Source organism: Glutamicibacter sp. AOP12-B1-11, from assembly GCF_052379245.1.
Taxonomy (GTDB): Bacteria; Actinomycetota; Actinomycetes; order Actinomycetales; family Micrococcaceae; genus Glutamicibacter.
The window spans coordinates 1-107616 of the sequence record NZ_JBQSYL010000015.1 but is presented as its reverse complement, the minus strand read 5'-3'; the positions used below and the strand labels follow the sequence as shown (position 1 = coordinate 107616).

The 107616-nt window shown below is 58.1% G+C and carries 96 protein-coding genes, 3 tRNA genes, 1 rRNA gene, 1 pseudogene and 3 riboswitches; of the genes and pseudogenes, 60 read left to right on the top strand and 41 right to left on the bottom strand.

Annotation, left to right across the window (positions count from 1 at the left end):
• Window positions 1-571: 571 nt before the first annotated feature.
• Window positions 572-688 (top strand): 5S ribosomal RNA (gene rrf, locus ACT3UQ_RS10875).
• Between the two features lie 138 nt (window positions 689-826).
• On the opposite strand, the gene ACT3UQ_RS10870 is transcribed toward rrf, so the two are convergent.
• The 3 genes from ACT3UQ_RS10870 to ACT3UQ_RS10860 form a co-directional block, all read right to left on the bottom strand.
• Window positions 827-1891: an ABC transporter ATP-binding protein gene (locus tag ACT3UQ_RS10870; protein WP_096289235.1), complete on the bottom strand. Its 1065-nt coding sequence runs from the start codon at window positions 1889-1891 to the stop codon at window positions 827-829.
• 65 nt (window positions 1892-1956) lie between these two features.
• Window positions 1957-2739 (bottom strand): trehalose-phosphatase, encoded by a 783-nt coding sequence (gene otsB, locus ACT3UQ_RS10865; protein WP_176484316.1) that lies wholly within the window; start codon window positions 2737-2739, stop codon window positions 1957-1959.
• Window positions 2740-2768: 29 nt separating this feature from the next.
• A complete protein-coding gene (locus tag ACT3UQ_RS10860) occupies window positions 2769-4238 on the bottom strand; it encodes an alpha,alpha-trehalose-phosphate synthase (UDP-forming) (RefSeq protein WP_444637097.1) in 1470 nt (489 codons plus the stop codon).
• Between the two features lie 399 nt (window positions 4239-4637).
• Here ACT3UQ_RS10860 and ACT3UQ_RS10855 point away from each other — a divergent pair, with 399 nt between their 5' ends.
• From ACT3UQ_RS10855 to ACT3UQ_RS10835, 5 genes are all read left to right on the top strand, one after another.
• Entirely contained in the window at window positions 4638-5504 is an 867-nt protein-coding gene (locus ACT3UQ_RS10855) for a DsbA family protein (protein ID WP_096289229.1), read from the top strand.
• Between the two features lie 161 nt (window positions 5505-5665).
• Window positions 5666-5739: transfer RNA gene (locus tag ACT3UQ_RS10850), tRNA-Thr, on the top strand.
• Between the two features lie 226 nt (window positions 5740-5965).
• The gene (locus ACT3UQ_RS10845) at window positions 5966-6898 is read left to right on the top strand and encodes a DUF808 domain-containing protein (RefSeq protein ID WP_444637096.1); all 933 of its coding nucleotides are present in this window, start codon (window positions 5966-5968) and stop codon (window positions 6896-6898) included.
• A gap of 153 nt (window positions 6899-7051) precedes the next feature.
• Window positions 7052-8704, top strand: coding sequence for an HsdM family class I SAM-dependent methyltransferase (locus tag ACT3UQ_RS10840; RefSeq protein WP_105554223.1), 1653 nt, complete (start codon window positions 7052-7054; stop codon window positions 8702-8704).
• A 2-nt stretch (window positions 8705-8706) separates the two neighbouring features.
• Window positions 8707-9633, top strand: coding sequence for a hypothetical protein (locus tag ACT3UQ_RS10835; RefSeq protein ID WP_096289223.1), 927 nt, complete (start codon window positions 8707-8709; stop codon window positions 9631-9633).
• Between the two features lies 1 nt (window position 9634).
• Here ACT3UQ_RS10835 and ACT3UQ_RS10830 read toward each other — a convergent pair whose 3' ends face one another.
• Window positions 9635-10201, bottom strand: coding sequence for a GNAT family N-acetyltransferase (locus ACT3UQ_RS10830; RefSeq protein ID WP_444637095.1), 567 nt, complete (start codon window positions 10199-10201; stop codon window positions 9635-9637).
• 403 nt (window positions 10202-10604) lie between these two features.
• Here ACT3UQ_RS10830 and ACT3UQ_RS10825 point away from each other — a divergent pair.
• Window positions 10605-10681: transfer RNA gene (locus ACT3UQ_RS10825), tRNA-Val, on the top strand.
• A 76-nt stretch (window positions 10682-10757) separates the two neighbouring features.
• Here ACT3UQ_RS10825 and ACT3UQ_RS10820 read toward each other — a convergent pair.
• Window positions 10758-11813 (bottom strand): Atu2307/SP_0267 family LLM class monooxygenase, encoded by a 1056-nt coding sequence (locus ACT3UQ_RS10820; protein ID WP_258133679.1) that lies wholly within the window; start codon window positions 11811-11813, stop codon window positions 10758-10760.
• A 198-nt stretch (window positions 11814-12011) separates the two neighbouring features.
• Here ACT3UQ_RS10820 and ACT3UQ_RS10815 point away from each other — a divergent pair, with 198 nt between their 5' ends.
• On the top strand, window positions 12012-13682 hold the full coding sequence (locus ACT3UQ_RS10815; protein ID WP_258133678.1) for a threonine/serine exporter family protein: 1671 nt from the start codon (window positions 12012-12014) through the stop codon (window positions 13680-13682).
• On the opposite strand, the gene ACT3UQ_RS10810 is transcribed toward ACT3UQ_RS10815, so the two are convergent.
• The gene (locus ACT3UQ_RS10810; RefSeq protein ID WP_444637094.1) at window positions 13679-14452 is read right to left on the bottom strand and encodes a uracil-DNA glycosylase; all 774 of its coding nucleotides are present in this window, start codon (window positions 14450-14452) and stop codon (window positions 13679-13681) included. The genes ACT3UQ_RS10815 and ACT3UQ_RS10810 overlap by 4 nt on opposite strands.
• Window positions 14453-14606: 154 nt before the next feature.
• Between ACT3UQ_RS10810 and ACT3UQ_RS10805 the strand changes: the two genes are divergently transcribed.
• The 3 genes from ACT3UQ_RS10805 to groL all read left to right on the top strand — a co-directional run bounded on the left by ACT3UQ_RS10805 (window position 14607) and on the right by groL (window position 17472).
• Complete coding sequence (locus tag ACT3UQ_RS10805; RefSeq protein WP_096256066.1) at window positions 14607-14897, top strand: DUF3263 domain-containing protein; 291 nt, start codon at window positions 14607-14609, stop codon at window positions 14895-14897.
• A gap of 45 nt (window positions 14898-14942) precedes the next feature.
• The gene (locus ACT3UQ_RS10800) at window positions 14943-15545 is read left to right on the top strand and encodes a LytR C-terminal domain-containing protein (RefSeq protein WP_105554219.1); all 603 of its coding nucleotides are present in this window, start codon (window positions 14943-14945) and stop codon (window positions 15543-15545) included.
• A 289-nt stretch (window positions 15546-15834) separates the two neighbouring features.
• The gene (gene groL, locus ACT3UQ_RS10795) at window positions 15835-17472 is read left to right on the top strand and encodes a chaperonin GroEL (protein ID WP_096289217.1); all 1638 of its coding nucleotides are present in this window, start codon (window positions 15835-15837) and stop codon (window positions 17470-17472) included.
• A gap of 115 nt (window positions 17473-17587) precedes the next feature.
• Here groL and ACT3UQ_RS10790 read toward each other — a convergent pair whose 3' ends face one another.
• The 5 genes from ACT3UQ_RS10790 to ACT3UQ_RS10770 all read right to left on the bottom strand — a co-directional run bounded on the left by ACT3UQ_RS10790 (window position 17588) and on the right by ACT3UQ_RS10770 (window position 21472).
• Window positions 17588-18478, bottom strand: a complete 891-nt coding sequence (locus ACT3UQ_RS10790; RefSeq protein ID WP_096289215.1) for a DUF4031 domain-containing protein — start codon at window positions 18476-18478, stop codon at window positions 17588-17590.
• 34 nt (window positions 18479-18512) lie between these two features.
• Window positions 18513-18803: a WXG100 family type VII secretion target gene (locus ACT3UQ_RS10785; protein ID WP_096289213.1), complete on the bottom strand. Its 291-nt coding sequence runs from the start codon at window positions 18801-18803 to the stop codon at window positions 18513-18515.
• 109 nt (window positions 18804-18912) lie between these two features.
• On the bottom strand, window positions 18913-20445 hold the full coding sequence (locus tag ACT3UQ_RS10780) for a sensor histidine kinase (RefSeq protein ID WP_096289211.1): 1533 nt from the start codon (window positions 20443-20445) through the stop codon (window positions 18913-18915).
• Window positions 20446-20488: 43 nt separating this feature from the next.
• Window positions 20489-21196 (bottom strand): response regulator transcription factor, encoded by a 708-nt coding sequence (locus tag ACT3UQ_RS10775; protein ID WP_096289209.1) that lies wholly within the window; start codon window positions 21194-21196, stop codon window positions 20489-20491.
• Window positions 21197-21253: 57 nt separating this feature from the next.
• Window positions 21254-21472 carry a hypothetical protein gene (locus tag ACT3UQ_RS10770; RefSeq protein ID WP_141393626.1) on the bottom strand — a complete coding sequence of 73 codons (219 nt, stop codon included), beginning with the start codon at window positions 21470-21472 and terminating at the stop codon, window positions 21254-21256.
• Between the two features lie 244 nt (window positions 21473-21716).
• Here ACT3UQ_RS10770 and ACT3UQ_RS10765 point away from each other — a divergent pair, with 244 nt between their 5' ends.
• Window positions 21717-22100: a cold-shock protein gene (locus tag ACT3UQ_RS10765; protein WP_096289207.1), complete on the top strand. Its 384-nt coding sequence runs from the start codon at window positions 21717-21719 to the stop codon at window positions 22098-22100.
• Window positions 22101-22103: 3 nt separating this feature from the next.
• A complete protein-coding gene (locus ACT3UQ_RS10760; protein ID WP_096289205.1) occupies window positions 22104-22724 on the top strand; it encodes a DUF3027 domain-containing protein in 621 nt (206 codons plus the stop codon).
• 86 nt (window positions 22725-22810) lie between these two features.
• On the opposite strand, the gene serC is transcribed toward ACT3UQ_RS10760, so the two are convergent.
• Window positions 22811-23932, bottom strand: a complete 1122-nt coding sequence (gene serC, locus ACT3UQ_RS10755; RefSeq protein WP_444615637.1) for a phosphoserine transaminase — start codon at window positions 23930-23932, stop codon at window positions 22811-22813.
• Between the two features lie 261 nt (window positions 23933-24193).
• On the opposite strand from serC, the gene ACT3UQ_RS10750 reads away from it, so the two are divergent.
• From ACT3UQ_RS10750 to ACT3UQ_RS10730, 5 genes are all read left to right on the top strand, one after another.
• Window positions 24194-24886, top strand: coding sequence for a metal-dependent transcriptional regulator (locus ACT3UQ_RS10750; protein ID WP_096289201.1), 693 nt, complete (start codon window positions 24194-24196; stop codon window positions 24884-24886).
• 104 nt (window positions 24887-24990) lie between these two features.
• Window positions 24991-25150, top strand: a riboswitch (cyclic di-AMP (ydaO/yuaA leader).
• A 2-nt stretch (window positions 25151-25152) separates the two neighbouring features.
• Window positions 25153-26184 carry a M23 family metallopeptidase gene (locus tag ACT3UQ_RS10745; RefSeq protein ID WP_444615638.1) on the top strand — a complete coding sequence of 344 codons (1032 nt, stop codon included), beginning with the start codon at window positions 25153-25155 and terminating at the stop codon, window positions 26182-26184.
• Between the two features lie 124 nt (window positions 26185-26308).
• A riboswitch (cyclic di-AMP (ydaO/yuaA leader) is annotated at window positions 26309-26478 on the top strand.
• A 3-nt stretch (window positions 26479-26481) separates the two neighbouring features.
• Window positions 26482-27333: a C40 family peptidase gene (locus ACT3UQ_RS10740; RefSeq protein ID WP_444615639.1), complete on the top strand. Its 852-nt coding sequence runs from the start codon at window positions 26482-26484 to the stop codon at window positions 27331-27333.
• Window positions 27334-27558: 225 nt separating this feature from the next.
• On the top strand, window positions 27559-28053 hold the full coding sequence (locus ACT3UQ_RS10735) for an HNH endonuclease (RefSeq protein WP_105554213.1): 495 nt from the start codon (window positions 27559-27561) through the stop codon (window positions 28051-28053).
• 67 nt (window positions 28054-28120) lie between these two features.
• Window positions 28121-29998, top strand: a complete 1878-nt coding sequence (locus ACT3UQ_RS10730) for an ABC transporter ATP-binding protein (protein WP_444637093.1) — start codon at window positions 28121-28123, stop codon at window positions 29996-29998.
• A 134-nt stretch (window positions 29999-30132) separates the two neighbouring features.
• Here ACT3UQ_RS10730 and ACT3UQ_RS10725 read toward each other — a convergent pair whose 3' ends face one another.
• On the bottom strand, window positions 30133-30546 hold the full coding sequence (locus ACT3UQ_RS10725) for an NUDIX hydrolase (protein ID WP_176484314.1): 414 nt from the start codon (window positions 30544-30546) through the stop codon (window positions 30133-30135).
• A gap of 188 nt (window positions 30547-30734) precedes the next feature.
• On the opposite strand from ACT3UQ_RS10725, the pseudogene ACT3UQ_RS10720 reads away from it, so the two are divergent.
• Together ACT3UQ_RS10720 and ACT3UQ_RS10715 are read left to right on the top strand one after the other, a co-directional pair.
• A pseudogene (locus ACT3UQ_RS10720) lies at window positions 30735-30899 on the top strand (winged helix-turn-helix transcriptional regulator); the annotation flags it as partial.
• 81 nt (window positions 30900-30980) lie between these two features.
• Window positions 30981-31964 (top strand): ROK family protein, encoded by a 984-nt coding sequence (locus ACT3UQ_RS10715; RefSeq protein ID WP_444615651.1) that lies wholly within the window; start codon window positions 30981-30983, stop codon window positions 31962-31964.
• 67 nt (window positions 31965-32031) lie between these two features.
• On the opposite strand, the gene ACT3UQ_RS10710 is transcribed toward ACT3UQ_RS10715, so the two are convergent.
• Together ACT3UQ_RS10710 and ACT3UQ_RS10705 are read right to left on the bottom strand one after the other, a co-directional pair.
• A tRNA-Arg gene (locus ACT3UQ_RS10710) sits at window positions 32032-32108 on the bottom strand.
• Between the two features lie 56 nt (window positions 32109-32164).
• Complete coding sequence (locus ACT3UQ_RS10705) at window positions 32165-32818, bottom strand: hypothetical protein (RefSeq protein WP_096289189.1); 654 nt, start codon at window positions 32816-32818, stop codon at window positions 32165-32167.
• A gap of 63 nt (window positions 32819-32881) precedes the next feature.
• Between ACT3UQ_RS10705 and pcrA the strand changes: the two genes are divergently transcribed.
• From pcrA to sucD, 3 genes are all read left to right on the top strand, one after another.
• Entirely contained in the window at window positions 32882-35257 is a 2376-nt protein-coding gene (gene pcrA, locus ACT3UQ_RS10700) for a DNA helicase PcrA (protein WP_444637092.1), read from the top strand.
• 240 nt (window positions 35258-35497) lie between these two features.
• Window positions 35498-36670 (top strand): ADP-forming succinate--CoA ligase subunit beta, encoded by a 1173-nt coding sequence (gene sucC / locus ACT3UQ_RS10695; RefSeq protein ID WP_444619484.1) that lies wholly within the window; start codon window positions 35498-35500, stop codon window positions 36668-36670.
• A gap of 16 nt (window positions 36671-36686) precedes the next feature.
• A complete protein-coding gene (gene sucD / locus ACT3UQ_RS10690; RefSeq protein ID WP_096289183.1) occupies window positions 36687-37589 on the top strand; it encodes a succinate--CoA ligase subunit alpha in 903 nt (300 codons plus the stop codon).
• Window positions 37590-37673: 84 nt separating this feature from the next.
• Here sucD and ACT3UQ_RS10685 read toward each other — a convergent pair whose 3' ends face one another.
• Complete coding sequence (locus tag ACT3UQ_RS10685) at window positions 37674-37898, bottom strand: hypothetical protein (protein WP_141393625.1); 225 nt, start codon at window positions 37896-37898, stop codon at window positions 37674-37676.
• 222 nt (window positions 37899-38120) lie between these two features.
• Window positions 38121-41459 (bottom strand): DEAD/DEAH box helicase, encoded by a 3339-nt coding sequence (locus tag ACT3UQ_RS10680; protein WP_444619486.1) that lies wholly within the window; start codon window positions 41457-41459, stop codon window positions 38121-38123.
• Window positions 41460-41609: 150 nt separating this feature from the next.
• On the opposite strand from ACT3UQ_RS10680, the gene ACT3UQ_RS10675 reads away from it, so the two are divergent.
• Window positions 41610-42737 carry an LOG family protein gene (locus ACT3UQ_RS10675; RefSeq protein ID WP_444637091.1) on the top strand — a complete coding sequence of 376 codons (1128 nt, stop codon included), beginning with the start codon at window positions 41610-41612 and terminating at the stop codon, window positions 42735-42737.
• 67 nt (window positions 42738-42804) lie between these two features.
• Here the strand turns inward: ACT3UQ_RS10675 and ACT3UQ_RS10670 are convergent, their stop codons facing one another.
• From ACT3UQ_RS10670 to ACT3UQ_RS10660, 3 genes are all read right to left on the bottom strand, one after another.
• Complete coding sequence (locus tag ACT3UQ_RS10670; protein WP_096289175.1) at window positions 42805-43908, bottom strand: VIT1/CCC1 transporter family protein; 1104 nt, start codon at window positions 43906-43908, stop codon at window positions 42805-42807.
• 62 nt (window positions 43909-43970) lie between these two features.
• Entirely contained in the window at window positions 43971-44237 is a 267-nt protein-coding gene (locus ACT3UQ_RS10665) for a hypothetical protein (protein WP_096289173.1), read from the bottom strand.
• An 18-nt stretch (window positions 44238-44255) separates the two neighbouring features.
• A riboswitch (SAM riboswitch) is annotated at window positions 44256-44368 on the bottom strand.
• 472 nt (window positions 44369-44840) lie between these two features.
• A complete protein-coding gene (locus tag ACT3UQ_RS10660; protein ID WP_096289171.1) occupies window positions 44841-45428 on the bottom strand; it encodes a DinB family protein in 588 nt (195 codons plus the stop codon).
• A gap of 215 nt (window positions 45429-45643) precedes the next feature.
• On the opposite strand from ACT3UQ_RS10660, the gene ACT3UQ_RS10655 reads away from it, so the two are divergent.
• The 5 genes from ACT3UQ_RS10655 to ACT3UQ_RS10635 all read left to right on the top strand — a co-directional run bounded on the left by ACT3UQ_RS10655 (window position 45644) and on the right by ACT3UQ_RS10635 (window position 50647).
• Complete coding sequence (locus tag ACT3UQ_RS10655) at window positions 45644-46207, top strand: helix-turn-helix domain-containing protein (protein WP_096289169.1); 564 nt, start codon at window positions 45644-45646, stop codon at window positions 46205-46207.
• Window positions 46208-46345: 138 nt separating this feature from the next.
• A complete protein-coding gene (locus ACT3UQ_RS10650) occupies window positions 46346-46759 on the top strand; it encodes a hypothetical protein (protein ID WP_096289167.1) in 414 nt (137 codons plus the stop codon).
• A 34-nt stretch (window positions 46760-46793) separates the two neighbouring features.
• Window positions 46794-47816, top strand: coding sequence for an ROK family protein (locus ACT3UQ_RS10645; protein WP_444637090.1), 1023 nt, complete (start codon window positions 46794-46796; stop codon window positions 47814-47816).
• A 171-nt stretch (window positions 47817-47987) separates the two neighbouring features.
• The gene (gene speB / locus ACT3UQ_RS10640) at window positions 47988-48974 is read left to right on the top strand and encodes an agmatinase (protein ID WP_096289163.1); all 987 of its coding nucleotides are present in this window, start codon (window positions 47988-47990) and stop codon (window positions 48972-48974) included.
• Window positions 48974-50647 carry a thiamine pyrophosphate-binding protein gene (locus ACT3UQ_RS10635; protein ID WP_096289161.1) on the top strand — a complete coding sequence of 558 codons (1674 nt, stop codon included), beginning with the start codon at window positions 48974-48976 and terminating at the stop codon, window positions 50645-50647. The genes speB and ACT3UQ_RS10635 overlap by 1 nt, the downstream gene beginning before the upstream one ends.
• 46 nt (window positions 50648-50693) lie before the next feature.
• Here the strand turns inward: ACT3UQ_RS10635 and ACT3UQ_RS10630 are convergent, their stop codons facing one another.
• Together ACT3UQ_RS10630 and ACT3UQ_RS10625 are read right to left on the bottom strand one after the other, a co-directional pair.
• Window positions 50694-50906 carry a hypothetical protein gene (locus ACT3UQ_RS10630; protein ID WP_141393624.1) on the bottom strand — a complete coding sequence of 71 codons (213 nt, stop codon included), beginning with the start codon at window positions 50904-50906 and terminating at the stop codon, window positions 50694-50696.
• A gap of 62 nt (window positions 50907-50968) precedes the next feature.
• Entirely contained in the window at window positions 50969-51844 is an 876-nt protein-coding gene (locus ACT3UQ_RS10625; RefSeq protein ID WP_255248542.1) for an inositol monophosphatase family protein, read from the bottom strand.
• A gap of 275 nt (window positions 51845-52119) precedes the next feature.
• On the opposite strand from ACT3UQ_RS10625, the gene ACT3UQ_RS10620 reads away from it, so the two are divergent.
• The 5 genes from ACT3UQ_RS10620 to ACT3UQ_RS10600 all read left to right on the top strand — a co-directional run bounded on the left by ACT3UQ_RS10620 (window position 52120) and on the right by ACT3UQ_RS10600 (window position 57647).
• Window positions 52120-52839 carry a GntR family transcriptional regulator gene (locus ACT3UQ_RS10620; RefSeq protein ID WP_096289157.1) on the top strand — a complete coding sequence of 240 codons (720 nt, stop codon included), beginning with the start codon at window positions 52120-52122 and terminating at the stop codon, window positions 52837-52839.
• 105 nt (window positions 52840-52944) lie between these two features.
• A complete protein-coding gene (locus tag ACT3UQ_RS10615; RefSeq protein WP_096289155.1) occupies window positions 52945-54090 on the top strand; it encodes a CaiB/BaiF CoA transferase family protein in 1146 nt (381 codons plus the stop codon).
• A gap of 14 nt (window positions 54091-54104) precedes the next feature.
• Window positions 54105-55289, top strand: a complete 1185-nt coding sequence (locus tag ACT3UQ_RS10610; RefSeq protein ID WP_096289153.1) for an acyl-CoA dehydrogenase family protein — start codon at window positions 54105-54107, stop codon at window positions 55287-55289.
• A gap of 27 nt (window positions 55290-55316) precedes the next feature.
• Window positions 55317-56774, top strand: coding sequence for an aldehyde dehydrogenase family protein (locus ACT3UQ_RS10605; protein ID WP_096289151.1), 1458 nt, complete (start codon window positions 55317-55319; stop codon window positions 56772-56774).
• 12 nt (window positions 56775-56786) lie between these two features.
• Window positions 56787-57647, top strand: a complete 861-nt coding sequence (locus ACT3UQ_RS10600) for a 3-hydroxyacyl-CoA dehydrogenase family protein (RefSeq protein ID WP_096289149.1) — start codon at window positions 56787-56789, stop codon at window positions 57645-57647.
• Window positions 57648-57735: 88 nt separating this feature from the next.
• Here ACT3UQ_RS10600 and ACT3UQ_RS10595 read toward each other — a convergent pair whose 3' ends face one another.
• The gene (locus ACT3UQ_RS10595; RefSeq protein WP_096289147.1) at window positions 57736-58167 is read right to left on the bottom strand and encodes a pyridoxamine 5'-phosphate oxidase family protein; all 432 of its coding nucleotides are present in this window, start codon (window positions 58165-58167) and stop codon (window positions 57736-57738) included.
• Window positions 58168-58263: 96 nt separating this feature from the next.
• On the opposite strand from ACT3UQ_RS10595, the gene ACT3UQ_RS10590 reads away from it, so the two are divergent.
• The 3 genes from ACT3UQ_RS10590 (at window position 58264) to ACT3UQ_RS10580 (ending at window position 60713) form a co-directional block, all read left to right on the top strand.
• Complete coding sequence (locus ACT3UQ_RS10590; protein ID WP_444637089.1) at window positions 58264-59346, top strand: App1 family protein; 1083 nt, start codon at window positions 58264-58266, stop codon at window positions 59344-59346.
• Window positions 59346-59813: an acyl-CoA thioesterase gene (locus tag ACT3UQ_RS10585; RefSeq protein ID WP_444635550.1), complete on the top strand. Its 468-nt coding sequence runs from the start codon at window positions 59346-59348 to the stop codon at window positions 59811-59813. Before ACT3UQ_RS10590 ends, ACT3UQ_RS10585 begins: the two co-directional genes overlap by 1 nt.
• Window positions 59814-59876: 63 nt before the next feature.
• The gene (locus ACT3UQ_RS10580; protein ID WP_444635551.1) at window positions 59877-60713 is read left to right on the top strand and encodes a siderophore-interacting protein; all 837 of its coding nucleotides are present in this window, start codon (window positions 59877-59879) and stop codon (window positions 60711-60713) included.
• Between the two features lie 352 nt (window positions 60714-61065).
• Here ACT3UQ_RS10580 and ACT3UQ_RS10575 read toward each other — a convergent pair whose 3' ends face one another.
• The gene (locus ACT3UQ_RS10575; RefSeq protein ID WP_444635552.1) at window positions 61066-61911 is read right to left on the bottom strand and encodes a DNA-3-methyladenine glycosylase family protein; all 846 of its coding nucleotides are present in this window, start codon (window positions 61909-61911) and stop codon (window positions 61066-61068) included.
• Window positions 61912-62508 carry a DNA-3-methyladenine glycosylase I gene (locus ACT3UQ_RS10570; protein WP_444637088.1) on the bottom strand — a complete coding sequence of 199 codons (597 nt, stop codon included), beginning with the start codon at window positions 62506-62508 and terminating at the stop codon, window positions 61912-61914.
• Between the two features lie 130 nt (window positions 62509-62638).
• Between ACT3UQ_RS10570 and ACT3UQ_RS10565 the strand changes: the two genes are divergently transcribed.
• The 4 genes from ACT3UQ_RS10565 (at window position 62639) to ACT3UQ_RS10550 (ending at window position 67263) form a co-directional block, all read left to right on the top strand.
• Window positions 62639-62959, top strand: a complete 321-nt coding sequence (locus tag ACT3UQ_RS10565) for an ArsR/SmtB family transcription factor (RefSeq protein ID WP_308727320.1) — start codon at window positions 62639-62641, stop codon at window positions 62957-62959.
• A gap of 3 nt (window positions 62960-62962) precedes the next feature.
• The gene (locus ACT3UQ_RS10560; RefSeq protein ID WP_096289135.1) at window positions 62963-63895 is read left to right on the top strand and encodes a cation diffusion facilitator family transporter; all 933 of its coding nucleotides are present in this window, start codon (window positions 62963-62965) and stop codon (window positions 63893-63895) included.
• A 127-nt stretch (window positions 63896-64022) separates the two neighbouring features.
• Entirely contained in the window at window positions 64023-64772 is a 750-nt protein-coding gene (locus ACT3UQ_RS10555; protein ID WP_096289133.1) for an ABC transporter ATP-binding protein, read from the top strand.
• 4 nt (window positions 64773-64776) lie between these two features.
• On the top strand, window positions 64777-67263 hold the full coding sequence (locus tag ACT3UQ_RS10550) for an ABC transporter permease (protein WP_096289131.1): 2487 nt from the start codon (window positions 64777-64779) through the stop codon (window positions 67261-67263).
• Between the two features lie 116 nt (window positions 67264-67379).
• Here ACT3UQ_RS10550 and ACT3UQ_RS10545 read toward each other — a convergent pair whose 3' ends face one another.
• Genes ACT3UQ_RS10545 through ACT3UQ_RS10535 form a run of 3 tightly spaced genes read right to left on the bottom strand, consistent with a single transcriptional unit; the run spans window position 67380 to window position 72859 of the window.
• On the bottom strand, window positions 67380-70712 hold the full coding sequence (locus ACT3UQ_RS10545; protein ID WP_444637087.1) for an ATP-binding protein: 3333 nt from the start codon (window positions 70710-70712) through the stop codon (window positions 67380-67382).
• Window positions 70713-70715: 3 nt separating this feature from the next.
• Window positions 70716-71402 (bottom strand): DUF4194 domain-containing protein, encoded by a 687-nt coding sequence (locus ACT3UQ_RS10540; protein WP_096289126.1) that lies wholly within the window; start codon window positions 71400-71402, stop codon window positions 70716-70718.
• Window positions 71399-72859, bottom strand: coding sequence for a DUF3375 domain-containing protein (locus ACT3UQ_RS10535; RefSeq protein ID WP_096289273.1), 1461 nt, complete (start codon window positions 72857-72859; stop codon window positions 71399-71401). Before ACT3UQ_RS10535 ends, ACT3UQ_RS10540 begins: the two co-directional genes overlap by 4 nt.
• Window positions 72860-73084: 225 nt before the next feature.
• On the opposite strand from ACT3UQ_RS10535, the gene ACT3UQ_RS10530 reads away from it, so the two are divergent.
• Window positions 73085-74350, top strand: coding sequence for a polysaccharide deacetylase (locus ACT3UQ_RS10530; RefSeq protein ID WP_096289124.1), 1266 nt, complete (start codon window positions 73085-73087; stop codon window positions 74348-74350).
• A gap of 31 nt (window positions 74351-74381) precedes the next feature.
• On the opposite strand, the gene ACT3UQ_RS10525 is transcribed toward ACT3UQ_RS10530, so the two are convergent.
• Both ACT3UQ_RS10525 and ACT3UQ_RS10520 read right to left on the bottom strand, forming a co-directional pair.
• Window positions 74382-77705 carry a TM0106 family RecB-like putative nuclease gene (locus tag ACT3UQ_RS10525; protein WP_444637086.1) on the bottom strand — a complete coding sequence of 1108 codons (3324 nt, stop codon included), beginning with the start codon at window positions 77703-77705 and terminating at the stop codon, window positions 74382-74384.
• 212 nt (window positions 77706-77917) lie between these two features.
• Window positions 77918-78232 carry a hypothetical protein gene (locus ACT3UQ_RS10520; RefSeq protein ID WP_096289120.1) on the bottom strand — a complete coding sequence of 105 codons (315 nt, stop codon included), beginning with the start codon at window positions 78230-78232 and terminating at the stop codon, window positions 77918-77920.
• 124 nt (window positions 78233-78356) lie between these two features.
• On the opposite strand from ACT3UQ_RS10520, the gene ACT3UQ_RS10515 reads away from it, so the two are divergent.
• Window positions 78357-79115 carry a M50 family metallopeptidase gene (locus ACT3UQ_RS10515; protein ID WP_176484312.1) on the top strand — a complete coding sequence of 253 codons (759 nt, stop codon included), beginning with the start codon at window positions 78357-78359 and terminating at the stop codon, window positions 79113-79115.
• Here the strand turns inward: ACT3UQ_RS10515 and ACT3UQ_RS10510 are convergent.
• On the bottom strand, window positions 79083-80195 hold the full coding sequence (locus tag ACT3UQ_RS10510) for a YihY/virulence factor BrkB family protein (RefSeq protein ID WP_258133681.1): 1113 nt from the start codon (window positions 80193-80195) through the stop codon (window positions 79083-79085). The two genes, ACT3UQ_RS10515 and ACT3UQ_RS10510, sit on opposite strands and share 33 nt — an antisense overlap.
• Window positions 80196-80405: 210 nt before the next feature.
• Between ACT3UQ_RS10510 and ACT3UQ_RS10505 the strand changes: the two genes are divergently transcribed.
• The 3 genes from ACT3UQ_RS10505 to ACT3UQ_RS10495 all read left to right on the top strand — a co-directional run bounded on the left by ACT3UQ_RS10505 (window position 80406) and on the right by ACT3UQ_RS10495 (window position 83108).
• Complete coding sequence (locus tag ACT3UQ_RS10505; protein WP_141393623.1) at window positions 80406-80621, top strand: hypothetical protein; 216 nt, start codon at window positions 80406-80408, stop codon at window positions 80619-80621.
• Between the two features lie 210 nt (window positions 80622-80831).
• Window positions 80832-81578 carry a transglycosylase family protein gene (locus ACT3UQ_RS10500; protein WP_444637085.1) on the top strand — a complete coding sequence of 249 codons (747 nt, stop codon included), beginning with the start codon at window positions 80832-80834 and terminating at the stop codon, window positions 81576-81578.
• A gap of 288 nt (window positions 81579-81866) precedes the next feature.
• Window positions 81867-83108, top strand: coding sequence for a CoA transferase (locus ACT3UQ_RS10495; RefSeq protein ID WP_444637084.1), 1242 nt, complete (start codon window positions 81867-81869; stop codon window positions 83106-83108).
• Between the two features lie 10 nt (window positions 83109-83118).
• Here ACT3UQ_RS10495 and ACT3UQ_RS10490 read toward each other — a convergent pair whose 3' ends face one another.
• Window positions 83119-83820: a PaaX family transcriptional regulator gene (locus tag ACT3UQ_RS10490; RefSeq protein WP_176484311.1), complete on the bottom strand. Its 702-nt coding sequence runs from the start codon at window positions 83818-83820 to the stop codon at window positions 83119-83121.
• Between the two features lie 130 nt (window positions 83821-83950).
• Window positions 83951-84820, bottom strand: a complete 870-nt coding sequence (kynA, locus tag ACT3UQ_RS10485) for a tryptophan 2,3-dioxygenase (protein ID WP_096289271.1) — start codon at window positions 84818-84820, stop codon at window positions 83951-83953.
• A gap of 158 nt (window positions 84821-84978) precedes the next feature.
• Here kynA and ACT3UQ_RS10480 point away from each other — a divergent pair, with 158 nt between their 5' ends.
• The 4 genes from ACT3UQ_RS10480 (at window position 84979) to ACT3UQ_RS10465 (ending at window position 88791) form a co-directional block, all read left to right on the top strand.
• The gene (locus ACT3UQ_RS10480; protein WP_444637083.1) at window positions 84979-85665 is read left to right on the top strand and encodes a CE1759 family FMN reductase; all 687 of its coding nucleotides are present in this window, start codon (window positions 84979-84981) and stop codon (window positions 85663-85665) included.
• 154 nt (window positions 85666-85819) lie between these two features.
• On the top strand, window positions 85820-86605 hold the full coding sequence (hpaH, locus tag ACT3UQ_RS10475; protein ID WP_096289106.1) for a 2-oxo-hept-4-ene-1,7-dioate hydratase: 786 nt from the start codon (window positions 85820-85822) through the stop codon (window positions 86603-86605).
• Window positions 86590-87399 (top strand): aldolase/citrate lyase family protein, encoded by an 810-nt coding sequence (locus tag ACT3UQ_RS10470; protein WP_096289104.1) that lies wholly within the window; start codon window positions 86590-86592, stop codon window positions 87397-87399. The genes hpaH and ACT3UQ_RS10470 overlap by 16 nt, the downstream gene beginning before the upstream one ends.
• Before the next feature lie 102 nt (window positions 87400-87501).
• Complete coding sequence (locus ACT3UQ_RS10465; protein WP_105554233.1) at window positions 87502-88791, top strand: cell division protein PerM; 1290 nt, start codon at window positions 87502-87504, stop codon at window positions 88789-88791.
• A gap of 227 nt (window positions 88792-89018) precedes the next feature.
• On the opposite strand, the gene ACT3UQ_RS10460 is transcribed toward ACT3UQ_RS10465, so the two are convergent.
• Together ACT3UQ_RS10460 and ACT3UQ_RS10455 are read right to left on the bottom strand one after the other, a co-directional pair.
• Window positions 89019-89654, bottom strand: coding sequence for a hypothetical protein (locus tag ACT3UQ_RS10460; RefSeq protein ID WP_096289100.1), 636 nt, complete (start codon window positions 89652-89654; stop codon window positions 89019-89021).
• 108 nt (window positions 89655-89762) lie between these two features.
• Window positions 89763-90284 (bottom strand): DinB family protein, encoded by a 522-nt coding sequence (locus ACT3UQ_RS10455; protein WP_096289098.1) that lies wholly within the window; start codon window positions 90282-90284, stop codon window positions 89763-89765.
• Window positions 90285-90412: 128 nt separating this feature from the next.
• Here ACT3UQ_RS10455 and purN point away from each other — a divergent pair, with 128 nt between their 5' ends.
• Window positions 90413-90982, top strand: coding sequence for a phosphoribosylglycinamide formyltransferase (gene purN, locus ACT3UQ_RS10450; protein ID WP_096289096.1), 570 nt, complete (start codon window positions 90413-90415; stop codon window positions 90980-90982).
• A gap of 33 nt (window positions 90983-91015) precedes the next feature.
• Entirely contained in the window at window positions 91016-92530 is a 1515-nt protein-coding gene (locus ACT3UQ_RS10445; protein ID WP_176484310.1) for an SDR family NAD(P)-dependent oxidoreductase, read from the top strand.
• Between the two features lie 125 nt (window positions 92531-92655).
• On the opposite strand, the gene ACT3UQ_RS10440 is transcribed toward ACT3UQ_RS10445, so the two are convergent.
• Both ACT3UQ_RS10440 and ACT3UQ_RS10435 read right to left on the bottom strand, forming a co-directional pair.
• Window positions 92656-93324: a zf-HC2 domain-containing protein gene (locus ACT3UQ_RS10440; protein ID WP_444637082.1), complete on the bottom strand. Its 669-nt coding sequence runs from the start codon at window positions 93322-93324 to the stop codon at window positions 92656-92658.
• Window positions 93321-93824: a sigma-70 family RNA polymerase sigma factor gene (locus tag ACT3UQ_RS10435; RefSeq protein WP_096289094.1), complete on the bottom strand. Its 504-nt coding sequence runs from the start codon at window positions 93822-93824 to the stop codon at window positions 93321-93323. The genes ACT3UQ_RS10440 and ACT3UQ_RS10435 overlap by 4 nt, the downstream gene beginning before the upstream one ends.
• Window positions 93825-94066: 242 nt before the next feature.
• Between ACT3UQ_RS10435 and ACT3UQ_RS10430 the strand changes: the two genes are divergently transcribed.
• Window positions 94067-94585, top strand: a complete 519-nt coding sequence (locus ACT3UQ_RS10430) for a COG4315 family predicted lipoprotein (protein WP_105570044.1) — start codon at window positions 94067-94069, stop codon at window positions 94583-94585.
• 95 nt (window positions 94586-94680) lie between these two features.
• Here ACT3UQ_RS10430 and ACT3UQ_RS10425 read toward each other — a convergent pair whose 3' ends face one another.
• Window positions 94681-97701 (bottom strand): alpha-mannosidase, encoded by a 3021-nt coding sequence (locus ACT3UQ_RS10425; RefSeq protein WP_444637081.1) that lies wholly within the window; start codon window positions 97699-97701, stop codon window positions 94681-94683.
• A gap of 220 nt (window positions 97702-97921) precedes the next feature.
• On the opposite strand from ACT3UQ_RS10425, the gene ACT3UQ_RS10420 reads away from it, so the two are divergent.
• Window positions 97922-98836: an N-acetylglucosamine kinase gene (locus ACT3UQ_RS10420; RefSeq protein WP_444637080.1), complete on the top strand. Its 915-nt coding sequence runs from the start codon at window positions 97922-97924 to the stop codon at window positions 98834-98836.
• On the opposite strand, the gene ACT3UQ_RS10415 is transcribed toward ACT3UQ_RS10420, so the two are convergent.
• Window positions 98819-99310, bottom strand: a complete 492-nt coding sequence (locus tag ACT3UQ_RS10415; RefSeq protein ID WP_258133664.1) for a hypothetical protein — start codon at window positions 99308-99310, stop codon at window positions 98819-98821. The genes ACT3UQ_RS10420 and ACT3UQ_RS10415 overlap by 18 nt on opposite strands.
• 83 nt (window positions 99311-99393) lie before the next feature.
• On the bottom strand, window positions 99394-100731 hold the full coding sequence (locus ACT3UQ_RS10410; RefSeq protein ID WP_105554175.1) for an MFS transporter: 1338 nt from the start codon (window positions 100729-100731) through the stop codon (window positions 99394-99396).
• A gap of 154 nt (window positions 100732-100885) precedes the next feature.
• Here ACT3UQ_RS10410 and ACT3UQ_RS10405 point away from each other — a divergent pair, with 154 nt between their 5' ends.
• The 6 genes from ACT3UQ_RS10405 (at window position 100886) to ACT3UQ_RS10380 (ending at window position 107054) form a co-directional block, all read left to right on the top strand.
• The gene (locus ACT3UQ_RS10405; protein WP_176484308.1) at window positions 100886-101635 is read left to right on the top strand and encodes a DUF4303 domain-containing protein; all 750 of its coding nucleotides are present in this window, start codon (window positions 100886-100888) and stop codon (window positions 101633-101635) included.
• A gap of 102 nt (window positions 101636-101737) precedes the next feature.
• Window positions 101738-103408, top strand: a complete 1671-nt coding sequence (purH, locus tag ACT3UQ_RS10400) for a bifunctional phosphoribosylaminoimidazolecarboxamide formyltransferase/IMP cyclohydrolase (protein WP_444637079.1) — start codon at window positions 101738-101740, stop codon at window positions 103406-103408.
• Between the two features lie 122 nt (window positions 103409-103530).
• A complete protein-coding gene (locus ACT3UQ_RS10395) occupies window positions 103531-104634 on the top strand; it encodes a GTP-binding protein (protein WP_444637078.1) in 1104 nt (367 codons plus the stop codon).
• A complete protein-coding gene (gene ykgO, locus ACT3UQ_RS10390) occupies window positions 104631-104753 on the top strand; it encodes a type B 50S ribosomal protein L36 (RefSeq protein ID WP_096289084.1) in 123 nt (40 codons plus the stop codon). The genes ACT3UQ_RS10395 and ykgO overlap by 4 nt, the downstream gene beginning before the upstream one ends.
• Before the next feature lie 248 nt (window positions 104754-105001).
• Window positions 105002-106219, top strand: coding sequence for an NRAMP family divalent metal transporter (locus ACT3UQ_RS10385; protein WP_105554171.1), 1218 nt, complete (start codon window positions 105002-105004; stop codon window positions 106217-106219).
• 28 nt (window positions 106220-106247) lie between these two features.
• Window positions 106248-107054: a putative hydro-lyase gene (locus ACT3UQ_RS10380; RefSeq protein ID WP_217990442.1), complete on the top strand. Its 807-nt coding sequence runs from the start codon at window positions 106248-106250 to the stop codon at window positions 107052-107054.
• A 70-nt stretch (window positions 107055-107124) separates the two neighbouring features.
• Here ACT3UQ_RS10380 and ACT3UQ_RS10375 read toward each other — a convergent pair.
• Window positions 107125-107616 (bottom strand): adenosine deaminase family protein (locus ACT3UQ_RS10375; protein ID WP_444637077.1); only part of this gene is annotated, 492 nt, incomplete at its 5' end.

The following is a 107616-nucleotide window of genomic DNA, read 5'->3' as shown; positions in this document are numbered from 1 at the left end:
CCCTCAGATGTTGCTCGACTGGTATTGGGAGCAGAATTCTTTGGCTCTCGCGGCCTGAGTTTAATAAGAAAAAATCAAAGTTCGTGTCTCAGAAACTTGACCAGCTCACGGAAACGTCCGCATACGGCGAATGGCGGGTTGAGCGCCCTGAAACTCGACCAGCTCAATGATATTGAACTCATTGGCCAGAATTTAACTTCAATCAACGTACATACAGCTCCGACAGACAGCTGCTCACGCCGGCCCTGAGCAATAAACTTTGCAATATAAGCCGTTCTGCCGCGGCGAATCCGAATCAATAAACTCGGCGTTGACGCAGCGCATATGGCAGCAATCGATACGCGCTCGGCGGTCTGCACGCATGTCCTGTACCGGCTCAGGAGTCGGAGGGCGGGCAGTGTCTATCAGCTGCACAGGCTGCAACCGAATTGTATTTAGTGTGGCGAAGGGCACCGTCGGATAGGAGCCTATCGATTGGCCCTTAGAAGCCTGGCCCTGTTATAGTTATTGAGTTATCGCAACTGCGAATGACACTGTAATTTTCCCACGGTTTGACCGTGAGGGTTAGAGTTACGGCGATCATAGCGTGGGGGAAACGCCCGGTCCCATACCGAACCCGGAAGCTAAGACCCACTGCGCCGATGGTACTGCACTCGGGAGGGTGTGGGAGAGTAGGTCATCGCCGGGCATATTTTGCCGAAGGTCCCGAGAAATATCTCGGGACCTTCGATGTTTAACCACCGTTCCACGTCCTCCCGTACGGACCGCAAAAGACCGGTTGTGAAACTCTAACGAGTCCTACAACCGGTCTTATTGCTTTCGGAGACTAATCAGCTAGACGCAGGCCCGAGGCGGTGTCGAAGAGGTGCACGTGCTGCCCTAGCGGCAGGATATGCAGTTTCTGGCCGCGGGCAGGCGGGGTGCGGCCGTTGACTCGGACCACGATGGTTTGGCTCTTGCCGCCTAGCTGGGCCGTGCCATAGACATAAGCATCTGCACCCAACTCCTCGACCACATCCACCATCAGCTCTGCACCCTCGCCTGGGGTGGCGAGAGTCAGATCCTCCGGTCGGATGCCCATGGTGGTTGCACCCTGCGCGCCAGGAGCGGGCAAGGAAGTGTTGCCAAAGGCGACCTGACCGTTAGAGGCCTCCAATTCAATGAGATTCATTGCCGGAGATCCGATGAATCCGGCCACGAAAACATTGCGTGGGCGGTCGTAGAGGTCACGGGGAGTGCCAACCTGTTGGATTTCGCCGTCCTTGAGCACCGCCACGCGGTCACCCATGGTCAACGCTTCCACCTGGTCGTGGGTGACATACACGGTGGTGACACCGAGTCGGCGGGTCAGCGATGCGATCTGTGTGCGGGTCTGCACGCGAAGTTTGGCGTCCAAGTTCGACAGCGGCTCGTCCATCAGGAAGACCTGAGGCGAGCGAACGATTGCTCGTCCCATGGCGACGCGCTGGCGCTGGCCGCCGGAGAGCGCCTTCGGCTTGCGGCTTAGATAATTTTCTAGATCCAGCAGCTTTGCAGCTTCGAGGACGCGCTTATTGCGTTCTTCCTTATCGACGCCGGCGATCTTCAGGGCGAAGCCCATGTTTTCAGCGACCGTCATGTGCGGGTAAAGAGCATAGTTCTGGAAGACCATGGCGATATCGCGGTCTTTTGGCGGAACGTTAGTCACGTCCTTATCGCCAATGAGAATTCGCCCGGAGTCGACTTCCTCGAGACCAGCTAGCATGCGCAAGGTAGTCGATTTGCCGCAGCCCGATGGGCCAACTAGAACAAGGAATTCCCCGTCTTCAATCTGCAAATCAATTGCGTCGACTGAAGGCACAAGTGCGCCCGGGTAAATTCGGGTGGCCTTTTCAAAGGTCACAGTTGCCATGATGACAATCCTTTCACGGGCAGGTACGTGCCCGACGATCCGTAGTGAAAGTGATATGGGACACCTTAGTCTCGCATAGAAAGCAGCAATTCCAAAAGTTCGGACAGTATCTCCGGCCCAGAAATGCGGTGCGCGGCCAGTGTAGGGCCTGGGCCTACCTTGATTCCGAGGTCCTCACGGGTGAGGATCCGGAAGCCATCCTCGTCGGTGACGTCATCTCCGACGAAGAGCAGCGCATCAACATCGAGAACCTGGCGCAACCATTGCAAAGCCTGTCCCTTGTCGCCTGCATGGACCGAGGCCTCTAGCACCGCCTTTCCTGCCATGAGGCGCACTTCCGGCAAGTGCGCGAGGGCGTGGTTCCCCTCGGCCAAGGCGGCCTCGGCAATGCCAGGACTTTGGGCTTGGCGTACGTGCAGGACGGTAGCCGAGGGTTTGTGCTCCAGATTGACTCCCTCATGCCGCTGCGCGACTTCGCTCAACCGGGCGGTGATTTCCGTGAGGTTCTCCCGCTGGGCATCGGTGAGTTCCCGTTGTTCTGGCGCATCCGGGGTTACGGACGGAACGCGCCGTTCGGCTCCGTGGGAACCGATCAAGTTATCCGGTCTGGGGGCCGGATACACCGCCGTGAGCGATTCAAGGTTCCGGCCGGAGACCACCGCCGTGTGCACGCCGGATTGTCGCGCAAGTTCGTCAAAGGCTTGTGCGGCCCGCGTGGAAGGCCTGGCGTCTTGGGGGCGGTCCACGAGCGGCGAGAGCGTACCGTCGAAGTCCAAAGCAACCAGGATTCGCCGGTGCCCGGCGAAGGTGGAGAGATCGGCGCGTAATTCGGGCGCGAGATTCGGCACTGTCGTTCCGTTCAGACTAGGCGATGTTATTAACGGCTGGCTACGGCGTTGATTTGGTTCGCTCGCGAATTGATTTCGGCGAGTTCTTCCAAGAAGCGAGCGGACCAACGGGTCACGTCATGTTCCAGCAGATGGCGATTCATTCGACGCATGCGTCGTGCCTGTTCGGATTGGTCCATATTGACCGCCTCGACGATCCTTGCCTTCATGCCATCGATGTCATGAGGGTTGACCAGCACCGCCTGGGTCAACTGATCGGCCGCACCGGTATATTCGGAAAGCACAAGGACTCCACGACCATCCTGATGGGATGCCACGAACTCCTTGGCCACTAGGTTCATCCCATCGCGCAGGGCTGTCACCAGTAGCACATCGGCGGCTAGGTATAGGGCGATCATCTCGCGCAGCGGATAGGAGTGGTGTAAGTAGCGAAGCGTGGTGTGGCTCAGCGTGTCGTGTTGGCCGGTGATCTGGCCGACCATCAGTTCTACCTGATCGCGCAGCTCCATATAGGAATCTACGTTTTCACGGCTTGGGCTGGCTACCTGGATCAGACAGACATCTCCGGCGCGAAGTGCCTGATCGTTGAGCAGCTCGCCATAGGCTTTCAGCCGGTGCCTGATGCCCTTTGTGTAGTCCAGCCGGTCCACGCCAAGCATGATTGTCTTCGGATTGCCCAATTCCAAACGAATCTGTGCGGCGCGGGCAATGATCTGCGGATCACGCGACAGCTTGGCGATTTCTTCGGTATCGATTGAGATCGGATTGGCCACAGCGCGGCACAGATTCTGAATCTTATGCGTCGACGACGGGGTAGCTTCGTGCCCCTTGGTCGAATAGTCGGTGAACCGTCGCAGGCAGCGTAGAAAATTGGACGCATCGGTCTCGCGCTGGAAGCCGACTAGATCGGCTCCGGCCAGACCTTCCAGGATTTGGGTGCGCCAAGGCAGCTGAGAAAACAGGCTGGCGGCGGGGAAAGGGATGTGCAGGAAGAAGCCGATCTTCAGATCGGGGCGTGCCATCCGCAGCATCTGTGGAACCAGCTGCAGCTGGTAGTCGTGGACCCACACGGTGGCATTGTGCGCGGCGGTTCGCACCACCGCGTCAGCGAAACGTTGGTTGACCTTCTTGTAACGGTCCCACCAGGTGCGGTGGTACTCCGGAGGTATGATCACGTCGTGATAGAGCGGCCAGAGGGTGGAATTCGAAAATCCGCCGTAGTAGAGGCTTAGGTCCTGTTCACTGAGCGGGACCGGAACGAGGTGGATGCTGTCCTTGTCGAACTCTTCGAGCTCTTCGTCGATTCCGCCATGCCAGCCGACCCATGCGCCATCCGCGGCAGCCATGATCGGTTCGAGCGCGGTGACCAGACCGCCGGGAGAACGCTGGAACCCTTGGGTGCCATCCGGAAGCGTGATCCGATCCACCGGCAACCGGTTAGCCACCACTACAAAGTCATGGGAATTGCCTTCCGCTACGCCTGCTAGTTCATTACCCACCGTAAACCTCCTGGCCACGTACTTACTGCGAGAAGAAAACCTCGCAGCTTTGTCGGTTGTAAGTGAATGACCTCTTTGTCAGCTCAACTTCACTGTCATCCCGGATTCCGGATGCTAGCCGGAAGCGGGAGGAAACTGTGTTCCATCACTCAATGTACGTGAGAAGCGGCGCGGATGGGCTTTTAACGCCGAATGAGGCCCAAAGATGAACTTATCCGGCATGACTTGGTTGAAGTCTCAAATAACCCCAAAATGGGGCTTTGCATCATGTTGGCGAATGTTATGCGCAACCTGTGAAGGTTGGGGAATCTGGCAATTACGGGGGAGGGCGGCCATTCCATTGGCTAAGCTTGGAAGCAGATTACAGTATTTCCGTTGAGCCAAGGAACATTCGAACTTATGTCTACAAACAACTCGCGTCCGTCCAAAGCGGAGCGCAACGCTAGCGCCCGTGAAAAGGCCGCGCAGCTGCAGGCTGCTCAGGCCTCGGCCCAGAAACGCAAGTCGCTCTTCGTCAAGCTTGGCGTGCTGGCTGCTGTCGTTTTGGTCGTGGTCCTGGTGGTTGTGCTCATCGTGCAGAATAACAACGCCAAGGTTCCGGACGCCGGAGCCGCGCCTCAGGGCGGCAACGCCGCTGGCGGTATTCTGTTGACGTCGCCGACCACCGTTGCAAATACCTCGGGTGTGAAGATCGACAACACCAAACTTGTCGCTCCCGATTCGAAGCCGGCGACTCCCGAACCACGCGATCTGACCGTGGGCGCCAAGGGCGAGCCGATCAACGTGACCTTGTTTGTTGATGCGAACTGCGTCCACTGTGCTGAATTTGAAAGCAAGTATGGGCCGCAGATGAAGCAGTGGTTGGCGGACGGCAAGATCTCCTTGGAATACCGCAACGTCGGCTTCCTCGATGGAAACTCGCCAACGAACTTCTCTTCGCGTGGGGCCAACGCGCTGGCCTGTGTAGCTGACCAGAGCCCAGCAGCCTACTTGGACTTTGCCAGCGCTCTGTGGGGGCACTACGATCAGGGCGAAATGAAGAATGCTGAGATCTCCGAAATGGCGATTGCCGCCGGCGCTTCAGACTCGGTGAAGTCCTGCATCGACAAGGGAACCTACCGTCCGTTCGTGGAAACTGCAACACTAGCTGCCGGCTACGACGGTGTCTTGGGCACTCCGAGCATCTTCATCCAGGGCGAGGTTATGGACCTTGCCAATCAGGACTTTGTCGAAGCAGTTGAGGCGGCCATCAAGGCCAACGCCTAGACTGCCTAAAGCTGCGTGAACTGCGGTCGATAATTTTCTGCCGCTCTGACACGATTCCCGTGGGGAGTGCATCGCTAGCGGTGCGCTCCCCACGGGTGGTTAACGCCGCCAAAGTCTCGATTCGCAGTCGGGCGCAGTCTTCGGATATTCTTATGCAGTACGCCTCCTTAGCTCAGCTGGCCAGAGCAACGCTCTTGTAAAGCGTAGGTCATCGGTTCGAATCCGATAGGGGGCTCGGATGACCCTCGCCGATGTTCAAGCTTGAACCTCGGCGAGGGTCTTTTATTTCCCAACCGCATCTGCGGATCGACCGTGGCTTGCCCCGAAAAATCCGCATTCTTTTGGTGTCTCACAGTTTCTGGGCAACTCAGGGCGCTAAACTTCAGGTGTATTTCCTTGTCGATTCTGGCGCCTGTACGGTGGCACCAAAACGACCGAACAATATCTCAAGGAGTTTTGGCATGGCCGGTGGACTCGTGGCTCTTCTGGATGACGTCGCAGCCCTCGTAAAGGTCACGGCGGCGTCACTCGACGACATCGCTATGGGAGCTGCGAAGGCAAGCACCAAGTCGCTTGGAGTCGTCATCGACGATGCGGCTGTCACCCCGCAATACGTGGCCGGGCTATCGCCCAAGCGGGAGCTTCCGATCATTTGGAAGATCGCCGTTGGGTCAATCCGGAACAAGATGCTGTTCATCCTTCCGGTGGCTCTGATCCTTTCGCAGTTCGCTCCGTGGGCGCTCACCCCGATCCTGATGCTCGGAGGTGCCTATCTTGTTTTTGAAGGGGCCGAAAAGCTGCTTGAAGCGATGGGCGTGGTCAAGCACCACACACCGGGCGGCAAGGAGGGAGTGCGCAACGAAAAAGCGATCATCGGCGCGGCGGTGCGGACAGACCTCGTGCTCTCAGCGGAGATCATGGTCATCTCGCTGAACGAAGTGTCCCACGAACCATTCTTGAATCGCGCGCTAATCCTGATTGTGATCGCTATCCTGATGACCGTGGTGGTCTATGGTGCGGTGGGGCTGATCGTGAAGATGGATGACATTGGACTGCACATGGCGCAGAAGGCATCCAAGCTGTCGCAGAAGGTTGGCCGTGGCCTGGTCAAGGCCATGCCGATCGTGATGTCGATCCTCGGCAAGGTAGGTGTGGTGGCGATGCTCTGGGTCGGTGGCCACCTAATTCTGGTCGGGATGGACGAGCTGGGCTGGCACGCCCCCTACGGTTTTGTGCATCATATGGAACTGCTGGTGCACGAGGCTACCGGTTCGGCCGGGGCGATCTTGGGCTGGGTGACGAATACCGCCTTTTCTTGCATCGCCGGATTCTTGATTGGTTGCGTGGTTGCCGCCGCTGTCGTGGGCATCAACAAGCTGCGTGCCAAGCACTAACGAGCTTTGCAGGCCGGCCACGTAGAATAGGCAGATAAGAAACTTGCCCCGCCGTAAAACCTGCCAGTCGCGAAGTCTGCCGGTGTTTCGCACGGTGTGCGGCGATCGTCTTGGCCCTGCCAAAACGTCTGGTGGCCATGGAAAGATCGATGTGTGTTGAAGAGCAAGATAAATATTGTAGGGAGCGCCGCTCGGCATGAGCGGGGCGCCTACTTCACCCCCGAGCCGGTAGCCCGGTTCATGACCGAGTGGGCGCTAGGCGAGCAGGGTCGTCGTGTGCTTGAACCCTCATGTGGCGAAGCCCAATTCTTGGCGACCGCTGCCCAAGTCACCAACGATGGGCGCGGCGCCAGCGAATTATTCGGGGTGGAGCTTCACGAGCCTTCGGTGCTGGCGGCACGCGCAATCCTCGCGGAACAAGGCGCACAGGCTAGGATCCAGCACGCAAATTTCTTTGATATCCCAGGCACCGCGGATATGGATGCGGTGATTGGCAACCCCCCGTACGTGCGTTATCAGCTGCACCGCGGAGCCCAGCGCAAGATCTCGCGCGAAGCCGCACGGCGCTCCGGAGTCGAGCTGAACGAGCTTGCCTCCGTGTGGGCGGCCTTCGTCGTGCACGCCACCAGCTTCCTGAAGGTCGGCGGTCGTCTGGCCCTAGTGCTCCCGGCAGAGCTGATGTTCGTGAACTATGCGGGGCCCGTGCGTGCAATGCTGCTTGAACGTTTCGCCAAGGTGCATCTCGCGGTCTTCGAACAGCGGCTATTCGTCGACGCGCAGGAAGAAGTGGTGCTGTTGCTTGCGGAGGGTTATCAGACCGGTTCCAGCGACTCCTTCAGCCTGCACCAATTTCGTAATGCCAAGGATCTGATTGGACTCGGCGAGGGAGCAATCCACACTCCGAAGCGTCCAAGTGACCGTTGGACCGGGTCCTTGGTGACTTTTGAAGCTCAGGGGATACTCAACCAGGCGCATGCTACCGGCGGGTTTATTGATCTGCAGGGCTGGGGAGAGACCTCGCTGGGCGCGGTGACCGGCAACAATAAATGGTTTACGCTCAGCCCGGCGCGGGCCGAGGAATTAGGTTTGGACGCGAGCGACCTGGTGGAAATATCGCCTCCCGGTTCTAGGCATCTTCGCGGCTTGGAACTAGACGCTAAGCAATGGCAGCGACTCGGGGAGCACGGCTTGGCGACCTTGATGTTCCGGCCCCAGGGTGGCGCCTCCACCGCGGGAGAGCGCTTAATTGGCCGCGGCGAGCTGGAGTCGGTGGACCAAGCCTATAAGTGCCGGATGCGTACTCCCTGGTGGCGGGTCCCGTTGTTGTCGGTGCCTGATCTGTTCATGACCTATATGAATGCTGACACTCCCCGGCTGACGACTAACCATGCAGGTGTGCATCACATCAATTCAATCCATGGGGTATACCTCGGGGCCGATGTGCGTGAGCTGGGACGTGAGCTGCTGCCTCTGGCTTCGCTTAATACCTTGACTATGCTGGGTGCCGAAATGGTGGGACGCTCCTACGGGGGAGGCATCTTGAAGCTGGAACCCGGCGAGGCGGATAAGCTTCCAGTGCCCTCAACCCAGTTGGTCGCCGAGCATGCAATACCGCTGCGATCCATCAAAAACGAGGTCCGCGAACATCTGCTGCATGGCCGTAAGCAAGAAGCTACGGAGCTGGTAGACGAAATAGTGTTGGGAATGATGCTGGAGCTAGACGCTGCCGCGATCGGTGCGCTACGCGGCGCACGCCAAGACATGCTGGAACGACGCAAGTCCCGAGCTAAGGCAGTGGAGAACTAATCGTGGGATCAGGCACAGTCGAGAAATCCCTGGCCTTCGCCGAATACGACGCGACGTTGATATCTGCGCTCAAAGATTCGCCGTGGATCCTTAACGGCGCCGTCACCGAGGAGTTCAACCCTTCTTTCGACGTTCTCGAGCGGTTGCTAAGCATTCCGGTGCGTTCTAAGGCCGCGACCCGTTCCGGTCGTTTTGCCCAGGGCGTCGACGCTTGGCTAGCCCATGAACTCCGCCGGGCGGGGTTCGACGCAGACCTCGTCTGGCCGCGCGCGGAAGCGCCACGGGTGTTGTCTTCGGACATCCTCGAATTGCTGCGCAAGCTCCCCGAACGGCTCTCCGACGAGCTGCATGAAGCAATCCTGGCCGGCAAGGCCGGAAGCACCGACGCCAGGATTCTGGGCCGCGCCTACATGAAGCAGACCGACGTGGTGATGACCCACTGGTCCACGGGACCGGAGTTGCTATTAAGCACCAAGGCAATGACTTCTTCCTTCGGCAAGAACCTGTCCAATCGGTACGAAGAAGCCTACGGGGACGCGGCCAACCTGCGTGCCCGCTACCCGCTGGCAGCCGTCGGCTTCTACTTCGTGCAACGCGCCACCATTTTAGAAACCGAACCGGCAGCTTTCCGACGTACCGTGGACATGATCCGCAAGCTGCGCGATTTCGGCGATGGCTTTGGCTATACAGCGACCGGACTTTTGCTTGTGGACTGGGATGACAGTGCCGAGCAGCCAGAGGTCAAGGCGGTGCACCACCCGGTGCCCGAAGATGTCGGCACCGCTCAGTTCCTAAATGCCATGGTTGACTCGGTGTTGAAAGTTACTCCGATCGACTTGCATGAGTCGGCGCGCGCTCGCCGAGCCGGTGAGGTCGTGCCAGTGCCAGGGCATGAGCTCGTCGATGAGCTACAAGAAGCGCTCTTTTAGCTCATCTGGTTGTGTGAACTTGTGGCGAATGCCAAGAGCTCGGCAAAGGTCGAACCGAGTGGCCAGCCAGTGTGCTGGAGGCGATGTCACGCTGCGGTGGGGGAGACAACCAATCCGATGCGAGAGCAGTGGCGCGATAAATGTACTTGGTCCGCCCGTCGGATTCGAAAGTTCGTTCGCGTTCCCATCGCTCGGAGCGTTCGTAGGCTGCCCAGGAGCTGGGATTTGCCGAATCGATGACGGTGATGGGTATGCAGCCTGCCTGCAGCACATACTCCAGGCGTAGGTCTGTCACTTGCTGGCGTATGCCTTGGCACCGATATTCCGGGCGGACCGCCATGCAACCTAATTCAAGCGCGCCCATGGCGCTAGTTGGAGCCAGCACCGCGTCGTGCACGACTCCGGCTGCGACCAGAACACCTGAGTCACGGACGCTGACCACACAACGTGCGCGGTCAATTTTTTGATTCCATCGATCATCAATTTCCGGATACAAAGTCGCCATCTCGGTGCGTGCGGCACCAGCAGGAGCTGTTGATGACAGGGCATAGCGAAGGGTAGGGCGCACTGGGAACCGTCCTAAATGCTAAGACGAACGAACTATCTGGCTATTGCTGTTGTGTGGGACGCAGAGCAATGGGTTTCGTTGGCCTTCAGGGGGCCGCAGCCGGTGGCTTACGGCAACGTCCTTGCAGGGCCCAGTATGAGCTCGAGGAACTAAAAAAATTATGCATTCAATCTCTGCTCGTTAGCAAGAGAAAATAGGGGCAATAAAGTGAAATCTAGATAAACGAAAGGCACTATTATTTTAGGTCTGCCGTAGTCGGCTTTTCTCTTGAGCTCCTGCCCTAGGACGGTGGCGTGATGGGCGACGTAGCCGCTAGCTGTGGGGCAGCTGGCGCCGATTTTGCGGCCAAGGCAAAGACCGCTAAGATCGTTTAGGTGCTTGACCGGGAGGTTGACGCAAAGATGGATCTTTAGCTCAGTTGGTTAGAGCGTTCGCCTCACACGCGAAAGGTCGCTGGTTCGAGTCCAGTAAGATCCACCAAATAAAGAGAAAACCACCGCCGGCGGTGGTTTTCTCTTTATTTAACTGCTTTTAGTGGATCGCGCGTTGCCGGTGGTTATTTGGCGAGTAACTCGTGAACCAGCGGTTTGACTTCGTTGCCAAGCAGCTCGATGCTCTCGAGCATGGTCTCGTGTGGCAAAGAGCCTGCCGAATATTTGATGTCTACTCGACCTAGTCCGAGGCTTCTGGTGACCTTCGCCATCTTGGTGGCGACGGTCTGCGGACTACCGGCCATCATGGAACCTTCAGGCCCCATAGCGGCCTCCAAGCGCATTTTGCTAACCGGCGGCCAACCGCGTTCGGCGCCCAAGCGATTCATGGTGCGCTGATAGTGCGGCCACAACAGTTCGAGAGCTTCCGCATCGGTCGGTGCAACCAATCCGTGGAAGTGCGCACCCACCTTTTGAGGTTGCTTGCCCAGCTCTTTCAACGCGCGGTGGTAAAGCTGAACTAGCTGCTCGAAGGCTGATGGCTGGCCGCCAATGATTGCGAGAAAGAGTGGAAGGCCGTGGCGAGCGGCGCGAAGTACCGACTGCGGGCTGCCGCCGACGCCCACCCAAGTGGTGAGCGCATCGTTTTCCAATAGCGGGTACAGCTGTTGGCTGTTCAAAGCGCCGCGGTGTTCTCCAGACCAGGTCACGGGCTCTCCGGATCGGACCTTAGCCAGGAGATCGAGTTTTTCTTCGAAGAGAGACTCATAGTCCTCGAGGTTGAGCCCAAACAACGGGAAGGACTCGATGAAGGATCCGCGTCCGGCGATAATTTCGGCACGTCCCTGCGCGATGGCATCGAGCGTTGCGAAGCGCTCGTACACCCGAACCGGGTCATCGCTGGAGAGCACCGTTACCGCGGTACCGAGGCGGATCTTGTCGGTGACTTGCGCCAGCGCCGCGAGAATTATTTCCGGCGACGATACAGCATAATCGTCTCGGTGATGTTCACCAACGCCGAAGAAATCAAGGCCAACTTCTTCGGCCTTCTGCCCTTCGACGATGACGTTGCGAATAACCTGAGCGTGCGATAACTGCTTGCCCTGCTGGTCTTCGGAGAGATCCCCGAAAGTTTCAACACCAATTTCAGGCCGGAGGCTTGTTTGACCGATGGAACTCACAATGATCCTCTTCTCTTAGATTTCCATGCAATTGCATCTAAGTGGGTAACCAGTCCACCGATAAATTTATTTCCGACAGCAAAAATGCCAGATGTGTTCAGGGATACTCGGCCTATTTTGATTCCATTCTCCCGCTTTACTTGCCGTGGTTGTATCGTGAGGATGACGAATAGAACAAGAGCCTAGGGGGAGTGATTCGTGGCGCAGCAAGACCATGGTGAGAAGCACGCGGATTCGAAAAATCCAGGAGAAGATCCTTCGCCATTGGCCGGGTCGCTACCTCGTATTTCGACGAGTGAAATCAACATGGGGCACCTTCCCGAGACGGCGTCTTTTGAGACGACCATGGCCTCCGAGCTACCGCTAAATACCGCGGTAAGTGCGAGCGTTGCGTCAGCGGACGTGGCGGATATCGAGTCGCGTACCGGCCAGGTCTACACCTCTGATGACGGCATTACACTGATGCCTACACGGGCCAACCCGGTGGCTCGCCGTTTGCTGGCAAAAATGTGGATCTCGGATACGCCGCCGACTGAGGCGCTGAAGGTCGTTGACCGATTGCGCGGCACCCCCTACGCGAACCCTAGGGTCAACGTCGATCAAGATGCTTCGGCGCGGCGAACCATGGAGTTTGCGCTGGACCTTGGCGAAACGCTGATTCGCTATGGGGCTGGTGCTTTGGAAGTGGAAACCAGCATCATCGCGGTGACCGCAGCCCTAGGGCTTAGCCACCTAGACGTGGATATCACCAATCAATCGTTGCACCTGAACTACAGCCCGCCAGAAGCTGAGAGCTACTCTATCCTGCGCGTGGTGCGTTCGTACACTACGAACTACGCGGGCATGGTGATGGTGCACGAGCTGGTTTCGGACATCATCGCTGGCGGTGTTTCGCGGACCGAATCTGCCAAGCGGCTTAAAAGGATCACACGGAAGCCGAAGCCTTTCCCGCGTTGGTTCGTTGCGGTTGGCCAATCGGTTTTCGCCGCCGCCTTCGTCCTGTTCATCGGCGGTTCATGGCTCGGTGCACTCGTCGCGATGGCTTCGTCCTGGCTGATCTCGCAGATAGGCCGGTATGGATCCCGATGGCGGGTCCCAGAGTTCTTCACCGTGGCGACCTCGACTTTTACCGTCACCGGAATAGCCTTGCTTAGCCATCAGGTCCACGCACCATTGGATCCGGCGTTGGTAGTCTCTGGTGGCATCTTGCTTCTGCTGCCTTCTGGCAGATTTGTTTCGGCGCTGCAAGACGCAATCAATGGCTTCCCGGTCACCGCGGTCGGACGTCTATTTTCCGCTGGGTTGACCTATACGGCAATACTTTCCGGGATCTCCGCGGCGTTGGTGGTTTCATCCGTATTGGGCGGGGACAAGGTGGATGTCCATAAAATCGTCGCCACCGATTATCCGACATGGATGCTGATCGCCTTGGTAGCAGTCGCCATTCTGGCCGGTTCGGTCACCGAGCAGACCGCACAGCGCTTGTTGCTGCCTACCGCGTTGATCGCGGTCGGCGGCTATCTGGTGCTGCTCTTGGCGGAGCAGGTCGGGCTTGGCGCTCGGGCAACGCCAGCGGTGGTGTCCACGGCCATTGGCTTCGCTGCGCGCTTCCTGGCGGACAAGCTGAATTCACCTCAGCTGGTGATCGCAGCCCCCGCGGTCATGTTCATGCTGCCTGGCCTGATGATCTTCCGGGCCATGTACGGCATCGTTTTCGAGGTGGATGAAATGTTCGCCGGCCTGGTGGAAATGTTCAACGCGTTTGCAATCATGCTGTCCATCGCCGGTGGTGTGGTCTTCGGCGACACACTGTGCCGTCCGCTGGCCTCCAACGCACGGCGCGAACGCCGACGCATCCGCCGCCGCTAGCCGGCCGGCAGTTTCCATTCAATAGGCGCCTGGCCGATTTCGGCCAGGCGCCTATTGATTTGCGAAAAATGCTTTGACCCAAAGAATCCACGTGAAGCGGACAACGGGGAAGGATGAGCGCTGCGAAGCTGGGGCATATTGTTCATCAGGGTACCAAGCTTCTGTGCGTGGGCACCCCACAGAACAGCCACCACCGGCACCTTGCGGGCATTGAGCGTAGCGATAATCGCTTCAATTACCGGTGCCCAGCCAAGCTTCTGGTGACTGCCGGCGTTAGACGCAGTCACAGAGAGAACCTGATTGAGCAGCATGACCCCTTGCTCATGCCAGGCGCCGAGGTCTGGATGCCCAGCTTCGGGCACGCCAAGATCTACGAACAGCTCCTTGTAAATGTTGCGCAAGCTACGCGGCAGGGGGCGCACGTTCTTCGCTGCGGCGAAGGCCAAGCCATTCGCCTGTCCGGGCGTCGGATAGGGGTCTTGACCCATGATCAGGACTTTGATCTCGGCTACGGGTAGCGATAGTGCGCGCAACATCACCTCTGGAGCCGGGAGTATCTGCTCGCCAGCCTGTGAGCGTGCCGCCAACTTACGTGCGATTTCCTGCAACACGCCATCGAGCGGTTCCAAAGTGGAAACCCAATCCGCGGCGATAAACCCGCGACTTGCCAGCGATTTTGCACCAAAGAAGAAGGGGAAGTCTTCGGTGGAATATGCCGGCGGCGCGGTAGGCTCGGGAGCGTCGAAAAGGGCGGGCTGCTCGTTGTTCATGGCAATCATTCTGCCGGTTTTCCGGCGCGGTTGTGCCGCGTTACACGGCACGGCGTTGGTTGATTGGTTAGAATATCGGTGGTGTGTCCACCACGCGTGGATAAATATGCATGAATAAACCCGACTTTTCGAAGTTCTAGGATGAGGTGAACGTATGGCTGGCAATGAGGTTTTAGTGGATTTCGTGATGAACCCCGATTCCGAGCTGGATGAGCGTTCGCAACAGATCTTGAACATGGAGAAGCTGTGGTGGAAGTATGCCGGAGCCAAGGAACAAGCTATTACCAAGCAGTTCTCTATCTCGCCGACAAACTACTATCAGCTACTCAACCAGCTGATCGACACGGATGCGGCGATGGCCTATGACCCAATGCTGGTAAAGCGGTTGCGTAGACTTCGATCTACTAAGCGTCGTGTGAGCGGTACCGTCGGCGGGGAACGCTAAGTTCATAGCCGGCCTCGGCCAGCCAGACCTCGAGCAAGGACAAGAATGACCAACTACCCACGTGACGAATTCGATCGCGTTCCGGAGTTTAGTACCCGCGTTGGGTCGCATCATGCCCACGGCTGGGCGCAGTCTGCCGCCACCAAGGGCAAGGACAGCAAGCTTCGTTGGGTAGTTCTGTCCGCGATTGCGGTGTTGTTGATTGGTGGTGCCGGATTCTTCTTTGGTCCAGGCGTTGCCGATCGTCTAGCAGGGTCCGAACCGAGGCAAACCTCGGCACCGGCGGAGAGCGAAGGCTCTTCTGACCAAAGCGAAGCCGCATCCGAAAGCGCAACTCCGTCTAGCACCATCGATGACGCTGACGTGTTGTACGGACAACTCATCGGCGTGTACAACGGCGCAAGTATTGCAGGAGCTGCAGGGGCAGGCGAAGAATTGCTTGCCGAGGCTGATTTCACGAATATCGTGACGGATAATTGGACCCGAGACGCCGAGACCTCGACGGTGTATTACATGTCCGAGGCCTACCGGACCACCGCGGAAAAAGCCGCCGAAGTCTTGAACATCGATGAGGTTCTGCAGACCCGGAACATCCCCAACCGAGTTTCGGTCGTCCTTGGCGCTGACGATACGTTGAACTCGAAGTAATAATTAGCTTCGCTCACAGCCGATCAGCTTGCACTCGCCATGCGAGAGTGCCAATATTTGTATTAGCACTCATGCGTTACGACTGCTAATGCCGATCGGTTGTTCGTTTTAGAATCGAACCCTTTCGTCTCGGCGGTTGCTCAACGCACGGAGCGTGAAGAATACCTCAGATAGCGAGAGCTAATCCGAATTGTCGGCCCGATGCCGGCAACGGTGTGCTCGTCCGTCGCGGGCGCTGTCTGTCGGTTGCATTTTCGCAAAATCGTCCCCGAAAGGACCGAAAGCCACTATGGCCAAGATGATTGCATTTGACGAGGAAGCACGCCGCGGACTTGAGCGCGGCCTGAACATTCTGGCGGACGCCGTTAAGGTGACCTTGGGCCCACGCGGCCGCAACGTTGTTTTGGAGAAGAAGTGGGGCGCACCCACTATCACCAACGACGGTGTGTCCATCGCCAAGGAAATCGAGCTCGAGGATCCATACGAGAAGATCGGTGCCGAGCTCGTCAAGGAAGTTGCCAAGAAGACTGACGACGTCGCCGGTGACGGTACCACCACCGCTACCGTGCTCGCTCAGGCTCTGGTCAAGGAAGGCCTGCGCAACGTTGCTGCCGGCGCCGACCCAATCGCGCTACGCCGCGGCATCGACAAGGCTGTAGAAGCCGTCACCGCCGAGCTGTTCACCGCTGCTAAGAAGATCGAATCCAAGGAGCAGATCGCTGCTACCGCTTCGATCTCCGCTGGCGATCCAGAAATCGGCGCACTGATCGCCGAAGCACTGGACAAGGTTGGCGAGCAGGGCGTTATCACCGTAGAAGAGTCCAACACCTTCGGCCTTGAGCTGGAGCTGGCCGAGGGCATGCGCTTCGACAAGGGCTACATTTCCGCATATTTCGTCACCGACGCTGAGCGTCAGGAGACCGTGCTGGAAGACCCTTACATCCTGATCGTCAACTCGAAGATCTCCTCGGTCAAGGATATGGTTTCCTTGCTGGAGAAGGTCATGCAGTCGAACAAGTCGCTGCTGATCATCGCCGAAGACGTAGAGGGCGAAGCACTGGCCACCCTGATCCTGAACAAGATCCGTGGCCTGTTCAAGTCTGTAGCCGTCAAGGCTCCAGGCTTCGGCGATCGTCGCAAGGCAATGCTGACCGACATCGCACTGCTGACCGGTGGCCAGGTTGTTTCCGAGGAAATCGGCCTGTCGTTGGACACCGTTGGCCTCGAAGTTCTGGGTACCGCCCGCAAGGTCGTTATCACCAAGGACGAGACCACCATCGTTGAAGGCGGCGGCGACGCCGACGCTATCGAGGGCCGCAAGGCGCAGATCGCAGCCGAAATCAAGAACACCGATTCGGACTACGACCGCGAGAAGCTGCAGGAGCGCCACGCAAAGCTTTCCGGTGGTGTCGCTGTGCTGAAGGCCGGCGCCGCAACCGAGGTGGAGCTCAAGGAGCGCAAGCACCGCATCGAAGATGCTGTGCGTAACGCTAAGGCAGCTGTTGAAGAGGGCATCGTCGCCGGTGGTGGCGTGGCTCTGATTCAGGCAGGCGCCGCAGCATTCGCCAAGCTTGAGTTGGAAGGCGACGAAGCCACCGGCGCGAACATTGTTCGTGTTGGCATCGAAGCACCACTGAAGCAGATCGCACTGAACGCCGGCATGGAGCCAGGCGTAGTCGCCGACAAGGTCAAGGGCCTGCCAGCTGGCCACGGCCTGAACGCTGCCACCGGTCAGTACGTTGACCTGCTGGAAGCCGGCGTCAATGACCCAGTGAAGGTGACTCGTTCGGCCCTGCAGAACGCTGCATCTATCGCAGGTCTGTTCCTCACCACCGAGGCAGTCGTTGCAGATAAGCCAGCTCCTGCTGGCGCTGCCATGCCAGGTGGCGACGACATGGGTGGCATGGGCGGAATGGGCGGCTTCTAAGCTTCCGTACTTCCCAGGCACCTGTCTCGCAGGACAACCTGAACCCGAGGGCTTGCTTCACCACGAAGCAGGCCCTCGGGTCGTTAACCGGCAAGCAGAGTGCGTTTGAGCGTTCTCAGGCTTGCACGTGGAGTCGGTCAAGCTCGGCCTCAAGGTTCGCCCGTGCTTGTTTTTCCCAGCGTTCCTGAGCAGACGCGGTGCAATACAGCCGGTCTTTTCGCAGGAGCTCACGAAGAATGCTTGCTCGGCCTCGGGCAAAGTCTGCTGCCGGCACATGATCGTATTCGTCCCGGATAGCTTGGGCATAGCGTTGATAGGCCTTGGCTGGTCGTGCCAAAACCTCTAGGTCTGCGTCGCTGAGCAACGCTCCGAGCAGATCGCCTTCGGCAGGTCGATGCTCGATGGTCAGCAGAATCAATTGTTGAACCTTGGCAAGAGCCCTATCGGTAATCAGCCCATGCAAGCTGCGCGCTGCTAAGTTTGCAGAATCTTTTTCGTCCTCGGCGGTGCCATCGTAGACGGCATCATGAAACCAAGCAGCCAACTCCAATATTTGCCGATCCTGCGCCTCAACCTGTGTGCCGCAGAGCCAGTCCAATGACTCAAGGACCGCGAGCAGGTGTACTCGATCGTGATAGCGGCGGTGCTTCTGGCTCCAGCGAAGCAATAAATCCTCAGCCATGGCCCGTTGCCCGGGCAAGGTCCGCTCCCACCGTTTCAGCAATGCGGGATTGAGCCGTTCGGGGCGGAACCGGGCAGGGATCCGAAGTCCGGAATGGACTAAGGCGCGGACCAAGTCGCTACCAGAGACTTCCTGGGCTCCGGCCGCCACGAACTCTTCGTAGCGTTCCTGCGGCACATCATAGTGGTCCCTGTCGAAGGCTCTCTGCCGGATGCCCATGCGGCTGGCGAACTGGTGCAGCTCCAGCAGCGAGGTGTCGGAGACTAAATGGGAAAAGAGTGTCCCGTGAGCGGGCCAGCGTGGCGGGTCGATCAGTATGCTCATGATCTAAGCGTACCGAGGGACCCGCTCCAACGGCTCAGTAGCGGAACAGCGAGGTGTTGACCTGTTCGACTTCTTCATACTGCATGGACGCATGGTTTAGCGCCGTTGCGATGCTGCTCAAGGCCTCTTCGATGCGTACGTGAGTGCTGCGCCATTCGGCCACAATCGACTGGAAGGAAGCGGCGGCCGAACCCTGCCAGGTGCTTTGAAGCTGATCCAGATTCATCTGCATCGTGGAAACTTCGGAGCGCAACCTGTCGATGGTGTTCATGACCGCCTGCGACTTGACCTGCATTTCGCCGGTGTTGGTTGAAAAGGTACTCATGGGGTGATCCTGCCTTACGGGGAGATCCGATAGATGAGATCACCATAGGGCGGGCAGCACAAGCGCAGCGCGAAGCTCCCACATACTGTGGACAACATAAACGCGGGTTCTAGTCCTCGTCCTGCTGCTCGTGGTCACGCGGCTCCTGCATCGGCACATAGGGCAGGCAGATGGCCATGGTTGCGCCCCCGCCAGGAGTTTCGCTCAGCGCAACCGAACCGCCGTGCTGCTGGACGATCGCGGCGACGATCGCCAGCCCCAGGCCCGAGCCGCCGGTTTCGCGTTGACGCGAGCTATCGGTGCGGTAGAAGCGCTCGAAGATACGGTTTGCGTCATCCTCTGGAATGCCCGGTCCGTGATCTCGAATCTCGAGCACCGCATCCATGGCACCTGCCACGAGAGAACGAACTCCCACGGCGATCTCGATAGCTGAGTCTTCGGGGGTGTAGCGCAGTGCGTTGGTGATCAAATTGGCAATGACCTGGCGGATGCGCGCGTCATCGCCGACCGTGCTGGCTGGAGAAGGATACTTGGTGTCCAATCCGACCAAGGTAACTTTGCGTAGTGGCGCTCGGACCTTGGTGTCCTCGGCGGCGTCCTGTCCGAGTACCAGCAGGTCGACCGATTGCTTTTCGAGGGGGCGCTGCTCATCGAGCCGGGCCAGCATAAGCAGGTCTTCGACCAGGTGAGCCATGCGTTTGGATTCGGCTTCGATACGTCCCATAGCTGAATCCAGAGCTTCGGAGTCGGCAAGTCCCCCATGACGGTAGAACTCCGAATAGCCTTGGATGGTCACCAGGGGGGTGCGCAGCTCATGAGAGGCGTCTTGGATAAAGCGACGCATTTTGTTTTCCGAGGCCTCACGGTCGCGGAAGGCCCGCTCGATCTGTGCAAGCATTGCGTTCAAGGAGCGGGAGAGTCTGCCGACTTCGGTCTCCGGCGGATAATTGCGTACACGCTGGGACAGATCTCCCTCGGCAATCATGGCTGCGGTGCGTTCAACGCGGATCAGCGGAAGCAATGACCGGGAGGTTAATCCGTAGGCGATCATTGACATGAGCAAGGTCGCCAACAGGCCGGTAGATAAGACGAGGATAGCGGTCTTTTGAACCGTGTCATTAACGTTTTCCAACGGAAGCGCAATGAAAACATTCATCTCGCTGGTAGGCAGCGGAACGATCATGGCACGCCAGCCGGCCGAGCCGGAGTGGATGCCCGGAATGGTTACCGGTGCCCATGGTGTCTTAGCCAGCTCCGCCATTTGCGTTGGGGCGAGTAGAGGAGTGTCACTGGTGTTACCGGGGGTAACCCGGCTTCGAGGCATGATGTAGACGATCTTGCCGTTTATATCTCGAATGTCCGCATAGGAGCGGTTCAACCCCAGCAACGTTGAATCGATGCCAGCGTTTCTGCCAGATTGATCATTGTCCAAGGAATACTGGTAGGCCTTGTTCAGGCCAAAGCCCATGGTGGGGCCAGCAACGTTGAGCTGATCATCGATCTGGTTGGTCATCGAGATGCGAAGTGTGTGTGCGGAGCCGAACGCTGTGGCGCCGACGCCGCAGATCATCAGCGCGCACATCAGCATCACCAATTTGGTGCGCAACGAAGTGCGACGCCACAGCGTTCTAAATGCCTGCATGTAATGACTTTACAATCCCTTGGGCCGCCAAGCGGCATCGGCCCTAGCGGCGGTCCGGGGTGCGCATCAGGTAACCGACGCCGCGCTTGGTCTGAATCAGGGCAGGCCACTCGGGGCGGTCAACCTTGCGACGCAGATAGGAAATGTATGATTCAACGATCGAAGCGTCGCCGTTGAAGTCGTACTCCCAGACATGGTCCAGGATTTGCGACTTGGACAGTACGCGGTTCGGATTCATCATCAGGTAGCGCAGCAGCTTGAATTCGGTAGGAGATAGATCAATGACCTCGCCTGCTCGCCGCACCTCATGTGCGTCGTCATCAAGTTCTAGGTCGGCGACCACGATGGTGGCGTTCTCTTCTTCGCCCGTCGCGGTGCGGCGTAGCACCGCACGAATGCGGGCGACAACTTCATCGAGGCTAAAGGGCTTGGTCACGTAATCATCGCCGCCGACAGTCAATCCAGTGACCTTGTCGCTGGTGTCATCGCGAGCAGTCAGGAACAGCACGGGGAAGTGCCGACCGGCAGCGCGTAGCTTGCGGGTGATGGTGAAGCCGTCCATGTCTGGAAGCATGACGTCCAAAACCGCGAGATCTGGTTCTTCTGCTTCGACGGCTGCGAGAGCCTCGCGGCCGTTGGCTGCGGCGACCACTTGGAAACCGGCGAATCGCAGGGAAGTTGATAGAAGTTCGCGGATATTTGGTTCGTCATCCACGACAAGGAGTTTGGCCTCTGGGGTTTTTGCACTCATAAACCCAGTGTGCACGCGAAGACTGGGAGTCGACTGAGAGCCGTCTGGGAGAGAGGGCTAGCCGTTGCGGCGTTTTCGGATGTTACCGATGATGACCACGCCGGCCAGGATGAAGGCGAGAGGCAAGCCGAAAACGCCGAATGCCATGATGATCGGCGGGATTGAAATTTCCTTGAAATACAACACGAGGACCGCCGCGAGGGACAATGCCGAGAGGACCGCGAGTGTAATTGCGGTGCGGGAAATGACGGTCAAGGTAATCGATGAAGCGCTCACGGCTATTAACGATACAGCGCTTCTAATGCAGCCGCCGTGACTCAAGGTGAAGTTGCGGGCCTCAAGGTGTCATAATCTAAGGTATTCGACTTAATTCGAATCCGTACGTTGAGCACCCGGTAGAAGTAAATGCACGACCCGGATGAATGCTCCATGGATCCGGAGATATGAAAAGGCGTAGCGTGAAGTAAATTAGTTGCACTGATATGCGCTGCAGCACGAGAAACGAACGAGGTAAGGGATCATGCCTAGCGGCAAGGTTAAGTGGTACGAAAAGGCCAAGGGCTTCGGATTCATTACCACCGAAGATGGTAAAGAGATTTACGTGAACGCCGCGGCGCTGCCGGAAGGCGTTCATGATCTACGCCCGGGCACACGCCTGGAGTTTGGCGTGGCCGAAGGCCGCCGGGGTCCTCAGGCACTGAGCCTGCGCATCTTAGAGGAAGCTCCGTCGGTGGCTCGCGCCAAACGGAAGAACCCCGAACAGCAAGCTGCAATGATCGAAGACCTGATCAAGGTTCTTGATCAGGTATCCAACACCTTGCGCAAGGGGCGATATCCTGAACAAGCACACGGCAAAAAGGTTGCTACCGTGCTACGCGCGGTAGCCGATGATCTGGACGTTTAAATAATGGCCCGTAAACCCAAGTTAGACACCACCCTCGCGGAAGCGGTTGATGTTGCGCGCAACGCACTCATCGAGATCGCGGCAGAAACGGAGATCGGTGAGTATCTCGGAGCCACGCCCGAAGGTGAACGATTAGTCACCCATCGATTTGTCTCCCAGAAAAGGGGCTATCGGGGCTGGACTTGGTTCGCGACAATCGCACGGGTGCCACGAGCAAAAGCTAAAGATCTAACCGTTTGCGAAGCTGGCATAGTTGCCGGTGAAGACGCACTCCTTGCACCGGCGTGGGTCCCGTGGGCTGAGCGCTTAGTCAAAGAAGAAATCGAGGCGGCGGAAGCCGAGGCCAATGAGCCCAAGGATGAACCCGGCCCTAGTGCGACCGCAACTGAGAACTCCGGCGCAGAGAACACCGCTGCCGAACCTGCTGGGAACGAAACCCAGGAGGACTTGACGGAGTCGACCACTGCCACAGACGAACACGAAGCAACCGGCGAACCGGAGGCGACGTCCGAACAGGGAATCAAAACCCCTGCACGCCGTCAGGTGCGTCGCCGACGCACCGCGCAACGCACGGCGGCTCGTCGCCGCGCAGCCCAGCGTAACCGGTCACGCAAGGAAAGCTAGCGAAACAAGGCTTAAGAAAAGAAAAAGCGATCCGCGGTTTCGCCCCAATGGGGTGAAGCCGCGGATCGCTTTTGCTCGATCAGAATTTAGAGCTGCTCGATGACATAATCAATGCTCTTCAACAGCGCCGCGACATCACTCGGATCGATAGCCACGAAGGTCGCGATACGCAGCTGGTTTCGGCCGAGCTTGCGGTATGGCTCAACATCCACCACGCCGTTGGCGCGCAGCGCCTTGGAGATTTCCGTGGCGTCCACCGAATCGTCGAAGTCGATCGTGGCGATAACGTTTGAGCGGTGATCCGGGTTGGCTACATATGCCGTGGCAACCTTTGAGGCCTCGGCCCACGCGTAAATCTGGCCAGCTGACTCGGCGGTGCGAGCCGCTGCCCACTTCAGGCCGCCATTGGAGTTGATCCACTTGATCTGCGCATCGAGGGTCACCAAGGTGGTCAATGACGGTGTGTTGTAGGTCTGGTTCTTCAGCGAGTTATCCAGCGCAGTCTTCAGATTCAAGAAGTCTGGGATCCAGCGATCGGTCGCTGCGATCTCCTCGATGCGCGCAATTGCTGCGGGGGAGGCGAACGCAACCCAGAGGCCACCGTCGGAAGCAAAGTTCTTCTGCGGGGCAAAGTAGTACACGTCGGTCTGCGACAAATCTACATCCAAGCCGCCGGCGGCGCTCGTTGCATCAACGACGATCAGTGAATCTTCGTTGGCACCCGGAACGCGCTTGACCGGGGCAGCGGAGCCGGTGGAGGTTTCATTGTGCGGCCAGGCATAGAGATCCACGTCAGCTTCGGCAACCGGGCTCGGAACCGAACCAGGCTCGGAGGTGATAATCGAGGAGGCCGCAAGGAAGGGGGCCTTGTCGGTAGCGTTGGCAAACTTCGAGCCGAATTCACCAAAGGACAAGTGCTGAGCTTTATTGCGTACTAGGGAGAATGCTGCGGCGTCCCAGAAAGCGGTGGCGCCGCCAACTCCCAGAAGCACCTCGTAACCCTCAGGTGCGCTAAACATTTCCTTCAAGCCATCCTGCACGGAGGCAACCAGGTTCTTGACCGGCGCCTGACGGTGGGAGGTGCCTAATAGGTCGGCACCTGCGTCGGCGATTGCCTGAATTTGCTCGGGGCGAATCTTGGATGGTCCTGCGCCGAATCTTCCGTCGGCGGGCAGAAGGTTCCTTGGAATGTTGATGCCGGTGCTCATCTCGCTCCTCTAATAGCGTTTTGATTGAAGGTGCTGACTTCCCGACTGATCGCGAGCGCGAAGGAATAGTTCAGGATAGTTAAGACGTTTCAGTTAACATCTTCGCAAACTGCGGGAGATGAGAGAAAAACGAGACCGTCGGTTACGACATGCAAACTACGAGGCCGTCGCTGGGATTGTGGCTATACCAAGTAGAGTTGCATACTGACGTTCCGATTTCTTATGCGAACCTAACTGTTGTGACTTCCAGGAGTGGCTAACGTGTCTGACCTAATTGATACAACCGAGATGTACCTGCGTACCATTCTTGAGCTTCAAGAAGAGGAGATCGTGGCTTTGCGCGCGCGAATCGCAGAACGTCTGGGGCATTCTGGCCCCACAGTGTCGCAGACAGTCGCTCGAATGGAACGCGATGGTCTGGTTGTGGTTTCTACCGACCGTCACCTTGCCTTAACCGAGAAGGGTCACGAACTAGCAACAGGCGTGATGCGCAAGCACCGACTGGCCGAACGCTTGCTATCGGACATGATCGGTCTTGAATGGGAATATGTCCATGACGAGGCGTGCCGCTGGGAACACGTGATGAGCGAGCGTGTAGAGCGACGTTTATACGACCTGCTGGGCAAGCCCACGGTCTCTCCGTACGGCAACCCAATTCCTGGGCTTGAAGTCCTTGGGGGGCCCAAAGTAACCGAAATCTCACATGAGGTCGAGAATCTAGATAACGCGTTGCTCTCCGGAAACATTGGCCCGGTGGCCATTGAGCGTCTCGCAGAGCCGATCCAGACCGACCCAATCCTGCTCGGACAACTGAATGAAGGCGGAATTCGGCCCGGTGCGATCGTTAGCTTAGAGCGCGCAGATGACTACGTCGTGGTTCGCGTGCAAGGTGTCGAAGGTGCGCTAGAACTGCCAGTCGAAGTCAGTGCGCACGTTTTCGTACGCACTAAATAAGGTAACGAAATTGTAACTTTTCCGATCGAACGGTAGGGTTATCAAAGGGCGCCAGTGGTTTAACTGGTGCCGATTCCAAGAGTGCAAACGCCGAGTATTGTCCTGCCTCTTGGATGCGAAATGATTTTTAAGGGCAATAGCGGGGAACCCACTCATTCGACGAATACTTCGTCTTGGGGTGAAGTCATGCCAACAGGCAGGACCGGACCAATCTCAGGGCCGAACCCGACAGCTAACTTCGCAGGTGTAGATATGAGAGGAATGTTTTGGCAGAAACCAGGACGACGGGTCGACGCCGTGCCGCAGACGTCGAGATCGATGCGATCACTGAGATCGCAGCGGCCGCCACAGAACGATCCGTTGGCCGCCGCGCATCACGCGCAGCCGCTGTCGAAGCAGTAGCAGTTCCAGAGCCGCTTTGCGCCGATTATGTCGGGCGCCGCTTTGAGTCTGGTCAGCGTTACGGCATTGCGCCAACGCAGAAAACTCTTGCTACCCAGGATGTTGACGGAAACGTCATTGCCCTACCTACAGCAAAGCCCGTTGTTGCACCTGAAGGCGTAGTAGCAAGTAATGAAGAGCTCGTTCAGAGCCTTCGTGCTTCACCAAAAAAGACTTCACGACTTGGGTTTACCCACAAGATCGCTGCCGTTGCGGCGGTATCGGGTTTGGCACTAGCTGCGGTTTCTCCGCAGCTCAGTAGCGCCGTGCCTGAAGAGGGTCCGGTGGTAGCGGGTGCGCAGCGCACCGCAACTTCCGCAGTGGTCGATGTTAAGGCTCCAAGCGATGCTGGCTTAGATGTGCAGCGTGCGGCTTTGAAGTCCGACATCAACCCCAAGGTGGCCAACGAAGAGAAGCTCTCTGAAATCCTCACCGCTTCCGGTGGGGACATTCAGAAGGTCGGTTCGACCGGTGGATTGCTCGAGCGTCCGGTGGACAGTAACCGCATCACCTCAAGTTTCGGGCACCGCAAGAACCCAACCGGCGCCGGCTTCATGATTCACAGTGGCACAGATTACGGTGTGCCGAGCGGCACAAAAGTTTACGCCGCAGCATCGGGCAAGGTCACAGTCTCCGGATGGGCAGGTCATTCCGGTCAGCGGGTCACCTTGGCCCATGGAAACGGCCTGGAAACCGGGTACAGCCACAACTCGCAACTACTAGTCAACGTGGGCGACACCGTCAAGCGCGGCGATGTCATCGCTTTGGCCGGTAGCACCGGTAATTCCACCGGGCCGCATGTGCATTTCGAAGTAATTGTCGACGGCCAATTCAAAGACCCTGCCGGCTGGTTATAACGACGTTCGTCACCTTACCGTGATCAAAACGTGACATTTGAAAGATAGTCCTATAGGCTAAACAGCGTGCCAAGGGGAATCCTTGAGCAACATTGCGTGCGAACCGAGCACTGCCAACGCGCAATGAGCAGTTATACACAACTCGTACGGCAGTGACGGGGGAACCAACATCGGGTCGTTAGTTTTGGCTAACAACCCTAGGGGTTAAGTGGAAGAGAAGGAAACTTCAACTCCACCGAGGTAACTCCACTTCGAACCCGACAGCTTACCTCGTAGGTATCAAGGAGAGGCTTTATTGTGACCAAGCGTCAAGCGCCGGGACGCCACCGCGCCCCAGCAGCACGTACCAACCCACTTGCTAGCATTTCGCAGGCAGTGTCCTCGAATGCAGGCTCGGTCGGACGTCAGGCAGCCGTTGTTGCTGCTGCGTCCGGTCTGATCGTCACCCTGGGCGTACCAGGTCAGGCAACCGCCCCACGTGACGTATCAGCTTCCCCGGTTGACACGATCAACCCGGAACGCGTTGCTGTCAAGGCAGTCAAGGTATCCACCAAGAAGGCGGATAACGTCGAGATCGAGCGCGCCAGCTTCACTGCTGAGCCAAAGCCCGAGCCGGTCGTTATCGCTGTCGCTGATGATATCGAGCCAACCACTCGCGAAAACTCGGGCAACTCCGATTCTTCGGGCAGCTCGGACTCCATGGCACCAATGACCCGCCAGAACCGCGGCGGCAATGGCCAGCAGAGCGCGCCAACTGAGACCAAGAAGGAATCCACCAAGCAGGAATCCTCGGTCCCGAGCAAGAACCTCACCGGTATCGCAGCTACGGCTTCGAAGTACTCGGGTGTTCCATACGTCTGGGGCGGAAATACTCCCAGCGGCTGGGACTGCTCTGGCTTCGTGAAGTACGTCTACGCGCAGCACGGCATCAACATTGCTCGTGGCACCTCCGCGATCCTCGGATCCGGCCAGTTCAAGCGCACCAGCAGCCCGAAGCCGGGCGACTTGGTGTTCCAGAACGGTGGCGGCCACGTAGGCATCTACCTAGGTGGGGGCCAGATGATCGGCGCGCAGAACCCAACCGTGGATACCATGATCCACTCGGTGAGCCGCAACCCGATGTACGGTTACTACACTCTAGCTGGCTAAGCAGCCTGCTCCCATTGGCCATCGAACGTAATGTTCGGTGGCCAATGGTCGTTTAACCGGGTGAACTACGGGCTACTTCGCGATGAAAATCAGCGAATATCTTCCTAATCTTGAAGCCAAATCGGCAATATATCGCATAGGCTAACGGCAAGAGAACTAACTGCGACGAGCTCGTCGTCATCAACTTCTAGTGATGCACACAAGCTCATTAAAGGAAGTATGCGAATGAGAACGTTGGTTTTGAACGCAGGTTATGAGCCATTAGCGGTGGTGACTTTCCGTCGCGCCTTGCTCCTTGTGCTTGCCGAAAAAGCAACAATCATTTTGCAAGATCATGAGTCACCCGTGCGCAGCTCGCACGGAGACTTACCGCGCCCCACCGTGATCGTGTTAAAACGATATGTGCGACGCCCCTACAGGAACATGAACCATGTGACCCGTAGGGGCGTTCTTCGTAGAGACCACTTCCGCTGCGCCTACTGCGGAAAGACCGCCAACACCATCGACCACGTAATCCCGCGCAGCAGAGGCGGGCAGAACACCTGGGAGAACCTCGTGGCGGCCTGCTTGTCGTGCAACAGCCGTAAGGCCGACAAAATGCTCTCGCAATTGGGATGGCAATTGTTGCTCACGCCGCATCAGCCACGGGTGGGAGGGCACCTGGTTTCCGGACTTGACCATATTGATTCTTCATGGGCTCAATACCTTCATGCCAGCTAGGAAATAATCGGTCTCCGTGAGATGTTGAGACGTTAGTACTAATCTGAACAAATCACGGAGGTAACTCGTGAGTATGGAAGGCGCGGCGTGGAGTACGCTGTGGCAGCTCTCAAAGAGCGAACAGCGACGTGCATATCGTCCAAAGACCCCGCGGCGGGTTTTTGACTTCGCACTCAGCTATAAAGCACGTCTGATAGTCTTCGTGATTTTCTCTGTATTGTCAGCGGCAATCGCTGTCATCACTCCGGTGCTTGCCGGACGAGTCGTTGACGCAATCGTGGCGCAAGGCAGCTGGGAGACCGTGCGGAACTTGGCGATCGTTATGGTGATAGTCGCCGTTTTCGATTCAATATTCGCGATGCTCGTACGCTGGCAGTCCTCTAACCTCGGTGAGCAAATCATCTTTGATCTTCGCACCAAGGTATTTGACCATGTGCAGAAGATGCCCATCGCGTTTTTCGCACGAACCCGCACCGGAGCACTGACCTCCCGGCTCAATTCAGATGTTATCGGCGCTCAAGCGGCTTTCGCAGGAACCTTGTCCGGAATCGTTTCAAATGCCGTTGCACTGATCCTGACCGCTATCGTCATGCTCACTACCTCCTGGCAGGTCACGATCCTGGCGCTGGTCCTTTTCCCGCTGTTCCTGCTGCCGGCAAGACGCTTCGGAAAGTCTCTTGCTGGGCTGCGCAAGGAGTCGGCAGACCTGAACGCTTCAATGAGCACCCAGATGACCGAACGATTCTCGGCACCAGGCGCTACGCTGATCAAACTCTACGGGCGTCCCAATGAAGAATCCGAGCAATTCGGTTTGCGGGCTGCGCGAGTACGCGACATCGGCATCAAGATGACCATGCGGCAATTCGCATTTGTGACGGTGCTGGGGCTGGTCGCGGCGCTGTCGTTGGCCCTTGTGTACGGACTGGGCGGATTCTATGCCTTGCGTGGCGAGATGGCGGCAGGTGACGTGGTAGTACTCGGGATGCTCATTATCCGCCTGTATACGCCGCTTACGGGACTTGCTAACGCCCGCGTGGAGATCACCAGTGCGCTAGTTAGCTTCGACAGGGTGTTTGAGGTGCTAGACCTTGAACCGCTGATCAAAGACGCTCCGAACGCGATAGCGCTTCCAGCAGAACCTGTGGCAGTGAAATTCGATAAGGTGAACTTCGCTTACCCCAGTGCCGAGGAAGTTTCACTAGCTTCGCTGGAAGATACTGCGGTGCTAGATAAACGCGGTGGCGAGGAGATTCTCCACGATATTTCCTTCGAGATTCAGCCCGGTCACACCGTCGCGTTGGTTGGCTCTTCCGGCGCTGGTAAATCGACCATCGCGCAGCTACTCGCACGGCTCTACGACGTGCGTGGCGGTGCTATCACGCTCAACGGACACGACCTGCGTGATATCACCCTCAAATCCCTATATGGAGAACTGGGAATGGTCACCCAAGACGGGCACCTGTTGCACGAGACCGTACGCTCTAATTTGTTGCTGGCAAACCCTGGCGCCAGCGAAGAGCAATTATGGGCGGCATTGGAAGACGCGCAGTTGCGGACCCAAATCGAGACCCTCCCGGACGGGCTTGCCACGGTGGTTGGGGAACGCGGATACCGGCTATCTGGCGGAGAACGCCAACGCATGACGATCGCCCGGATGATTCTGGCCAATCCGGGGCTGGTCATTCTCGACGAAGCAACTGCGGCTTTGGATTCACGCAGCGAACTTGCTGTGCAACTGGCGCTGTCCCAAGCGCTGGAAAACCGCACGGCATTGGTCATTGCCCATCGGCTTTCAACGATCCGGCAAGCGGATCAAATCTTGGTGATCGACGGTGGACGAATCGTTGAACGTGGAACGCATCAGAGCTTGCTAAGCAAACAAGGCGCGTACTCAAAGTTCTATGAAACTCAGTTCAATTCGGTCCAGGAACCGGATCGTAACTAAAGCAGTTTTTGCGCCATGCTCCTGCGCTATGCGGAACTCGTGGCGATACCAGAGAGCCGGCCGCGGACACCATTGAAAATAGTTCGAGGTCGGCCCTCATAGCCACGTGACAAACTTTTCTGCATATCTGCTCATTAGTGGGGTGCGTTTCTCCGAGCAAGAAGGGTAGGCAATACGTGCTGGCGTAATAGTGGGGCGATGTCATCACGCAATAGGGCTTCGTGGGGGTGGATCCACATTAGCTCTTCGAGTTCGGCTAGTGGTTTGGGGGAACCATTAAATCTTGCGCCGAACAAATAGGCTTGTATCGAGGTGTCTGCTTCGTTGGCCGCCGGTCCAAGCCATTGGCCGTACTCTGCAAAGTCTTTTTCCTCGAACTTCACTCCTAATTCCTCATGTACCTCGCGCATCACGGTCTCTAAGGGTGTCTCGCCCTTTTCTGGTTTTCCGCCGGGTTGCATGAATTTTGAAGTCCCACGCTTCCGAACAAGAAGAATTTGTCCCTGATCGTTGATTAAACACGCTGCCGAGATAGTTAAATTTTTCATCACCAAAACACAATATCGCGTGTGAAAACTCGTGACGAATGGTAACGTGCATTATTGGATCTCCAACGTTTTTAGTTGAGTAACGTCGTGATTAGAGAACTCGCAGTTTCAGATCGTACGACGACGTCTTGGCCGGATGTTGGAATAGAGAGATCGATCCATCAAATTTATAGATCTATGGAGCTTTAATGCGACGGGGAACAAACTTAGGCCGCCTTGGCGATTTTAACCAGGCGGTTATCCTTGAGTCCATCCGACGAGCCCCGGACGGCATCAGCCGTGTGGAGCTCGCAGGTTCGACTGGACTTTCACCACAGACAATTTCAAACGTCGTGCGTCGTCTTCTTGACGATGGCATCGTTCGCGAAGACCGAACCATTGTGTCCGGTCCAGGTAAGCCGAGAACCGTTCTGGAGCTAGAGGGAAACCGATTAGTGTCCATCGGCATCCATCTTGACCCAAGCGTGCTGACCTTCGTGGCCATGAACCTGCGCGGCGAAGTATTGCGTGAGCGCAGTATCGATGTACCGAATCTCGAAGTAGCCACGGAGACCATCCAGCTGATGGCAGACACGGTCAAGGAATTGATTTCCGAGATTCGCGTGCCGAAAAAGCACATCGTCGGTGTCGGCATTGCCGTACCCGGACCGGTTAACGTCGAAGACGGTGTGGTGCTCAACCCACCGCTGCTCGATGGCTGGGCAGATGTAGAGCTGGTCAACCCACTACGTAAGCTGCTGCGCTTGCAGGTAATCATCGAAAAGGACACCATCGCATCTGCGGTCGGTGAGCTTTGGCAGTCCAAGGAAGAGAAATCAGATGATTTCGTCTTCGTATACTGCGGCCACGGCTTCGGTGCAGGTATCGTGATCGACGGCGAAGTCCACCACGGTTCGAGCAACAACGCTGGTGAAATTGGGCATTACTCCACCGGACGCAAGGCCGTCGCATGCGAAGAGTGCGGTGCCGACGATTGCTTGGCTGCAGGCACCTCCTACGAGTTCATGGCTGCCCAGGCTAAGGAACGCGGGCTGGAACTGCCGGCCTATGAAATCATGGGCCCGGAGCAGCGCTCCGAGGGTATCAACCGTCTGACCGAACTTGCGCTGGAAGGCAACGCCGTCGCCAAGGAACTGATCATTGAATCGATGATTCGGGTGGGTGAAGTCGCCGGACAGCTGGCCAATGCGCTGGACGTCCGCGAGATCGTCTTCGGCGGTCCACAGTGGGACAAGGTTCGCGAGCTCGTCGCTGATGAAGTCGATGAAGCCGTTCAGCGTCGCTTCGGGCTACGTGCAGTCCACGAGGTCGGTACCCGCACCTCGAGCCTTGGCTCGCAGGTTGGCGCCATCGGTGGCGCGTGCGTCGTCATGGATGCCTCGCTCTCGCCGAAGGCTACCGCACTGCTACTGCGGTAAGTCGTTCGACATGATCAATATAAAGTTGAGGTCCCGCTCCGGTAGAAGCGGGACCTCAACTTTTTATTGGTGCCCCTGGCCGGAATCGAACCGACGGCCTACCCTTTAGGAGAGGGTCGCTCTATCCTACTGAGCTACAGGGGCGCAGGCGCTAGGCGCGCCATCAACACTATCCTACTAGGAAGTTGATGATGAATTTGTCAGGATGAATGCTGTCGAATCTCAGCCATTTTCTTAATCATCGCTTTGTTCGCACGACGAGCCGCCAAGCCAAAGACTAGCGCGGCCGTGATGAAAAGCGTGGCCCACCGGATCGTGGTCAGGATTGAAGCGAGCACGACGGTGCTTTCGTTGAGTTCCGCGCCGAAGAGCGAATCAATGGCAAAGTTCTCCCACAAGTCGGTCACCGCAAACAGCAAGGGTGCCAGCCACGCCAGCCAACGCATCTGACGGTTGGGAATCCAGCGAATGAAGATCAGCATGGAAAACAGCCCGGTCAGCAACGGGAACAGCAGTCCGGCGGTCTTGTGAAGGTAATTTAGCTGTCCGGTGGCATCCGAATCCATGGCTGCACGTAGCGCTTCGATATCCGAAACCGTGTAGCCGAAGACGCGCTGATCTGGCATGGATAACCCGTTACTGAGGTCGGTCATCTGGTGCATCGTGAGCAGGTGGTAGTACACAAAGAGGAACACGCACGTGACCAACCCTGCCGAGATCAACAGCATCGGATTGGAAGTAGATTCACGTTGTTGCGCAGAATCCCGCAGTCCTTGACCGAGCTTCTTGGCCTGCTCATCCTGGAAATGCGCTGGCTTGCGATACTCTTTGCTTTTCTTAACGTTCTTTGCCATACCTTCCATTATGCCGGGTAGGTCTGCGAAACCGTCGCAGAGCCCACGTAGACTGGCATTACCATGGATTTCCTTAACGATGACTTCGCCGCGGAGCCGGCACAGCGCACTTTACCGACGCCCGAAGAACTGTTGCTGGGGATGAACGAACAGCAAGACAAGGCAGTTCGTTATCACGGCGGCCCGCTCTTGATCATTGCTGGTGCTGGTTCTGGTAAGACCCGCGTGCTGACTCATCGCATTGCGTATTTGCTAGCTACCGGACGGGCCCGACCGCACGAAATTCTTGCTATCACCTTCACCAACAAAGCCGCTGCGGAAATGCGTGAGCGCGCTTCCGAACAGATCGGTGAAGATCAGGCAAAAAAGATGTGGATCTCCACCTTCCACTCCTCCTGCGTACGCATTCTGCGCCGTGAGGCTGCAACTATCGGTTTGAAGTCGAACTTCTCGATCTATGATTCGGCCGACTCCCTGCGCTTGATTACGCTTATTGCCAAGGGGTTGGATATTGATCCGAAGCGGTTCACGCCCAAGGCCATCGCCCACAAGATCTCGTCGTTGAAGAACGAACTTATCGACGAAGAAGATTTCGCCTCCACCATGAACACCAATGATCCATTCGCGCGGTCCGTGGCAGAGGTCTATCGAGGCTATACCCGACGGCTGCGCGCGGCGAATGCGATGGACTTTGACGACCTGATTGGGCAGGTCGTTTACATGTTTCGGGCCTTCCCAGCGGTGGCGGACAACTATCGCCGTCGCTTCCGCCACGTGTTGATTGACGAGTATCAGGATACGAACCACGCGCAGTACTCCTTAGTCCGAGAATTAACCGGACCCGATGGGCTGACCCGGCCGGGAGAACTAACGGTAGTCGGCGACTCTGATCAGTCGATTTATGCGTTTCGTGGAGCGGATATTCGCAATATTGTGGAATTCGAAAAGGATTACGCAGACGCCGCGACGATCAAACTCGAACAGAACTACCGTTCCACCCAGAACATCCTCTCGGCAGCGAACGAAGTGATCAAACGCAACCCGGACCGCAACGACAAACGCCTTTGGACGGCCAGCGGGGACGGCGACCAGATCACCGGTTACGTGGGAGAATCCGAGGGGGACGAGGCGCGCTGGATCGCGGAGGAGATCCTTCGGCTCAATGACGAAGAAGACGTGCGACCGGGCGATGTAGCCATTTTCTATCGCACCAACGCACAGTCCCGAGCGCTCGAAGAGCAGCTCATGCGCGTTGATTTAAAGTACCGGGTGGTTGGCGGCACCCGATTCTACGACCGCAAGGAAATCAAAGATGCGCTGTCTTATTTGCGAGCCTTGGTGAATCCCGAAGACGACATTAACGTTCGCCGCATCCTCAACGAGCCCAAACGCGGCATCGGCGACCGAGCCGAAGGAGCGGTAGCAGCGCTAGCCGAACGCGACCGGATCTCATTTATGGAAGCGTTGCGCCGTTCCGATGAAGCCCCAGGTCTAGGCACTCGTGGCATCAAGATGACCGCAGCTTTTGTGTCCTTGATGGACGATTTGAAGACTGTTGCAGAAGGCTCCGGCCCGGCCGAAGCGCTGGAAGCGGTACTGGAGCAGACCGGATACCTCGAAGTTCTTCGAGCGTCGAGTGATCCGCAGGATGAGTCCCGGGTAGAAAACCTTGCTGAGCTCGTTGCGGTGGTCCGCGACTATGTGATTGATGAGCCGGAGGGGGGCCTGGAAGGGTTCTTGGAGCGCGTGGCGTTGGTGGCCGACGCAGATCAGATTCCCGAGGCGCCTACAGATAGCGAAGGCGCAGAAATGGCGGCTCGTGAAGGTGTGGTCACGCTAATGACGCTGCACACCGCGAAAGGGCTGGAATTCCCGGTGGTGTTCCTGACCGGCATGGAACACGGAGTCTTTCCGCACCAGCGTTCCATGACGGACGAGAAGGAATTGGCCGAGGAGCGACGTTTAGCGTATGTGGGGCTTACTCGGGCTAGGGAACGGTTGTACCTGACGCGAGCCGAACAGCGTAGCTTGTGGGGACAGTCGCAATATAACCCTGCGAGTCAGTTTCTCGACGAAATTCCTTCCCACCTGTTGGACTGGAAGCGGGAAGGAGGCACGCCTGCGGGGTGGGGTGCGAGTAACGGAACGGTGAATTTCGCCACGAGTCGGTATGACCGTGGATCTCATTGGGGTGCCGGCAATGCTTCGAATTTTGCATCTCGTGGGCATAACGCAGCTCCGGTGGCCAAGCAGCGCGTGCAGCAGAACAAAGAAATTGTCATTCCAAAGGTTGGCCAAAACGTGAAACATTCTGGCTTTGGCTTGGGCGTTGTTATCGCGATCGAAGGTGTCGGTGATAAGACGGTTGCAAAAGTGCAATTTGCTGACTCGGAAAAACGGCTCCTATTGCGTTACGCGCCATTAGAAATGGTTGACTAACCGGAGATTCTTTGGCGCGCGCTTTGAGGTTTCTTGAAACCGTCGACAGGCTGCCCAGCGGTTCTCTACAGCCTGTAAAAGTGGGAAGTTTGTAAAAGTAGGGATAGTCTGAGAGGTGCGCACGGCTACGGCGCCGTATGACTGCCGATAGTTACGTTGCGCTCTCTAGGGCGTGGCATGGATTTCGATTTATGGCCATGCCGCGAGTCAGCATGAACTTCGAACGAAGGACACAAACCCGTGGACCTGTATGAGTACCAGGCGCGCGATCTATTCGAGGCACACGGGGTTCCCGTGCTTGCCGGTATCGTCGCTTACACCCCGGAAGAAGCCAAGGCCGCAGCTGAGAAGATTGGCGGCGTTGTAGTAGTTAAGGCTCAGGTCAAGGTTGGTGGCCGCGGTAAGGCTGGCGGCGTTAAGGTTGCCAAGACCGCAGATGAGGCTTTCGAGCACGCTTCCAACATTCTCGGTATGGACATCAAGGGCCACACCGTCAACAAGGTCATGATCGCCCAGGGCGCCGACATTGCCGAGGAATTCTACTTCTCGGTACTGTTGGACCGTGCAAACCGTAACTACCTGGCCATGTGCTCGGTAGAAGGTGGCATGGAAATCGAGGTGCTCGCAGTCGAGCGTCCGGACGCACTGGCAAAGGTTGCCATTGACCCATTGGTAGGCATCGATGCTGCCAAGGCTGCTGAGATCGTCGCCGAGGCCAATTTCCCTGAAGAACTGCGCGCAAAGGTCGCAGATACCATCCAGAAGCTCTGGGTAGTTTTCAAGGAAGAAGACGCCACCCTCGTTGAGGTGAACCCACTGGTGAAGACCGGTGCCGGTGACATCGTTGCACTGGATGGCAAGGTTTCCCTTGACGAGAACGCTTCCGAGGTTCGCCACCCAGCTCACGAAGAGCTTGAGGACAAGGGCGCAGCCGACCCGCTGGAAGCAAAGGCAAAAGACGCAGGCCTGAACTACGTCAAGTTGGACGGCGAAGTAGGCATCATCGGCAACGGTGCAGGTCTAGTCATGTCCACCTTGGACGTTGTGGCCTACGCTGGCGAAAATCACGGCAACGTGAAGCCAGCTAACTTCCTAGACATCGGCGGTGGAGCCTCTGCCGAGGTCATGGCCAACGGCCTGGACGTCATCCTGAACGACCCACAGGTCAAATCAGTCTTCGTGAATGTCTTCGGTGGCATCACCGCGTGTGACGCAGTCGCAAACGGCATCGTTGGCGCGCTGAACACTTTGGGCGATTCCGCCAACAAGCCTCTGGTTGTTCGCCTCGATGGCAACAACGTTGAAGAGGGTCGTCGTATCCTGGCCGATGCCAACCACCCATTGGTGACCCTGGCAGCAACCATGGATGAGGGCGCCGATAAGGCTGCCGAGCTCGCCAACGCAGCGAAGTAAGAGGGATAAGCGAACAATGAGCATTTACCTGAACAAGGACTCCAAGGTCATCGTCCAGGGCATCACCGGCGGCGAAGGCACCAAGCACACCGCCCTGATGCTCAAGGCTGGCACCAACATTGTCGGCGGCGTCAACGCCCGCAAGGCTGGCACCACCGTCACCCACGGTGACCAGGACATCAAGGTATACGGCACCGTGGCTGAGGCCAAGGCCGAGACCGGCGCAGACGTATCGATCGTCTTCGTGCCACCTAAGTTCACCAAGGACGCCGTCGTTGAAGCTATCGAGGCCGAGGTTGGCCTCGTCGTAGTCATCACCGAAGGTGTTCCAGTGCAGGACTCGGCCGAGTTCTGGGCGCTGGCGCAGTCGAAGGTTGACGCCGACGGAAACCAGATCACCCGGATCATCGGCCCTAACTGCCCAGGCATCATCACCCCAGGTGAAGCACTGGTCGGCATTACCCCGAACAACATCACCAAGAAGGGCCCAATCGGCTTGGTATCCAAGTCCGGCACCCTGACTTACCAGATGATGTTCGAACTGCGTGACCTGGGCTTCTCCACCGCCATCGGCATCGGCGGTGACCCAGTCATCGGTACCACCCATATCGACGCCCTGGCCGCTTTCGAAGCTGACCCAGAGACCAAGGCCATCGTGATGATCGGCGAGATCGGCGGCGACGCTGAAGAGCGCGCAGCCGACTACATCAAGGCCAACGTCACCAAGCCAGTTGTTGGCTACGTGGCTGGCTTCACCGCTCCTGAGGGCAAGACCATGGGCCACGCTGGCGCCATCGTCTCCGGCTCGGCAGGTACCGCTCAGGCCAAGAAGGAAGCTCTCGAAGCTGCTGGTGTGAAGGTAGGCAAGACTCCTTCGGAGGCTGCCGTCCTGTTGCGCGAAGTTTTCGCGGCTCTCTAAGCCTTAGGAAATTCGCAGACGCGAAAAAGCCCCATGGCATCGGTTTTCGATTCCGTGGGGCTTTACCTGTACTCGGACTATGTCCTAGCCGCGTAGGCCAGCAGCTGCGTCCGTGTCGACCCTCAAGAACGAGGAGCCGATGACCGCGAAAGCACCAGGTATCAATAGCATCCGGTGTTTTGGGTTATAGAAAATTTCCTCGAGCGGCGAAGCGATAACTCGCCGGACCTTTTCCAAGAGCCGCTCATTGTCCAGAGACAGACGCTCCTGCTCGGTTTCAATCACCACACGATCTCGTTCAGTGCTCACCGATGCGCTCATCCAGTCGTCACTCGGTGTACTCAGAGTCTCCGATTTAATCAGGGACACGGTTATAACCGCCTTCATCTTGCGTTGTGCCACCGGAGAAGACCTCCGGGGCTTGCCTCTTTGCCTGCGCTCAGTGTGGCAGAGAACACGCAACTAGACATATTGAATATAGCGCGATTCGCTGGTAAAAGCCCGTCAAACAGCGCAGATGTAATAAAGCTGTTATTCGAGCAGCCCGCGAATATCCTGAGCCGTCAAAGCCTTGGAGAATCCATCGGCTTCGTCCATAACCGTGGAGATCAGCTTCCGCTTGGACTCTTGGAGAGCAACAACCTTTTCTTCGATGGTGCCCTGGGCAATCATCCGGTAAACCATCACCTGGCGGGTCTGCCCGATTCGGTGGGTGCGGTCGATCGCCTGCGCTTCTACGGCAGGATTCCACCAAGGATCAAGTAAGAAGCAGTAGTCAGCTTCGGTCAAGTTCAAGCCAAAACCACCGGCCTTCAACGAGATCAGGAACAGCGGTGCCTCCCCGTCCTTGAACTGCTCAATGACCTTCGCACGGTTGCGTGTGTTGCCGTCCAGATACACGTACGGAATACCTCGTGCTTCCAACTTTGCCGCAAGGACCTTTAAGTAGGAAGTGAATTGTGAGAATACCAAGGCTCGGTGCTGTTCGCTGAGCACATCCTCAAGCTGTTCGAAGAGTGCTTCCAACTTAGAGCCCGGGATCTCGGCAAGTTCCGGGTCAACCAGCGAAGGTTCCAATGCAAGCATGCGCAGATGGGTCAGCGACTGGAAAATCGTAAAGCGGTTGCGGTCCAGATCCTCAACAAGGTGCAAGATCTTCTGCCGCTCACGGTTCAGATGCGTGTCGTACACATGCTGGTGCTCTTCGCTCAGACGCACCAAGACCTGCTGTTCTTGCTTGGCGGGGAGATCCAAGACGACAGATTCCTTGGTGCGGCGCAGCATGAAAGGTTTCACGCGGCGCTGCAGCAACTTCAGGGTTTCCTTATCGCCTAGCACCTCAATGGGGCGGGCAAACTGGCGGTTGAACCGGCTGGTATTCATGAACAGCGATGGAGAAGTCAACGAAAGCAGCGCGCCGAGCTCGGCGAGGTTGTTCTCCATTGGCGTGCCGGTGACCGCCAGCTTGAAGTTCGTCTGGATATTCACCGCGCTGCGATGGGCCTTGGTCGAACGATTCTTCACGAATTGAGCCTCGTCCAGGATCAGGCCAGCGAATCGCTGGGATTCGTACATCTCATCGTTGAGCCGGAGCAGCGTGTAGGTGGTCAGGATGACGTCATAGTTGGCCACTAGTTCGTTCAGCTCGCGTTCGGAACCGAGGGTACCTTCAACGGTGATCACGCTCAGGCTCGGAGCGAACCGTTTGATCTCCATCTCCCAGTTGGAAACAACGGAGCTTGGAGCAACGACGAGGAAGGGGGCACTGTTCCGCTGAGCGGCCGGCAGCTGCGCCACATGCTTCGGGTCATCCCAGAGTTTGCGTGCGTGAAGCATTAACGCGATGGTTTGCAGGGTTTTTCCCAGTCCCATGTCGTCGGCAAGAATGCCGCCAAAACCGCCTCGGTACAGGCGCGCAAGCCATTGATAGCCCTCGACCTGATACGGGCGCAAGGTGGCATTGAGCGTATCGGGCACATCGGCCTCTTCACCTTCGGCCACACGCAGGAGCGAACGCATGCGCCCGATAAATAGGTCGGCGCCTTCGATTCCCTCGGCAAGCTCATCAAATTCATCGAAGAGCGAGACCTGGAAGACCGAGAGCTTCAGGTCGGCATCCTTGGGTTTGTCATTCAGCGCCTGAGCCTCATCGACCAGCGACTTCAGCTTGGCAAATAACGGGTGATCCAGTGAGAACCAGGTGTTATCCGGAAGCTTGACCTTCATGGCACCGCTGGTGAGCGCCTCGAGAATGGTGGAGAAAGGTACTTCATGGTCGCCTACGGCGATCAGCAAGCCCAAATCAAGCCAGTCGTTGCGTTCGTGGCTCACCGCGTTGATCTTCAGCCGTGGAAGTTCACGTAGCTGACGGTAAACCGGGCGGATGCCTTCTTCGGTGATCTTCATGACGGACAGGCCATGCAGGGCCGGCAGCAGCTCCGAAACAAATACAATCATATGTTCACCGGAGAAGAACTTCGAGTCCAGGTCGTGGTTGCTGGTGCCTGTGTGTCGCTCGAAGACGTCATTGACCGTGCTGCGCAAGGAATCTTCGGCCTGGGCGTCATAGACCTCGCGGTCGTTGGGCACTCCCGGGTAATGGATCTGGAAATCAATGGTGGCAGATTCCTTGATGCTGCCATCTTCCTTTTCCTCACGCATGAATTTCACCTCGGCGTGGACCATCGGCGGGGCAAGTGCGGGAAGTACCAGATCCTTGCTTATGCTGCGCAGATTGAAACGACGCGCAAGGCGCGCGTACGAACCAGCGAAAAAGTCCTGCATTTGATCTTCGGGAACCTGCAAGGGTTCGCGATTCTGAAACCAGCGGCGGTGCTGAGCGGGAACTATCTCTTGACTTGGTGCCAACCAGATTTGTTCAGGTGCTTCCAACTCAACGTAGAACCCGTGGTCCGCGATCGTTCCACTGGGAGTCTCTGCGTTGAGTGTTAGGCCCTGACCTGCAATGTTCAAATGTCCAGCCACGGTGAGCGAATTGTCCTGCCCGAGGTCGGCGAGCAGCTCAAATCGGGACTGGCGGTCAATATTCACGCTGGTCTCATTGCGGGTGCTAATCAGTTCGATACCAAGATCTTGAGCTTCGCCAAGCATTGGCCAGAGCAGATCCGAGGCATACTCATCGAGGAACAACCAGTCTTCGTCGACCTTAAACTGCAGCTGAGTGTTGCTTCGTGCTAGCGCAGCAAAACGGGTGAACCAATGGTGCTGATTGCGCAGCATATTCCAGCCGTAGGTCTTGAACGCAATGGTAGTCCAGCGCAGCTGTCCACGAACCCAGCGTCCCTCGGAGTTGCGCACCATGGGGCGAACACCCAAACGGAAGCGTTTGTTGCGCGTCGGGTGGGGGACCGCTCCCGAAGGCATCCACTGCTGTTGCTGGGAGGTATTTTTCGAATCAAAGACCATGAATTGCAAGGCCATGGCCACGACCGGGTCATTTGGTGACCCTAATAGTCCGTCTGCGGGCCCCGGCTCGGGTTCTTCAAACCAGGTGTTCACTTGCTGGGACCAAGCAGTAACGGTCTTTTGCTCTTGAACGACCGCCGGGCGGGGCAGCTTGGCGATCTTATTGGCGGTGAGCGACAGCGCCGCGATATGCGGGCAGATCGAGCCTTTGTCGCAGCTGCAGTCCGAAACGTCGATGGACCAGCCCGAAGCGCTGCGAATCACCGTGAGAGTGGGGGAGAACTTCTGACCATCTTCGAGGACGGTACCCGAGATGACACTCGCAGTTTCATCAAAGGCGACGTCAGTCACTGATTCGTCGTTCTTGGCAAGTTGTTGCCCGAAGAAGAATGGAACGTCACCCAAGTACGCCAGTAGGTGCCTTGCGTCAATGAGTGGTGGCACAGAATCAGTCATCCTCTCATCGTTTCACGTTCGGGGCGTAGGTGAAAGTTGAGGACGCTAACTGTGAATAATCACTTGTGTTCAAGGTAGCGTAGATGCATGTCTCATGTGTGGCCTTATCTCCCCGCCAGAGCGGTCAATATCACCACAATGGTTGAGTTCGACAGGCTCGCAGCCGAAGCCATCGAAACTCAAGCATCGCTTGCCCGAAACTGGCGCGTTCACCGGGTTGATCTTCGAACCAGGGACTCGGTTTTAAGCGCTCTGGACCTTGCCAACTGTCTTTTTATTGATTGCGTCTATTCCGATGCCGGACGTTCGCTCGTAGAAGCAACCGGCGGGCTATGCATGAGTACCGGAACGCAACTCCCGTTCAATATTTATGAACGTGGGCTCTACTCCCCGCTAGAGCTCTATGCGGGGATCAAAGAAGCCCCCTACTCGCAGGTGCCCGACGCGCAGATCTATACCTATTCGCAAGCGAATTCTCCGGCTGAGTTTTCGCCCGATGACAGCACAATGGCAACGACTTTGCATGATCACCATATTGGTCAGGCGATGTTGAGCGCTGTTTACGATGGGGTATTTGCCAAGACGCCCATGATCGGGATCATGGGCGGGCACGCGGTAACACGTGGCACGCAAGAATTCGCCGATGCAGTGCGGCTCGGTGCGATGCTAACCGGCCAAGGCTATTCGATTGTTACCGGTGGGGGACCAGGGGCCATGGAAGCGGCAAATGCCGGCGCGTGGCTTGCAGACTATGACAAAACGGCTACCGGCAGAGCCGTGGATATCCTCGCACAAGCTCCAGACGCGATCCGTCATCGGACTGCCTGGGCGCGTGCAGCATTGCGAGTGCGTGAAGAATACCCCAGCACGAGAAATTCAATGGGCGTGCCCACCTGGTTTTACGGCCATGAGCCACCAAACCTGTTCGCCACGCATATAGCAAAGTTTTTCACGAACTCGATTCGCGAAGCCATCCTGCTCGAACAGGCAAACGGCGGAATCATTGTGCTTCCCGGTGCTGCCGGGACAGTCCAGGAAATATTCCAAGACGCCTGCGAAAACTACTACGCGACCGGCGCTCGCGTCGCTCCCATTGTGTTGGTGGGCCGCGAGCATTGGACACGGAAGCTACCGGTCTGGCCATTGCTGCAGGCGCTTGCCGCCGGGAGGGCCATGGAAAGCAGAATAGCTTTGGTGGACACCGTGCAAGAAGCCGTCGAATTCATTAAAACAATGACTCCATTGCGGCGCCGCACGCGGTTCTAACAACGATAGTGGCCGTTGCCTCAAGCTGTGTCATGTTGGGGCAACGGCCAGCAGTCTGCTTTTGGAGCTAAGCCACGGTGGTGCCGAAAAGCAAGCCCAAGCAGTAGGTTACAGCGGCCGCACCCAAGCCAATGGCCAGCTGACGCACGCCACGTTTGAGCGGGGACGCACCGGATAGCAGGCCAACGACGCCGCCGGTGAGCAGCAACGCGATGCTGACCAAAGCGACCGCCACGCTCACCGCAGCTAGCCCGGTGAGCCCAAAGATGTAGGGCAGGATCGGAATGACTGCGCCCGAAGCAAAGAACATGAACGAAGAAATGGCGGCTCCCGGTGCCGAACCAAGCTCCTCATGTTCGCGTTCCAGTTCCGCGCTGCGAACTTCTGGATGGAGTGAGAAGGAGGGGTTGCAATCGCAGGTAAACAGCCCCATGCGTTCTGCCGCGCGGTGTTCGGCGTCCTCATTGTTCATGCCACGTGCTTTGTAGATCAACACCAATTCATTGGCGTCAAGATCGAGGTCACGGGCGGCAGAAAGCGTGACTTGGGTGGGGCGCGACGCGGTGAGAAGCTCACGTTGGGAACGGACTGACACGAATTCCCCGGCAGCCATGGACAGCGCGCCGGCCAGCAGGCCGGCAATTCCGGAGAAGAGCACGAGGGACGAGGCCACACCGGTGGCGCCGATGCCCATGACCAAGGCCAGATTCGAAACGAGCCCGTCATTTGCGCCGAACACCGCGGCTCGGAAGTTGCCGGACAGCCGGGATCTGCCGGCCGTAGCCAAAGCACGGATGACTTCCTCATGCACTTGCTCATCCGCGGCCATTTGCGGCGCGGCATCCTGATCGGTGGCGTAAGGAGAGTTGCCTTCGGCACGCTGGGCCAGCGCCAAGACAAACACCGAACCGAAATGCCGGGCCATGAAACGCAACATGGTGCGCCGCATCGACGGACGGACCGGGCGCACGTGTTCACCGAGCTTAGCGCGCCAGTAATTTTCGTGGCGTTCTTCCGCTTCGGCTAGCCCACGGAGAATCTGGCGTTCTTGTCCGGTGCGCTTTTCGGCCAGTTCACGGTAGATCGCACCTTCGGCGACCTCATCGGCCATGTACTGGCGCCAGCGGCGGATCTGCGCCTTGGATGGTTCGGGAATTGAGGTTGGGGCCATCACGGGGATGAGTCTCCTGCGGCAGAATTGGATCATTCACGGGCAGATGATCCGGGTTAGGTTCAACCCCCTAGTTTAGTGAGTGAGTCGAGCACTGGGAATTTGGCAAGACTAAATACCTTAGCGGCGCCAGGGTTTTGCCCTCGGGCTGCCACGAATACCGAAAGTTCCTCGCGCTGCCTGTCGAAGCTCGGCGGACCCACGGTTCTGGCTAGCAATCGGGTGAGCAGGTGCGGGTCGGTGACGTAGTAGCTGACCCAGACTCCGCGAAGCGGAAACTGCACCTGGCCGGTTTGCAGGTCAATAATGGGAAGGACGTTTGAAGCCATAACTATCGTGGACCCTTAAAAGAGCTCTTGCCCGTAGCCGGTTGGAGTACGGACCGCTTCTTCATCCGAACCACCCATGAACCTGGGGTTGGTGTGCGGCCAGTCGGAGCTTGGCGCCGCATCTCGTGAAGCAACACCACGATGCTACACCCGTGGGCTGTCCGGATGCGTAGTGAGACGTCATACTCGGCTCTCGCGGGCCTCATGGGAAGCAGAGCCGAGCACCGGGAGGTGCACGGACCGCGCCCACAAGAACCCTGCGCTTGGCGCAGGCGAAGGTCGCCGGGCGGGGATCTGGACATCGGGCACTACCGGTGGCTGGCCCGGTGACCGATCTCCGGCAAGTGGCTCCCCTCCCGACCCGCCGTCGATGCCGCCAGGCCTGCCCGAGCCGCGCGGGAGTATCGCTGCGCAATATGCCGCTCAGGTCCAACGCCTCTGGTCCGTTGGGACCAACGCCAGGCTACGGACCGGCAGTTTCACCAGGTGGTGCTCCTAGTCGCTGGGCTCGGTCAGGGCCATCCGAGCTAGCGCGAGCCTATGCGGCCTGTTAGAGGCGGTGCCCTGCCAGAGCTATGAGCAAGATTTGGCGAAGAATCGTTGTTAGGACTGCTCGGCGATTCGCTGCAGCGAGGAGCGTTGTTCCTTCCATTGCTCAGCGCTGAATCCAGGGATATTTCTCGCCTGTTCGCGCAGTCCTACCTGTCCGTCGAGAAGCTCTCGAACGATATCGAGATGCCCGGCATGCCGGGAGGTCTCCGCGATCATATGAACAATAAGATGCTCCACGGTGGTATGCCGATGCACGGACCACCAGGGGACCTCTGCCGGGGATTCTAAGTTCAATTCGTCAAGCGCGTGTTCGGCAAATGCGATGGATTTTCGGTACAACGCGAGAACATCTTCTACCGAGAAGCTGGCCGGAGGCAGGAAGTCGATCTGCGGTTCATCGCTTTGCAGTAGTTGAAGCACATGCCGATCGTTGGGCACACGACCTAGGCACTCGCCGAAATAACCGTATTCGGTGATTGCTAGGTGGTAGATGACACCAAGCATGTGGGTTCCGGTATCCGTCATGGGGCGGCGGGCCAACTCCTCGGAGAGTCCCTGGCACTTCCAGAGCACGGTGTTGCGGGCCTCGTTCAAGTAGGTCCGAAGCCTCTTGGAGGACGGATTGCCAGCGGTATCCATGTGCCGAGTCTAGTTTCTTGGCGATTGAATAAACAGCGCCGGCGCATTGAGGGATTGGTTGCTGACTTCAGGACTGAAGCGTGAGCTCGGCGCAGTTCTCGTTGCCTATTGGTAAACTGACGCAGTGTAGGAACCTGAACCGGATTGGTTTAGCGGAATTGTAGGCCGGGTGCTGCCAATCTAGGGCTGCGCCGGTGTCAAAATGGTGGGAGAGCATGAAAACACTGCCCGTAGAGCCCACCGGCTCGTCGATTAATATCGGTGCCCGTTTGCGTGGGGTACGCCAAACCCGACGAATGACCATCGACCAGGTGGCTGAAATGTCCGGACTGACCAAGGGGTTCTTGTCTCGCGTGGAGCGAGACTTGACTAGCCCGTCGGTATCGACATTGCTTAGGCTCTGCGAAGTATTGGGCTTAGAAGTCGGGCAGCTCTTCTCTGTACCTGAAACCAAATTGGTCAGGTTGGAGCACGCACCGCGAATCGCCTTGGGCGGTCAGGGGATCACCGAACAGCTGGTCACTCCCCGCGCCGAGACCCGGGTGCAGATGATTAGGGCAGAGGTCGCGCCGCAGGGCTCGGGGGAGGCCGAGCTGTATTCGGTGGATTGCAAGGTGGAAGTTCTGCACGTGATTTCCGGAGAATTTACCTTGGTTCTGCCCGAGGACCGCATTGAACTGCAAGCGGGCGATACGGTAACCTTCCCGGGCCGTGAGCCGCACAGTTGGGAAAATACTTCGGACCGGACCGCCGTAGTGACCTGGACGCTGTTGCTCTGACCAAAACCGCATTGCGCTTTTGAAGGGCTTGCGCGTTTTCCGTCCGTGCCGGGTTTCGGCCGGGCAAAGCCCAAAGCGTATCCTTGACATAGCGTCAACAACTTTTCTCGACGCCGATAAATAACCGAAGGGAGCTCCGTGACGGAAAGCGAGCCACGGGCTGAACTGGTCGAACTGCGCTCCGCGAGCTGGTGGATGTCTGCAATTCTCGGTGTCTTAATTGGTGTGACCATGACATTGATCCGCACTCAACGTTATTTTTTCATCGCCGGGGCGGCGATTCTGGCGGGGGTCATCCTGGTCATCGGCTTACGCACTATTCACCGCCGTTCTCAATACCCGCAGATGGCACAGGCGAAAACCTCTTGGGTATATGCGGTGTGGACGCTGGTGCTACTAGTGCTTGCCGGGCCTGTCCAGCTGGTTTACGTGGCGGATGAACTCGACGAGATTGCAATTAAGTCCTTCGTGCTTTCGGCAGGTTTCTGTTTTGGGTTCCATGAGGTGGACCGGGCATTGGTAGCGAGCAGCAAGAAGTCCTTCGAAAGCTAGCTGCTGAACTACACGCACGCATTGGAAGGGTGAAATGTCTACCGAAAACCTTGCGGTCGGCATAGACATCGGCGGGACGAAGATCGCCGGCGGCGTGGTCGATGGCCACGGCCGGATTCTTCGCCGGAGCTTCCGCCCTACTCCGGGCCGGAGCGCAGCATTGACCGAAGATTCTATTGCCGAGGTAGTCAGCGAGCTCAGCGACGGGGATACTCATATGCCCGTGGGTGTCGGGGCCGCCGGCTGGATTAACCGAAGTGGTTCGCATGTCCTCTTCTCCCCGCATCTTGCATGGCGTGATGAGCCGGTGCGTGAACGCCTCGAATCGAAGATGAACCGCAAGGTCGTCCTGAATAATGATGCCGACGCCGCGGGGTGGGCCGAGCATCGTTTCGGGGCGGCACGAGGCGAGGAGCTGAGCGTCTGCCTGACCCTTGGCACGGGTATCGGCGGCGCCATCATGTTCGGCAACAGTATTCTGCGCGGCAGTTTCGGCGTCGCCGGGGAGTTCGGGCACCAGACTTTGGTGGTGGACGGCCACCGTTGCCCGTGCGGAAATCGAGGGTGCTGGGAACAATACGCGTCGGGCAACGCACTGGGACGTGAAGGGGCAGAGCTTGTCCGGCTGGATTCTCCGCGGGCATATAGTTTGCGTGAAGCCTGCCAAGCGGACCCCGGCAAGGTGAGCGGAGCGATGGTGACGGCGCTGGCGGTCAATGGCGACCCTGCCTGCATGGAGCTCATCGAAGAGATGGGTCGATGGCTCGGGAGGGGAATTTCGAATCTTGCGGCTGTGCTGGATCCTGGCGTCGTGGTCATCGGCGGGGGGGCTAGGGTCTGCTTCCACTTCCCTGGTCGAACAGGCGGAGGCCTCCTACCGGCAGCTGCTGCCGGGGCGAGGCTACCGGCCGTTTGCTCGCATCGTACGAGCCGAGCTTGGCTCCGATGCCGCGCTGATCGGTGCTGCGGACTTGGCCCGGTGGCACGGGTGACCCGCTGCCTGCGACTACGCGCTATTCGCTTCATCGCATTTTCATGTTCCAAATCAGAGACCTGATCCCGCAACCCAATTGGTGTTGCGGGATCGCTGTTTTAACCAGCAGAACCGGTTTTTTGTGGCTTCCTTGGTGATTGCACCTTGACGGTCAGCGCACCGATAAATAGCATGGGAGGAAACTCATGTTTCATATTAGGCAACTCTTGTCGAGTGTGCCGGGAAGAAGCGCTCATGAAAGAAGTCCGGATCGAAGAAAATGGGAACATTGGACCCATCAATGCCGCGGTAATTCCGCGCTATGCCGGAGGCGGAACCTACGCACGGCTTCCGCGGCTGGACCAAGTCCAGAAATCCGATATCAAGATCGTCGGTGTGCCTTTTGACTCCGGTGTTTCCTACCGTTCCGGCGCACGCTTTGGAGCAAACCACGTCCGTGAGTCCTCACGGTTGATCCGCCCATACAACCCGGCCACCGAGGTTTCCCCCTTCGCCTTGAGCCAGGTTTCCGACGCCGGTGACATGGCGGTCAACCCGTTCAACATCAACGAGGCCATCGAGACCATCGAGCACAATGCGCTGGAACTGACCGAAGACGGCTCAACGCTGGTGACCATCGGTGGCGACCACACCATCGCATTGCCCTTGTTGCGTGCGGCCTCGCAACGCGCTGGTGCGCCGGTAGCGATGCTGCATTTCGACGCCCACCTGGATACCTGGGACACCTACTTCGGAGCCGAATACACCCATGGAACCCCATTCCGCCGAGCGGTCGAGGAAGGCATTCTCGATACCGAGGCGATCTGCCATGTAGGAACCCGAGGCCCGCTCTACGGTAAAAAAGACCTCGAAGACGACAAACGCTTCGGGTTCGGCATCGTCACCAGCTCAGATGTCTACTATCAGGGCGCAAAAGAGATCGTTGCAAAACTTCGCGACCGCATCGGCAACCGTCCACTGTACATTTCGGTCGATATCGACGTGCTGGATCCGGCGCACGCACCGGGCACCGGCACCCCGGAAGCAGGCGGCATCACCAGCCGCGAACTGCTAGAAATCTTGCGCGGCTTGCGCGGGTTGAAAATCGTGGGAGCCGATATCGTGGAGGTGGCACCGGCATACGATCATGCGGAGCTAACCGGCGTAGCTGCCTCACATGTCACCTATGACCTGATCAGCCTGATCAGCGAATACCGCCAGCTGAACGGACAGAACAACTAATGGGCAACGAAGTACAACGTAACGGTGGAGATCTCGTCGTTGAGACGCTGACAGCGCTCGGCGCGAAAACGGTCTTCGGCATTCCAGGGCAACATGCGCTGGGGCTGTTCGACGCACTCTCACGCTCCAATCTGCAATTCATTTCTTCCCGGGTAGAAAACAACTCGGCCTTCGCCGCCGACGGCTACAGCAGGGCCACTGGAGAGGTCGGAGTGCTTTTCCTCTCTACCGGCCCGGGAGCGCTGACCGCCCTCGCCGGATTGCAGGAAGCCTATGCCACCGGCGTGCCCATGGTGGTGGTTGCCAGCCAGATTCCTTTGGATGGACTGGGCGCTCGCCGAAAAGGCATGCTGCACCAGCTCGATGACCAGAAGGCCTCGGCCGCAAACGTCACCAAGTTCCAGCAGACGGTGCACCACGCCTCGGGTATTCCCTCGGCGATCCAAGATGCCTGGGCGCAGGCGATCACCGTGCCGATGGGACCGGTCTGGATCGAGGTTCCGCAGGATGTCTTGCTGGCATCGGTGCTCATTCCTCCGGTGCATGATGCCCTTGCCGAAGCCTACGATCATCCACCACGTGTGGAATTGATCGATGAAGCGGTTCGCTGGCTTTCGGAAGCAAAGAGGCCGGTGGTTGTTGCAGGCGGAGGTGTCCGTCGTGCCCAGGCCGAAAACGAATTGCTGGAGGTGGCCGAAAAGCTCAATGCCCCGGTGCTTTGCACCCCGGGAGGCAATGGCGCATTCCCGTGGGATCACGAATTGTCATTGCAATCTTGGGTGGAGGATCGGCATGTCACCGAAGTTCTCGAAGATGCTGACGTATTGGTGGTCGTGGGCTCAGCGCTCGGCGAAGTCTCCAGCAATTATTTCTCCCTCGCACCTCGTGGGCACATAATCCAAATTGATGCCGAACCGCGCGTCCTTGAGTCAAATACGCCAGCATTGGGTATCCGAGCGGATGCCAAGGCCGCGTTGCAGTTCCTAACTTCGAAGCTTAAGGAAGTAAGCCTGCCTAACGCGCCAGATTGGCATGGGCAGAGCCCGACTCAAGTCGTCACCCAGACCTTGGCAAAGGTGCAGGCACGGCTGGCGGAGCAGGGCCTGGACCATGAACGAAGGTTCATGGCTGATATCCGCGAGGCGGTGCCCGCGAAAATGCAGACCTTCTGGGATATGACCATTGCGGCTTATTGGGGTTGGAGTTGCTGGGATTCGCGCCAGGGAGAATTCCATTCGGCGCAGGGTGCCGGTGGACTAGGTTTCGGTTTCCCCTCGGCCATTGGAGGTTCCATCGGGTTGCAGATCGAGGGAGCTACGCCCGAGCAAGCGCGAGTGCTCGCGGTCTCGGGTGATGGCTCGTCGATGTATTCCATTGCAGAATTAGCCACGGCAAAACAGCACAACGTGCCGGTCACTTGGCTGATCGTTGACGACGGTGGTTACGGAATTCTGCGTGAATACATGGAAGGGGCCTTTGGCAAGGCAACGGCCACCGAGCTGGAACGCCCGGATTTCGTTGCCTTAGCCCAGGCTTTCGGAGTTCCTGCGCGACTGGTCGAAGCAGACCAGATCGGTGACGCGTTACGCGAGTCATTCGCCGGAGAAGGCCCAAATGTCATCGTAGTTCAGACGCTCTTACGCATGTTCGCCCCGACGCATTTAGGCGAGTAAGGCATAGCTTCGGCGCCCTTCAAAGGGGGCGCCGAAGTGACTCTTGTTAGTGCGTGAAGTGGTAAACCACGCCAAACATTAATGTGGAGAAGCCCAGGCTGATGCCTATGAGCAGTGGCACCCAGTCTAGAGACTGGCTTGCCAACATCACTGCGAAGATACCGAAGAGCAACATGGCTCCGATTCCTCCGATGATCAACCCTCCGCCACCATGATGCTGCACGGCGGAATGTGCAGTTCGTTGGATACGTGGTGTCATGCACTCATGGTACGACCGAAGCCAAGCAATCTGTGGTGCACCGGATGAGAATCTGGGTATTGTCAGATTTGTTTGACTTGGCTCTGGCTTCTCAACTGATGAACCCGCGAGGCTGATCGAGCCAACGACTCGTAGTCGGCGCCTGGGCCTTGGGCGATGAAACCCTCGCAGAGATGGTCAGCGGCCACCTGCTTGCCGAAAGCCAAGCCTCGGTAACTGCCGCCGGACATTCGAATCAGGTGCGCTCCCGCGGCCACGTCCCAAGGCTTCGTATCGAACCCCACGCTTGCATCGCACCAGCCAGCGGCCACATGAGCGAGCCCGAGAGCGGCAGAAACTTTGCGCCGCACGGTGGCGAAGTCCTGAATCCACTGCCCAAAGAGCTCAAGCGCCAATGGGCCGTCCTTATGCATGGACTCGGCTCCCGGGTAATCTGTCATCAAGTTTGCGCGTGCTTGTTCAGGTCGATTGCCTGGGCTCAACAATTCCCCATTGTGATAGGCAGCCTGATAATTGGCACTGAACTGATCTCCGGAGATCGGGTCGACTATTGCTGCTGCGACCAATTCGTTGTCAATTGCCGCGGCAATTGAAATACAGAAGAACGCGACGCCGTGAACGAAATTACTGGTTCCGTCTATCGGGTCCACAATCCATTGCACTTCGGTCGGGGTAGCTATGCCTGAGTCCGCGGCTATGTCCTCTTCGCCGAGTACCCAAGACTTTGGGAAGGCCTCGCGTAGCGATTGGGTAATGATCTCTTGGCTTTGCCGGTCTATATCGGTGACGAGATCATGGGCGTTCGTTTTTTCTTCGGCTCCGACGCTTCCGCGGAACGCCTCACGAACTCGTGGTGCCGCCTTGAGCGCAGCAATCAGTGCTGCCTGACGCAGTGATTCGGCCAGAGCTTGTCGGGCGGGGGTCATCTGAGCATTCACAGTTCAACCCTATCTTGGTGTTCTAAGTGCACCTTAATCTTATTGACTGAGAACGCTGGCAGAAGAGCGAAGTCTGTAAGGAAGCATTCGGGAACCAAAGTAAGTCCGAGGCCCAACAGCGTTCAAAACCGCAGGAACTCAGGAGCATGATGGCCTGGGGTGCCGCGGTATTGGCGAACGCCGGCGCCGGAATCCGCGAGGTACGAAACCTCGTAGTGCAAAAGTGTTGCGGGGCGCTCAGCGCCCGCGTTGACAGGGGAAGATAGACTTCAAATATGAGTAGCATGCAACCGATCTCGCCCAAAGAATCGTTGACCGAGCAAGTCACCACCAAGATCCGCGCTGCTATCGTGTCCGGCGAAATGACCCCGGACAACCATTATTCGGCAATTGCTATCTCCGAAAAGCTCGGAGTTTCACGCACGCCGGTCCGCGAAGCGCTGCAGCTACTAGAAAAAGAGGGCATCGTGACCGTCGCGAAAAATCGTGGCGTGCGCGTGAACCAGATTTCGCTAGACGACATCGTGGAGGTATTTCAGGTCCGGCTGATCATCGAGCCACCTGCAGCCGCACGAGCGGTGCTCAACGCTAGCGAGGGAGACCTCGAAACGCTTCGTGAGCTACACCGTGAAATGCTTAAGGTGGGGCAGACCGGGGACGGGCGGGCAACGCTGGAGGCAGATAAAAAGTTCCACCTCTATCTGCTAGGCCTGGCAAACAACGCCAAGCTTGACGGCATCGTGGGGGAGCTGCGCAATCTGGTGCTCGCGCACGGACAGGTAACGATTCCTCAGGCAAGAACCAGCCAGGACCTGGCCGGCGATCGCGATGAATTGATGAAGTCCATCTTGGAACGCGACCCATCTGGCGCGGCTACTGCGATGCGCAACCACGTGCTTCGTACTGCGCAGATGCTCGTGACGGCTGTCTGCGCGCGGACCCCGGGACTTGAGGCCGAACGCTATTTGACGCGCTTGGATGAATTGATCTTTTAAAGCCATAAACATATAGCGGTGGTCTTGAACACCGAGGCCACTTGCCATACAGTTGCATGCAACATGTAACAACGTTTTTTCGATGACGAGAACGTAGGTAATCCGATGGCTCAACCAATGCAGGGAATCAAGGTCATTGACCTCTCCCGCATCCTCGCCGGTCCGTTATGCACCATGACATTGGCCGATTTTGGCGCCGAAGTGCTGAAAGTTGAAAGCCGAGACGGAGATGAAACCAGGGCCTGGTTGCCGCCGGTCACCGAAGACGGGGTAAGTACCTACTATTCGGCAGTGAACCGCAATAAGCAGGCAATCGTTGTAGATTTCAACAACTCCGCGGAACTAACCGAGCTGCGCGAGATCATCCGAGATGCCGACGTTGTCGTGGAAAATTTTCGTCCGGGCGTGCTCGCCAAGTTCGGCCTGGACTACGAGTCCTTGAGAGCATCGAATCCTGCGTTGGTCTACTGCTCAATTTCGGGATTTGGCGATGGGCTCGGCGCCTCGCTGCCCGGCTTCGATCTCCTGGTTCAAGCGGTCGGAGGCCTGATGAGCATCACCGGTGAGTCCGAGGGAACGCCAAGCAAGGTGGGAGTGGCGCTGGTTGATGTCCTCGCGGCACAGAACGCCACGACGGGAATACTCTTGGCGCTTCGGGAACGGGATATTAGCGGGCAGGGGCAAAATGTAGGAATCTCATTGATGACCTCCCTGCTGGCGGGATTGACTAATCAAGCTAGCAGCACCGCGGTTACCGGTAATCCGCCACCGCGTTTGGGGAACGCACATCCAAGTATTGCTCCCTATGAAACCTTCGCAACTTCTGATGGTGTCATGGTGATCGCGGTGGGAAACAACCGCCAGTTCACCGCCCTTGGCACAGAGCTGGGGCTGACCGACCTGCCGCAAGATCCACGGTTCGCAGACAATCTTTCGCGTGTGCAACACCGGCAGGAACTCAAAGACCTGATCGAAGAAGTCACCAGGCAAGGATCGGCGGCCCAGTGGACAAATCGACTCATGGAGGTCGGAGTACCTGCAGGAAAGGTTAACTCGGTTCTTGAAGCCTTGGAGTTCGCCGACGAGCTAGGACTGGAACCGGTGGTAACGATCAACGATCTAAAAACCGGACGAAGCTCCCGGCAAATTGCCAACCCGATCGTCCTGTCCCGAACTAAGCCCACATATCGGCTAGTGCCCCCGGCCTTGGGTGAACACCAGCATATCTTCCTCAGCACCACCAGCCTCTAAAGGAGACAGCTCAAATGATTGCCCCTTCACCTAACACCGCCATTGACCCAGCAGACCTGATCAATTTTGATGCACTGCTCAGCGGCGAAGAACTTGCCCTGCGGAATCAGGTCCGCTCCTTCGTGAACGAAAACATCAAACCAAACATTGCCAGCTGGTACGAAACAGCGACGTTCCCCCTGGAAATCGTTCCAGAAATGGCCAAACTCGGTCTGCTGGGCATGCACCTGCAAGGCTACGGCTGCGCAGGACGTTCGGCTGTCGAATATGGGCTTGCGGGAGCCGAGCTGGAAGCCGGCGACTCCGGACTGCGCACCTTCGTCTCGGTCCAAGGATCGCTAGCCATGAGCGCCATTTACAAACATGGTTCTGAGGAACAAAAACAAGAGTGGCTGCCACAGCTGGCCTCCGGCGAAGCAATCGGCTGCTTTGGCCTGACGGAGCCAACCGCCGGATCCGACCCGTCGAGCATGACGACCTTTGCCCGCCGCGACGGGGACGACTGGGTGATCAACGGAATGAAGCGCTGGATTGGCTTGGCAAATGTGGCAAAGGTTGCCGTCATCTGGGCGCAGACCGACGAAGGCATCCGCGGGTTCGTGGTCCCTACCGAGACCGCTGGATTCAAGGCCACACCAATCGAGCCGAAGCTATCGATGCGAGCTTCGATCCAGTGCGAGATCGAATTGACCGATGTGCGGCTGCCAGCTAGCGCGGTGCTACCGAACGTTCTCGGTCTCAAGGGCCCATTCTCCTGTCTCAACGAAGCCCGCTACGGCATTATCTGGGGCGCCATGGGAGCGGCGCGTGACTCCTTCGAGGTGGCGCTGAAGTATTCCCAGGAACGCCTGCAATTCGACAAGCCATTGGCCGGTTATCAGATGACCCAGCAGAAGCTGGTGGATATGGCTTTGGAAATCAACAAGGGCTTCCTCCTCGCCCTGCATATCGGGCGCCAGAAAGATGCAGGAACCCTCGACCTGCACCAGATATCCGTTGGCAAGCTGAACAACTGCCGCGAAGCAATCGCGATCTGCCGCGAAGCGCGCACCATCCTTGGCGGAAACGGTATCACCTTGGACTACTCGCCACTGCGTCACGCAAATAACCTCGAGTCGGTGCGCACCTACGAAGGTACCGACGAGGTACACACCTTGATTTTGGGTAATAAGCTCACCGGTGTCCCGGCCTTCCGCTAAAAATCAGTACAAGGAAAAACTTAGAATATGACACAGCAGACGAAAGTGGAAAGCCTTCGCCAGTACCTGAACGGTGTCTGGCTTCCGGGAAACGCCAGCGAGCTCAGCTCCACCAGCGCCGCCGATTCCTCCTTGACTGTTGCCGCAGGCCAAGCGGCAGATGCCAACCAGGTAGTTGAAGCCTTTGAAGCCGCGAACGCGGCGAAGGCAGGGTGGGCGGCCACCCCGATGGCCGAACGTGCCAGTTATCTGCTGAGAGCTTCGGCCTACCTCACGGAGCATGCGGAGAGAATCGGTACGGAACTTACTCGTGAAGAAGGTAAAACGCTCGCAGAAGGAATAGGCGAGGTACGCCGTGCGGCACAGATCCTCTCCTATTATGCAGGTGAAGCCGAACGTAGCGCCGGAACAATGTTCCAATCTCCGCGCGCTGGGGAGCAGATCTTGGTCTCGCATAAGCCCTTGGGCGTGTTGGGCATTGTGACCCCATTCAATTTTCCGATAGCTATCCCCGCCTGGAAGATCGCCCCCGCGCTGATCTTCGGAAATACCGTGGTTTTCAAGCCGGCGAGCCTGGTCCCGCTGCTGGCGGTGCGGTTGGTCGAAGCCTTCGAAGCCGCCGGACTACCTGCCGGGGTGCTCAACCTGGTGATCGGTCCGGGCGCACTGGGAGACTCGATCATGAGCCACCCCCATCTGGAGGGCTTGTCATTCACCGGATCCACAGGTGTCGGGAGAAAGCTCTGCGCTATGGGTGCTGCGCGTGGCATCCCAGTGCAAGCAGAAATGGGTGGAAAGAACGCCTCGGTGGTGCTGGCCGATGCAGACCTGGACCTGGCCAGCGAACAGGTACTCTTTGGGGCATTCCGCTCCAGCGGGCAAAAATGCACCGCTACGAGTCGACTGATCTTGGATGACTCGATTGCCGATGAATTCTTGGAAAAGCTCACCTCGCGACTGGCAAACTGGGTAACCGGAAATCCACTGGATCCAGGGGTCCAGATGGGACCGGTCATCGACGCCAAATCGGCGAAATCGGTCAGGGCGGGCGTCGCAAAAGCTAGGTCGGAAGGCGCCACCGTTATCTTCGAGGGCGCAGTTCCAGCCAGCGGAAACTACGTGGCACCGACCGTGCTTGGCATCCCAAGCGATTCTCGGGGTCGGGAAAATTGCGCTTGGCGTGAGGAATTCTTCGCCCCGGTACTCAGTGTGCTGCGCGTTTCCGGAACCGAGGCCGCCTTCGAAGCCGCCGCGGATTCCGAATTCGGGTTGAGTCTTGCGCTGTTCACTCGCGACCTGGCTACGGCGATTAGCGCGCAAGAACGCCTGGACGTCGGTATTTTGCATGTGAACTCCGAATCTGCGGGAGCCGATCCGCACGTACCATTTGGCGGGGCGAAAGCATCCGGATACGGGCCGAAAGAACAGGGAGCCGCCGCCCGCGAGTTTTATACCCACACCACTACCGTGTATCTCCGCGGCTAGGAAGAGGAACTAATGGATATTAGGACTATTCTGATCATCGGCGCCGGAACTATGGGCCGGCAGATTGCGATGAGTTGCGCACTGGGCGGTTACACCACGATCCTGCAGGACATCTCGGGCAGCGCTTTGGACGCGGCTCGCAGCGATCTGGAAAGTTGGGCCGCCGGACGTGTCGCTAAGGGCAAGCTGCAGGCAGAGTTTGCCGACGCCGCCTTGGCACGGCTGAGCCAATCTACCGAGCTGGACGCTAGCGCGGCCCAAGCGGACCTAGTGATCGAAGCGGCAGTCGAACGTTTAGACATTAAACGCTCAATCTTCGCCGAACTGGGCAAAAACGCTCCAGCTCATGCCATCTTGGTAACCAATTCCTCGACCTTGGCTTCGTCCCAAGTGGCTGAGGCCAGCGGGCGCGCGAGCCAGGTCTGCAATATGCACTTTTTCAACCCCGCCTTGGTCATGAAGTGCGTAGAAATTGTGCGCAACGAGCAAACCAGTGATGAGACCATCCAGGCGGTGACGGCGGTCGCCCGCGCGCTAGGGAAAGAGCCGGTGCTGGTGAATAAAGAAATCCCGGGTTTCATTGCTAACCGCATGATGGGGGCAATACAGCGTGAAGCGCTCAATCTGGCTTCTGCGGAGGTTGCCAGCATCAAAGATATAGACACCACGGCGCGTACCGCGCTGGGGCACCCGATGGGGCCTTTTGAGCTGATGGACCTCGTGGGTCTGGACGTTATCGATTTCATTGCCCAAGCGACCTACGCAGAGACCGGTGAGGAGGTGGACCAACCGCACCCGTTGATCACGCAGAAAGTGACCGAGGGGAAACTAGGCCGTAAGAGCGGTGAAGGATTCTACGAATATCGCAGGTAGCAGCAAACTGCAGAATCTGGACTCGCGGCCGGTATCGACAATGTGCTGTCCGCGAGCCCATCGTGTTGCTACCGCATATGCGGAGGGATTAGATGGCTTCCGGTTGCTCACCGAGGATGAAATGACGTCCGGAGATCGAGTTGACGGTCACTCTGATCCAAAAATCTTTGATGCTCTGTGCCCAGGGGCTGACACCGCTTTCGAGAGCCTCATTGATATCTGCTTCGTGCTCCAAAATTTCTGCGGTACCGTGCACCACTACGGACCAGGCCTCGTCGGAAAGGATTCCGTCGGCCTCCAAAGCAATCGAGGAGTTCACGACCATCGAAGCGAGTTTGTTTCCCGGCGCAGTGCGTAGGTAGATATTTCCTTTATGCACCGCGTAATTTACCGGAACGATGTCCACGGTTCCGGCCGCCGCAGTGGCTATTCGGCCATGTGCCGTGTGAGCCAATAGCTCCCAGGACTGTTCTTCGGTGAGCACCAAAACTGGAGCATCATTAGTGTGCTGATATCTCATGCAACTAGTTTTCTACGTTATGTAGAAAAGTTCAAGAGTTTGTGACGCATTTGTTTTTAGACGCGTTGCAGTCCCCGAACATGAAAGACTACTAACATGAGCCATGCAGCAAGTAATAGGGTCGCACGCCACGTAGCCTCGCGACTTGAGGACCATGTCCTGCAATGGCGAGCACGCCGTGCCATCGACAAGGGATTGGGTCCGGTTATCCTTCCTTACAACGGGTACGGATATGCGGCCAAAAAAGGCGGATGGGTGCGGGTTCTAGCGCGGGTGGTCATGGCCAAACCCGGCGCGTTTGAGGGTGGCAAGCACCATGCCAAGGTTGTTGAGGATGGGATCCGAGGATTTCGCAACTTCACCTCGGCAGTTCTTCCATTTGGGAAGGTAACCGTGCTTGCTGACGGAAAGCGGTTTGAAGTCCTCGCGGACCGCGGAGGCGTCCTAGATGTCAAGCTTTCGGTGGACCTGCCAGCTGGCTGGAACGATATTGAAATCACTGCCCACAATGGGCAATCTGCCACGGCGCAGATTCTCGTCATTGACGAGACGCAACGTTTCGGCATTATTAGCGATGTGGATGACACAGTTGTCGTGACGGCATTGCCTAGGCCACTGCTCGCCGCTTGGAATTCCTTCGTACTATCGGAGCATGCCCGCGTTGCGACCCCAGGTATGGCGGTAATGATGCAACGAGTCCTGGCGGAGCACCCGACGAGCCCGACAATTTATCTTTCTACCGGTGCGTGGAATGTTGCGCAGACGCTGGAACGATTCATTTCGCGGAATTTGTATCCACGTGGCCCTCTGCTTCTGACCGATTGGGGGCCAACCGATCGCGGCTGGTTCCGTAGCGGCATGCAACATAAAGTTGACCAGTTGCGGAGGCTCGCTGAGGAATTTCCGAACATTGAGTGGATGCTTATCGGTGATGACGGGCAGCATGATCCGACGATTTATGCGGAGTTTGCCCGACGCTACCCGGAGCATGTGCACACGATTGTCATTCGTCAACTGACGCCCTCCGAGGCGGTGCTCGCCGGTGGGCGCTCAACTGATTTGCGCCGCACGACACCAGGCATTCTCTGGAGCTACGAACCTGATGGGTCCCAGATCCTTGAGCAATTAACTGCCTATGATGTGATTCGTCCCGATGATCGCTTGGGGGAGGAGAAGTAATGTCCGGCTCGGTACTGTGCGTAGAAGTACCCATGCGCTGGGGTGACATGGACGCATATGGTCATGTCAACAACGTCAATCTGATTCGACTCATGGAAGAGGCGCGAATCGCTGGTTTCGGCGTACCTGGCGGTACGGGCGCCCCAGGCTCCAAGCCTAAGGTGGATATATTCTCCGCGGTCCCCAATGGAGTGCAGATCCTTGTCGTCGAGCATCGCGTGCGCTACTCCCGGCCGTTGGAATATCGGAATGTTCCGGTCAGGGTTGATCTGTGGGTAGCGAATATCAAGCCTGCGAGTTTTGATATTTGTTATGAATTCCGGGATCCTGTGGAAGGCCATGTCTGCGTGAAGGCCTCGACTACGCTGGCCTATTTTGACCCGTTAATTTCACGCGTGCAACGTTTGAGCATCGCTGAGCGTGAATCATTGGCTGTGCTGGAAGGTCCATCGACGTTCGCGAGATAACTCTTTGGCAGCAAATGAATTAGGGTAGATTTATCTAATCTTATTCAGTTAGGAAGTGTTTTTGTGGCTCGTGCAGAAGGTGGGCGCCCGGTGCGCCCGCAAGTTGTTTTGCAGGTTGTTAAACGGCAGCAAATTTCGGAACACCTAGTTCGCCTCACCTTTGGTGGTCCTGGGTTTGAGAATTTCGTCGACAAGCCGGCAACGGACCGCTATATCAAGATGCTTTTCGCCAAGCCGGAGCTGGGCTTGTTGCCTCCGTATGACATGGATGAATTGCGCGAACGGCTGCCCGGGGAAGATTTGCCGGTGCGTCGGACATATACGGTGCGCCGCTCCGATGCTGCAGCGGGAACTATTGAGGTTGACTTTGTGGTCCATGGAAGCGATGGGCTGGCCGGACCATGGGCGCGTGATGCGAAGATCGGCGACTCCGTCTGCTTTTCGGGTCCCGGCGGCATGTATGAGCCAAAGGACGAATTCGATTTCCATCTCCTCGTGGGAGATGAGACGGCGATTCCTGCGATCGCAGCATCGCTTGAGGCCATGGGTGAAGGCATGGTGGGGCAGGTACTCATTGAGGTCGAAGGCGCAGGGGATGAAGTTGAAATGCGTGCACCCGGTGGCGTTGATATTCGCTGGATCCATCGCGGCGCAGCCTTTACCCCGGAGGCCTCGACCCTTGAGGCCGTGGTGCGCCAGTACCCTTGGCCGGGCGGGCGAGTGCAAGTTTTCGCGCACGGCGAGCGTGAAGTGATGAAGGCGCTGCGCTCCTATTTCTATGACGAGCGTGGCGTGGATCGTCGGGATATGTCGCTGTCGGCCTACTGGGCCTTTGGCCGCGCGGAAGATGAGTTCCAAGCTGAAAAGCGGACGCCCGTGGGGCAAATCTTCAACGAGTAGCCGACATGGGAATAGTCTGACTGGATCTATCGGCCTGCAGGGCAAGTGATTCGTGGACTGCGAATTTAGTTAATTAGGCCTTCCTAAGCTTAATAATCAGAAATAAGATAACTAATGCTTGACGTTATTTGTCTTCTTTGGCGTAAGCTGAGGTTGGCGCCTTGCCCGTGTGTGGACGGGGGAGGCGAGCAATTTGACCGACGCGGATCGCTCGGTTGCTGTCGCGTGGCTTACTCACCACGTGGTAGCTGTCGGTAGTGCCGGCAAAATTGTAAACAGGGGATTAGCTGACTTGCTCAATCAGCCGAACCGCAGAATTGAGACGTGCTGGCTTTAAATCTGCCGGCGCGTCTCAATTTTTGTTTGCTTCTAAGGCCCACAACAAGACGGTGGCCAGTGATCTAGCGCCTTCTGGAAGCTGAAGCCGCTCGGTGTCTGGAATGCGCAACCGACGCATGGCCCGTTTTACTACCAAGTCTGTATCCAAGAATATGGACTTCTGACGTAAGCCGCGCAACGCAACATAGTCCCGTGTCCAGGGGCCAACGCCTTTGAGGGTGAGCAGGCTGCCGAGGAACTCATCATGGTTTTCGGCTAGGTTCCGACCTGTGTGAATAAACCACGTGGCGACACGGAGAAGCGTCTCTGCACGGGATAGCGGGCAACGGATCACCTGCTGGAGTTCTTCGGCGGTTAGTTGCGCGGTGGCGTGCGCGTCGGGGAACGCCCGCAGTCCGCAGGCGTGAGGTTCTCCGAGCGCTTCGACGAATCGGGTGGCGAGGGTTCGGGCTGCGCTAGTTGAGATCTGTTGCCCCAGAACTGTCGTTGCGAGCGCCTCAAAGAGGTCCGGGTAGCTGATAAGCCGCAGGTTCGGGAACTTGTCCAGTGCTGGCTGCAGGGCACTGATGGTGGCCAATTGTTGATAGCTGACCTCATTCGAGTCGGCTAGGCCTAGCCAGGTGCTTATGATCTCGACGAGTCCGGGGTGCAACGTTTTTGGGGCTTGCGTGTGCACCGTGACTTCGTTGGCGCTAAGCAGTATTTTGATTTCGTGGAGTTGATCATCGATGCGTAGCACGCGGACAACGCTTGCCGCGTCGCGGTCCAGCCGCTCCTGATTCGGCAATGAATGGATGGCTAGGACCGAGAGTGCGTGCGAGGCATCCAGAACTCCGTCCACTGGAACCGTGAACTTCATCTAGGCCGGCCAGATGCCAGAGGTACCGCGGCGATGTGAGCCGATTAGGTGCGTGTCAACGATCCCGATAGCCTCCATTAGCGCGAACATGGTCGTTGGGCCAACGAACTTAAAGCCACGTTTTTTGAGGGATTTGGCCAGGGCGCTGGACTCCGGACTCTGTGTGGGAATTTCAGCCACGGTGCGTGGCAACGGGGTTCTCTCGGGTTTGAAAGACCAGATCAGTTGGGGCAGGCCTCCATCGTCACGTAATGCGAGCGTCGCCTGAGCGTTGGCGATGGTTGCACGAATCTTGAGTTTATTTCTGACAATGCCAGCATCGTCCATGAGCCGCTCGTAATCCTGCTCACCGTAGGCCGAGACCAACTGCGGGTCGAATCCCTTAAAGGCGGAGCGAAAGTTTTCGCGCTTGGCCAGAATTGTGGCCCACGATAAACCTGATTGGAAGCCCTCTAGGCTCACTCGTTCAAACAGGGCTTGTTCCCCGGTGACAGGCATGCCCCATTCGGTGTCGTAGTAGTCGCGCAGGAGCTCGTTGCTTGCAGCCCACTGCGGGCGGGCCAGCCCGTCTGCACCAATGACTAGATCTTCACTCATGAAATCATCATGCCACTTGCGTATCGAGGAAGCGGAGTCATAAGCGGTCATTCACAGAAGCTCGAGCTATTATCGTCATATGGCGATAATAGAGTCTTTTGTCGATGCAAAGCTTGGAGCAACTCAACGCATGAAAATGGCAGCGTTGTTCCACGCCCTAGCTGACCCCACGCGGTTGCTCATCCTGGTGCATCTCAAAACAGGTGAACACAAGGTCAAAGAGCTGACCGAACACCTTGGGCTAGCGCAAAGCACCGTCAGCGCTCATCTGGCTTGCCTCCGCGAAAGCGATCTCGTTTCCGTGCGCACGCAGGGACGTGCAAGTCTCTATTCCCTTACTGAGACCACGCAACTGACAATGATTCTCACCCAAGCGGAGAAGTTGGCAAGTTCCAGCGCCAGCGGTCATCGATGGCACGAAGCTCACCCGCACCAATCTCTGGAGGCCTAGGGCATGGGGCATGAGCACACTTCTGGCCATGGCCATGAACATGACCACTCAAATGTGAACCGCACCAGGCTGGCATGGGCATTTGCGATTACCGTGAGTATCTTGCTCGCGGAGATTATTGGCGCGCTAGTTACCAACTCGCTGGCTTTGCTCGTCGACGCGGCCCATATGCTGACCGACTCGGTGGGGCTCTTGCTTGCGTTGACCGCAGCCAATCTGATTCAGCGCAAGCCCACACTCAAACGCACCTGGGGGTTCCGCCGCGCCGAGGTGCTCTCCGCGACCTTACAATCCGCACTGTTGCTCGCCGTCGGCATCTACGCGGCCATCGACGCGGTTCGTCGCCTCTTTGTACCGGCAGAGGTGCACGCCGAAGGCCTCCTGATCTTCGGTATCGTCGGCTTGGCCGGAAATCTCCTAGCCATGTGGATCATCTCCGCGGGGCGCGAGGCCAATCTGAACATGCGCGCTGCGTTCCTCGAGGTCATGAATGACGCACTGGGATCCGTAGCGGTCATTATTGCCGCGCTGACAATCCATTTCACCGGATGGGCGAGCGCGGACTCGGTCGCAGCGCTCGTCATTGCCGCGCTGATCGTGCCACGCGCCGTGAAGCTTCTGGGGGAGACGACGCATATCTTGCTCGAATCAACGCCCCGTGGGTTGGACCTTGAATCGGTACGCCGGCACTTGGAAGAACAGGCGGGCGTGATCGCCGTTCACGACCTGCACGCCAGTCAAATTGCCTCGAACCTTCCGGTGCTCACCGCGCATATTGTCGCCGAGGACCACATGTTCACGGCCGGTGCGGCCGGTCAACTGCTGCGTGAACTTCAACAGTGCGTGGCGGATCATTTTGAGGTCAGCATCGAGCATTCAACCTTCCAGATCGAACCCCGAAGCCACCGCGACTCGGACTACCATTCGCAGTGCTAGGCGTTCGTGACCGTGCACGGGATGAGGGTACCGGGAGGCTCTCTCATCCCGTGGTATGACTCCCGCAGCGTAGATGCAAACCTTCTGACCGATCCTCAATTGGCTAGGAGCTTTATATAATTGATGCATGACAACTGAAACACAGCAGGTAACCGACTATGCAGTCCAAGCTCGAGGACTAAGCAAGAGCTACGGTCGTGACAGCACCCGAGTCGAAGCTTTGCGCGGAGTGGATGTGGCCTTTGCCCGTTCCCGTTTCACCGCAATCATGGGACCCTCAGGTTCTGGCAAGTCGACCCTGATGCACTGCTTGGCGGGCTTGGACAACGCCGATTCTGGCGAAATCATCATCGGTGGCAAGAACCTTACCGAACTCAACGATGACCAGCTGACCACTATGCGCCGCGAGCAGATCGGCTTCGTGTTCCAATCCTTCAACCTCGTTCCAACATTAAATGCCAGGGACAACATCTTGCTGCCGCTGTCCTTAGCCGGCAAGAAGCACGACCGTGAATGGTTCAACGTCGTCATCGATTCGTTGGGTCTGCGTGACCGGCTGACGCACAAACCACACGAGCTTTCCGGTGGACAGCAGCAGCGCGTAGCCGTAGCTCGTGCATTGCTCACCCGCCCTGAAGTCGTCTTCGGCGATGAGCCGACCGGCAACTTGGACTCTCGAACCGGTGCTGAAGTGCTCTCCTTGATGCGCACCTCCACCCGCGAAATGGGACAGACCATCATCATGGTCACCCACGATCCGGCTGCAGCATCCTACGCGGACACCGTATTGCTGATGAAGGATGGAAACCTCGTCGGTTCGCTCGAAGACCCCACCGTAGCCAGCGTCACCGAGGCTCTCGCCTCCCTAGCGGAGTAGGATCATGCTTCAGGTAGCAATAGCGAACATTAAAACTTATGCGCGACGGTATATCGCCGTGCTCCTGGCCGTCGCCATTGGCACGGCCTTCCTTGGCGCCACCCTCGCGGTGGATTCCTCTACGCGTGCAACGCTAAAGAATAGCTTGGGCGACTCATATAAGAACGCCGACCTGGTGGCCTCGGTCGATTGGGAGCTAACACCCAACGATCGCGACACGAGCATGCTGAGCATGGATACGGTCCGTGAAATCCGTGATCTTCCCGAAGTCTCAGGGGTTTATGGCGACGGAGTCATGGGCGCAGCATTGCGTACCGGCGACAACGGCTACACCGTAATGCTGCAACCCATCTCCGCAGAAAATAAGCTCTCGGGTATGTCGATGCTCGAGGGACGTGCCCCGCTGGGCGCCGATGAGGTCGTGATCGACCAGGAGCATGCCGAGCAGATGGGCCTCTCAGTTGCCGACACCGTCGCGTTGTCGAGCATGGAGGATAACGCGAAGATGCGTGAATTGAAAGTCGTCGGAATCGTGGAGACTACCACCGATCCGATGTCTTCGTCCTTCGCCCAGCTCGCCATGCAAGAAGACGCTTGGGAACGCTTTGCAGGCGAGAATGCCCAGCTGAACAGGCTGGTGATCGATGCAGAGAAGGACGTCGCTCAAACCCAAGCCGCAGTGGCCGAGTATTTCCATGGCAAGGACTTGGTCGATGTGGTGGTCAACACCGCCGACGAACAGGTGCTCGACGACGTGGCAAGCATGACCGGAGGAACCGATCAGCTGACCATCATCTTGCTGGTCTTTGCCTTGGTCGCGCTGATAGTCACCGGTCTGGTGGTGATGAATACCTTCTCGGTAGTCATCGCGCAACGCACCCGCGAGCTGGCGCTCTTGCGCACCCTGGGTGCCAAACGCGCACAGATCCGCAGCTCGGTGCTGATCGAAGCGCTGCTGATCGGCGTTATCGCTTCGGTGGTGGGTGTAGCTCTGGCCGTGGCACTGATGGCAGGCCTGATTCAGCTGCTGCGAAATCTAGTACCTGAAATGTCCTACGCAACTTTGGCCGTGGATGCTCGCGGCATCATTATTCCTTTGGCCGTCGGTATCGTGATGACTGTTCTGGCTGCCTGGCTGCCGGCGCGTCGAGCCATGAGCCTGGCCCCGCTTGCCGCCTTGCGCCCATTTGATGCGGCCAGCGTCAAGAACCGTGCAGGCCTCGTACGCATCATCTTCGGCTCGTTACTGACGCTCGCAGGCGCAGCCTTGCTAGCCTATGGAGCACTCAATTCCGAGCTGCTGATTGCCTTCGCCGGTGGGCTGTTGTCCTTCCCCGGCATTTTGATGCTGGCCTCGTTGTTTGTTCCGGCCACGGTGTTCGGTATCGGCAAGCTGATGACCGGTCGCTCGGTGGCTGGCAGGCTGGCTTCGCTCAACGCCGTTCGAAACCCCGGACGCACCACCGCTACTGCCACCGCGCTGCTGATCGGCGTCACGCTAGTCTCGATGATCATGGTCGGCGGGCAGAGTGCCAAGGCCACCTTGAATGGGAGCATCAGCGGCGAATACCCGATCGACTTGACGGTGGCTCAAGACACTTTGACTAGTGACTCCGTGGCGCCTAAGCTCGCCGAGCTGGAGGGCGTTGAAAGCGTGTCGGCGTACACCATGCGCACCGTTGCCACCGAATTCCCCGACGGTTCCTCGAGCGAAGAGTACGCGATGGTTGTCGACCCGGAGTCGTACGCATCGGTAGTCCATGACGAGCAGATCGTTCCACGAGATGGCGAATTGCTTTCGACCTGGTGGCAGATCGAGGCGGACCACGCGACGGTCAACGGTCAGCCGGTGAAGCTCAGAACTACTTCGGCAAGCTTCGTTTCGAACACATTGACCGAAAACACCGCAGCCAAACTAGGCATCTCCGACAAGGAGGGGATGTCCGGGGTAGCGATCAAGGTTGATCCGTCGCTCTCCAATGGGGCGGTCACTGAGCTGGTGGAATCCATTGCGGATGTCGCGGGTGTTGAAAATTCGATGATTTCCGGCGGCGTGACGGAGAAGGCAATGTTCTCCCAGATTATCGACGTGTTGCTGATGATCGTTTCGGGTCTGCTTGCCGTAGCCGTGCTGATCGCATTGATCGGCGTGGCCAACACGTTGAGCCTGTCGGTGCTCGAACGCACCCGGGAAAACGCCCTGCTGCGCGCATTGGGGCTGAAGAAGAAGCAGTTGCGTTCCATGCTTGCCACGGAGGCGGTGCTGATCGGTGGCGTGGCAGCCTTGCTGGGACTCATTCTCGGCGCGGTCTACGGATTGCTCGGTGCGCACAGCGCCTTGTCCAGCGTGGGAAGTATGAGCTACGAGATCCCATGGCTGCAGCTGGCGGCGGTTCTGCTGGTGAGCCTCCTGGCAGCGTTGCTTGCTTCGATTACACCAGGACGTCGTGCGGCGAAGCTATCTCCGGTGGAGGGGCTCGCTACCGAGTAATTGATGATGCGGCAAGGGTCGGAATAGTTGATGAGCAACTATTCCGACCCCGTCGTGTTTAATTTGCCGAAATGCTCCTGGGAGCAGGGCTGGGTGCTGCCTGTTGTCTTGCCGCGCTAACCACGCAGCGTAATGGTGGTGGCCAGCGCCGGGGAGCGACCAGTAGTGACGAAGCCGGAGATATTAGATCCCGGATGCTTGATGATATCGATAATGGAACCCAGGTGGTGGCTCAAATCGATCTTGTCTTCCGGCGCCGCCAGAACCAGATGGAAACCGAACTCCTGCAGCGCGCGGATGCCAGCTGCCGCATATTCGGAGTTCGCTTGGATGAACGCTTCGTCAATCATCACGGTGCCATAGGAAGTGAAACCCGCCGATGCAAAGCCCAACTGATAGGCCAGGGCTGCGCCCATGATGAAGGACGTGAAGCGCTGGCCCTCACCACCGGAGAGCGTGCCAGGTTCCAGTCCGGTCTCCACCTCTCCGTTCGGCTTGTGCTCATTGCAGCTAATCACCACGTGCTGCCGAACATCCAGCACGGTGGACCGCCAGGCGTTCAAGCCTGGATCGCTCAGTGCGGAAACTAGGGCTTCAAGTGCCTGGTAGGACTTCGCCAGGGTACTTTCTTCCTTGGTGGTGTAGGCGTCATTTAATGCCGCCTTCAATTCCTTGCGGAAGGTTCCAGCCTCAACGGGAATCGAGTTTTCAACTTCCAACCGCAGCATCGAGCCATGTTCGAAGGTGACATCGGCAAGGATCTGGTTTAGCGGTTTGATGCGCTCGGAAATCATCCGGCGTTCCTCGTCAAGCAGCTGCAACAGGTCGCTGAAGCGTTCGTAGGAACGGTTGGCAAAGTACTCGCGGAACTGTGCTTCGTGGTGGGGCAACCCGTCTGCAACGATCTGACCATGCAGTTTGGCATAGTGCTCGGCGGCTTCCGGAGTTGTTCCGTGTGTCTGCGCGTGCGAGGTACCGAATTCTCGGGCAAAGCGTTTGAATGTGTCGCTTAGCGCCCCACCTACTTCATGGCGTTGCGAGGAGAAATCATTGAGCTGGCCGCCCAGCTGCACCTTGACCTCGGCGAAGGCTTCGCCAATGGAATCCGCTGGCGGGCAATCGCCCGCAGCCACCTGTTCCAAAATCGGGCCAAGAATCGCATGCTGACGCAGATAAGCAGGGACAGAGGAGACCCAGTTGCCGTTCGCATCCTCAACTTCGGTGGTTGAAAGCACTTTCTGCGCACGTTCGTTCTGCAGCTCGAGATCACCAATACGCGAGCGCACCAACGCGAGGTCGCCAACCAACTGCTCAGAATCTGCCTTTGCGTTTTCGATCTGCTGGCGAATCTTCGAAGAATCGCCCGAAAGCACCAGTGCGTCGCCGAGCTTCTGCTCGCTGCGACGCAGGGAATCTAGCGCAGCTGAAGCATCTAGCTGGGCAAAATTGCGTTCGTCGGCAACGATGGCCGCAAGCAGCTGGGACTTCGCAACGACCTGGTTTTTTGCTGCCGTCCGTTCATCGGCGGCATCCTGGGCCTTCAGGATCTGTTCCTTGAGGCGTTCGGCTTTGTTCTGCAATTCCGAAATTTTGGATTCGTTGGTGAAACCAAGCAGATAATCAGAGGCCGGGACGCTGCGGGTATCGCGTTCAAAGCTACCCGCAGCGGATTTGATGGTTCCTGCGGGAGTGATGGCCTTGGGATGCACATGCATCGCCGCGTCATTCTCCACACAGGCCAGCGGATAATCGGCGGTGATCTTGGTGCGCAACCAGGTTCCCGCTTCACCTGAAGCAAAGTCGAGTTTGCTGACCAAATCGGCCGGTCCGGCTTCTGCATCACGTGGTTTGACCGACGTATCGACCCAACGTACTCGACCCAATCCGTCGAGTTCGTCGATTGCGTGCGTTACCTGGGTGAGGAATTCGCCGGGCACCAAAATGGTGCGAGCCAGCGAGCGCAATGCCTTTTCGGCAGCCAGCCGCCAGATGGCCGAGTCAGCGGCCACATCCATCAGTTCGCCAGCGAAGGGCAACTGCTCTTCGCTCAAGGAACAGGCCGACGCGATGGCTCTGCGTGCTGCCACTGAACGATCATCGATATTCGTGCCACGGCGCTGGTAGGAACGAATCTGCTCGTCCAATGCTTCTGCACGTTTGCGCAGCGCCATCAGCGAGGCCATGGCCTCATACTCAACCGTCTGCGCATCCTTGGTGATGGAAGCCAGCTGTTGCATGGTCCGGGCCGCATTCGCCCGCAGCTCATCGAGCCCGGTGGCGCTGAACTCGAAGTTCAAGCCGGCATCGGTCGCTTGTTCCTGCAACGCGCGTAACGCGGATTCCTTTTCCGAAAGCGCCTTCCGTGCCGTATCCGCCTCACGCTCTAGTAGCATCAGCGAGGCTGAACCAGCGGAATCGTGGGCCGCCGCAAGCGACTGAAGCTGATCCTCGGTCTGGCTCTTGCGTGCCAGAATGTCAGCTTCTTGTTCCTTGAGCCCGATTAATTCGCGTTGATGGCGGTGCAAGTCGTTGCGCAGAATATGCTGGCGGACCTTGGCATCGAGTTGCTGAAGATCGCTATTGAGCAGCTGTTCGGTCTCGCCGATGCGTTGGGCGAGCGTTCGATAAACCTGGTCCTGCTCTGGAACCTGGGCCAGCACATCGCGCTGTGCGCGCGCCGTATCCAATTGACGGTAGATGCCGCGCAGGTGGGCGAAGTCCTCCACCGCCGCCGCTGCCGCTTTCAGCGTGGTGGGTTCTTCCAATACCTCATGACGGAAAAACTGGTTGACACCTTTCGCCAGCCCTTTGCCGTTTTGCAAGGTGCGAAGCAAGGCAAAGGCCTTGTCGCTTTCCACCCCAAGACGGCGGCGGACACGTTCGATGAAGGCCTTGTGCGTATCAAATGCCTCGGTTGGTTCCAAAGACTTGGACAGCGAAGACACGGTAAAACGTCGTGGGCCATGGTGTTCAAGCTCCGCAATATCCAGCGCGCTTTCACTGAGCAGATAATGCTTGGACACCTGATTCTCTAACCCTGCGTCTGGCAGGTCGAAAACCGCGCCAATGCTGACGGTGTTGCCCAGGCCATCCTCGTAGCCCAGCAAGATGGCGCTCCATGTAGCGCCGGGGCGCTGATAGACGGTGCCCGAACTGGTCTTGAACTTGCGGCCACGCAGGTAGGAGAAGGTGGTGCGGCGATCGGCGCGAGTTGCGGCATCGTTTGCAGACTCGTTGAGCTTGGGGGTCGCAAAGAAGATGTGCCCCATGGCATCAAACAAGGTCGACTTACCCACGCCGGGGTGTCCGGTGACCAGCGTTCCAGCGCGATCAATTTCAAGGTTGTGCAGGCCGTGGAAAGTGCCCCAGTTAACGATCTGGATCCGGCAGAGCCGATGCTGTCCCGGGTTGAGGGCGCCACCGAGCGGGAGGGTCATTTCTATACTCATCGGCTACTCCTGCACCAGGTCGGTTGAATCCAGGGACAATTCTTCGGAAGTGTCGGCGGACAGATTCAGCGTCGATTCGTTTGCATCGATCGCAGCGATATATTGGGGAATATCTTCGATTCGTGAAATGGGCAGGGCCATCGCTAGAGCCGGAGAAATCCTGAATTCGTCGGCTAATTCCGTGCCGGTGAGCAAGCGCAGGGAATTCAGCCGGGCAATTGCCGCGTCACAGGATTCGGCAAAGCGTTTGTCATCGCGATCGGAGGGACTACGATGTTCGGCCAAGATCTCATGCATGGCGCTTCGTGAAAGGACTGCGTCGGTTCCGGTGCCGGAATGCTGTTCCAGCAGTAGGCGCAGGCGTAGCGCGAGCAAGGTTTCGTCGCGCTTCAAGGCGCGGCGCGGGGCAATCGGAGAGGTGTGCACCTGATCGATTTGCGCTGGAGTGAGCATCGCAATTTTTCGATCCGTGTCCATGGAGATGGTCAGAAAAATTTCCGAAACATAGGCTCCTACTACTTCCTGCTGGTCTAGCAATAGCTGCCAAGCCGCCGGGTCGGTTGACCCATCGAGGTAGGGGCCGCGTAGCAAACGTACTAGTAATTGCCGCAGCTCCAATGAGAAGTTGCCGCGGTCTCCCTCAAAGAGCGATTCGGTGATGGGTGCAGCATATGAATTTGTGCTGGTCATAGCGGCTCCTTCGTGAAAGTTAGGGCGGGAAGAATTGCTGTACGTTCAGAACCATCAATCTGCCGGAAGGTGATGGTCATCAAATCCGTTTCACTCAGTGATTCGCCGTTGGTCCGGCCTATTTCGATCAAGGCACGCACGGTATTCAGATGGCGGTGCTCTTCGGGCAGATCATTGAAAATTTCATCGAGCGGGAGCCGATCCTCTGAGCGGTGGCCAAGCTTGCTTGTTACCGACTCACGGAGGAAAGCCATATTCGCTTGCGGAGTGGATGGGGTGCGCACGATATCGGAGGCGCTGTAGTCCGGTGCTGCCGCCAACGGCGGCGGGGCCACATGCTCGGACGGGTCAAAGATGCCTAGGCCAGCAAGCGTCATGAACTGTGGGGCGAAAAGTTCAAGCGGAGCCAAAGCACTGCGTGGCCTGAGCGTCACAGACTTCACGATCGCCGCTTCAGCACTACGTACCGCCTGGCGCAGAAGCTGTGCTTGTTGGTAGTCCTCAGACTGAACAAAGGCATGCAGCGATTCGGAGAGCTTTCCGTACGAAGTATGGACTTCTGCTGCCTGACGTCGGAGCTCACGAAGCAAATTGGTCAGAATCTGGCGTTCCGGAGTATCGAGGTCGTCCACGAAGTTGCGTTCTAGGACTTCAGAAAGTGCGGCGCGGAAACGCTGTTGCGCGTCTGGAGAGTTGAGGAACTCGGTGAAGCCCCGGAAGGTCTCGCCCTCGGCGGTTGAACGGAGCTGGCGGTCGGCTTCTAAGACTTGGCCTACCGCAACGCCTTTTGCCGTAGACGCGTCCAAGATGCCTTCCCGTAGGGAATGCAACATCTCCTGAACCCCGTCGCGCATTAGGCGGAAGTCGGCAGGAAGGCTCGAAGCCAAGTCAAGCACCGAGCGAGTCGCGGACAGCGCGGTGGCACGCGAAAGCACCGCAGGAGCATCACCGGTGCGCAGTTCATTGATCTGCGCTTGCCGCATGGCAATCTGTGACTCCAAGGCACGAATACGCGCTTCAGGGTCTGGATCTGTCTCGTGGGCTAAGGACTCCAGCGAGGACAGCAAGGTATTCAAGCGAGAAGAGTTCAGGTGCGAGTCGTCAGCCGAAAAATCTGCGAGGAAACGCAGGGTACGCAAGGTCTGTGCGCTCGGTTCGTAGACGAAACGCCCGTCGATCAGGGGACGGGCCAAGATTCCCTGCTTGACCCAGACCTCGGCGAAGTCTTGGGCGGAATACGTTTGGGGAATCTGTTCGTCGCTGGTGCGAGCGAGCTTCAAGAACGAATCCAATGAAGCATGGAAAAGTTCTAGGGCTACACGTGGCTTGTCCGCAGTAAATTCTGATCGGATAAAGGCAACAGCCCAAGGCTGCGCGGTAAGAAGCCGATATGCTGCCGAACTCCTGAACTGCTGGGACTGAAGCCACAAGCTGTTCGCGCGATGCGAGGGCTGCATGTACATCCTTGATCTTTCGACGCCTAACCTATCAATTCTAAGCCATCGAGCCTGAAGGTTCATGTGAGAAATTGTGAAGTGAAAAGTGTTGCCAAGTTGTTGCCCGGCCGACTGCGTCCAAGGGTACAAACCCCAGATAAGTATGTGTAAGGTCGGAAACAAGGTGATGGCAAGGAGAAATCGTAGCGTCCATGGGGATAGCCGCTACGAGGAGAGAGATGCGAAGTGAAGCACATCAAGATCGCGGTAGTGGCCACAGTCGTCTTGGCATTGGCCGGTTGTAGTGACCAAGTCGACCCTGAAATAGCTGCTAGTAGCGCGTCTCAAGCAGCCGTAGAGGCTCAAAAGGCTGCAGATGAAGCTGCACGCGAAGAAGGCGTCCTTGCCCAGATCAATCGACTTGCCGACGGGTACGACTACAACGCCGCCATCAAACTGGCGGAGGAAGACCCTAGCGCCAAACTCAACGACTTGGTTCGGGGTCTCGAATCTGAAAAGAAGGGCACCTCTGCGTGGGAACACCCCGACCAGATTCCGCACTTATTCTTCCACTCGCTCGTTGTTGATCCGAAGCGCGCCTTCGATAAAGACAATAGGGCACAGGGCTACCGGGACTATATGGTGACGCAAAAGGAATTTGAAGCGATCCTCCAAGAGCTGCACAGCCGTGATTTCGTGCTGGTCAACCCTGCTGACTTCGCCGGTCTCGATAAGAAGAAAAATATGAGCTACCGGGAAATTATGCTTCCGGCCGGGAAAAAACCCATCGTCTTATCCCTTGATGACCTGAGCTACTACGAATATATGGAAGGCGATGGTTTCGCCGACCGGTTGGTGCTCGATAAGAAGGGCAACGTCCGAAACGAATATGTAGACGGTGACGGTAAGAAGCATGTGGGCGCGTACGACGTGACCACAGTGCTCGATGACTTTGTAGCCGAGCATCCGGATTTTTCCTACCGGGATGCTCGCGGGATCATCGCCATGACCGGCTATAACGGTGTATTCGGCTACCGGACTTCGCAAAGCCAATATCCGGATAGTAAGAATCTTAAAAAGGACCGGGAAGAAGCAACCAAAATCGCCGAGGCGATGAAAAAGGAAGGGTGGGTCTTCGCCTCTCATTCATGGGGTCATATCGCAACCGGAACCGTGAGCCTGGGCCGTTTCAAACGTGACATGAAGCTGTGGAAGGACGAAGTCGAACCAATCCTGGGCGAAACCGATCAGTTCATTTACCCTTTTGGCTCAGATATCGCTCGCACCGGGTCATACTCGGGTGCACGATTTGAGCTGTTGAAGAAGGAAGGGTTTATGTACTTCTACGGTGTAGACGGCACCATCACCGCATGGATGCAGCAACGCGATGATTACCAGCGGCAGATGCGAATAAACGTCGATGGCCTGCAATTCGACAAAGAGCAACGCGGGGATCGGCCCGTGCTGAAGTCCTTCTTTGACGTAGCAGAAGTTATCGATTCGGCGCGGTGAAAGACGCGCCGAATCGATGGACGGCCAATGGTTAAAGCGCCATGAAAGCACCGAGTTGCGACAATGCGGCGGGATTCGATGGCAGGAAGTCGGTGAGTCGCTCGCTACGCACGATCACCGCTTTCCACTGGCCTCGGGAGATGGCCACGTTGATGCGATTTCGGTTCAACAGGAAATCGATACCTCGTGAAGCATCGTCGGCGCTTGAACAGGCCATTGTCACCAGTACCACTGGTGCTTCTTGACCCTGGAATTTGTCCACCGTGCCGACCTTCACCCCGGAAAGCTGTTCCCCGTCAAGGATCTCGCGCACCAGATTCACCTGGGCGTTGTAGGCGGCCACGACAAGAATGTCTGCTTCGGCCAGTACCCGCGGTTCCTTCCCGCCACCCGGATTCCACAGCATTCCCAGATGCTCGCGGACTAGCCCCGCAATGGTTGAGGCTTCTTCGGCACTGCTGGTCGTGTTCCCACGGTGCTGCACGATGCGGGTCTCAACGCCAGGGGCTGTTCCTCTCAGTTCGCGGAGCCCCGCGGCCTTCGCGGAGAACAACTTGTGGTCGTAGCTCAACGCCGAGACTTTTTCGCAAAGCTGCGGGTGCATGCGCCATGATGTTGCAAGGAAGTAGCCCAATTCCTCCGGTAGTACCGGGCGACCTTCGGATAGCCAGCCCAATGCTGATTCATCCACAGGCTGGGGATGAGAACCCTGGGTTACCTGCGGTAACTGTTGCGGATCTCCGAGCAGCAGAAGGTTACGTGCTGCCCGTGAAACGGCCAAGGTGTTAGCCAGCGAAAACTGTCCGGCTTCGTCGATGACCAATAAATCCAAACTCGCGGCCGGGATCCGTTTGCCGGTCATCGTCCACGCGGTGCCGCCAACTAGCGCACCGTCTGCAGAGCGGATCGCATCGTCAATCGCCGCGGCGCTGATACCAGTCCACGGCACCGGGTCCTTGTGCTTGACTTCCTTCGCAACCTGATCGGGGTGCACGCCTGCTTCGATGGCCTTGCGCAAAACGTTTTCAACTACCGCGTGAGATTGGGCGACGACTCCAATCTTCCAGCCGTCCTTAACCAATTCGTGAATCACATGCGAAGCGACAAAGGTCTTGCCGGTGCCCGGAGGGCCCTGAACAGCAAGATAAGAATGATCCAAGTCCTTCAGAGCTTCCACCAAGGCAGGATAAACTTGGGCGTTACCGTCCACTATTGCTGGGGCGGTCGGGGTAGCTAGAGTTTTCAACCGCGGTGGAATTCGACGCAGAATATCTATGCCAGGCTGTTGCGGTAGCTCCGGGACAATGGCACCTACCTCTTGGGCGATCTGTGCCAATGCTTCGTCAATGCTTTTGGTGGCTATTGGCTGGCCTGGGGTGAGCGCGACGGGGAAAGACCCGTATTCGGAGACTTTCCCACTGGTCTTTTCTGCGATGGCAATCCATCCTTCGCCAACCTCGACCACCGTGGCGTTGAAAGCTCCGCCGCGAAGCGCGTCGTCGCCTGCTTCCATGCCTTCGGGCAGGGGTGCGGCAAACATGGCAAAGACCCCGGTGCCCGGGCTGAGCAGTGATCCTTCGGCCAGAGTTCCGTAAAGCTTGGTGACTCTGGTCAACGTCCGGGCGCGTTCGGTTGCTTTATGCCAATCTTCAAGTAGCTCTGCGGAGTCCACCGTGAAGATGCCGCGTACCTCGGACCAATCGTCCATAGGTGCGGAGAGCCAGTCGAAATGCTCCCACCAGAACTGCTTTCTCTCGCGGCGATTGTAGCCAGTGGCCGCCGCGACCATGGCGATTGCCCGGTCATCGTCACTCAGTGCTTGGTTGTGCGGGAGCCCGGCCAAATATTCTTGGAGCCGTAGCTCTTCTTCGGTGGGCTCGTATTCGTCGGGGACTTCGTCCAAAAGCTCTACATCAGGATGCCTTTGTGGCTGGAAGTCTACGAGCGACAAGAGCCAATCGCGCAAGCGAAGCGTCGACAGGCAATCGTATTCATTGTAGTCAGCGATTGATTCGAGAATCTGAGCTGCCTGCGCATCAGCACCGGAGGCCAGCGCAGATACATAGTGGGCATAGGCGACCACGGAAGCACCCGCATCGGTGACATCACCGGAGCGCAGATGCTCTTTCATATAAAGCGGTTCAAGCTTCTTGATTGAATACGAACGGGTGGACACCACCAACGAGTTTCGTACCGTTTCATAGAGATCAATGAGTAGATTGTCGCGGAGCCACTGGTCGACTTCGTCTTCTCCTGCAATATGAACCTGTGAGAGTTTACGTAGTGCACTTTTTTCATAGGCCGCGTAGTGGTAGATCTTCATGTTCGGGAAGCGCTGACGGCGCGCTTGCACGTACTCAATAAAGTCCAAGAAGGCTTGTCGTTCTTCGGCGCGGCTGTGTGCCCAAAAGGGGCGGAATACCGGTGCTCCAGTATCATTTTCAATGACCCCGAATAGGTATTCCAATCCCCACGAGTTATCGACGGGTTCCTGATATAGCGGGTCGCCTTCGAAGTCGAAGAATATGTCACCTTGGTCGGGGTTGGGCAGCGTCGATATCGTTTGCGACGACTTCACCCGGTAGGACACCCCCTGCTCGGTACCGTCCACCTGTCCCAAACCCAATTGCATTCTTGCCTGATCGACCGTGCGGGCCAGCGAGGTGCCTTCCTTGGCGTTCGTTGCGGCAAGCTGGTCGATAGTGAAGATTCCTTGTCGGCGAAGCTTCTCACGTTGCACCATCGACATATTGGCTACCAGCAGCACATCGCGTGTGGTGCTCACCTGCTCCGCGCAGAAATCACAACGGCCACAAATGCGTATCGTGTCCGAATCCCAGAGCACCGGGCCATTGGCTGCGGAGTGCTCACCGACCATCTTGATAAATCGTTCGCGCTGAGCGCGGAACACCGGGAGGATCTCGTCGATTCGGTGCACCGAGTGAGTACCGTCGCCAAGAACCAATGTTGTTTGTGGGTGTACGGCTATGTTTTCGGCTTGCAGTTGGTCTGCGTAGGCGGCAACTTGAAGCAATGCGGATACCCTGGCATGCCTTGCGAGTTTGGTGTCCCAAACAGCCCAGCTGCCGTCGGGCTGGCGAACCAAGAAATCGGCGAATCCGATAAAAGAGCCGTCAAAGAACGTAGCTTGGAAGATGACGTCCGCACCGCTGCGAAGCGTTTGGATGGTTTCGCGGTGCGCTGCGTGCAAGGACGCAGCATTGTGTTCGGGTCTTGTGAGGAGCTGTTTGACGCCGGTGCCGGACTGCGGGTCGTAGTCACCGTATTGCTCAATTAGTTCCGCAAGCACGTTTCGTTCGTGGACGTCTCCGAGCTCCGCGGTTCTTACAAGCATTTCGTCGGTAGCCGACTCGGTCTTTCCCCGGCGCCCGAGTTTTACATCCAGCAGGCACAACGATTGAAAATGACAGTCGACTGCGACCGCAAGGTCACTAGCCGAAAAGACGAACTGATCACCAAAGAAGAACACGGGGGCGGTGCCTTTCGCAGACTGGGTGGTTACCTAGTCAACGTAGCACTCTGCCCCGACCAATTGATGTCCGTTGCCTAGTCTTGCGAAGGCTTCGTCGCGCCGCCGACAACTAGCGAAAGAACACCCACCGCGGCGGTGACCGTGTTGACCGCTGGCCAAGCTCCGATTTTCTTTGACAATGGGTGCGATGCACCGAAAGCAGTGAGGTATGCGCCGACCAAGGCAATTGCCTTGGCTGTTCCGGCATCCTTTTTCCAGATGAAGAATGCCCCGGTACCGGCTGCTGCCAACACCACCGCGGCAAGTGGGCGCTTCTTGGTGATGCGACCCGTGGCGTATCCGCCAGTCAATCCGGTGACGGCAATGGCGGTAGAAGCTAAGCGAGACAAGGAAACCTCCAGAAAACGACAACAGTATGCTGCCGTTAATCGTATTGCTCTCACCTGTGACCATCCCCAGAAGTTGGTGCATGGTCGAAGTGGCAATTCGGGGAATGCGCTAGGGATTGAAAGAATGAGAGAAATCGACGATCGAAATGCATCTGGAGCGAACATGATTGTAGATCTCAATGGAGCTTGGGCTCGGCTATGGGAATCGCAACCTGTTGATCTCGTCTCCGGGCAATGGACAATCCTATTAGTCCTTGTCCTTGGGCTGGTACTTCCACGCCCGGTATGGCGAATTACCGGAATGTATTCCACTCTGGTCCATGAGCTAGGACATGTAATCAGTGCGCTGTTCACCGGGCGCTTCGTCACTGGGCTCCGCCTCGGCTGGGACCACTCCGGCGAAGTTGTCAGCCGTGGTCGGGGAAAGGTCTCGATCATTATTTCTGGGATCTTTGGCTATCCCGCGCCACTTCTAGTCTCGGCTGCATTATTGTGGGCCACTGCCGCCGGCTATGCCGGCAGAGCCTTGGGCATATACGCGTTGTTCTTTGTGCTTGCCTTAGTTTTCGTGCGTAACTGGCCAGCATTTGTCGTGTGCAGCGCGAGCGCTTTGGTCGCTCTCGGAGTCGTTTTCTTTGCACCGTCCAGTGCTTACATATATTTGGCCTTGCTCCTTGGCGGATTCCTGCTTTGCTCGGGAATCCGTGATTACCTCAAGGTCTTGGCAGTTCATACTTGGCGGCGCCGTGACATTGAGCAATCCGATGCTTACCTGATTGCCCGCGCCACCGGGACCTTTGCCACGCTTTGGCTGTTGGTCATCATGGCGTTGGGCGGAGCCGGCATATTCTTAGGAGTTCAGAGTCTTCTTCGGCTGTTTTAGCTTTTTAGTCGCACGGCTACGCGACACCAGCCAAGCCGTGGCAGCCGCAATGCCAACCGGCAGCCACTTTGTTTTGCGCTTGGTCCGTCCGGCCGGGTCAATTTCCATATCTTGTAATGGATCTCCGCCATGATTGATGCGAATCTCCTGGGCTCGGACTAAGTCCTTGTAAACCGCAAGTTGTTCGCGAGCCACCATGGTGTTGTCGCGCAAGGGAAGATGCACCTCAGCTGCTGAGGCAAGGCCGGTTCGTAGTTGGCGCAGACGGGTAAATTCAATGTCTACCAATGCCCCGATAATGAGTGCGATATTGCTGATCCAGCAGGCCAGAACGAGAACAATGACGCCGCCAATCGCTCCGTATGTGGCCGAGTAGCTTGCAAATTTTGCGAGGTAGACGGTGAATCCCACTGCGGAAAGGCCAAGAACTATCAGAGCCGTAAATGTTCCTGGGGAAAACCAATGGAACTTTACGCGTCTAACGTTCGGGGTGAAGTGGTACAACAAGGCAAGAACCAGCAGGATCATCACAAATAGGGCTGGCGGTTTGGCGATGTTCAGCAGCAGCACGAAGCTGTCGCCGAGTCCGAAAAGATTTCCCATGGCCCGTGCGATCGAACCGGACGTTACCAGCAGTGCCAAAGAAATCACGGCCACGACCATGATCAGCACGGTGATGGCAAACATTTGCGGGCGTCTCTTCCATTGTGGACGACCTTCGCGTACACCGAAAAGCCGGTTCATTTGCCGGCTGAATGCGGTCACGTATCCGGAGGTGCTCCACAGGGCACCGAGGGAACCAATCAAAATGGCCCAAAATGTGCCCTTGGCTGAGCTCGCGAGGCCGGTGAGTAGCTGCTCAGCGGTTTCGACTAGTTGCTGGGCGTCGCCGGTTTGCTGTCCGCTAGCAGCGAGGCTTTGGCGAATCAGATCCATAATCCATTGAGTGCTACTTTCGCTTGCTCCAACCAGCGAAAGCAAAGAGATCAGTGCCAGCAGTCCGGGGAACATCGCTAGAACCATATAGTAGGAAAGGGAAGCGGCTCCGTCTAGCCCGTCGATTCGGAAGAATTCTCGCATCGCCCGGGGATAGCAGCTCAAGGCCTCCCTGACTCGTTCCTTGGTCAGTCGGTCGCTAAATGCCATCGGGTTCCCTTATCTGCCGTTTTGCAGAAACACTACTTGTTATTCCGACTCCCACACTACCTAAATACCGTGCGGTGAGGCGGCAGTTAGAAGTGGATCGAAGTTTCCCAATCAGCGGCTCGGGAGGCAAGGAGGTGGCGAACGGTGAGGAAACAAACTTTCTCGTTAGTGCACCATCGGGCAGTGAACCTAGGTGGAGGACACAGCGAGAAAACGGTGAAAGCTGTATCACAAAAGCACAAGCAAGATCCACTTAGAAAAGATAACAACTTCGGCGGTGGATTCGAAGAAATCGCCCAAAAAAGGGATCGTCGAAAAAATTTCTTTGGCCGTTTTGACCTGTATTTACGGGGTTTCTGAAAGAATCCTGAGTTGCGTAGGGTGCGGGGTCGTGCGCTATGGTCATTTATAACGTTTCGATAACACTCGCAGTGTTATGGGGAAACACCTACTGCCGGGACTTCCAAACCGCTCACCAGGGCAGTACTTCAAAAAAAGTCGAAATGCGACGCAGAGCGGTGCACAGGGATGGCCTAGGAAGGCCTGAGCGTGGAAGGGCACTGGAGAGTCATGATCCAGCAGAAGACCAAAAACATCATTCGTCGCGGTGGAGCCACCTTGGCCGCCGTAGCAGTAGCAAGCACCGCAGTCGTCGCCTCGACCGTGCCGGCTTCCGCGGCTAGCAGCTGGGACAAGCTTGCACAGTGTGAATCCGGTGGCAACTGGTCCATCAACACCGGCAACGGTTACTACGGTGGCTTGCAGTTCTCGCTTCAGACTTGGAAGGCATTCGGAGGCAGTGGCATGCCTAACCAGGCTTCGAAGGCCGAGCAGATTCGTATCGCCACCAAGGTCCAGGCCGGACAGGGTTGGGGTGCGTGGCCAGCTTGCTCGGCGAAGCTTGGGCTGAGCGGCACGCCATCGGGCAACTCGGCTCCGGAAGCTCCAAAGAAGGAAGCTCCAAAGAAGCAGGCTCCAAAGCAGCAGGCAGCGCCAAAGCAGCAGGCAGCGCCAAAGCAGCAGACCACCAAGAAGGCTGCGCCTTCGCAGTCGTTGGAGCGCACCGGTAGCTCCAAGAAGGTCACGCAGCCAAGCGCTGGCAAGCACGTTGAAGCGGCACCTCAGGCACCAGTTTTCAACATCAAGGTTACCGACTCGGGCAAGGACTACACCGTAAAGTCCGGCGATACTCTTGCGAAGATTGCTGACAGCTTGGGCGTCAAGGACTGGCGTGGATTGTTCGTGCTGAACGACGATCAGTTGAATGACCCAGATCTGATCATGGTTGGTCAGACCCTGAACGTACCAGCGAACTAATTTCGCTTTTGGTCTTGAGCTCGTGCCATTACCCAGCTGGGTAATGGCACGAGCTCAAGGTGTTTAACCCTGCGTCTGCAGGGCAGGCACCGCGGTATCCGCAGCATTTGCCTGTGATTGAGCGCAATGGCACGCTAGCCACATGCCTAAAAGTCAGTTCACGCGGGGATGAGTACCTCCCAGCTCCGAGATGTGCCTTCACTCGATGCCGAATTTGCCCAGTGTGGGCTGCTTCCAGCTCTGCGTGCAAAGAACTGGAGTGGGCCCCGGCGGTGGTGGGGTGGGCCTTTGGACGTTGAGGGGCTAACGATTGCCTCCACCGAATTATGTGCCGCGGCCGTTAATCAGCTGACCGGCAGCCAAGATTTGTTCACCATCGATGCTCGCAGGGCTGCCGCCGCCTTTGCTTCCACGAAACACTTGCGCATCGCTGGGCAACGAAGAGATGCGTTCGATGCCTGTTCTGGGTTCTATCAAACGAGCGACGGCTGGATACGCACGCACGCGAATTATCCGCATCACCGTCGCGCCCTGCTCCAAGCCTTGAGGATTGACCGCCCCGAACGGCTCGCTGAGTCTCTTCTGATGGTTGAAGCCGGCGACGTCGTCGAACTGATCACCGCCTGCGGAGGGATCGCGGCAGAGGTTCGAACGCGCGCGCAATGGCAAGCTACGGCAATGGGGCAAGCGGCTGCCGCCGGACCTTGGGTCGAGTTCGCGATGAGCGAGGTGTCGCAGGGCCGATTGTGGAAATATTCTCAAGACTTAGCCAAGCCGCTTCGAGGGCTACGCGTCCTGGACTTCACCCGGGTCATAGCGGGACCCACTTCCTCGCGTACCCTAGCGATGTTGGGTGCCGACGTCCTACGTGTCGATCCTCCGCAAATGCCCGAACTGCAGGGCCAGTACATAGAAACCGGATTCGGAAAGCGAAGCACGGAAATTGACCTGCGCGATCTGCGGCAGGCAAACACCGTGCATGAGCTGTTGAGCGAAGCAGACGTGGTTTTACTCGGGTACCGTCCCGGTGCTTTAGCGGCGCACGAATTGCGGACTCAGCAGCTACGCGAACGCTATCCGAATCTAATCATCGTCGAGTTGTGCGCATGGGGTGACACCGGCCCCTACGCAAAGCGTCGTGGCTTCGACAGCATCGTACAAGCCGCATGCGGTATCGCGGATATCTACCGGGACGCCGAGGGCAGACCGGGCGCATTGCCGGTGCAGGCGCTGGATCATGCAACCGGATACGGGATGGCTGCGGCCGTGGTGTCCTTGGCGGCTGCGCGAAGAACCCAGGGAATGACCGGCCACGCGAGATTCTCGCTGGTTCGCACGGCTACGGCACTGCTGGAGCAGCCCTTGCCAACTGCGGACATCGAACCGCTGGGTCAACCCGCAGTGCGCAAGATCAACAGTACGTTCGGAGAACTGACCTATGCCCCGCCAGCTCTATCGTGTGGAGGCCTGGCACTTGATTATGCAGGGCCGCCGGCTCCCTACGGCACAGATGAGCCCGTCTGGCGCTAATCGAAGGATTTCAGCCCGCCAAGCGCAGCAGGTGCTCGGCATGTGCCGCAGCCCGGTCTTTGAAGGCGGCCGAAATTTCCACGAACCGCTCCCGGCTTGCTTGGCCAGGCCAGTTATCGGGGAGCATCTGTTCGGGGAGACCCGGATCAAGGTACGGGATGGCTCGCCACGCATCAATGAGCACGACATAGCCGAGATAGGCATCTTCAGCGTCTATCGACGTCGCGTCGAGTCCCGCCGTGGCAGCAAGAAAAGAGCGGTGGAGTTTGGCCAATTTGTCCAAGTCCCACCACTGTGCGGAGGCTTCACGGGCCGATCCCGGGTGGTCGAATGTCTCCGAAATGAAAAGCGTGGCGTAGTTCCTCGCGTCCAAGGCTCCCAGGACTTCCAAGACCTCGGATTGCAAATATTCGGGGAAGATCCACAGGCCAGCCGAGACGAGGCCTCCACCTAACTGGACGAAATGTTTGCGCAGCTGATGCCGGGTGGCGCGCAGGGCTTCCGGCAAGGAAAAAGCGACAAGGACCCAACGATCGGAATGTTCCATGCAACGCGGAGTGAAAATACGCCTATTGCCGCGGGCAAACATCGCCATAGCGGGCGTGGTCACCGAAAGTGCCGCAGGCCCCGCGGTTTCCAGTACACCGCGGTCGATGAGCCGCGAAACAGCGGTCTGTGCTGCGGGAGTCGACACCCCTGCCGCTCGAGCCATCTCAATGATTCGGGGACGTGGAACCGGCGTTGTCTCATGGCGCAGGTAGAGGCCGGCAATGGTGCGTACCACCGACGCCGCGCTACCGGTCCTAGACTCGAAATCATCAAGGGCGAATGCGGCAAGGGGGCTAGTCGGAGCCAATTTCTGTACGCACCGCAAAGAGCTCGGGGAAGAAGGTCAGGTCCAGTGCGCGTTTCAGGAAGCTGACGCCTGATGAGCCGCCGGTCCCGGATTTGAAGCCGATGGTTCGTTGCACCACGCGCAAGTGGCGGAAGCGCCAAGCTTGGAAGTTGTCTTCCAGATCCACTAGGTCTTCACAGGCCTGGTAGAGATTCCACACGGTATCTTCGGACTCGTAGATTTCCTTGAAGATTGGCACTAGCGACGCTTGGAATTCCCAGGGCTTGGTGACATCGCGTTCGAGGATTTCTGAGGAGATCTGGTAGCCCTTGCGCGAAAGCGCAGCGAGGAAGGCGTCGTAAAGTGTTGGTTCGTGCAGTAGCTCGGTGAGCGTTTCGTGTGCCTTCGGGTCTGATTCGTGCACCTTGAGCATGCCTTCGTGCTTGTTGCCGAGGATAAACTCCACCGCACGGTATTGGAATGACTGAAAACCCGAGGATGAGCCGAGGAAACCACGGAACTGCGCGTATTCGCGTGGTGTGAGCGTTGCGAGAACAGACCACTGCTCGGTGAGGGTTTTCTGGATATGTTTCACACGAGCGAGGCATTTCAGGGCCTTGCCGAGGTCGTCCGAGTCGATCAGCCGGCGAGCTTCGAGCAGTTCATGCAGCATCAGCTTCAGCCAGAGTTCGCTGGTCTGGTGCTGAATAATGAACAGCATTTCGTCGTGATGCTCTGGGACGCTGACCGGGTGCTGGGCCGAAAGGATGCGTTCCAAATCCAGGTAGCTTCCGTACGACATGGCATTTCGGAAATCGGTGCGAACGCCGGACTCGATGTCGCGCTGATTCTTGGACTCTGCATGGTCATTGCTCATAAAGATCATCGTATCAATATCTTTGCGACCGTCACAATAATGAAAACAAGTTCCCAAGATGAGCTGCAGGGGCATTCGCGCCGGGGCGGGAATAGAATCAACCGCCCGCCCGTTATTACATGCATACGCATATAAAATTTGGATTCAGGATGGGAATAATGAGCAAATCAATCGTGGTCATCTCCGGCGGACTGGGCAACCCTTCGAGCACCTCGCTGCTCGGGCGCCAGATCGGTGAAAGCGTCGCAGCGGAACTGGCCGGTGCAGGAGTCCAAGCCGACGTACTCAACGTAGAATTGCGTGAATTTGCGCAGGACATCGTGAATAACATGCTTACCGGGTTCGCTCCACCTGCGCTGCAGGAAGTCGTGGATGCGGTTGTGAATTCCGACGTACTGGTGGCTGTCACTCCGGTCTTTTCGGCCTCGATTTCGGGACTGTTCAAATCCTTTATCGACATCCTGGATCCGAGGTCGCTGGACGGAAAGCCGGTAGTTTTGGCTGCAACTGCCGGCTCGCAGCGCCATCAACTTGCCGTGGACTACGCCATGCGACCGATCTTCTCCTACCTGCGTACGCAGATCATGCCTACTACCGTTTTTGCCGCTTCGGAAGATTTTGGCGGCGAGGGCCTTGCCGGGACCCTGGCCGTACGCACCCGGCGGGTGGCTCGCGAGGTCATTGTGGCCCTTGCCGCAGATGGAGGAAACCTCCAAGCCGATACCGATCTGGCGGATACGCGCTCGATTGCTCCATCGGTCAGCGACACGGCAAACCCCAACGACCCGCTAACCACACTTCCGTTCGAAGCCCTACTGGCGAACATCCAGGGGAGCAAAAGCTGATCCACGATCTAGCCGTTGCCTCCGGACGTTGCGGGCGGCGGATGTTAGTACGATGTGCCAGAAGCCTTGAAGCTCGATAGCATATTTACTTGTGAGCTATGTCATCCACAAAGCCCATGTAGATTTAATTCGAATGCGAAAGGTGTAGCCGTCGATGCTATCCGAGGAAATTATCACGGCGATTGCCGATGAACTTGTCGAGGCAGGCGCTACCCGTACGCCCGTGCCGCTCCTGACCGCACGCTACCCGGAAATGACCGTCGAGGACTCCTACCGGGTGCAAAACCTGTGGCGCCAGCGCAGCGAAGCCAACGGCCGTGTCTTGGCAGGCAGGAAGATCGGCTTGACCTCGCGCGCCATGCAGATGGCGACCGGAATCACCGAACCTGACTACGGCATCATTTTCGAAGATATGGTGCTGGACACCGGGTGCACCTTCAACTGGGATCAATACACGTTCCCACGAGTGGAGATGGAACTCGCTTTTAAACTGAAGAAAGATATTGAAGGCCCAAACGCGAATATTTTTGACGTGCTGGAGGCCACCGAATATGTGATTCCGGCCTTGGAGATCCTAGACTCCCGCATTGAGATGAAGGGCCGCAGCATCGTCGACACCATTAGCGACAACGCCGCGATGGGTGCCATGGTCATCGGTGGCACACCGATGAAGCCGGATGCCATCGACCTGCGTTGGGTCTCGGGCATCCTGTTCAAGAACCAGACCATCGAAGAGACCGGGGTCGCAGCGGGCGTGCTAAACCACCCGGCCGCTGGAGTGTACTGGTTGGCGAACAAAATCGCTCCGCACGGGGATAAACTCAACGCCGGGGAGATCATCCTGGCCGGCTCGTTCACCCGTCCCATGCCGGTGGACAAGGGCGACACGGTCTTCGCGGACTACGGACCGATGGGAACCGTGACATGTCATTTCGAGTAGAACCCGACCCGTCGCTCAAGGACGCGCTGCGCGAGGCAGACCATGCGCTCACCGGCATCTGGGTCTGCTCCGCCTCGGCGCTCAACGCAGAGATCTGCGCGGGCGCAGGCTTTGACTGGGTATTCATCGATGCCGAGCATTCACCCAATGACTTGCAGAATATCTTGGCGCAGCTCCAAGCGGTGCGCGGTTATTCCACCATCCCGGTAGTGCGCCCGCCGGTCAACGACCCGGTCATTATCAAGCAGTTCTTGGACCTTGGCGTGCAGTCGCTGATCATCCCGATGGTCAACGATGCCCAGCAAGCGGCCAACGCGGTCGCCGCCTGCAACTATCCGCCGCTTGGCGTGCGCGGTGTTGGCTCGGCGCTGGCGCGCTCGGCGCGCTGGAACCGAATTCCCGACTATCTGCATCGTGCAGGCGAAACGATCACCGTGATGGTGCAGATCGAATCGGCGGAAGCGGTGGAAAACGTCGCCCAGATCGTTGGCACCGAAGGTGTCGATGGGATCTTTATCGGCCCCTCGGATCTGGCAGCATCAATGGGGGTGATCGGTCAGCAAGCCCACCCGGATGTGGTCTCCGGCGTGCTGCAGTCCATCGAGGCAGCAAAAGCCGCCGGCAAATATGCCGGTGTGAATGCCTTCGATCAGGCAAGTGCGCGAAAGTACATCGAAGCCGGCGCCGATTATGTGGGTGTAGGTGCCGACGTTGCCTTGCTTGCCCGGGCCACCGAGGCATTGGCCGCGAGCTTTAAGGACGATGGACAGGCAGCTGCTCCGGCAAGTTACTAGCCTCCGGTCCTATGACCTGATGGGTTGCCGTTGCGCGTCGCTTCTCAGTGGGCGGCGGCAATGGTGGCACCATTGAAGATGATGAGCCGCGAAAAGAAACCCATGAAAGCCGTGATGCTGCGCTTGCGCAACGGATGGCCAATGCCCCTTGCCCTGCAGGGTGTGTTCGAGATTGTGCAATCTGTCGTGTTCTGCATGGCGCTGCTGATCGTGCCCCTGGTTGCGGTGTATTTCAGCGGTGGATTCCTCGAAGAATCCTTTGAGACGATCCTGCAATTTGGCGGCCTGCTGTGGCTATTGATTCACGGGGTTCCGCTAGAAGTCATGAACCTCGGACCGGAGGCAGATCCCAGCTCGGCCTCCGGGTGGTTGACACTTTTGCCCTTGGGCTTGAGCTTGCTGCCATTCATTTTCTGCTGGCGCGCAGGGCGGCGAATCGCGAGGGCCTCATACACCGACCAGTTGTGGCAAGGCCTTGCAGGGGCATTCATTACCTATGGTGCCATCGGCACCGGCATGGCCTTCCTGGCGAGTAACGCATACGCGAGGGCAGACGTCGTGCCGGCGACCTTTATCCCGCTGATCATCGCCTTCATCGGACTGATCTTTGGCGCACGCCGGGAAGCCGGTACCTGGGGCAGGCTCATCGGCGTCGACGTTGCGGCACATATATCGCGTGTCTCGCCACATCGGCGTTGGGCCGGATCCTATGTATGGCACGTCATCGTGGCCGGTTTCATCGGATATATGGCCGCCGTAGCTATTTCCGGCATCTTGATGAGTGTGACCGTGGGATTGCACTGGGCCGATGTAGCAAATATTTACCAGGAGCTGCGTCCGGGCCCCATCGGTTCCTTTGCGCTGACCCTGCTGCAGCTGGGGCTGATCCCGAATGCGGTATTTTGGGTGCTGTCTTGGATTAGCGGTGGCGGTTTTAGCATCGGCGCCGGAAGCACGCTTTCAACGTTGGAAACCACCGTGGGTCCGCTGCCGTCCATGCCGCTCTTCGCGGCATTGCCCTCGGGCGAAGCGGGAAATCAATGGCTATTTCTCTTGCTCCCGGTAGTTGCCGGAATCGTTGCTGGCTGGTACTTCCTTCGTGTGGGAGAAAACCATCTGGAAGATTGGTTTGCCCGCCGCATCCCTTTTACAATTCTCTCCCTTGGCCTGTCCACCATGTGCCTTTCAATCTTCACCGGAATAGTCGCCGGTCTCGTGAGCTTGAGCGGTTCATGGTTATCTTCGGGTTCCTTGGCCGTTGGCCGGCTGACCGAGTTGGGCCCGCATATGTGGATCACCGCCGGCGCGTTGGCGCTGCAAATTGGTTTGGGTACCGCGATCGGCTATCTGGTTGCTCCCTTGTTCGAAACTGATCCCGTACTAGAAGGATAGAAAACCCCGGCAACCTCAGGTTCGCATTCAATTCAGCGAAGGGCAACCGGCCTCCGAGTTGGTTGGGCCTTGTAGCCAGCGGGGCGAGAGGCGCAGAAAAGCATGCGATCTTTTTGCACAGCGCTGCGGTGGTGGCGCACCCGCGTATGGACCGAATCAACTGTCGAGCACTTTGGCGTTTCAGCGTAGATCATTGCATCTGAGATTCCAAGGTGTTCGTTTTTGCTTTAATCCAATGGCCGTATCGTCAGCGAATCACCATTCGGGCGGGGAAGCTGGAAATCGCCCAGTTCCTGAGAAGTCTCTGAAGTCATGACAAGCAAGACGGCCGAATCATTGCTGAGGATTTCCACCGCAGGACGAAGGTCGGTGTGATTATTGGGTACTAGCTTGTTGATCGTCTCGGTGGCGGTTTGCTCTGAAATATCCGGTGGCAACAGGAATGTCACCACGTCGAAACTCGACTCGCCGCCGGTTACCGCTAGCAGGATACCGTTCTCGGCCACATGCTCGACCGGTGGACAGGTTGAGGCGGCGACTTCGGGTTCCATGCCTTGCTCTTTTGGTGCGGCCACGGTGATCAAGCAGAGCTCGCCGTTGACGCCTTCGGCCACAAAATGGTCGCCATAACTCGACTGCGCCAACATCCTCAGCGCTTCGGCGGTGTAGGCCTCGGAAGTCTCGAAACCCTCCGGTAGCCGGTCTGCGTCTCCAGCTTCTTCGCTCAACACCGGCATTAGTTCGGTTGCGTCCGGAACCGGGGCGGTAGTTTCTTCGGACGCGGTATCGGCACTGCAGGCCGAAAGCATGAACAGCCCGAGGAGAGCCAAGACCAATACCTTGCCGGCGTGATGATTCTTCATACTCTTGCGGTCCTTGAACTGTGAGGATTTGGCGTGCTTATCAAGCAGTCTAATCAAGGAGATCCGCGGGGCAAAAAACGGTTGAAATAAATAACTCCTAGTAGTCCGCTAGGCTTTCAAATCCCAAATGTGGTGCAGTACATCGTGCCAAGCGTACTGGTTCAAAGTAGCTACGGTGAAGGCTGCGCCATTGGAGCGCAGCCCCTTGCGGCCATAATCGGAGCTGTCGATGCGGGCCAGCTTGTTGCTATAGAGCGAGGCTGCGGCTCGCAACCGTGCTGCTGCCTCGTCGACTTCGAGCTGGTTGTAGTTGCCCTTTTCGGCGGCCTGGTCCTGGTCCCAGCTGGGGAAGGTCGGATCATCCTGAGTGGTCATAAGCTCCAAACGGCGAGTCATCGTCACCAGCATCTCGGCTACATGAAGCACATATTCTTGATCGCTCCAACGCGTCGGGCTGGTGCGCTCTTGCGCCTGCGGGCGGCGCAATGCGAGCAGGTAGCGGTCGACGAGCTGGGGGAGCTGTTCGATAACATCGGCTGGAGACACGTTCCTCACGTCGTGATGGCATTCGGTGCAGACGGATTCTAGGACGAAGGTCCAATTCTTGTCATCCGGAATGATCTCGGTCATGGCATGCTCCTTTTCTGGTTGCGCTTCTGCCCAGTCTAGGCTGTGCAGCGCAGCTATTGTGAGCGCCGTTACTTCACCTGCCGGCGGCGGCGATAACCGCACGCCAAAGGAACCGTAGAATAGCCTGTATGCGCATTGTTGTACTTGTTTCCGGAACCGGTTCGAACCTTCAATCGGTCATTGACGCCGTGGCAACTGGCGAATTGCCTCATGTAGAGATCGCCGCAGTCGGTGCGGACAAGCACGGCACCTACGGCGTTGAGCGTTCGGCGGCCGCCGGCATCGAAACCTTCGTGGTCAATTTCAAGGACTACGCCGACCGCGGGCAGTGGAATCATGAGCTCACCGAAAAGTGCCTGTCCTACCGGCCCGACTACGTGGTTTCCTCCGGATTCATGCGCATTGTCGGCGAGGAATTCATCGATGCTTTCGACGGCACGTACATCAACACTCACCCGGCCTTGCTGCCTTCCTTCCCGGGAGCCCACGGCGTGCGGGACGCCTTGGCCTATGGGGTCAAGGTCACCGGCTGCACGGTGCACATCGCCGACGCCGGGGTAGACACCGGCCCGATCCTACGTCAAGAAGCCGTGGCAGTGCGCGACGAGGATACCGAAGACACCTTGCACGAACGCATCAAGCTGGTCGAACGCCGCTTGCTGATCGATACCTTGGCGGATCTGGCAACGGGCAAGTAGCCAGCAACGGCACAAAGTAGACTGGATGGCGACATGACTGAACATCCACACCCGGCAGAGCCCACCGGCGACGACGCCCACTTTACCGAAGCCGAACTCGAAACCGCCCTGAAGGTCTTGGGCATGGTGCACCGGCTTCCCAGCGAGGATGAGCGGCATATCGCCGTCCGCCGTGCCACCAGCAACATGTTCAAGGCCGCCAAACGCCACCGCAAATCCCAGAAGCGCGCCGAAATCACCGCGGCAGACCGGGCGGTCATCGAACGCACCGCCACCGGCTCGCCACATCGCTTGGATGACGAAACCCTGGGTCTGGATCTGAGTTCCTCCGCCGCGGAGCAAAGCGCAGGTGAATACCTGCGCCCGCGCGGCTGCTACATCTGCAAGCAGCGCTACACCACGGTCGATGCCTTCCACCATTACCTCTGCCCCGCCTGTGCCGCGCAGGGCCGCGAACGCCGGGACGCCCGCGCAGACCTCAGCGGAAGACGCGCACTGCTCACCGGTGGCCGGGCAAAAATCGGGATGCATATCGCGCTGCGCCTGCTGCGCGACGGCGCCCACACCACCATCACCACGCGTTTCCCACGCGACGCGGTCCGGCGTTTCGCCGCGATCGAAGACTCGGCAGACTGGATGCACCGGCTGCGCATCGTCGGAATCGACCTGCGTGACCCCGCTCAGGTGATCTCGCTGGCCGACCGCGTCGCCGCCGAAGGCCCGCTTGACATCCTGATCAATAACGCGGCCCAGACGGTGCGGCGCACCACCAATTCCTACCAGCACCTGATCGAAGCCGAGCATCAGCAACTTCCGGCTGAGCTCGAATTCGTGCGCGGCGGACCGGAACTGTGGGGCGAGGCCAATCCGCCGACAGAACACCCCAAGGCGCTGGCCAGCGCGTTCCGGCTCGAAGATTCAGCCCTGCTGGCACCGGCAGCCCACGCGCAATACGATGCGCAGGCGCTCGCCGAACTAGCGATGACCGCGGGTTCGGCCACCCTCGAAAAAATTGCCACCGGCACCGCGATCGACGCCGGCGGGCTGGTGCCCGACGTGGTCACCGAAAACTCCTGGACGCAGATCCTGGGGGACGTCGACGCGCTGGAAATGCTCGAGGTGCAGCTGTGCAACGTCACCGCGCCGTTCCTGCTGGCCTCGCGGCTGCGCCCGGCGCTGGCGGCCTCGGACGCGCACCGCAAGTACATCGTGAACGTCTCGGCCATGGAGGGCCAGTTCTCCCGACGCTACAAGGGCGCCGGGCACCCGCACACCAATATGGCCAAGGCCTCGCTGAACATGCTCACGCGCACCAGCGCCGAGGAAATGCTGGCCACCGACCGGATCCTGATGTCCGCGGTGGACACCGGATGGATCACCGACGAGCGCCCGCATGACTCCAAGGTCCGCATGGTCGCCGAGGGCTGGCACGCGCCGCTGGACCTGATCGACGGGGCGGCCCGGGTCTACCAGCCGATCGTCGACGGGGAACGCGGCATCGACCTCTACGGCTGCTTCCTCAAGGACTACGAGCCCTCCCCCTGGTAGGCCACCGGCCACATCCCGGGCTGAGCGAGGCTCGTACCGGGAGCGGCTAGATTCTTGCCCGCCACGCTGGCCGGGCGCCAACCGGATGGCAGGATCACTGGCTGCCGGCGGTGGACCGCCAGCAGCTAGCTTGACTGCGGCGCGGGATGCGCAGGCAATTGCAGCTCGGCGAGAACTTTCGAATCGACGTCGCGCAACTGAATCGAGGAAATCTCGTCCAGCTGCACGGGGACGGCACCGGTCATCTGGGTCTTGCCCGTTTTCGTGGCGCTCCAAGCGCCAGCCTGGTCCACCGCGCCGGTGGAATCGACCACCCAGAGCGACAGCGTGCCCTGAGTGGGAAGTCCGCTACCTTCGAATCGGAGTTCGGTGCCCCAGGCCTTTGCATTCAGCCCCAGACCGACCTGTTGCCCGGTGAGGCCAACAACCTCATAGGTGGCATCCGGCGCCGGGGCTGGGCGCACTACCGGGGCCAGGAAGACCCCGGCGGCCACCGAAGCTGCGACAGCGACCGCGAGCGCCGACCGCTGAATCAGGCGCCGCGAGCGCCGCCGGGCACGCAAGGAGTCCAGCAAATCAACCTCGGCAGTCACCTCTGGTTCTGTGGGGCGCGGCTCCAGCAAGGTCCGCGCAGTGCCCGCGTCCACCGAACCTAAACGCCCGGCCACGGGAGCGAAGACAGCCAATTCCTGCCGGCATTCCAAGCATCCGGACAGGTGCAGTTCGAAGGCAGCCTGCTCATCAGGGCTCAGCCCGCCGAGCACATGCGCTCCAAGATCAATGTGCTCGTTCACTGCCCAACCCCCATCTCCTCCAAGATCCCGCGCAGGGAACGCATCGCGTAGTAGGCCCGCGATTTCACCGTACCCTCCGGGATGCCTAGATCCTGTGCTGCCTGCGCCACCGTGGAACCGAAATAATGCAGATGCAAAACTACCTTGCGGTGTTCGAAGCTCAAGCGCATGAGCGCTTCCTCCATCAGTATCCGGTCCAAGGCCTCGGATATTTCTCGCGAGGTGTCGCCGGCCTCCGGATCGGTTTCGCCCAAGGGCTGAGCCGAAATTCGGGCAGCCGCCCGGCGGTGCCGATCGATAATCACATTGCGCGCCGTCGCAAACAGATAACTGCGCAGCGAGCCGGTCAATACCGGCGCAGCCTTCCAAACTTTTAGCACGGTCTCCTGCACCACATCTTCGGCCTCGTCCCGATTGTCCGCGACACGCAAGGCAAAGCGCCGCAGCGCCTCTCCATGCTCGCGGTAGATGTCGGAGACTACCTGTGCGTCTAATGGCACCTTCGCTCCAGTCGGTCGTCGTGAGGGCAAAGCTTCACCCACTAAGACGCGCCGGTACGGAAAATGGTTCATTCACATTCCAAGTATGCGCAGAAAAAACTGCAAAAACATGAACCAGAACACATTTCTCTGCGTCTTAGACATTGAGGGCAGTCTGCGGGCAACTCTGCTCAATGGCCTCGCGTGGATTCGGTCTTGGCCGGGGCCAGACCGCTCAGCCCGTCCGATGAAAGGAATGCATCATGAATACGATCAGCCGCAGGAAATTTGCTGCTCCCGCCGCGGTGTTATTTGGCGCGGCCTTGCTGCTTGCCGGTTGCGGTGGCGGCGCGGGCAGCGGCGACGACAGCGGTGGCGGCATGTACGGCGGGCCGAAGAGCACCTCCGAAGCGCCGATGGACACCGCCGCGGGCGTTGATTTGGGCGTTGCTTCCACGAGTTTGGGTGATGTCGTGGTGGACGCGAACGGCATGACCCTGTACTACTTCACCAACGACACGGCCGGCACCACGACCAGCGCCTGCACCGGCGAGTGCCTGGCCAATTGGCCAATCGCCACAACCACCAGCGACACCCCGACCCTGGAAGGAGTCACCGGCGAAGTTGGAACTATCACCAGCCCCGAGGGCGAAATGCATCTGACGCTCAACGGAATGCCGCTGTACACCTTCATCAATGACAGCAAAGCGGGTGATGTTGCCGGCCAAGGGGTTAACGAAGTCTGGTACGCGGTCGCACCCGACGGGACGATGATCCAGTAGCGGCGCCGGATACTGCGGTCGCCTCACGGAGCGGCAAGGGGCGCCTGGTCCATACGAGTCAGCGCGTGGACCAGGTGTCCCTTGCCTGTCGCCGGCTAGCTGGCCAAGCCGAAGCGAACCGTGCGCACCTCGAAGGCGCCCAAGGCAAGGCGCACCTCAGCGTCTGCCACCTCGGGGCCGTCCTCGGGGAGCGCATCTTCCAGCAGGCTCACGGTACTCGCCGCCGCGATTTTTGCGTTGATTTTCAAGCTGCCGCGCGCTCGCCGTCCCAGCGACTCGTAGACCCGAACCACCAGGTCGCCGGAGCGATCGGAGGCAAGCTTCACGCTGGAAACCACCAGTCCTTCGCCGTCGAGGGTGACCAGCGGAGCCACCGGCGTGGCACCCTGGATGACCCGCTCGGCGCTGTTCAGCAAGGCTCCGGCCTCGGTCGCCGAGGCGATATCCGCACCGATGACCAAACCGTAGCGGTGGGTCTGGCGCCCCTGGTCGGTTTCCGGGTCCGGGAACCGCGGAGCGCGCAAGAGCGACAAGCGCAAGGTGGTGGAGATGCCGGCCTCGGTGGAGTCGCGGGTGACATCGAAGCCATAGATGGAATCGTTGATCAGTGCCGCACCGAAGCCGGGCTCCTGCGCGAGCACGAAGCGGTGCATGGAGGTTTCAAACTTTGCAGCCTCCCAACTGGTGTTCACGTGGGTGACTCGTTGGTGGTAGCCGAACTGCGTCTCAGCGATCGTATGCTCCGCACGAATATCCAGCGGGAAGGAGACCTTGAGGAACTTCTCCGCCTCATGCCAGTCGGTGCTCTGCTTGATCTGCAGGGTCCGGGAGCCAGGAGCTAGAACGAGCTGTTGTTCGATCTTGGAATTCGAGAAGCTGCGCAGAATTTCCAGCGTCACGCTTCCATCCGCTTCACGGGAAAGCTCCATCGAGTCCACCGCGCGCAGGTCGGTGACCTGATTGCGGTAGTACTTGTCCACGTCCCAGGCATCCCACATATTCGGGAAGTCCTGATGCAGCTGCAATAGGTTCGCCACCTGCCCCGGAGCGATGGTTTCCCGGCCGGTAGCCACATCGATTGCGGAGCTCACCAGACCCTCGGCGGTGACGAAAATCCGCACCAGAGCGTTCTCCAGCAGGTATCCGCCCTCATGCTCGGCGATCTGCACCGCCTCGTGTTCGGCTGCGCAAATTTCGCCGGCGGCCCCGAAGGGTATGCCCGCACGGGCAAAGGCTGCGCCGTTGAAGGTCAGCGACGTCGTGCCCGTTCCGGCGAGCGTTTGCTGCGCTGCGCCAATGAGCGCTTCTGCTTCCTCGATGACCTGCCCGTACCGGGCCACCACCTCGCGGTGCACCCAGGCGATCGAGGTACCCGGAAGGATGTCGTGGAACTGGTGCAGCAATACCGTCTGCCATAGCGCGTCGATCCGCTCGTAGGGGTATTCGGCGCCGGCATAGATGGCGGCGGTGGCCGCCCATAGTTCGGCTTCTACCAGCAGCTGCTCGGTGCGCCGGTTCCCCTGTTTGGTCTGGTGCTGGCTGGTGAGCGTGGCGCGGTGAAGCTCAAGATAGAGTTCGCCCACCCAGACCGGCGGGCTTGGCAACTCCTGCTGGGCGCGGTCGAAGAAGTCGTTGGGATGTTCCCACTTCACCGTGGCGCTGCCTTCAAGGTTTGCCAGGCGGCGTGCCTTGCCGGTCATCTCGCGCGTGGTTCCGCCGCCACCGTCGCCCCAGCCCACCGGGGCGATCGAATTGTTGGTCAGCCGTGACTCGCGGAATTGTCGGGAAGCCTTGGCGACTTCCTCGCCGGAAAGCTGCGAGTTGTAGGTATCCATGGAGGGGAAGTGGCTGAATATTCGCGATCCGTCGATTCCCTCCCACAAGAACGAGTGGTGCGGGAATTTATTCTGCTGGTTCCAGGAGATCTTTTGGGTGAAGAACCATTCAAAGCCTGCCCGGCGCATCAGCTGCGGCAGCGCGGGGGAGTAGCCGAAGGAATCCGGAAGCCACACTCCGGCCGAGGTGATCCCGAATTCGTCGCGGAAGAACTTCTGTCCATAGAGGAATTGACGGACCAGCGACTCCCCGGAAGGCATCACCGTGTCCGATTCGACCCACATGCCCCCTAGGGGGAGGAAACGGCCGTCGGCCACCGCCTTTTTCACACGGTCCCACACTTCGGGGCGGTGTTCCTTCAGCCAGGCGTATTGTTGAGCGCTGGACATTCCGTAGAGGAACTCATCATCGTAATCCAGCAGTTCCACCATGGAGGAACAGGTGCGTGAGACCTTACGGATGGTTTCGCGCAGTGGCCACAACCAGGCGGAGTCGATATGCGAGTGGCCGATCGCCGAAATCTGATGGGCGCTGTGTTCCGCCGGGGCGGCGAGCACCTGGGAAAGACGGTCGCGTGCGGCCTGCGCGGTGTCAACGATGCGCTGCAGGTCCAGCACGTCCATTGAGTTATCCAGCGCCTGCAGAATCTGCATGCGCCGTGGACCGTCGGGCAGCTCGGCTTGCAGATCCAGCAGCACTTCAAGGTCGAGGACCAGATCATGGACGACCGGTTCGAAGACCGCTAAATCCATGCGGCGAGTGGTGTAGAGCTTGCGCGGGGACGAAGTAAGGATATCTCCCTGCTCGGTGGGCAAGAACGGGTGATAATCCAGGAGCACCGGATTGGAAGCTGCCTCCAAGAAGAGCTCGAGTTGTTCACCGCCTTCGGCTGACTCGCTGACCGGAACCCATTGATTGCGCGGGTTCAGCGCCTTGATGGTAATCCCGTCGGGACGGTAAATCAGCCCTTCGCACTGGAACCCGGTCATGTTGGCATCGAAGCCCAGGTCAATGACCGCCTCCACGCGGCGTCCGGCCCAACTTTCCGGGACCTGCCCGCGAAGCCTGAACCAGGTGGTACCCCAAGCGGCACCCCACGCGCCGCCGACCTGGGTCGGCGTGTAGTCAAGGGCAATACCTTCCACGGCGGGGATCGGTTCACCTGGCAGCTCATGCCACGACACCTCCAGCGGGACAGAATCCGAATACACCGAGGGAAGGATTCGTTCATTGAGGACGCGTTTGACGCGTCCGGTGGTCAGCGAGATGTCATCATGCATGAATGCCTTTCTCGGAACAAGGGTTCCTTGAGAACAGTAAGCTTGCTTTTAGACTATCCAATAAGCGGAATGGTTGAGCTCTCCACCGCGCTCTCACGTGGACGGTTCTGCAAGATCGCGTTCTGTGCAGGTGGTTTGGCTGCTTGCTCGGCCATTGGGCAAGCGCGATGAAAAGCTAAAGCCGGGTAAGAGCCCGAAGAGACGGCAGACAAAGGTCACCATGGAATCGACGCACGCAAGTGAATCAGCACCGCTTCGACTGATCGCGCTCGATATCGGTGGAACAAAAACGCACGCGGTGCGCTACCTGGACGACCAGATCGTTGCAGAGGTTCGCACCGGCAGCGCCAACGTGCAAAACGTCAGCCTGGATGAAGCCCGGCAGGCGCTACGCGAAGCGTTCGCGGAACTCGGCGAACCGCAGGTTGATTTGGTGATTGCAGGTGCCGGAGGGATCGACACCGACGCCGATAGCCTGGCGCTGCGCAAGCTCATCGAACCGTTTGTTCCGGATGCGGAGGTCCGGGTGGTGCACGATACCCGGCTGATCCTGGCCGCCGGGCAATCGGACCTGGGGATCGCGGTCATTCTGGGAACCGGGTCAGCGATTTGGGGTCTGAATTCCGCCGGGCAGACCGCACGGTACGGGGGATGGGGTTACCTGCTGGGAGACGAAGCAGCGGGCTACTGGTTTGGCCGAGAGGCGGTGCGCCACGCCCTGGATGAGTTCAACCGAGGTCGGCGCGAGTCGGCTCTGACCTCGTCGTTGCTGGAGCATGTCGAGTGCGCGAATCCCGAAGAGCTCATTGGGCTCTTCCACAAGCGAAGTTCGCGTGAATACTGGGCCCGGTGCGCACCGCTAGTTTTCCAAGCTATTGCGGCGGGGGATGCTGCGGCCGAAGAAATTCTTCAGCAGGCGATCACCTTTGTGGTGACCAAGGTATGCGTTGTCGCCGGCCAGCTGGGAATCTCCGCTCCCATAGTGCTCGGCGGTGGGGTAATCGAGCACCAGCCCATTTATCAAGAGCGCCTCCGCGCGGCACTAGCCGCCGAAGGTTTCGAGGACCTTCGCTTCTTGGCCCGAAGCCCGGTGCACGGGGCGGCATTCCTTGCCGGCCTAGCGGATGATCGCTAAGGTTTTCACGGGAATGCTGCACGAAGCGCGAACGATAGCCAGCCCGCCGTAAATCCGGTTGTTCACCCCGGTGTCATCGCACCAGTCCACCGCGTGCGGAAAGGCGCTGATAGCCGCCTTGCCAAGTTCCATGTCCTGCGGCACTTCGAAGGTGTAGCTGAACTTCCCGGCATCGCCCATGGGTTCGGTGGTGTGGATGACTTCGATGCCTTGCGCATCGGTGACGCTGATTTCCACCTGGGCTTGAGGTCCGTAGCGAGGGTCGCAATCCGCATCTGGTGCCGAAATTTGCACCGGATCTCCGCGCTGCGCGGTCCCTTGGGACAGCGAAAATTCCGGCGGCATGCAGGCCGAATCCGGCCGGGTGTCCGCGCTGCAGGAGGCCAGCGCTCCCGCCAGGGCGCCCGCGAAAATCAGCGGGAAAGCTACCCGGCGCGTGACGCCGAGCGGCCGCACAGTTCCGAGCCTAGGCATGAGCTCACAATACCTCGGTAAGCGAGGAAAAAGTCGCCTCGTCCACTACGAAGCATTCGTGCTCCCTTTGGCTTGCGCAGTCCCTAGCGAAGGTCGCGCCCGCGGGTCTCCGGGGCGAAGCGGGCCATGAACAACACCGCGAGGAGCACCAAGAAGGTAGCCCCGGCGAAGAGCCAGGGCAGTCCGACGATCGGCCAAAGCGCGGCGAAGAGCAACGGACCAAAGCCCGCGGCAAAGCGGGACATGGTTGAGGCCCAGCCGAAGCCACTGGCGCGCAGTTCGGTCGGGTACAGCTCGGAGACGTAGGCATACAACACCGGTATCGCCACCTGGACCACAACGCCGAACACCAGAATCCAGGCCACCGCGGTGGCCGGTGCGTCCAGGCTGACGGCGACCACGATCAGCACGATCCCCGCCAGTGGTGCGGAGATGCCGAGCAGCCATTTGCGGCCCACTCGCTCTACGAGCAAGGCGGCGATCAGCACACCGACCAGACCCATCAGGGCCATCACCGCGGTGGCGAAAAACGAGGCGGACTGCGCCATGCCGGCCTCGGTCAAGATGGTGGGAAGCCAAGTCAGTGCCAGGTAGTAGACGAGCAAGACGGTGACGAACAACAGCCAGCTGGTTGCCGTCAGCTTGGCCGAGTAGCGCCACAGCTCCACGACCTGCTCCCACCAGCGTGGTCCCTTGCCAGATGGGGCCGCCTCGATGACGTAGTCCCGAGGTGCGGCACCGGTACGCTGCACCAATTCATCGATGACTTGTCGGGCTTCGACCTCGCGTCCCTTGGCCGCGAGGAACAGCGGGGATTCGGGCATTTTCAAACGCACCAGAAACACCATGAAGGCCGGAAGGATCATCACCGCGAGAATCAAGCGCCAGTTCTCGGCAGTGGCCATAACCCACCCGGAAACGAAGAAGGACAGTGCCGCGCCGATGGGCCACCAGCCATCCATTGCCGTGAGCACCCGTCCGCGCAGTTTTGCCGGGGTGAATTCGCCAACCAGGGCGTAGTCCACCGGAATGCAGCCTCCCAGGCCTACTCCTGCAAGGAAGCGGAAGGCGACAAAGAAACCAAAGTTAGGGGAGAGCGCGCCAAGCACGGTGAATATCGAAAACATCAGCAAGGTCAGTGAGAAGGCATTTTTGCGACCGTATTTGTCCGCGATTCCTCCCCATAGGAAAGCGCCAAGCGCCATGCCCACCAGGTTAGAGGTTCCAAGCAACGCGGCCGTGGGGCGGTCCAGGCCCCATTCGGCGGCCACCAACGGGATGAGCGCACCGTTCAGGGTCACGTCCCAGGCATCAAACATGAAGCCCAGCCCACCAATGATGAAGATGGTGCCTTGCACCTTCCATTTGAAGGGCAGCTCCTGCACAATGTGCGTGCCGGAGGGGAGTGTGGCAGTTGGCACTGTCGTTGGCCTTTCCTAGGATCGGCCACATAAAGTGCGGCACGCTTCGCGTCGAAGCATACCGAAATCTGTAGCTTCAGCGCATCTCATTACGCCTTTTGCACCGCTTCGTCAAGGCCTGTTGCGCGAGGCCCGAAGGGAGTATTCTCTGGTCATGGGAGTAGATTGGACCGCTCTCGAAGAGGCGATACGGGTGGCTGCCCTTCGACACGCGGCGGAAGTGATTGCCGAACACCCGGAACAGAACTTCTATGCCATTGCCCTGCATGGTGTCAGCACCTCGGAGAGCGAGAACATCGCAATGCCGCTGCTGGCATTAAATTCTGTTGAAGCGCTCGAACGCGATCGCCAAAGCGAATCTCGGGACTTACTGGTGGAACGCGGCGAAGATCTCGACGAGGACGACAACTACGAGGATCGTTCGGACGCTGAGGTTCAGGGGCAGCTCAGCGTTGAGCATGTCACCGAATCCGAGGATGAGTTGCAAGACTCCGCGGATGAGACCGACGCGGACGAGGACAGCGAAGATCTCGATGCCGTCCTGAGCGCCATCGAGGCAGATCTCGAAGAAGACGATGGCGACAGTTTCTACTCAGATAAGTGGGAACCGAGCGATTGGCATTGGTCCGCTATCGATCTATGCCAAGACCCGGCCGCCCAAATCTGGTCGGATGCGATGACGGATCTGGCTACCCGCGAAGGGTGGGAGAGCACAATTAAGCGCTATTATCACACCCTCGTTGCCGTCGCTCAGTCATTGCGTGAGGAGCTGAACGAACGGACAAAGGTCGACTTGGTCGCCTATGTTGCCGACGACGATCATGCAGAAAAACTGCTCGAACTCTGCCTGACACCGCAGCAGCTCGTCGAGCATTTCCCGCAGCTGGAGCAACCAGTTCAGTAGCGCTGACATGAACTGAAGAATCGCCTGCTTCCGGCGCTAGAATAGGGAAGGCGACCATTGGTTGCCCGCCCCTTTTCATCTCACCGCCGGGAGAGCATTTTCGTGAGTAAGACCGTCTTGGATCGTGTGGCCATCCGCCGCGCCTTGATTTCCGTATACGACAAGACTGGCCTGGAGGAACTGGCCGCCGGACTGCACCAAGCTGGCGTGCAGTTGGTCTCCACCGGTTCCACCGCCAAGAAGATCGCGGCAGCAGGGATTCCAGTCACCGAGGTAGAGCAGGTTACCGGCTCCCCGGAAATGCTCGATGGCCGTGTGAAAACCCTGCACCCGCGCATCCACGGCGGCATTCTTGCCGACCGTCGCGTGGGCGAACATATGGACACCCTGTCCGCCATGGACATCGAGCAGATCGATCTAGTCGTGGTGAACCTTTACCCATTCGTCCAGACCGTAGCCTCGGGAGCCAGCCAGGACGAGGTTGTCGAGCAGATCGATATCGGAGGACCTGCCATGGTCCGCTCGGCTGCGAAGAACCACGCAGCGGTGTCCATCGTGGTGGACCCAACCTTCTACTCCAAGGTCGTCGAGGCCGCCGCAGAGGGCGGCTTCGATCTGAAGACCCGTCAGCGTCTGGCGGCGAAGGCCTACGCCCATACCGCGGCGTACGACACCGCAGTGGCTTCTTGGACCGCCAGCCAGTTCCTTGACGAGGACGGCGACGGTGTTATCGACTGGCCAGCCTACGCGGGCGTAGCCCTGCAGCGTGCCGAAGCGCTGCGCTACGGTGAAAACCCGCACCAGCAGGCAGCCCTGTACGTTGACGAGGCGGCCCCAGCCGGTATTGCTCAGGCGGACCAGCTGCACGGTAAGCCGATGAGCTACAACAACTACGTGGATGCCGATGCGGCGCTGCGCGCCGCTTTCGATTTTGAGCAGCCCGCGGTGGCAGTGATCAAGCATGCCAACCCCTGTGGCGTTGCGGTCGCTTCCCCGGAGGCGGCCAATCCAATCGCCGAGGCCCATGCCAAGGCGCATGCCACCGATCCGGTGTCGGCTTTCGGCGGTGTCATCGCCGCTAACCGCACGGTGACCAAAGCAATGGCCGAAACGGTCAAGGGCATCTTCACCGAGGTGGTCATCGCACCGGACTTCGAGCCAGAAGCAGTAGAGATCCTCTCGGCCAAGAAGAACATCCGCCTGCTGGCATTGCCAGAGGGCTACGCGCGCAACGCAAACGAGTTCCGTCAGGTTTCCGGCGGCATGCTGGTGCAGGCCAGTGACAAGATCACTGCTGCCGGTGACGACGTGGCGAACTGGACCCTTGCGGCCGGCCCGGCTGCCGACGAGAAGACGCTGGCAGATCTTGCCTTCGCTTGGCGTGCGGTGCGTGCGGCGAAGTCGAACGCAATTCTTATCGCCAAGGACGGTGCAGCCGTGGGTATCGGCATGGGCCAGGTCAACCGCGTCGACTCGTGCAAGCTTGCAGTCGAGCGCGCCAATACCCTTGGCGTGAAGGTTGAATCCGGTGCAGATGCCGCCGGGGGCGCGGAAAACGTTGACGGCTCCGCTTCCGAGCAACGTTCCGAAGGTGCCGTTGCCGCCTCGGATGCGTTCTTCCCGTTCGCCGATGGCCTGCAGATCTTGCTTGACGCCGGCGTTAAGGCTGTCGTTCAGCCTGGTGGTTCGGTTCGTGATGAGGAAGTTGTCGCCGCGGCAAACGCTGCTGGCATCACCATGTACTTCACCGGAGCGCGTCACTTCTTCCACTAGGAATTTTCCACGGTGCGGGCCGCCAAATCATCAATCATTGATGATTTTGGCGGCCCGCTGCCGGTTAACACGAAGTATTCGTTATTTATATTGAGAATCATTCTCATGTAAGCTCGAGCCTTATGAAGCTTATTTTTGTCTCATCTTTGGAAGTCCACTGCCGAGATGTCGCCGTCAGTCGACTGCTTGGGAAATATCCCGAGGCGCTGGTTATTGGCCACGATCTGCTAGAGGGCAATCGTGTCCTGCGCCGAGTTGAAGGAAAGCATAATGCTACCGAGCGCGCCGAATCCGTACTCGAGCACGGTTGCATAGGCTGCGCTGTGCGCTTTGAAATTCTCCCGACGCTGTTGCGCCTGCTACCTGGGCGCGAAGATGCCGTGGTGATCCAACTGCTGCCGGCTACTTGGCATAGTGATCAGGTCTTGGACATAGTGCGTTCCGAGCTTGCGGGGCGTGGGGTCACAATCGACCACGTGGTCCTCGCGCTGGACCCGGCCGCGACGGAAGACCAGTTCTGGGATCGAAGGACCCTGTGGGAGTCAGGCTTCAATGCCATGCCAAATGATGAGCGAACCGCAGGGGAGTTCCTGATCCGTGAACTCGCGCTGGCCGATAGCCTGATGTTCGTTGAAGGAGTGAGCGTAGAGCTTCTTGGCGAATCGGCTGAGCATCTAAAAGCTTCCGGTGAGCAATACGAGCATGGGGCGAGGCTGATCGCGGAATTGGCGCCGCATGCGGCGCTCAATTCAGGCGCAAGCGAAGTTGTTTTGGGTGATTATGACCAGCACGAAGCCCTTCTTAGGTCTCGCCCCGGTCATTTCTCGCATGGCGCGGGTGATTCGGAGATCGCAGATTCAAAAATTCTCATCAGAGTCGAGCGACCACTTGATGCCGACCGTTTCCGCGAGGTGCTGCCGGAGGTAGTCGCAACCTGCATGTGCGTTCGCGGGACGCTCTGGATGGCAAGCTGCCCCGGCGTACGTGTTGCGCTCACCGGTACTGGGCCACGGGTCTGGATGGAATCAACCGGGGCATGGGAAAGCGACGTTGCTTGCACTCATCTGGAATTGACCGGCTCGGAGCATTGCGAAGCTGAGGTCAGGGCGCTCTTGGAATCCTGCGAACTAAGCGATGAACAGCTTCTGGCCCTGCATGGCGCTTCGAGTGCAACTGGGCCAGATCAGGAGGAGTCGGATATATGGGGAAGAGGTGAAAGCGTATGAAGGTTAGAAATTCAATCCGAGCACTGAAGAAGGTGCCCGGTGCTCAAGTGGTCCGCCGTCGCGGCAGGGTCTTTGTGATCAACAAGAAGAATCCAAGGATGAAAGCGCGTCAGGGCTAGCCATGCTCGCTCGGCACCTCGGCTCGCAAAAACTCTGAAGTTGTGTTTTTCGCGGGGCGAGGTGTCGTATTTTAAGAATTCTTGTGCCATTGTTTGTGTACACAGTTACAGGTCAACCGCGGTCTCTGGGAAATTCGGGAAGAGGATTGTTGAACAACCTCTTGTGCAGATTGTTGAACAACCTGTATTCTTCTGTGAGTCACCAAGACTTGTGACCGCAGTCACCGCAACCTGTAATGGATGGAACCATGGCACATTCAGAGACTCAGCCGCAGCTCAGCAGTAGGGCACGGCGCACAGCCCTTATGGGCGCCATGTTCCTCATGGCAACAAGCGCAATCGGGCCGGGGTTCATCACCCAGACCTCGGAATTTACGGTCAAGCTAGGAGCGTCCTTCGCCTTCGCGATTGTCGTTTCGATCTTGGTAGACATCGCAGTTCAGCTGAACGTTTGGCGAGTTATCGGAGTCTCCGGATTGCGCGCCCAGGAATTGGGCAACAAGGTGCTTCCCGGCGTCGGCTGGTTCCTTGCGGCGCTGGTATTTATCGGTGGCATGGTCTTCAACATTGGCAATATTGCCGGCACCGGTCTTGGCATGAACGCGATGATGGGCGTTGACCCAAAAATAGGTGGCGCAATTTCAGCGGCAATCGCCATTCTCATCTTCCTATCGAAGAAAGCCGGCATGGCACTGGACCGGATCGTGGTACTCCTCGGGGCGATCATGATCCTGTTGATGCTCTACGTTGCAATCATTGCTGCCCCGCCGGTTGGCGAAGCGCTGAAGAACACCGTGATGCCGGAAAACATAGATTTCTTGGTCATTACAACGCTGATCGGCGGCACCGTCGGTGGCTACATTACTTATGCCGGTGCGCACCGCATGATTGACTCCGGCACTTCGGGCGTCGAGCATGTCAAGGCCGTTAGCCGCATCTCGGTTGTCAGCATCATCGTCACAGGTGTCATGCGAGTATTGCTGTTCCTCGCCATCTTCGGCGTCGTTGCCGGTGGCGTGGCCTTGACCAGCGACAACAAGGCCGCCGAGGCCTTCGGCGCAGCAGCCGGAGATATTGGACTACGCACCTTCGGCGTCATCCTCTGGTCCGCCGCGTTGACTTCCGTCATCGGAGCCGCCTACACCTCGGTTTCCTTCGTCACCAAATCGGTGACCAAAGAACGCACACGAAATCTGATCACCGTGGCGTTCATCGCCGTATGCGCCGCAATCTACCTATTCCTGGGCCAAGCCCCACAGACCTTGCTGATCTTCGCCGGCGCCTTCAACGGATTGATCCTCCCCGTTGGCTTTGCGGTCCTGTTGTGGGTGGCTTGGCGCCGCCGAGACTTGCTGAACGATTACAAGTACCCGGCATGGCTGTTGATTATTGGCGCCTTGACTTGGCTCTTGACCATTTACCTCGGATGGATGTCGCTCACTGGCCTGTCAAAAATGTGGGCCTGAGCTCGCGTCTGAGATCTAGGAGAACTTCATGATCCCGCTCGAACCACATCGCGACGAACGTGCCAGTATGGCCCCGTCAGCAGCCCGTAAACTCTTTCGGCAAGGACTGAGCGTACCCACCGCTGGGTATGCTGCCGGATATGCCCAAGCGAATCTGATCATCGTGCCACGCGAGCTGGCCTTTGAGGTACTACTCTTTGCCCAGCGCAACCCGAAGTCTTGCCCGATTCTAGGGGTACTGGAAGCGGGCCAGACGAGCAACGAATTACTGCCCGATGGCGATATTCGCACCGATCTTCCGAAATACACGGTCTACCAAAACGGCCAGAAAATAGCCGAACCTACGGATCTGAGCGAGTATTGGCGAGATGATCTGGTGACTTTCATCGTGGGGTGTTCATTCACCTTCGAAGCGGCCCTGATTGAAAATGGCATAGGCGTTGCCCACATCGACCAAGGTGTGAACGTGCCTATGTACAAGACGAACATTCGCAGCGCCTCGGCCGGGAGTATTTCCGGACCGATGGTCGTCTCCATGCGTCCAATACCGGCTTCTCAGGTAGCGGACGCCGTGCGTATCACTTCCCGCTACCCAGCGGTACACGGAGCCCCGGTTCATGTGGGCAATCCCGAAGAAATAGGCATCACGGATCTGGGCAAACCAGACTTCGGAGATGCACTCACCATTCCGGACGGAACCATTCCAATTTTTTGGGCATGCGGCGTGACCCCACAAGCCGCTGTCATGGAATCCCGTCCTGTGCTGGCTATCGGACACGCCCCCGGGCATATGTTAATCACCGATGCCAGGGACTCGATGTATCAGGTGCCGTAACCCCCAAAGTACGAGTACCTGTTGAGTCCAGTGCCGCGATTCCATCCCCAAGGAATCGCGGCACTTCTAATTAACGCGGCTCCGCGTCCGCCTGTAATTCGAGCCACGCATCAACCTCGGCTACGCGAGCCGCTTTTTCTCCCGCTTCGAGGAAAGATCCGTCAAAGGAATTCCGGGCCAGCGTAGCCAGCTGCGAGGCAGTCAAGGAGAATTGTTCGGTGATGGCCGAAAAGTTGGCATCCATATAGCCGCCGAAATAGGCAGGATCATCCGAATGGATGGAAACCTTCAGCCCAGCTTCGAGCATCTGAGGCAACGGATGATCTGCCAGGGTATCCACTGCACGCAATCGCACATTCGAAAAAGGACATACCGTCAGCGGCATCTGTTCATTGACCAAGCGTGTCACGAGCTCAGGGTCCTCCAAGCAACGGATGCCGTGATCAACGCGCTCAACCCGCAACAGGTCCAAGGCCTGACGGATATAGTCAGCTGGCCCTTCCTCGCCCGCATGGGCCACCAGATGCAAGCCGTGCTCGCGGGCGTAAGCGAAGACCTCAGT

Coding starts and splice junctions, on each gene's coding strand:
- ACT3UQ_RS10735 (WP_105554213.1), top strand. CDS start 27,559: ATGAGAACGTTGGTTTTGAACGCAGGTTATGAGCCATTAGCGGTGGTG.
- ACT3UQ_RS10405 (WP_176484308.1), top strand. CDS start 100,886: ATGGGAGTAGATTGGACCGCTCTCGAAGAGGCGATACGGGTGGCTGCC.
- ACT3UQ_RS10635 (WP_096289161.1), top strand. CDS start 48,974: ATGGGCAACGAAGTACAACGTAACGGTGGAGATCTCGTCGTTGAGACG.
- ACT3UQ_RS10660 (WP_096289171.1), bottom strand. CDS start 45,428: ATGGATACCGCTGGCAATCCGTCCTCCAAGAGGCTTCGGACCTACTTG.
- ACT3UQ_RS10665 (WP_096289173.1), bottom strand. CDS start 44,237: ATGGCTTCAAACGTCCTTCCCATTATTGACCTGCAAACCGGCCAGGTG.
- ACT3UQ_RS10560 (WP_096289135.1), top strand. CDS start 62,963: ATGGGGCATGAGCACACTTCTGGCCATGGCCATGAACATGACCACTCA.
- ACT3UQ_RS10610 (WP_096289153.1), top strand. CDS start 54,105: ATGATTGCCCCTTCACCTAACACCGCCATTGACCCAGCAGACCTGATC.
- ACT3UQ_RS10575 (WP_444635552.1), bottom strand. CDS start 61,911: ATGAAGTTCACGGTTCCAGTGGACGGAGTTCTGGATGCCTCGCACGCA.
- ykgO (WP_096289084.1), top strand. CDS start 104,631: ATGAAGGTTAGAAATTCAATCCGAGCACTGAAGAAGGTGCCCGGTGCT.
- purN (WP_096289096.1), top strand. CDS start 90,413: ATGCGCATTGTTGTACTTGTTTCCGGAACCGGTTCGAACCTTCAATCG.
- pcrA (WP_444637092.1), top strand. CDS start 32,882: ATGGATTTCCTTAACGATGACTTCGCCGCGGAGCCGGCACAGCGCACT.
- ACT3UQ_RS10845 (WP_444637096.1), top strand. CDS start 5,966: ATGGCCGGTGGACTCGTGGCTCTTCTGGATGACGTCGCAGCCCTCGTA.
- ACT3UQ_RS10395 (WP_444637078.1), top strand. CDS start 103,531: ATGAAGCTTATTTTTGTCTCATCTTTGGAAGTCCACTGCCGAGATGTC.
- ACT3UQ_RS10765 (WP_096289207.1), top strand. CDS start 21,717: ATGCCTAGCGGCAAGGTTAAGTGGTACGAAAAGGCCAAGGGCTTCGGA.
- ACT3UQ_RS10630 (WP_141393624.1), bottom strand. CDS start 50,906: ATGACACCACGTATCCAACGAACTGCACATTCCGCCGTGCAGCATCAT.
- ACT3UQ_RS10515 (WP_176484312.1), top strand. CDS start 78,357: ATGAGAGAAATCGACGATCGAAATGCATCTGGAGCGAACATGATTGTA.
- sucD (WP_096289183.1), top strand. CDS start 36,687: ATGAGCATTTACCTGAACAAGGACTCCAAGGTCATCGTCCAGGGCATC.
- ACT3UQ_RS10775 (WP_096289209.1), bottom strand. CDS start 21,196: ATGAGTGCAAAAACCCCAGAGGCCAAACTCCTTGTCGTGGATGACGAA.
- ACT3UQ_RS10645 (WP_444637090.1), top strand. CDS start 46,794: ATGTCTACCGAAAACCTTGCGGTCGGCATAGACATCGGCGGGACGAAG.
- ACT3UQ_RS10790 (WP_096289215.1), bottom strand. CDS start 18,478: ATGAGCATACTGATCGACCCGCCACGCTGGCCCGCTCACGGGACACTC.
- serC (WP_444615637.1), bottom strand. CDS start 23,932: ATGAGCACCGGCATCAACATTCCAAGGAACCTTCTGCCCGCCGACGGA.
- ACT3UQ_RS10430 (WP_105570044.1), top strand. CDS start 94,067: ATGAATACGATCAGCCGCAGGAAATTTGCTGCTCCCGCCGCGGTGTTA.
- ACT3UQ_RS10545 (WP_444637087.1), bottom strand. CDS start 70,712: ATGAGTATAGAAATGACCCTCCCGCTCGGTGGCGCCCTCAACCCGGGA.
- ACT3UQ_RS10480 (WP_444637083.1), top strand. CDS start 84,979: ATGAGCAAATCAATCGTGGTCATCTCCGGCGGACTGGGCAACCCTTCG.
- ACT3UQ_RS10595 (WP_096289147.1), bottom strand. CDS start 58,167: ATGAGATATCAGCACACTAATGATGCTCCAGTTTTGGTGCTCACCGAA.
- ACT3UQ_RS10870 (WP_096289235.1), bottom strand. CDS start 1,891: ATGGCAACTGTGACCTTTGAAAAGGCCACCCGAATTTACCCGGGCGCA.
- ACT3UQ_RS10540 (WP_096289126.1), bottom strand. CDS start 71,402: ATGACCAGCACAAATTCATATGCTGCACCCATCACCGAATCGCTCTTT.
- ACT3UQ_RS10470 (WP_096289104.1), top strand. CDS start 86,590: ATGTCATTTCGAGTAGAACCCGACCCGTCGCTCAAGGACGCGCTGCGC.
- speB (WP_096289163.1), top strand. CDS start 47,988: ATGAAAGAAGTCCGGATCGAAGAAAATGGGAACATTGGACCCATCAAT.
- ACT3UQ_RS10425 (WP_444637081.1), bottom strand. CDS start 97,701: ATGCATGATGACATCTCGCTGACCACCGGACGCGTCAAACGCGTCCTC.
- ACT3UQ_RS10535 (WP_096289273.1), bottom strand. CDS start 72,859: ATGCAGCCCTCGCATCGCGCGAACAGCTTGTGGCTTCAGTCCCAGCAG.
- ACT3UQ_RS10490 (WP_176484311.1), bottom strand. CDS start 83,820: ATGGCTCGAGCGGCAGGGGTGTCGACTCCCGCAGCACAGACCGCTGTT.
- ACT3UQ_RS10420 (WP_444637080.1), top strand. CDS start 97,922: ATGGAATCGACGCACGCAAGTGAATCAGCACCGCTTCGACTGATCGCG.
- ACT3UQ_RS10810 (WP_444637094.1), bottom strand. CDS start 14,452: ATGAACAACGAGCAGCCCGCCCTTTTCGACGCTCCCGAGCCTACCGCG.
- ACT3UQ_RS10800 (WP_105554219.1), top strand. CDS start 14,943: ATGACCAACTACCCACGTGACGAATTCGATCGCGTTCCGGAGTTTAGT.
- ACT3UQ_RS10605 (WP_096289151.1), top strand. CDS start 55,317: ATGACACAGCAGACGAAAGTGGAAAGCCTTCGCCAGTACCTGAACGGT.
- ACT3UQ_RS10500 (WP_444637085.1), top strand. CDS start 80,832: ATGATCCAGCAGAAGACCAAAAACATCATTCGTCGCGGTGGAGCCACC.
- ACT3UQ_RS10620 (WP_096289157.1), top strand. CDS start 52,120: ATGAGTAGCATGCAACCGATCTCGCCCAAAGAATCGTTGACCGAGCAA.
- kynA (WP_096289271.1), bottom strand. CDS start 84,820: ATGAGCAATGACCATGCAGAGTCCAAGAATCAGCGCGACATCGAGTCC.
- ACT3UQ_RS10445 (WP_176484310.1), top strand. CDS start 91,016: ATGACTGAACATCCACACCCGGCAGAGCCCACCGGCGACGACGCCCAC.
- ACT3UQ_RS10415 (WP_258133664.1), bottom strand. CDS start 99,310: ATGCCTAGGCTCGGAACTGTGCGGCCGCTCGGCGTCACGCGCCGGGTA.
- ACT3UQ_RS10590 (WP_444637089.1), top strand. CDS start 58,264: ATGAGCCATGCAGCAAGTAATAGGGTCGCACGCCACGTAGCCTCGCGA.
- ACT3UQ_RS10565 (WP_308727320.1), top strand. CDS start 62,639: ATGAAAATGGCAGCGTTGTTCCACGCCCTAGCTGACCCCACGCGGTTG.
- ACT3UQ_RS10780 (WP_096289211.1), bottom strand. CDS start 20,445: ATGCAGGCATTTAGAACGCTGTGGCGTCGCACTTCGTTGCGCACCAAA.
- ACT3UQ_RS10670 (WP_096289175.1), bottom strand. CDS start 43,908: ATGGCCCCAACCTCAATTCCCGAACCATCCAAGGCGCAGATCCGCCGC.
- ACT3UQ_RS10785 (WP_096289213.1), bottom strand. CDS start 18,803: ATGAGTACCTTTTCAACCAACACCGGCGAAATGCAGGTCAAGTCGCAG.
- ACT3UQ_RS10855 (WP_096289229.1), top strand. CDS start 4,638: ATGTCTACAAACAACTCGCGTCCGTCCAAAGCGGAGCGCAACGCTAGC.
- ACT3UQ_RS10550 (WP_096289131.1), top strand. CDS start 64,777: ATGCTTCAGGTAGCAATAGCGAACATTAAAACTTATGCGCGACGGTAT.
- ACT3UQ_RS10655 (WP_096289169.1), top strand. CDS start 45,644: ATGAAAACACTGCCCGTAGAGCCCACCGGCTCGTCGATTAATATCGGT.
- hpaH (WP_096289106.1), top strand. CDS start 85,820: ATGCTATCCGAGGAAATTATCACGGCGATTGCCGATGAACTTGTCGAG.
- ACT3UQ_RS10705 (WP_096289189.1), bottom strand. CDS start 32,818: ATGGCAAAGAACGTTAAGAAAAGCAAAGAGTATCGCAAGCCAGCGCAT.
- ACT3UQ_RS10675 (WP_444637091.1), top strand. CDS start 41,610: ATGGTTGAGTTCGACAGGCTCGCAGCCGAAGCCATCGAAACTCAAGCA.
- ACT3UQ_RS10510 (WP_258133681.1), bottom strand. CDS start 80,195: ATGCGAGAATTCTTCCGAATCGACGGGCTAGACGGAGCCGCTTCCCTT.
- ACT3UQ_RS10570 (WP_444637088.1), bottom strand. CDS start 62,508: ATGAGTGAAGATCTAGTCATTGGTGCAGACGGGCTGGCCCGCCCGCAG.
- ACT3UQ_RS10725 (WP_176484314.1), bottom strand. CDS start 30,546: ATGAAAAATTTAACTATCTCGGCAGCGTGTTTAATCAACGATCAGGGA.
- ACT3UQ_RS10380 (WP_217990442.1), top strand. CDS start 106,248: ATGATCCCGCTCGAACCACATCGCGACGAACGTGCCAGTATGGCCCCG.
- ACT3UQ_RS10465 (WP_105554233.1), top strand. CDS start 87,502: ATGAAAGCCGTGATGCTGCGCTTGCGCAACGGATGGCCAATGCCCCTT.
- ACT3UQ_RS10600 (WP_096289149.1), top strand. CDS start 56,787: ATGGATATTAGGACTATTCTGATCATCGGCGCCGGAACTATGGGCCGG.
- ACT3UQ_RS10460 (WP_096289100.1), bottom strand. CDS start 89,654: ATGAAGAATCATCACGCCGGCAAGGTATTGGTCTTGGCTCTCCTCGGG.
- ACT3UQ_RS10760 (WP_096289205.1), top strand. CDS start 22,104: ATGGCCCGTAAACCCAAGTTAGACACCACCCTCGCGGAAGCGGTTGAT.
- ACT3UQ_RS10385 (WP_105554171.1), top strand. CDS start 105,002: ATGGCACATTCAGAGACTCAGCCGCAGCTCAGCAGTAGGGCACGGCGC.
- ACT3UQ_RS10555 (WP_096289133.1), top strand. CDS start 64,023: ATGACAACTGAAACACAGCAGGTAACCGACTATGCAGTCCAAGCTCGA.
- ACT3UQ_RS10525 (WP_444637086.1), bottom strand. CDS start 77,705: ATGCTTGTAAGAACCGCGGAGCTCGGAGACGTCCACGAACGAAACGTG.
- ACT3UQ_RS10805 (WP_096256066.1), top strand. CDS start 14,607: ATGGCTGGCAATGAGGTTTTAGTGGATTTCGTGATGAACCCCGATTCC.
- ACT3UQ_RS10615 (WP_096289155.1), top strand. CDS start 52,945: ATGGCTCAACCAATGCAGGGAATCAAGGTCATTGACCTCTCCCGCATC.
- groL (WP_096289217.1), top strand. CDS start 15,835: ATGGCCAAGATGATTGCATTTGACGAGGAAGCACGCCGCGGACTTGAG.
- ACT3UQ_RS10455 (WP_096289098.1), bottom strand. CDS start 90,284: ATGACCGAGATCATTCCGGATGACAAGAATTGGACCTTCGTCCTAGAA.
- ACT3UQ_RS10585 (WP_444635550.1), top strand. CDS start 59,346: ATGTCCGGCTCGGTACTGTGCGTAGAAGTACCCATGCGCTGGGGTGAC.